We start from the raw sequence: 113,898 nt of genomic DNA on the forward strand, positions 1-113,898 counted from the left end.
GGCACCCATCGGGGCGGCATGGGCGCTGTCTACGAGATCGAAGTGCTGGAAAAGGACGCAACGGCGTTCTTGTTCGGAGAACGCGGGCGCTTTGCACCGCAGGGTGTCGCGGGCGGCGGTTCGGCGGCGCTGAACGTGTTTTCCTATGAACAGGCCGACGGCTGGCACAGCCCGCCGATGGCCTCAAAAATGGTGGGTATAAAACTGGAACAGGGGCAGGCCGTCAGGCTCGAAACACCTGGGGGCGGCGGCTTTGGTCCGGCGTCAGGCCGCGATCCGGCAGCCGTCGCGCGGGATGTTGCGATGGGGCTGATGTCGTCCGACACGGCAACCGACGCCTATGGCGAAGCCTGGAAGGAGGCACAATCATGATACGCCCCCTTATGATCGGCGTCGATGTTGGCGGGACATTCACCGATGTCTTTGTTCTGGACGAATCTAGCGGCACGGCGCAGGTCGCCAAGGTGGCAACTTCGCGGCCGGACCAATCCGGCGGCTTTCTTGATGGGATTCGCACGCGGGTTGATGATCTCGATTCAGTGTCCGTCATCGTGCATGGCACCACCGCCGGCACCAACGCCCTGCTGGAACGCAAGGGCGCGCGGATCGGCATCATTACGACCGAAGGTTTGCGGGACGTTCTGGAAATGCGCCGCCGCGACCGGCCCCGCACCTGGGGTCTGCGCGGTGACTTTGTGCCCGTCGTGCCGCGCGATCTGCGCCTCGAAGTGCCCGAGCGGACGCTGGCCGATGGCTGTATCCGCACTCCGGTCGACCTCGATGCCGTGACCGCCGCTGCCCGTGCGCTGATCGAGGACGGATGTCTGGCCTGCGCCGTGATGTTCGCCAACAGCTATGCCAACCCCGAAAATGAGCGGGCCGCCGTGGCGGCGGTGCGCGCGGTCTGGCCAAACGCGCATGTCTCGGCCTCGTCCGAGATCCTGCCGGAAATCCGCGAATTTGAACGGTTTTCGACCACTGCGCTGAACGCCTACCTGCAACCCGAAGTGTCCGGCTATATCGACCGACTGGAAACCGCGCTGAAATCTGACGGCTTCGCCGGTGAATTCATGATCGTGCAGTCAAACGGTGGCGTGATGGATGTGGCGACGGCAGCCAAGGTACCGGTGCGCACCGCCCTGTCGGGGCCAGCGGCGGGCGTGATCGCGGCAGGCTACATCGCAGAGGCGGCAGGCTTTCCGAACGTCATCACTGGTGACATGGGCGGTACCAGCTTTGACGTGTCGCTGATCGCTGCGGGTCAGTCGATGCTGACGCCGCAAACCTCGATTGATTTTGGCATGGTCATCCGGTCGCCGATGATCGAGATTGCCACCATCGGTGCCGGGGGCGGCTCGATCGCTTGGGTTGATCGTGGCGGCCTGCTGAATATCGGACCCGAAAGCGCGGGATCAACGCCGGGACCAGTCGCCTATGGTCAGGGCAATACGCGCCCAACGGTGACGGATGCCAACGTGGTTCTGGGCCGGATCGACCCGGACAGCCCGATCGGCGGCAAACTCAAACGCCTGGATGTGGACGCCGCCCGCGCCGCGATTCTGGAACATGTGGGCAAGCCACTGAACCTTGATGCGCTACAGGCGGCCGAAGCGATCCTGACGGTTGCCAACAGCCGGATGGCGGGCGCACTGCGGTTGGTGTCCATCGAACGCGGGTTTGATCCCAAAAACTTTGCGTTCATGCCGTTTGGCGGCGGCGGCGCCCTGCATGCAGGAGCGATGCTGGCGGATGTCGGACTCGCTCGGGCCATTGTGCCGCGCTATCCCGGCGTTCTGTCGGCCATGGGCTGCGTGATCGCTGACATGCGGCAGGATTTTGTTCAGACCATCAATGCACCGCTGGCCGGGCTGGATATAACGGCGCTGACGCGCTTTATGCAGGGCCATATCGACAGTGGGCATGCGACTCTGGACGCGGCGCAGACCCGCTTTGAATCGCGTGATGTGACCTTTACCCTCGACATGTCCTATCTGGGGCAGACGCATACGGTGTCGGTGCCGCTGGTCGTCACCGTAAGCGATGGCACGGTGCGGCAGGTGACGCCGGATCAGATCGCCGCTGCCTTTGACGACGCCTATCTGGCCACCTATGACCGCGTCCTGAAAAACGGCACGCGCCGGGTGATCAACCTGCGGTCGGCGGTGACTGGGCGCAGACCACGGTTTGATCTGAGCTCGCTTGCGCCCAAAGGCGGCAGTGTCGAGGCGGCGCATGTCGCCACACGCCAGGTGCATTTCGGCGACACCTGGTACAATACAGCCATATATAAACGTCTGGACCTACCTGTCGGGGCCAGAATCCCGGGGCCTGCAATCCTTGAGCAGCCCGACACCACCGTGTTGATCGAACCCGGCCTGACCGGCCTGATCGACGCATTGGGCAACACCATCATCGAAAGGTCCGGCGGATGATCCCCTCACGCACAGCATTGCTGACGATTGATCTTCAGAACGACTTTCTGCATCCCGAAGGCGCCTATGGCCGCGCCGGTCAGAGGGCAGACAGCATCGCCGCCCTTCCCGCGCGGATCGCGCCGTTGCGCGACGCCTTGCGCGACCAGGGGGGAACGTACGTTTCGGCGCAGTTCACCCTGGTGCCGAAACCGGACGGCGAACCGCTGATCGCACCGCATCTCAAGGCGCTGAGGCCGTTCCTGACCAAAGGCGATTTTGCCCCCGGCGGGTTTGGTCACACATTGGTGGATGAATTGGCACCGGCGGATTATACGGTGGAAAAGGTCAACTATTCCGCGTTTTTCCAGACACGGCTGGAATATGTGCTGCGCGCATTGAACATCGACACGCTGATCATCGGCGGGATCGTGACCAACGGCGGCGTCGCCAGCACCGTGCGCGACGCCCATCTGCGCGAGATTCACACAATCCTGCTGTCGGATGGCTGCGCTGCCTTCCGCGACGAGGTACATCAGGCGACGTTGGTGTCGCTGGGGTCGGTGTCCGATGTCGTCACCTGCCAAGAGGCACTTGCCATGATTGGGGGTGTATCATGACCCTGCGCAACCTTATCTCGCAATCGGAAATTCTGGTGGCCCCCGGCGTCTATGACGGTCTGACCGCCGCTCTGGCCACGCAGGCGGGGTTTCAGGCGCTGTATCTTTCGGGTGCCGCAGTGGCCTATACCCGGCTCGGGCGTCCCGATATCGGACTATCGACCTCTAGCGAAATGACCGAAACAATGGCCCTGATTGCCGACCGAACCGATCTGCCGGTGATCATTGATGCCGACACCGGCTTTGGGAATGCGTTGAATGCGCGCCGCACAATGCAGAGCTATGAACGCGCCGGCGCGGCGGCCCTTCAGGTCGAGGATCAGACTTATCCCAAACGCTGCGGGCATCTGTCCGACAAATCGCTGATCCCAAAGGAAGAGATGGCGGGCAAGCTGGCCGCCATGGCGGATGCCCGCCGCCATGACACGCTGATCATCGCGCGCACCGATGCGATTGCCGTCGAAGGGTTTGAGGCGGCGATGGACCGCGCCGAAGCCTATACCGAAGCGGGCGCCGATGTGCTGTTTGTTGAGGCACCGCGCAATAAGGACGAGTTGACCCGTATTACCGAGCGTTTCCAGGGCCGTGTGCCGCTGTTGGCCAACATGGTCGAAGGTGGGGCGACGCCGATTACTCAGGCAAGAGATCTTGAGACGATGGGCTTTGACATCGTGATTTTCCCGGGCGGCATCGTGCGCGCGCTGGCCCATGCGGCGCGGGATTACTACGGATCGCTACAGGAAAACGGGTCGAACCAGCCGTTTTCGCACCGGATGTTCAATCTGGACGGGCTGAACGAGGTCATTGGAACGCCTGAGATGCTGGCCTTAGGGCGCCGTTTTGACGGCAAAGCATAAGATCAGGGCGGCGCGCGCCCTGACCTCATTAACGCCGGATAAACGGGTTGGCGACGACTGTCGGTTCTGCCAGCCACACAGATTTCGGTTGCAGGTATTCCTTGATCGCCTCGAGACCGTTTTCACGCCCCAGTCCGCTGTTCTTGGTGCCGCCGAACGGCGTCGTGTAGCTTGTCGAGCGGTAGGTGTTGACCCAGACTGTGCCGGCCTGAAGACGGCGTGACATCCGCAACGCGCGGCTCAGATTGTTGGTCCAGACCCCGGCGGCAAGCCCGTAGGCTGAATCGTTGGCGATATGCACGGCTTCGTCCTCGTCGGCAAAGCGCAGGATCGACAGCACCGGGCCGAACACCTCTTCCTGTGCGATGCGCATATCGTTGCGTACATCGGTAAAGATAGTGGGTTCGACGAAATATCCACCCGCTCCTTCGGGCTGCGCCGCCCGTCCGCCCAGAATGCAGTTGGCGCCTTCGGCCTTGGCGATGTCGATATAGGACAGGATTTTCTGATGCTGCGCCTGCGTCGCCACGGGTGAGATATTGGTTGCCGGATCCATCGGATCCCCCAGAACGGCCGCCCCTGCCATTTCGGTCAGCCGTTCGACAAAGCTGTCATAGATCCCATCCTGCAACAACAGCCGCGATCCCGCGATGCAGGTTTGTCCCGACGCCGCAAAGATCCCCGAAATCGCGCCGGGGACGGCGGCGTCCAGATCAGCGTCGTCAAAGACAATGTTTGGCGATTTGCCACCCAGTTCAAGAGTGACCTTCTTGAAATCGCGCGCGGCAGCTTCGTTGATCGCGCGCCCCGCGGCTTCGCCGCCGGTAAAGGCGATCTTGCGCACCAGAGGATGGGTGACCAGCGGCATTCCCGCCTCTGCCCCAAAGCCGGTGATCACATTGACCACACCGGGGGGAATGTCGGCCTGTTCGACAAAATGCATCAGTTCCAGTGTCGAGGCCGAGGTGAATTCGGACGGTTTGATCACCACCGTGTTCCCTGCCGCCAGCGCGGGTGCCAGTTTCCATGCCAGCAGCAACAGCGGCGAATTCCAGGGGGTGATCAGGGCGCAGACGCCCAGTGGCTCATGGGTCACCATGTTGACCACACCCGGTTTGTCGATTGGCGGGACGCTGCCTTCGACCTTGTCGGCAAGCCCGCCGTAGTAGGCATACCAGTTCGCCATATAGCGGCACTGGTTAGACATTTCCGCCAGCAGTTTGCCATTGTCGCGGACCTCGGTTTTCGCCAGAAAATCCGAATTGTCGGTGATCAGCCCAGCCAGCCGCACCAGCGCCGCGCCGCGCGCACTGGCGGTCCAGCGGGGCCAGTCTCCCGTCGTGAACGCCCGTTGTGCGGCCTGCACTGCGCGATCCACATCCGTGGTTCCGGCCTTGGGTATCCGCGCCCAGTCTTGCCCGGTATAGGGGTTCTTCGAGGCAAAGGTTTCGCCACTGTCGGCTCCACACCAGGCGCCATCGATATACATCTGATAGTCTTGCATCGCGGTTCCCTCTATGTGGCCAGCGGCAGACCAAGGCGCGCACGCTGGCGCAGATACTGGCTGGGTCGATACCGCGGATCGCCAGTCTGGCGTTGCAGCGCCTCCAAAATCCCCAGCACCCGCTGCGGCCCGAGCGTATCGCCAAGCGCCAGCGGCCCGTGCGGATACCCCAGCCCTAGCCGCACACCGTCATCAATGTCGGCAGGCGCCGCGATTTGCATCTGTGAAATCTCGCAGCCGGTGTTGACGACCATTGCCAGAATCCGCTGGGCGACAAACCCGGGACTGTCGGCGATGCGCGTCACCTTTTTACCGGCCAGCAGCAGGGCGCGGTGCAGCTGGTCGCACAGATCTGGCACTGTCGCGGGGGTCGGCATGATCGTCACGCGGGGGCTGTCAACCGTCAGCGGGTCGATGGCCATGACGCACGCAGGGTCAAGTTCCAGTTTTAGCGCCGCCTCGGTCGCGTCTAGGCCATAGGGTGCCAGCAGGCAAACCGCGCCCTGCGCTGTGTCAGACATTTCGACTCCTGCACCAACAAGCGCGGGCAGGATCTGCGCAAGGTCGGCGCGCATTTCCGGCGGCACCCAAAGACGGGGCAGCGTGCCATCAGGCGGCAACTTCTCTGGTGGATCAACGCGGCGACCCGCGGCGTAGCGGTAGAACCCTTCGCCCGTCTTGCGCCCATGCAGGCCGGCTGCCACGCGGGCCGCCAGATGAACACCGGGACGATAGCGCGGTTCTTGATGGAACTGGCCATAAATCAGCTGCAGCACCGGATAGGACACATCCAGCCCGGTCAGATCCAGCAGTTCGAACGGACCCATGCGAAAGCCGGCAGCGTCACGCATCACACGATCCACATCAGCCTCGGAGGCAAGGCAATCCTGCACAATCCGGCTGCCTTCGGTCAACAACCCGCGCCCCGCGTGGTTGATCAGGAATCCCGGCGCATCCCGGCACAAGATCGCGCGATAGCCGATCTTGTGCGCGACCGACAGCGCCGCATCTGTCGCCGCAGGATCAGTGCGCAATCCGGGAATAACCTCGACCATTTTCATCAGCGGCACCGGGTTAAAGAAATGCAGCCCGACGACGCGGCCCGGCGCAGAGACCCCAGCCGCTATGGCCGATACTGACAACGACGACGTATTGGTGGCCAGCACCGCATCCGCGCCCAATATCTGTTCAAGCTGGGCAAACAGCGCCTGCTTGGCATCGAGTGATTCCGCGATTGCCTCGATCGCCATCTGTGCGGGCGCCAGCTCTGACAGGGCGTTTACGACCAGTAGCCGGTCTTTGGCTGCCTGTGCATCCTCGCGTGTCATCCGGGCCTTGTCGGTCGCGCGGTCCAGCATCTGTCCGGCGAAATCCACCGCGGCCTGCGCAGCCTCGGCACGCTGATCAAACACCAGTACGTTGTATCCCGCCACGGCAAGCGTCTGGGCAATGCCCCGACCCATCGTGCCAGAGCCAATCACCGCGATGGTGTCAATCATGCCGTTCATTCCTGCCGCTCCGGCCGCTGGGAAAAGCGGCGATCAAAGATCCCCTCGGCGATCCGGTTGCGCATCATTTCCAGCGATCCGCCGGCGATCTGCCAGCCACGCGATTTTCGAAAACAGTATTCCACAAGGGATTCGTCGCAATAGCCCATGCCACCCATCGCCTGCATTGCCTGATTGCACGCCTCGAAACCGGCAGTATTGCACGCCAGCTTGGCCAGCGCAGTCTGCTGCCCGTCTGGCAACCCGCGGTCGGCACTGACGACGGCGCGATACAACAACAACTGCGCCGCTTCGAGCTGCATCAGCATGTCGGCGAACTTCCATTGCAGGCCCTGGAATTCGGCCAGCGGGCGCCCGAATTGGGTTCGGTCCATGACATAGTTGCGCGCCGTGTCGAACGCAAAGCGCCCCAGCGCCTGCGCCCGCGCCGCATTGCCGATGCGTTCTGCGTTGAAACCGCTGATCTGTTTTTTGAACCCGCCCGGCCCCAGCAGGACGTTTTCGGCAGGCACATAGACATTGTCGAAATAAAGCGCGCACCATTGTTCGCCGTTCATATAGGTGCTGGGTTCGCCAAAGGAAAAGCCGTCCATACCCCGCTCAAGGATCACTGACCCGATACCGCCGATGCCGGGACCAAACCGCAGGTAGACAAGGAAGGTATCTGCCTCGACCGAATGCGAGGTAAACACCTTGCCCCCCGTCACGCGGAACCCATCGCCATCCGGTTTCGCCGTGGTGATCAGGTCGGTCACGGCCGAGCCCGCGCCCGCCTCGGTCATGCCCAGACCAATGACCTTTTCCCCCTTCAACAGTGGCTGAAGGTAGCGCTCCTTTTGTGCGGCATTGGCATATTCCGCGAGTGTGCGGATCGCCCCGAAATTGCCTGCCTGCACCACATCCGCGCTTTTGGGGCAGACGCTGGCAACGGCCTGAATGGCGATGACTGCATCCAGAAGTGTGCCGCCAACGCCGCCTTCGGATTCGGGGACTGTGATGCCCATCAACCCATTTTTAGCCATAATACGCGCCACATCAAAGGGGAAATGCGCCTCGCGCGCCCGCACAAGCGCACCGTTGGCCAGATGTCGCTGGGCCAGCTTGCCCACCGAATCCTGAAAAATCTGCTGTTCCGAATCGAGCGTGAAATCCACGTTTGTTTCCTTGTCTTGTCTGCGCCGGGACTGGCTGTTTAAAGGTCGAGGTCGATGATAAGATTGCCGTGCTGATCCGCCCGTGCTCTGGCAGACGGGGGCATGACGATGGTTGATTCGCGTTCTTCAAACACCGCCGGGCCGGGAATTCTTTGGTTCGGCGGCAGGCAGTAGCGATCATAGACCGGGGTATCGATGAAATCGCCGGCCTCGCCAAAATAGACCGGGCGCTGCCCAATCCGGGCGGTGCCGGGGCGCAGTGCCGCCTGCGGTTCCAGCACCGGCTTTGGTCCGGCAACAACGACACGCCAGGACATGATTTCGGCCGCCATAGCTTCGGTCCGACCAAAGAGGGTCAGGTAGCGCTGTTCGAACAGCTTCTGGATGGCGGCGGTATCGCCCGCGATGATCACGTCACGCGGGATCGCCACATCGACCTGATACCCTTGACCGGAATACCGCATCAGCACGCTGACAGCGGTTTGCGCATCCGTCGCGGCAATTCCAGCAGACGTGACCAGATCTATGCCTTCGCGTTCCAGTTCTGCCACCATCGTGTCGATCCGGGCCAGATCCAACCCGGTCAGCGGTTCGATCGCTGCACGGGCAAATTCGAACGAGATCGGCGAGGCCAGGAACCCAAACGCCGACGCCACGCCGGCCCCCAGCGGGCAGATCACCCGCCGCACACCCAAACGCCGCGCAAGATTGGCGGCATGAACCGGGCCGGCGCCCCCTATAGCGAGCACGGTGAAATCCTGCACCTTGCGTCCGCTTTCCAGCGCGTGGATCGTTGCGGCCTGCGCCATACTTTCGTTGACTGTCTCGTAGATGCCCCAGGCCGCCTCGACCACGGACAGACCCAGCGGTTCGGCCAGCGTCTGACGGATCGCGTCCTCGGCGGCGGCTTTGTCCAGCGCCATGTCCCCGCCAAGAAAGGACGCGGCATCCAGATATCCCAGCACCAGATCCGCATCGGTCACCGTCGGCTGACGCCCACCCAGACCGTAGCAGGCCGGGCCGGGTTTGGAACTGGCGCTTTCGGGGCCGACACGCACCAGTCCCAGCTTGTCGACCTGCGCGATGGATCCGCCGCCTGCGCCAATCTCGATCATGTCGATCACCGGGACTTGCAACGGCAAACCGCTGCCCTTGGCAAACCGAAAGACCCGGGCGACTTCGAAACTGTCGGTGCGCAGGGGTTCGCCGTTCTGAATCAGACACGCCTTGGCGGTGGTGCCGCCCATGTCGAAACACAGCAGATTGTCTTCTTGGGCCAGACGACCAAAGACCGCCGCCGCCTGCGCGCCACCCGCAGGACCGGATTGAACCAGCCGGATGGGGAATTGCACGGCGGTTTCGTGTCGCACGGTGCCGCCATCGGCCAGCATCAGGTACAGATCCTGCGGCAGCTTTAGCCGACCAAGCTCTTGCACCAGCCGCTGCACGTAATTGCGAAAGATCGGCTGGACAAAGGCGTTGGCGACGGCGGTCGAGGTCCGTTCGTATTCGCCGATCTGCGGCATGACCTCGAACGAGGTGCAAATGGTGATACCGGGCAGTTCCTGCGCCAGGATCTCTTTGACCACGCGTTCGTTTTCGTCGTTGCGAAAGGAGTGGAGGAAGACGATCGCCACCGCCTCGACCTTTGCGTCGCGCAGTTGGGCGGCCAGCGCGCGTATGGCGTCCGGGTCCGGAGATTGCAGCACGGTGCCATCGTTGCGCATCCTCTCATCCACCTCAAACCGCAGGACGCGGGGGACCAGCGGTTCCGGCATGTCGATGAACAGGTCATAGATCGAATAGCGCAGCTCGCGCCCGATCTCTAACACATCGCGAAAGCCTTGGGTTGTGACAAGCGCGGTGCGCACGCCCTTGCGTTCGATCAGGGCATTGGCGACCAGCGTGGTTCCGTGAATGATCGACTGTACGTCGCCGGGGGCCGCCTGCTCGTTCGCAAGGATGCGTTGCACTCCGTTCAGCACGCCCTCGGCGGGATCGTCGGGCGTGGTCAGCACCTTTTCATTGGCCAGCCGCCCGCTGCGCGGGTCCAGCATCACGACATCGGTGAAGGTGCCGCCGATATCGACGCCTATGCGAAAGCCGGGTGTTGCGTCAGTCATGAGGTGTATCCGTAATCCTGTTTTGCACGACCTGCTGTCACCAGACCGCTGTCGATGTCCGCGCGGATCGTCGCCGCGTCGCGTTTGTCGGGCGCGCCCATGCCACCGCCACCGGGGGTCTGAAAGGTCACGCGGTCGCCCTTGGCCAGTCGCGTCTGGCTTTTCGCGGCGATGCGTTTACCGTTGACCAGATCCAGCCCGCCACTGCCGTTTCCGCCGCCCAGCAATCCGCGCGGCGGGTTGTCGACCCGTTCGTGGCGGATGGTGACGGTCACTGGTGCCTCTCCGATGTTGAGGAAGGTCAGCCGCTGCGCGTTGCCGCCGCGAAACTGGCCAATGCCGCCGGTGTCGGGGATCAGCGCCTTTTCCTCGATCAGCAGGGGTGTCTGGTTCTCGAACTGCTCGATTGCTTGATTGGACACGTTTGAGGGGAACGACAGGCACCCCGGCCCGTCCTGTGTCGGCCGTGCGCCGTGGCCGCCGTTCATGAAGAACATCTTGACAAAGTTGCGATCCTCGCCTTCGCGCCGTCCCTTGAAATAGACGTTCCACAGCGGCGATCCGCAGTCGGCGATGATCTTGTCCGGGGCGATCTGCGACAGTGCGCCGTAGATCGCGGGGGGCATGTAGTGGCCCGATAGGTGTCGCCCCCAGACCGGCGCCGGGCGACGCGGGTTGACCAACGTACCCTCGGGCGCGGTCACGGTGATGGGCCGGAACGCACCGTCGTTGATCGGCGTGCCGGGGTCGAGCGCGCATTTGATCGCGTAGCAGCTATAGGCGGTGGTAAAGGTCATCGGCGAATTGACCGGGAATTCGATCTGTTCCGCCGTGCCCGCAAAATCGACAGTGATGTCCGAGCCGGAAATCGTGACCTTACAGTGGATGTCCAGCGGGTGATCAAAGCCGTCCGCCGTCAGCATATCTGTATAGGTGCCGTCGGGAATGGCGCTGATGGCGCGGCGCAGACTGGCCTCCGACCGATCTAGCACGTCGTCGGAAAAGGCTTCGAGATCGTCAAGTTCCTCTTCGTCCAGCAGGCGGAACAGGCGGTCGCGGCAGGCGTGATAGGCCGAAAATTGCGACCGGATATCGCCTAGGGTTTCCTCGGGTTCGCGCAGGTTCGCGGTCAGGATATCGACCAGCAGATCGTGTTCCTCACCCTCCAGCAGGATCTTGGCGACCGGGATGTTCAGCCCTTCTTCAAAGCAGTCCTTGGCGGCGGGTGACGGGGCGCCGCCAATATCGACGGTGTGAAAGATCGACCCGACAAAGCCCAGATGCCGCCCGTCGCGAAAGATCGGCTTGATCATCGTGATGTCGTTCAGATGGCCGGTGCCAAGCCAGCCATCGTTGGTGATCAGCACGTCACCGTCGCGCAGGGTCTGCACCGGATATTTGTCCAGCATCGCGGTCAGGGTGCGGGACATGGTGCCGATGAAGGATGGTACCGACCGGCGGCTCTGCGCGATCTGACGGCCACGGGCATCCAGCAGACCGATGGCAAAGTCGTAGTTTTCGCGTACCACCGACGAAAACGAGGTCCGCACACAGGTTTCCGCAACCTGATCCATCAATCCGTTAAGCCGCTCCCAGACGACGCCGATCTTGACCGGGCTGAGTTGTGTCATGTTCCGGACTCCTTTGTTTGGGGAATGTGGGTAAGCCAGCCGTCAGGGGCCGCTGCGGCACCCCGGACGGTCGAGAAAAAGGCAGTCTGGAGCGCCTGCGTCACCGGACCCCTGACGCCGGCGCCCACGGCAAAGCGATCGATTCCGACAACCGGCGTCACCTCCATCCCAGTACCGACAAGCAGCACTTCGGAGGCGGCGTACAATTCGGTTCGATCGACCGGGCGCTCGATCACCCGCGCGGTCACACCCAGATCGCGGGCCTGTTTCAGAACCGTATCGCGGGTCAGACTTTCGAGGATGCCAGCCGTCACCGGCGGCGCCACAAGCATACCGTCACGCACCAGCAGGACGCAGGCGCCGGGGGCCTCGGCGACCTGACCATCTTCGGTCAGCAGCAGCGCGGTGTCGTAGCCATCGGCGCGGGCCTGCAGCCCGGCCAGACGACCGTTAAGGTAGTTGGCGGCCGCCTTGACGCGCGGTGGGCTGGCATTGTCGCCGATCCGCCGCCAGCTAGACACCTGACAGCGCACACCGTTTTCCAGTCGCGCGGTCAGCTGTGGGCGTGGGCGGGCCAGCATGGCGACACCGGTGGGCCCCCGCGCCGTCATTTCGCCGTCACCGTCGACATAGACCTGAAGGCGGATATAGGTGTCCTCGGTCACGCCATTGCGCGCCATCAGATCCACCATCGTGCGCGCCATTTCAGCCGGGTCGGGGATCTCGTCCAGGCCCAGCACCTCACACGAGCGGCGCAACCGGTCGAGGTGTTCGCCCAGCCTGAACAGCGCGACGCCGGGGCCGCCATCCAGCGCATAGGCGCGGACCCCTTCAAAGACTGACGCGGCATAGGTCACGCCGGGGGCCAACAGTGGCAGGGTGACGCGATTGGCGGGCACAAAGGCGCCGTTTTGCCAGCCAATGGAAAAGACGGGTCCGCCAGCCATGTCAGCTGCTCCCCAGTCCGGCGGCCCGCGCTGCCTGCTTGTCGCGTAGAACCCGCCGCAGGACGAGAACCAGCAGCAGAAACATGACCGCCAGCAGCGTGACAAAGGCGGGCCGGGCAAAGAAATAGCCCAGCGGATTGGGCACCGATCCGGCGATCAGCATCGAGATCCGTAGGTTCGATTCCAGGATCGGCATCAGGATAAAGCCGATCAGCAATGGCACGGTGGGAAACGCCATCTTGGTCAGGCCCCAGCCCAGCAGACCGAACAGAAACACCAACTGGATATCAAAGATCGACCCGCGCATCGCATAGGCCCCTGCGGCGGCGATCACCAGCACCACCGGGAACAGGATGCGTTTGGGCACGCCCACCACCTTGCGCGCCACCTTGATCAGGCCGTGGCCCAGGATCAGGTTGAACAGGTTGGCTAGCAGCAGGGCTGTAAAGATCGCATAGATCGGTTCTGGGTTGTCGCGAAAAATCACCGGCCCCGGCGTGATACCTTGGATCAGCAGCGCCGACAGGATCAGCGCGGCGGCGATGTCACCGGGAATGCCAAAAGCCATCAACGGAATAAGGTTGGCCCCCGACACCGCGTTATTTGCACTTTCGGGCGCCGCAATACCTTCGAGTGTGCCCTTGCCAAACCGTTCCGGCGTTTTCGATGACCGCTTGGCCTCATTATAGGCCAAAAAGGCGGCAACGGTTGAACTGATGCCCGGCAGCGCGCCGACAGCAGTGCCAAGCGTCGAGGATTTGATCATCACTGGCAGGCAGCTCTTGAACTCGGCCCAGGACACCCGACGGTCGGCAGGATCGGTCGAGAATGTGACCGTGCTGGTCGCCAGCTGCTTGCGCGGATACTCCATCTGGCGCAGCACCTCGGCCACCGCCAGAAAACCGATGAGCATGGGGATCAGGCCGATGCCTTCCTCCATCTCGAGAAATCCCATGGTCATACGCGGGCTGGCCGTCACCGGGTCCAGCCCGACAATACCCAGCAGCATGCCCAAAAGCATCGCAAACACGCCTTTCCAGATCTTGGCGCCTGACACTACGCCCATCGTCAGCAACGAGAACGTCACCAGCAATGTGTATTCCGCCGGGCCAAAATTCAGCGCGATTGACGCAAGAAACGATGCGCCAAAGATCAGCACGATGTCGGAAAAACTGTCGCCAAAGACCGAAGAGTACAGCGCCATCTTGCAGGCTTTTTCACCTTTGCCCTGCTGCGCCAGCGGATAACCGTCCAGAACGGTGGCGGCGGCGGCGGGGGTGCCTGGAGTCTTGACCAGAATAGCCGTGATCGAACTGCCAAACAGCGATCCCTTGAACATCCCGATCAGCATCGGAATGCCGACCCATGGATCCAGGTAATAGGTGTAGGGGATCAACAGCGCGACAGCCATGGTGGCCGTCAACCCCGGAATCGCGCCTAGCAATTGCCCGGCAAGCAGCCCCACCAGGACCGCCCCCAGCGACTGCCATGTCAAGGCGAGTTGTACGCCTGCGAGTATGCTGTCCATGCGGTCTAACCTTTGAAAAGGGACGAAATTGCACCGCGCGGCAGGCGCACGCTTAGCAATTCGTCAAAGAGGAGATATGTGAAGAGGATGCAGGCCGCGCCGATCAGCGCCACCATGATCAGACGTCGTTCGCCCAGGCGGTGCACCAGATAGGCCACCAACGCAAAGCTCGCCGCGTAAAAGCCAAGCAGCGGTACCAGTAGAAACCCGTAGATGGTCGTCACGAAATTCAGCATGATGCCGCGCCGCGTTTCTTCTGCACTGCCGCTCTCGCTCAGATCGTCCGGCAGTGCGTCTAATTGCCCGCTCATCGCTGCCAGACCCAGCTGGACCAGGCGTCCGACCATGGCCGCAACCATAAGCGCCGCCAGAAGGTAGGGTGCAAAGCGCGGTGAAATTTCGCTGTCGGACCCGAACCCCTGAGGCGCGTCAATCGACAAAGGGACGTACCAAAAGGCGAACAGCGCCACGCAGGGCAGCAGTATCGCAATCAAAATCAGTTCTAGACGCACATGGACGGGCATCGTCGGGATATCCTCTGCTCGGAGGGCTGGCAGCCGGTCAAGACCAACCGCCAGCGAATTGTTGAGTGCTTTAATTGGCGAGGCCGTATTTCTCGGTCGCTTCACCCATGGCCTTGTAGTCAGCCTGCACCCGCGCGGTGAAATCGGCCGAGTTCAGATAGGCGCCTTCGGCTTTGATCCGGTCCATCAATGTCTTGAACTCGTCACTGTCAGAAATCTGCTTGAGCGTGTCATCCCAGGCGGCGATCACGTCGTCAGGCAGTCCCGCCGGTGCGGCAAGTGCGAAAAAGCTGGCCAGCTCAAGCGGATAACCCAGCTCACCCAGTGTAGGCGCATCCGGTGCCTGTGGGTTTCGGCCGGGGCTGGTTTCAGCCAGAATCTTGATCTCGCCATTGTCCAGCGCGGGACCGTAATCGGAAATGACGGCAAGGTCGATGGTGCCGGACAACAGGTTCGCCAGCTCCACCGCGCCGCCCTTTGATGGCAGGAAGGTGGTTTTGACATCCTCGGCCCGGAACACGGCCTCGGTCGCCAGGTGTGGACCACCGCGCGGCACCGCCGCCGACCAGCGCAACTGGCCCGGATTTTCGCGGGCAAATGCGATCACGTCTGCCAAGCTGTCATATTTGCCGTCGTTGCGCACGATCACCGGTTGCTTGGACAGCATGTACTGGCCCAGATAGCTTAGATCGGTGATCGGGTCATACGGTGCCTCGATGATATGTGGGCGTACGGTGACCGGGCTCGTCGAGATAAAGCAGATGGTATAGCCGTCCGGCTCGGCATTGGCGCAGCTGTTGATGCCGATGTAAGCGCCGCCGCCTTCGCGGTTTTGCACCACAAAGTTCACACCCATGATGTCGCTTGCCTTGTCAGCGATGAATCGCGAGGTGATGTCGCCATTGCCGCCCGGCGAATAGGGCACGATCAGCGTGATCTGTTCTGACGGGTAGGATTGTGCGGTGGCGACTGTCGCCGTGACTGCCAGCGCGGCAGCGCCTTTGAGGATATGTTTGATCATTTGGTCTCTCCTTGTTGGGGCGCATGAATGGCGCCGGAAATGCGTCGGTCTTGAATACGTGCAGGACCATCTGCCTCTGACGGGCAGTTTTGCGTTTTGGTCCCTATCCAAGCGCGACGCGGTTGCGATACGCTGACGCGGGAACAGGCCCCGTGGGCAGTATCGAAATCGAAAGGGCTGGTATGCTTGACATTGAAACTGACGATATGCGTCGTCGACTTGAGCATGGCACCGCTGCCGATGTGCGTCTTGCGATCCGCGACGGACGCTGGCGCGGCACGACACATGCGCTGGCGCGCGGATACGCGCAGGCCAACCTTGCCATTGTGCCTGCGGGCGCCGCTCTCGACTTTATGCGGTTCTGCCTGCGCAATCCCAAGCCGTGCCCGTTGCTGGATGTGACCGATACCGGCGATCCCGAGTTCCGGCAGATCGCGCCCGGGTCGGACGTGCGTCGCGACTTGTCGGGCTATTGCGTCTACCGTGACGGGGTGCTGGTCGACGAAACTGACGATATCTCGGCGCTCTGGCGGGACGATCTGGTGGCTTTTGCCATGGGGTGTTCGCTGTCCTTTGACGCGGTGCTTCAGGACAATGGTCTGCGTGTGGCGCATCTGGCGCAGCCCGGCGGGCGTATCGCGGTCTATACCTCGGGGATTGATTGCGTGCCCGCTGGCCCGTTCCGCGGCCCTATGGTCGTTTCGCTGCGGCCGATCCCACAAGATGAAGTCGACCGCGTGGTCGAGGTGACGCGGCGCTATCCGTCGGTCCATGGTGGGCCGGTACACATCGGCGATCCCGCTGCCATCGGCATCCATGACACTCAGGCCGTCGACTGGGGCAAACCGCCTGTGATCGGGGCGAATGATGTGCCCGTGTTCTGGGGGTGCGGTGTCACCCCTCAGGCGGTGGCCATGGCAGCAAAGCTGCCGTTGATGATCACACACAAGACAGGTCATATGCTGCTCACCGATCTCAAGGTAAAGGCGCTGGACCAATGAGTGCATCGCTGGCTGAAAAACTTGCGCAGCGTCCGTGCTTTGGCGTCAGCTGCCGTCTGACCCGCACCACGGACATCGCTGCGATGCTGCGCGATTGCGGCTATGATTGGATGTTCCTTGATCTGGAACACGGCCCGCTCAGCATGGATCAGATCACGCAGACCGCCCTTGCCGGGGTAGAGGCCGGGGTCACGCCGCTGGTACGGGTGGCCGATGCTGCGCCGGGGCCGATACATCGGGTGTTGTCCAATGGCGCGATGGGCGTGATTGTCCCGCATGTGGACGATCCCGAAACCGCCGCCGCCATCGCCCGCGAATGTCGTTTTCCGCCCCACGGCCATAGATCGGTGCCCGGCATTCTGCCGCAACTTGGCTATGCGCCGCGCAGTTTTGCCGATGCCGCAAAGATACTTGACCCGATCACACTCTGCGCTGTGATGATCGAAAGCCGCACCGCAGTCGAGGCCGTGGACGAGATCGCCTCGGTTGACGGGGTCGACATCCTGTTTGTCGGCGCGTCGGATCTGACGTTCCAGCTGGGCAAACCCAGCGCGTACGGCGACCCCGAGATGGTCGCGGCGATGGAAAAGGTGGCCGCCGCAGCGCAGCGCCACGGCAAGGTCTGCGGCTTTGGTGGTGTGGCGGATGCCGACATGACGCGGCGCTACATTGATTTCGGGATGAATTTTATTCTGGCCGGCAATGACCAGACCATGTTCCTGCAAGGGGCGCGGGCGCGGCTGGCGGCTTTGACGGGCAAGGGTTAGCATCATCCTCTAGCCCCGCATCGCTTTGAGTTGCGCGGCGTATCCTCCGGGGTCAAGGACCACATCAATCAGTGACGGTCCCGGCGCCTGTTCCGCTTCGATCAGCGCCGCCTCGTACTCGGCCTTAGTCGTCACGCGCCAGGCCACGCAGCCAAAGCCCCGCGCCACCGCTGCAAAATCTGTCCGGGGCCAGCGCACGCCAGCGGATTTCAGCCCGCGCTGCTGCTGTTTCAGGTCGATCAACGTCAGCGCACCGTCGTTGAAGACGATCACTGTGACCGGGACAGCATATTGCACGGCTGTGGCGAGTTCACCAACGCACATCTTGAGCCCGCCATCACCGGTAAAGGCGATGACGCGGCGTGATGGGTCCGCAAGCCCGGTGGCAATCGCCGCAGGCAGCGCAAAAGCCATCGAGGCAAGCCCGTTCGAGATCTGCAAATCATTCGGTCTGTCGGCCGGCCAGAATCCCGTGGCACTCAGCATATGTGCCCCCGCGTCGACAGTGATCCGGGCATCGCTCAGGTGCTTTGCCGCCGCCTGGACGATAACTTGCGGGTCAATCGCAGCCCCTTCAGGAAACGAGATCGCGCTGCGCATCGCGTTCGCCAGATCGCGGATGTCGTCCGGCGTCCAATCGCTGGCACTGTTGCGTCCCGTCAGTGTATTCAGGTTTGGGATCAGCGGGCCGTACACGCCGGCGGAAATGTTGGTATAGTGCGGTTGGTGGTGGATTTCGGCGATATCCAGCACCGGCACGTCATAACGCCACGGCTGCAAGATCAGCTCGACCGGGTCCAGCCCGACCAATACGATCAGATCGGCCCGCTCTAGTGTTGGTGCCTCTGCCGTGCCGCAGGTGAACAGCCCCACGCGGGCAGGATGCGCGTCTGGTATAACGCCCTTGGCTTTGTACGTGGTCAGAACCGGACAGCCCAGACTTTCGACAAGCCGCAATGTCGCCTCTGATGCAGAGCGCGCCTCGAGTCCGACCACCACCACCGGGCGGCGCGCTTGTGACAGCAGGACGCGCGCGTCGTCCAGTGACAGGCATGCTGATGTGGCGGGTGATGCGGTCATCGCCGTCGGCGCCGCCTGGCGCCGGGCCGCAGCACCTGTCAGTTCGATATGCACCGGCCCACGACAGGGCGCACAGGCAAGGTCGATCAATCGCTCAATCTCGGCGGTGGGTTCGTCGCCGTCAAGCCGACTGTGGGCTTTGACCACCGGTCGGCTCATCCCTTCCTGATCGAACACCTGATGTGTCACATAGGCTTTGAGCGTCTCGGAAAACCCGTCGGTGATGCAGATCACCGGCGCCCGGTCGAGCGCGGCATGCGCCAGCCCGTTCATCGCCTGAGCCAGCCCCGGCCCCTTGGTGGTCAGCGCTGCACCGGGTGCACCCGAGATATCAGCGTCGGCGGCAGCCATCATCACCGCAGCATTTTCGCTGCGGGCCAGTACAAAGGTCATGCCAAGCGACTCGGCCGCCGCAATCAGATCAAGCGACGATCCACCCCCCGGAACACCGTAAAGCCGCCGCGTCCCACGCCGATACAGCGCCTCAACCAGATGACCGGCGACTGTCTGTGTGGTCATTGCATCATTCTGCATGTCGGCCCCCAAACCGGTCATTGTCGAAATATCTGCTCACCCGCCGCTCTGTTCGCCCGGCGATCACACTGCGCGTCGGGGCACGGGCCCCATGATTCTGATCGTTCATCGCCCCATCCCCGGCCTGACACACAAAGGATTGCCGCATACCGTCGGCAATACAAATAAAAAGTACATTTATGATACCGGATAATGAATATATTGGTACATTTTGCAGTTTCCAGGTGCGTTCCAGCCATGCGGCGCGGGTTTAGGCACACGCACCTGGGGAATCGGTCGGAGGAAAACCGGCGCCATCATCTGGCCGACGGGCGGTGCACTGAATCACTCTCGGGCAGTGTCATGCGACTGGCGTCACGGGTCTGCCGGTATGCCCGGTCGCCTGTTCGTAAGCATGCCCGACACGCAACACCGCAGCGTCCCCAAGGCGTGGCCCGACGATCTGAAGGCCGATTGGCAACCCGGCCCGCGATGTACCGCAGCGCACCGAAAGCGACGGGGCATCCAGCAGATTGGCCGGCACGGCAAGCATCGGAGCCTTGAGGTAATCCAATGGCCCGATATCGTCGATCAATGGCGGATCACCGGGCACAGCCTCGAATACAAGCACATCGAACCGCGCCCAGACGGGATCTACCGCGTGGACAAGGTGCCTCCGTTGGATGCGGGCCCGTTCAGCGTCGGCGGCGGTGATCGCAGCCCCACCGTGCAACCGGACGCGGGTGTTGGGCGACATCGCTGAATCGTTGGCCACGGCACCTGAATAGAGCGCGTACGCCTGGGACAGCATCAGCGGCAGGAAACAGTCGGTAAACGCCTGCAACGGCGGCAGCGTCACTTCATCGACCAACGCCCCAAGGTCGGTGAGGACGCTAAGCGCCCGTGAAACGGCAGCACGTTGTTCCGCTGCCACGCGCGCATCGGTGCCAAACTGTGTTACATGCCCGACGCGCAGCCCGTCCAACCGTTGTGTCAGTGCGCCAGAAAAAGAGAGTGAGGGATCGCGCCGACCCAGCAGGGCATCCAGCAACAAAGCACAATCGCGACTGTCCCGTGCCATCGGTCCCACCTGATCCAGCGCCGGCGCAAGCGGAAAAACCCCCTGACAACTGACCAGTCCGCCCGTAGGTTTCAGCCCGACAACACCGCAAAAGGTGGCGGGAATACGGATCGACCCGCCAGTATCGGTGCCCAGTGCTGCGGGCATCATCCCGGTCGCTAGCGCCACCGCAGAACCAGAGGACGAGGCACCAGGGGTCCGCGCCGGATCATACGGGTTACGCGCAAACGGCAGCACGTCCTCTGCACCCGGTGCGCCCAGGCAGTATTCGGCGCAATGCAGCTTACCCAACAGCGGCATTCCCGCCGCGTCCAGCGCCCGCCACGCATCTGCGCTCGTCTCTGGGGTAAAGCGGCCACAGAGTTTGGTCGGCACATCTTGGATCGCAAAGGCGTCTTTCAGACCAACCGGGATTCCGTGCAACGCCCCTCGCGAAACTCCGCGCGCAAGCTCTGCATCGTGCAGGCGCGCCAGTGCGCGGGCATGCTCGAACGTTGGGGTGACTATGGCGCAGGTTGATCCCATGGTTTCGCAGCGGGCAATTAGCGCATCGGTCAGGTCCAACGCACTGATTTCGCGAGCAGCGATAAGACCAGAGAGCGCGTGCAGGCCAAGTTCGTGCAGCTTAGTCATCGTCCGAACCCTTTGACAAGAATGTATATATTCGCGCAGGCGGCCAATCTGAGTGCCGAACGTAAGGACGCATCCGCATGAGGAGACCTCAGGAAAAGGCGGCGCTGGTCACAGGCGCCGCACGGGGTCCCGGCATCGCCATGGCGGACCGCTATGCCGCCGAAGGTGCGCGTCTGGATCTGGTTCCGGGCGCTGTCGGGGATCGGCCTCTCAGCGTCGAAGCCGCCGTGAACACCAGCGGGTAACTCGCTCAACAGGGTCATACGGCCACTCGGTCATGGTATCGCTTTGCCCAGGCCGCACCGTCCAGCCAGGGATCAAGTGATGCCCGCGACGGGGCCGCGTCACTGAGCGCTGTCACCATCGCCCAGACCAGCGCGAGGTTGGGTGTCAGCACAGGTATGCCGCGATCCCGTTGCCCCAGCAGGGTGCCCAGCGTAGCAAGGCCAGTGCCCAGGATCACAATGGCGTCGACATCGCTGCCCTCAAGCGCGCCAAGCCCCGCGCGCGACGCATTCCCCGAGAGCGAATAGATCGGATGAAACGCAGCCTCCTGACCGGCCAACCGCTCAACCGGCCCGATCTCGAATCCGCGCGCCGCCCAGTAACGCATACCTGCATCATGCAGCGTATCGCCGTAGGGCGAGACAATGCCGATCCGGCGCGCCCCTAAACACTGCAGCGCATCGGTAATGGCCTGCGCTGCCGTCACCACAGGCACCCCGCGACGCTGGGCAATCGTGTCCAGACTGCGCTGTTCCACCTGCGGATCAATGAGGTAGGACGCCCCGGTACAGGCAAATCCCACCGCCCGGATAGGCGCATTGGCAAAGCGCGCAATGGTGTCATCCATACGCGCCACGTAATCCATCAACCGGTCCTCCATCGTAGGACGGTCACTGGTCAGCCGTGCGGTCAAGGCGGCGTAGCCCGGTGGGCACAGGATCTGCACCTCAAGTTCGGCGGTGGTGTTGGCCTGCGGGGTCAGCAGGCCGAACAGACCCTTTGGGGCGTATTCGGTCATGTCTTTTCCCAATTTGATGCACCGTTCAGCGACGGTGCCCGTCCCGGAGCAAGCTGCGGATGGTTCGACAGGCGCAGCGGCGAACGCGGGGTCAGCACTTCGGGCACGCCGGGATGCGTCTGGCGGGTGAACATCGGATTGGCATCGCTGGCGCGGGCATCTTCGGCCAACATCTGTGCGGTGTCGCGATAGGGGCTCCAGCAGACCGACGTTTCCGAAAATGCGGCGGCAATCTGGTTCAGATCCCGCTGTCCCGCCCAAACCTGTAAATGCGCCCCGACCTGCGCCTGCAAGTCGTAGCGCACGTGTTCGTCGTCCAGATCGCGACCATTCGAGGCGGCGAGCGCGCTCATCTTGGAATCCAGCCCCGTCGCGGCCACCAACGCGCGCCACTGCTTGCGCGTGACAGCAACGACCATGAACCAGCGTCCGCAGCGGGTGGCAAAATCGCGGCCAAAGCTGCCGTAGACCCAATTCCCCTGACGCGGGCGTGGGGTGCCGGTCAGTTCAGTCTCGGCGAGAATGCCTACATTTGCCATTGTCTCCATCGCCACGTCCGACAGGCTGAGCGCGATATGCTGGCCCTTGCCTGTGCGTTGCCGCTCCAGCGCGGCGGCGAGTATCCCCATCGCCAGCGTTCGCCCGGCAATCACGTCCCAAAAGGGCACCGCATTGTTCACGGGATCGTGGCGATCCTCGGGTCCTGTCATCATCGCCGCACCGCAGGCGGCATGCACCGTGTAATCAATCGCCGAGGTGCCATCGGGGCTGCCATCCAGCGTCACGACAATTGCATCGGGTCGCCGCCCAAGCAGCGCCTGCGGCGTCAGCATGTCCCGCGTCGGCAGGTTGGTGACAAAGATGCCACCGCCCTGCGCCCCGTCCCGCCCATCGCCCGGCTCATCGTCGCAGATCATATCCGCCGCAGCCTGCCGCCCGCTTGCCGTCCGCAGGTCCAGCGTGACAGAACCCTTGCCACGATTGAGCATCGTCCAGTACAGACTGGCCCCCGACGGTGCCAGCGGCCAGCGACGATAGTCGAGGCCCCCTTCGGGCGGATCCAGCCGGGTCACCTCGGCACCCAACTGGGCAAGGCTCATCGTGGCCAGCGGCGCGGCGATAAAGGCGGTGCTTTCCACAATGCGCAGCCCGGTCAGCGGACCCTTGGCGGGATGCATGGTCATTCCGCGACCTGTCGGGTCCCATAAAGGCGGTCAAGCTCTGCCGTGACATAGGCGTGGCTTTCCACATCGGCAAACTTCATGTCCATGTCGAACAGGTTGGCCTGATGCGCTGATGCGCTGCGGTCGCCCACCGCCTCTTCGACGACGATCACCCGGAAATTGTGGGAAAAGGCATCCGTCACAGCGGCACGCACGCAGCCACTGGTCGAGATACCGACCACAACCAGCGTATCAACCCGATCGTAGCGCAGAAAGGACTCTAATGGTGTCTCAAAAAAGCACGATGGTTTGTTTTTCTCGATCACCACGTCGGCGGCAGTAGGGGCGTACTCGTCGGGCCATTCATCGGCACGCGGATCGACGGTGTATCCATGGCTTTCGGCCACGGACAGCTTGAGATTCCAGATACCGCGCCGTACCGGATGGTTGCGGTTGTCACGACGACTGTAATAAATTGGCAGGCCAAACTGACGGAACTGCGTGGTCAGGTCAATGATGGCCGTCTTAAGCTGGGGCAGTTCGCGCCCGCACATGTCATAGGACGGATCGACAAACATCCAGGTTGTGTCGATATTCAGCAACGCCACCCGCTCTCCAAAACCGATGCGTTCGCCAAAGCCACCCTTGCGGTATGTCGCAAGGTCCTCGTCCGGGACGAAGCCCTGCCATTTTTCCAATTTTCCGGACATTGCGGTGCCCTCCTGTCAGTCGGTTTGTTTGAAACGATCCTCGAGTGCGGTCCACTCGGGGTAGTCGAACAAATTCCAGAGCGCGCGATGATCCAGCATCCGGTTGCGCATCCCATCCGTGGTCCCGGTCTGGCGCAGCGTGTTCAGCAGTTCGGCGCCCATATGCCCCACCACTCGCGTCATGGAATTGGGATAGATCGCAAGCCGATAACCAAGCGCCTCCAGATCCGCACCCGGCAGCAACGGTGTGCGCCCGCCTTCGACCATGTTGGCCATTGTGGGCCGTGAAAGCCGGGTGTTGAGCAGCTGCATTTCATCGCGGCTTTCGGGGGATTCAACGAACAGCACATCGGCGCCGGCCTCGCCATAGGCCGCAGCGCGGTCAATCGCGGCGTCTAGTCCGTGATCGCTGCGCGCATCGGTACGCGCAATGATCAGGAAATCCGGGTCATGCCGGGCGTCAACTGCAGCCTTGATCCGTCCAGTCATTTCCTGCACCGACACCAGCTTGCGTCCCGGTTCATGGCCGCATTTCTTGGGAAAGGCCTGATCTTCCATCTGCACGGCGCTGACGCCCGCGCGCTCAAGATCGCGGATTGTGCGTATCACATTGATTGGCCCGCCGAACCCGGTGTCGATATCGCAGATCACCGGGATATCGACGCTGTCGGCAATGCGTTGCGCCCGTTCGATCAGTTCTGCACTGGACAGCGCCCCCATATCCGGGGCGCCAATCGCGCTCATCGAGACGCCCGAGCCGGTGATATAGGCGGCCGCGAACCCGGCGCGCGCCACCAGGCGCGCCGTCAGGCAGTCGTAGCAGCCCGGCGCCACTAGAAGATCCGGCGCCGCGACCAACGCGCGCAAGCGCGACGAGCGGCCCAGAACCCGGCCCAGACCGGTCGGATAGGTGTCTGCGGAAATGTTCATGGCCGTCCCCCGGCTGCTGTGTATTTGCGGTCCTGATATCCAACGTCGAGAAAGCGCGCTTCGCGGGCATAGACGTCTTCCATGCCGACGAGTCGGTGCATCCCGGTGAAATCGGCATAGAGCGACGGGTCGACGCCGGTGCCGTCCCGTTCACGGATCGTTGCAAGGGCGGTGCGCATCGCATGGATTGACGCCAGCAGCAGGCTGACCGGAAGACTGACCCGCGCCACACCCATCGCCTGAAGGTCCGCAAAGGTCAGCCCCAGAGGTGTCTTGCCGCCTTCGACCATGTTGACGGCGAGCGGCCCGCCGATCCGGTCGACCAGGGCAGCGATTGTATCGCGACTGTCGACGCCATCGACAAAAACCATCGTCGCGCCAGCCTCAAAGTAGATCTTTGCTCGCGAAACAACCGCCTCTACGCCTTCAACCGCCAGGGCATCGGTACGCGCGTTGATCACAAAGTTCGGGTCATTGCGGGCCTCGGCGGCGGCGGCGATTTTGCCGGCCATCTCCTGCGCCGGGATCACCTCTTTGCCCGCAAGGTGACCGCAGCGTTTGGGCATAACCTGATCTTCCAGGTTGATCCCCGCCGCGCCGGCCCGTTCGAACGCCTCGACCGTGTACCAGACGTTCACAGCGTTGCCATATCCGGTGTCGCCATCGGCCATCAGCGGGATATCCACGGCCGCGGCCATCGCCGCCGTCCGCTCGGCCATTTCGCGCATCGACAGCAGGCTGGCGTCGGGCAGGCCCATATGCGCGGCCGAAATCCCCAGCCCGCTGGCCTGCACCGCATCAAACCCCGCCTCCTGGATCAGTATCGCCGAGAGCGGATCATGTGCGCCCGGCATCACCAGTATATCGGGGGCCTCAATCAGTTCTTTCAGGCGAGTGGCCTTGGACATGGTGTGCGGTCCTTTGCGAAAAAAGCACCCGCCGGTATTTCCGGCGGGTAACACAGCTTAGTTGGAGGAGGAGTCCAGCATGTCATTGGTGAACGCCGCGTCGATATCCAACCCGTCGAGCTTTTTCTCCGAGAAGGTGTCGAGGAAAGTCACCACCCGCTCCATCTGCTCACGCGTGATTTCGGGAGAGGTCGGATAAGCCGGCAACACCGATGTCCACGCCTGATCGAACAGCGGTTTTTCGACCTTGGGAAAATAAGCCGCGTAGACTTTGTCGCGGATCGCTTCGGTCTGCTCCGGGTCGTGCATTGCCATCTGCGCGCGCTGGATGGCGCTCATCATGCGCTTGGCCACCTCGGGCTTTTCGTTGATCCAGCCCTGACGGGTGTTGACCGAAATGTAGAGGTGCCCATCCAGCGCCGGAAGCTGACCAGCCGCGGTGTTGAACAACAGGAACCCGTCGTAGTTGGCAATCGCGGTATCGCTGGTCGGGTTCGACAGGGTAAAGGCGTCGATCCGGTCCCGCGAAAACGCCGCGAGGATTTCAGAGCCGCCGCCGACAAAGACCACCGTTGCGTCGCGTTCGGGGTCGAGCCCGGCTTCGGTCAGCATGTACAGCGCCAACTGATGTGTGCCGCTGCCTGCCCCGGTTACGCCGATCAGCGCACCTTTAAGGGCGGCCAGACGTTCCGCGACGCTGCTGTCTGCGGTCAGGCCCTTTTCCCTGGCAAGCGCGCCGCGCATCACCACGTTCGACGCGTATTGCGTCATCAGCGCGCCGATGATCACGGTATTGGTGTCTTGCGCCGCCGCCCGCAGTGCCGCCGACGTCGACCCGATGTAGACATCCATGTCGCCACCCAGAACCGCCGCCATCGCCGTGCCGCCACCAGCCTTGAAGACCTGAAGATTGGCGTCGATATCGGCATCGGTGAAATAGCCCATCTGTTCAGCCACATAGACCGGCAGATAGAGCATACCGATGCTGGGCATGGCAAAGTTCACCGTGTCCGCGGCCTGAACCGGGGCCGAAGCGCCAAATGTCATCGCCCCGGCTAGCACCACCGCTGCGGCGCCTTGTCTGAATGATCTGAATATCGTCATGTTGTGTCCTCCTCCTTGTTTAAACGTGTCGCACGTTGTTCGCGCGACGGTTTTCACGACCCGTGGGGTCATGTGTCAGATCGACATCTCGCGCGACGACTCTGTGTCGCGCCAGGGCATCGCCTTGTTCTCGACGATCTTGACGGCGGCATTGAGAAAGAACGCCATGATCATGATGCCGATCAGCGCGGCAAAGACGCCGGTGGTGTCGAATTGCCCCGCCGAATTGGCCAGCAGATACCCAAGCCCCCGATTCGAGGCGATCAGCTCGCCCACGATGGCGCCGATCAGGGCATATGGCACCGAAAGGCGCAGACCGGTGAAAACCCAAGTGATCGCAGATGGCAGAACCACCTTGAACAGCACATGCCGTTCCGTGGCGCCCATCAGCCGCAGGATGGCAATCTGTTCGCGGCTGACCGCGCGCACGCCGGTATAGGTGTTCAGGAACACCAGGAAAAACACGATGGTCGCGGTCAGGTAGATCTTCATGTCGATGCCGATGCCGAACCACAGCACGAACAGTGGTGCCAGCGCGACCTTTGGAAGGCTGTAAAACATCATGATGAATGGATCGAGCACCTCGGCCACCAGCCGCGCGCGCCCCAGCCAGACGCCAACGGCCATGCCGATCAACCCGCCCAGCAGAAACCCGCTAAGCGCCTCAACCAGCGTAATCGCGCCGTGATAGAAAATTGTCCCCGAGATCAGCCAATCAAAGAACTGCCCGGCGATGGCCGAAGGTCGGCTGATAAAGAATTCCGAGGCAAGCCGCCCCGAGGCCAGTTCCCAACTGACCAATACAATGACCAGGAACGCCGCTCGCAGCGACCAGATACGTCTCTTGCTCAGACTTTCCATGTCAGCGCACCTCTTCGATGGACGGGGCAAGGACATCCCAGAGGTCCGCCGTTAACGTGCGGTATTGGGGGTCCTTGCGCAGTTGCAGAATGTTGCGTTCGGGGGACAGCGGCACATCGACGATCCTGTCGATTGATCCGGGCCGACCGGTAAAGACCGCGCAGCGGTCACCGATGGCCACTGCTTCGTCCAAATCGTGTGTGACGAACATCACCGTCTTGTTTAACCTGCGGCAGAGGTCGCGGATTTCGATCTGCATCCGCATCCGCAGCATCGCGTCCAGCGCTGCAAAGGGTTCGTCCATCAGCAGCGTTTCAGGATCGTAGGCCAGCAGCCGCGCCAGCGCGCAGCGTTTGCGCATGCCGCCAGACAGTTGATTGGGATAAGATTTTCCAAATCCGGTCAGGCCCACCGTGTCCATCAGAACTTCGATCCGGTCTGCAATTTCGGATGCCGCCATGCCTTTGATTTCAAGGGGGATCGCGATGTTCCCCGTGACGTCGCGCCACGGAAGCAGGTGATCGCTTTGCGTCATATAGCCGACAGCGGGATTGTAAGGCTGCACTTGCTGGCCGCGATAGATCACCTCGCCCGCGGAGGGCGAAAAGAGCCCGGCGGCCATATTGAGAAGTGTGGATTTGCCACAGCCCGAGGGCCCCACCAGCGTCAGGATTTCACCCGCATGAACGTCCAGATTGATCGCCTGCACCGCCTGCAAAGCTTCGCCTTTGACGTTGAACTGCTTGGAGACGTTGCGAAAGGTGATCAGCGGGTCTGTCGTGGTGATTGGCTGCATCACCTTGGGACTCTTGTGCTGGGTCATATCGCCCTCTTTGTCAGGGGGGCATCCTGCACCCGGGATTTCGTTTGTGGTACAACCAGCGCATCCAGTGCCAGAACGCCCTGACCCTCCTTACAGATCAGCAGCGGATTGATTTCGGCCTCGGCCACGCCAGAGCAATGCGCCAGCCGCGACAGCGCCACAATCGCCTGCGCCAGTGCCTCAAGATCACCGGGCAGCTTGCCACGAAAACCACGTGCCGCTTTTAGAAACTGGACATCGCCCAGCATCTCATGCGCGGTTGCCAGGTCAACCGGTGCGACGCGCATCGTGGTGTCGTTCAGGATTTCGGCCATGACACCGCCCGCGCCCAGCACCACCATCGGCCCCATAAGAGGGTCGTTGCGGTAACCAATCAGGGCCTCGCTCACGCCGCCGGTTGCCATCGCCTGCACCAATACGCCGCGCAGGACGGCATCGGGATGCGCGCGGGCCTGACTCTGCATCAGGCTGTCAAAGGCGGCGGCGACCGCGCCCCCGTCGTTGAGCGCCAAAACCAGTCCGCCATGGTCGGATTTATGCAGGATGTCCGGCGACAGGATCTTGAGTGCAACCGGCCCGGCAAGAGACGCGTGTATGTCGCGCGCCTCTTTTGCGGTGGTGGCAGCGCCGCCTTTGGGCCCATGAATGCCCAGCAGATCGCAGATCCCGCGCGAGTCCACTTCATCCAGCGCCATGCCGCCAGCGGAGTCGAGCGCGCGCTGCACCGCCCCGTCCAATGCCGTGTCCAGAGAGATTTCGGCGATCGGCGACCGCCGGGACAGACGTGCGCGCAGCCCTTCGGCGCAGGATTCCGCGGTGCGAAATACTCCGATCCCCTCTTGTGTCAGCATCCGCCGCGACTGTTCGGCGGCGGGCACCAGATAAACCCCCAAAGGTTTTGGCGCCGCCGCAAAGCCGCGCAGCGGTGCCACCGCCAGGTCGGGATGAAACTGCGAGGACGAACCAATCACCATGGCAACCGCATCGACCGCATCGCTGGCCATCAGCGTCTCGATCACGGCGCGAACCAGATCGGGTCGCGTGCCCGCCAATGTCAGGTCGATCAAGCCAGCGCCGCCACCCGTCACACCATGGCCGGACAGGATTTGTTGCACAGCGGGCAACGCAGGCGCCATCTCAAGCCCGTTGGCGGCCAGCGCATCCACCACCATCGCACCGCCACCGCCGGTTGTAGTCACGACAGCAACACGCCGCCCGGTCGCGGGACCTGAGCCGATAAACAGCGGCGGCGCTTCGAACAGCGTCTCGAGGATGCGCACCCGTGCAATCCCCAGATGAGACAGCAGGGCGTCAGCCGTGGCATCGTCACCCGCCAGCGCCCCGGTATGGGTCGCGGCGAGCGCCTGACCCGCCTTGGATCGCCCCAATTTGTACGCCAGCACCGGTTTGCCCGCCGCATCGGCCCGGCGCGCCAGATCGGCCAGGGCATGGCGGTCGCGGATCGCTTCGAGAAATAGCAAAATGGCGGTGCAGCGCGGATCATCCAACATCAACGCACCGACTTCGCCCACGGTCAGATCAGTCTCGTTTCCGACCGAAACGAGGCTGGAAAATCCGATGCCGCGGGCTGCACCCTGCGACAGCAGCGCGCCGATCATGCTGCCACTTTGAGAGATGACGCCATAGCCACCACGTGGCAGGGCCTCCATCTCAAGGGTGGCATTGGCGCTACAGGCAAAGCCGCCGGTGTCGATGATCCCGATGGAATTCGGCCCCAACAGCCTCATATCGCCTGCGGCCTCATGCAGTGCCTGCTCTCGTGCCTGACCTTTGGCGCCCGCCTCGGAAAACCCATCGCTCAGGATTGTGGCGCAAGTGACTCCGACCCGCGCGCAGTCGCGAATCGCGTCGGCAACCCGGTCGGCACCGACCATGACAAAGGCGTGATCCACCACCTCGGGCAGGTCGTCGAGGCTGGCGTAACAGCGCGTGCCGTCAATCTCGCTTACGGATGGATTGACGGGAAAGATCCGGCCTTGAAACCCGTGCCGATGCAAATACCGCAGCGGCCGGGCCGCATTCTTGGCCGGATTCGACGAGGCCCCGACAAGCGCGACTGCGCGCGGCGCGAACAGCGCACGGGCAAGATCGGATTGGCCTATCCGTGGTATAGTCAAATTCTGTTTCCTCCCTGCGATCCAGATCGCAGCCTACCTGTCGCCGCATTAAACGATCTTTCAGGTCTTGTTGTAAACCTGACTACACTTTAATACCTTTGCAAATTGTTTTTTGTGAAAAGGTCGAATATTCGACCTTTTGCTATACACACGCTGTGACCTGCACTTCACCAAGGACGGCCCATGCTCGCTGACCCGACGCCGCTCTATCATCGGATCTACCTGGTTTTGCGCGAGCAGATCCTTGACCACAAATTCGACCCGAATGCGCCGATGCCCAGCGAACTTGACCTGGCCCGCGCCTACTCTGTGTCGCGGGTGACGTTGCGCAAAACGCTTGAGCTGCTTGAGCGCGAGGGCCTGATTCTGCGCCAGCGCGGCCGCGGCACCTATGCGCGTCCGCCCACCAATCCGGGTGCAGTGCAGGCGGATATCAGCGGCCTGGTTGAAAACCTGCTGGCGATGGGCCTGTCAACGCAGGTCAAGGTGCTGGAATTTGACTATCTGCCCGCCCCGCCGGATGTCGCCAAGGATATGGGATTTGCCGCCGGTACCATTGCGCAACATGCCGTGCGGCTGCGCAGTTTGAATGACAAGCCGTTTTCCTATGCCGTCACCTATGTACGCGAGGATATCGGGCGCACCTTCGGCGCCGAGGATCTGGCCAAGACATCGCTGTTGCGGCTGTTCGAAATGGCGGGCGTGAAAATCGCTGGTGCTGAACAGCGGGTGTCGGCCAGCGCCGCCGATTATGTGGTGGCCGAGGTGTTGGGCGTCGACGTCGGCGCACCGCTGCTGTCAATCAAACGCGTTGTGCGTGACAGAGAAGGTCGTGCAATTGAACGAATCCGCGCCCTCTATCGACCAGATATGTACGAGTTTGAGCTGAACCTGACGCTTGGCGATGGGCCGGATGGCACCACATGGCGTCCCTCGCAGAAGATTTTGTAGCCGCAGCGGCGGGGTCTTACTGCGTCAGTTCGGGTCGCGCCGGGCGTTTCGCAATCCCCAGTTTCAGGACAATTCCGCCGCTCAGCACGATCAGCAGGCAGCCAAGACCGTCCAGAACATCCGGCAACTCGGCCAGAAAGATGTATCCGATCAGCACCGCCCAGATGATTCGCGCATAATCCAGCGCGCCGATCAGCATCGAGGATGACACACGATACGCCACCGTTGTACAGGTGTGCACGGCCAGCGCGATCATGGCGAGCATCACCAACCAGACCCATTCCCCTGGCTGCGGCACAGTCATCATCGGCGCGGCAGCCGCGCCGTAAACCAACGCTCCCCCCAGGCTGAAATAAAACAGTACCGCGTAATTCGTGCTGCGCGCGGGCATTCGCCGCACGGCAAGGTTCATCCCCGCCGCTGTCACAGACCCCAGCAACACCACCGCTGAATCGAGTCCAATCCCGCTGGAATCGGGTCGCAACACGATCAAAGTGCCGCCAAAACCGACCAATAGTGCCACCCAGCCCAGCGGCTTAACCTTTTCGCCAAAGAGGAGGCGGGCAAAAATCAGTGCAAAGATCGGCGTGGTGAAATTGATCGCCGTCACCGTGACCAAAGGCAGCGTCCGCAGAGCGTAGTAGAAACACGCCATCGTAAAGATCGCAAAGCTGGCATGGATCACATGCGCCTTGATGTCCGCGGCTTTGACGGCGCGAATGTTATCGTAGAAAAACAGCAGCGGCAGCAGCAGACCCAGCGTGATCCACGACCGCATGGCCAGCATTTCCAGCGTACCGACTTCCAGCGCCGCCAGCTGTTTGATCACGACCCCCATAAAGGGGATCGTCAGCGTATTGAGCAGCATCGCCAGCACACCGAGCATCGGGCGTGCTGCGATAATTCCCGACGTTCCAGAGATGCTCAATCGACCTGCCGCCAGATCGGCCCCCGCGCCTTGACAGCGTCCAGCAGGCTTTCGTCAAATGGTTCGAGAGTATAGCCCAGAGGTTGCGGTGGGCGGTTCTCGTAGCCGCTGAGACGTTCGATCACGTCGCGTATGGCGGGGTTGGTATAGTAGGCGTTGTATGCGGCGGTGACCACGGCGTCAAAACGCTCGGGCATGTTGGTCTCGATCTCGCGCAGGATGTCTTCGCGCGGGGCGGCGTCCAGACCGGAAAACCCGTCCGGCAAGGCGCCAAGAACGGTATCAAGCGCCTCGGCCCCACCCGGCAGATCGGCGGCAAGTTCGGTCATTCGCGCCGCGAGTCCCTGCGCCCCGGCAGCGGGCCAATCTGTGCCATCGCCGGGCAACAATGTGTCTAGCAGGGCGGTCAGCGGGTCGGTCATGCGATGGCCTTTTTCGGGGCGCGCAGATCGCGCATTGCAGTTGCCGCGCGCAGGGCCAGCGCCTGCAATGTCGGTGTCGGATTGACCGCAGCAGCGGTCACAAAGGTCGATGCATCGACGATCGACAGGTTTCCCAGGCCATAAACACGGCCCCATTCGTCGGTAACGCCCTGCGCATCATCCACCCCCATGCGCGCCGTGCCCATCAGATGGAAGCCAGCGTTGCGGGTCAGAGGATTGACCGCGATGTCACGCGCCCCTGCGCCACGCAGCGCTTCAGAGGCGCGCTGGATGCCAAAGTCCAGCATCTTGCGGCTGTTGTCGCCGACGCGGTAAATCATCTGGGGCACCGGCAAACCGAACCGATCCCGCCGGGTGTCGTGCAACGCGATACGGTTATGTTCTTCGGGCAAGTCATCGCAAGTCACGGTCAGCGAAAGACTGCGCCCGAAACGCGCATCAAAGGTCTGAGCATGACCCCGCCCCCAGGGCAGTCGCAGGCCATACCCACCCAGCGCTGTCGTCAACGGCCCCTGCCCACGCAGCGCCTGAAGCTGAAAACCGCCGGTAAAACCGCGGCCCGGGTCGCTTTCATAAAATTCCTGACATACCATCGCCGAGGCAAACGGCCCCCTCCAGCTCTGGACATTGTCGTCAAAGATCCCGGTCACAATCGCCGTCGGATGCAGCATCAGCCCGCGCCCGAACAGCGGGTGATCCAGCACGCCGCCCAGCAGTCGTGCATTGCCAAGCGCATTGCCTGCCAACACCACCTCACCGCAGGACAGCGTTTTGGTGCCCTCTGCATCGACATAGCGCAGGCCCGTTATGTCGCGCCCGTTGCGCGCAAATTTCAGCCCGGTCACCACCGCGCCATGGCGTATTTCGACCCCTCGGGCCTGAGCGGCCTCCAGATAGGCGACATCGGCGCTGGCCCGCGCGTGACGCGGGCAGCCAACCCCGCAGGGTCCACAATTGTTGCACGCGGCCCGACCCGGTCGCGCGCTGCTGAGGATCGCTGCATCAGACGGCCACCAATGCCATCCCAGCCGGTCAAAGGCTGCCGCCAGCCGTTCCGTCGCCGCACACAGTGGCAGGGGTGGCGATGGTCGCTTGGCACGTGGTGGATTGCCTGGATCACCGGCAAGGCCGGACACGCCCATCATCTGATCGTTCAGATCATAGAAAGCCTCAAGTTCGTCGTAGGTCACTGGCCAGTCCGCCGCGACGTGATCGAGACTGTTCCGGCGGAAATCCGATGGACGAAATCGCGGGAAATGCGCGCCCCAGCGAATGGTGCTGCCGCCAACGGCATTAAAGATCGCCGGCTTGATCGCGCTTTCGCCATCATCCACCGGGTAATCCGCAGGTCCCCGCCGCACGTTGGGATTTGCGTTGTAGTTGCGCTGCAACGCCAATTCCCAATCGGGCGACAGCGACGGAGCATTCCGCTGGTCGACAAAGCTGCCAGCCTCAAGCACCACAACCCGCAGGTCTGGGGCTGCCACTGCCCAGGCAAACGCCAGCCCGGCAGCCCCTGCGCCGACAATCGCGATGTCGGCGATGTCGGTCATGTGTTCACAGACTCGTCCGGCACCTCAAGATCGACCCGACCATTGCCCGATTTCATCTTGTTGAAGGTGTGGCATGATGCCTCGAACGCCGGAATCCCGGCCGGCAGCGCCGCCATAAATGCAGCCTCGTAGACCTCTTTCCAGGTTGCACCGTTCTGCATCGCGCGGATCGCGGCCCATTCAACGCCCTCACCGTCGCCCTTGACGGCAGTGGTCACACCCACCAGCACCAGGAACCGCGTCTTGAGGTCCATGGGCCGCCCGTCTTCGGGGCCAAACAGTGTGTAAGAGGCAAGATCGCCATACCGGCGCAGCATTTGCGGATCCAGCTCGGCCAGATAGTCATGCACCGGCAGCGTATAACCGCGCACGCTGCGAATTTTGTCGAGCTCGTCTTTTCCTTCGGGGGTCATCTCAGGTCCTTTTGCTTCAGAGAATTGTCAGATTTTGCGGGCGGCAAGTTCGCCTTCCTTGATGGCGTCATTGACCCGGCGGGCCGACATGGCGTCACCGATCAGATGGGCGTCAACGCTGTCGCCTAGCGCGTGGAACAATGCGTCATTGGCGGAACCACCCTGCACCATCACAACGATGTCGATATTGTCCAGCGTCTCGGTTTCGCCGGTAAAGAGGTCGCGCATCGTGACGCTGTCGGCGGTGATTTGTGTCAGTTCACGATCAACGTGGAAGGTCACACCGGCGCGGCGCAACATGCCATGCACCTTGCCCCAATCGCGCGACGCACCGAGGTCGGGAGACGGTTGACCCAGTTGTGTTACAAAGAACACCCGCGCGCCGCGCTGCGCCAGATATTCAGCCGTGACAGCGCCCTGGCGTCCGCCCATGGTGTCAAACACCACCACACGTTTGCCAATCTCAGGGTCGCTTTCCAGCAATTGAGTGTAGGCCATGACATGCGGCAGATCCGCGCCGGGCAGCGGAGCGCCGGCCCATTTTTCGGGGCGCAGCATGGTCCAGCCATGCCGCAACCCGGTCGATCCGGTGGCAATGATCACCGACTCGAACCCGGCCAGATCCGTTTCGGTTGCGGTGGTGTTCAGCCGGATATCGACAGTCTCATCACCCAATCGCGCCTCGAGCCAGTCGACGATGCCCACCAGTTCGGTGCGGCTGTCGGCCTTGGCCCACCAGCGCACCTGCCCGCCAAGGCGCGCGCGGGATTCGAACAGCGTCACCGCATGTCCGCGCCGCGCCAGCGTCCAAGCGGCCCGCATCCCGCCGGGCCCGCCACCAACCACCGCCACCTTGCGTGGCGTCGCGGCGGCGTCCAGCGACTCTTCGTCCAGCTCAAGCTCGCGACCCGCTGACGGGTTGTGAATGCAGCCGATCGGCGCCTGAGCAAAAATTGTCGACATGCACCAATTTGCGCCGACGCAGGGTCGAATCTTGTCCGCATTGCCCGACAGCGCCTTTTCGCCCCAGCGCGCATCTGACACCAGCCCACGCGCCATGCCGACAAAATCCAGCTTGCCGTCGGCCAGATACCCCTCGGCTTCGTTCGGGTCGACGATGCGCCCGACGCCAACCACAGGGATCTTCAGCCGCGCCTTGACCGTCGCGGTGGCATCCAGTTGAAAGCCATGTTTTTCCGGCGCCGTCGGATAGATCAGCATCCGGTTGATATAGGTCCCGTGTGACAGCGAGATATAGTCGATCAACCCGCTCGCTTCGAACTCGGCGGCCAGATCGGCCCAGTCATTGGGTCGCAAACCGCCTTCGTGGCCGTCATCGGAATTCAGCCGCATGCCCATGATCATGTCCGGGCCCAGCTCTTCGCGGCAGGCCTGAAGGATCTCCATTACGATCCGCATACGATCTTCAAGCGAGCCGCCATAAGCGTCATCGCGCAGGTTGGTCGCAGGCGACAGAAACTGGTTGAGCAGATAACCATGCGACATGCCGTGGACTTCGACCCCGTCCAGCCCGCCCATGCGCGAGTGCCGTGCCGACAGGCGGTAGCCTTCAATGATCTCGGCGATATCCTTGCCGGTCATCACGTGCGGCATTTCGCGGTATACGCCACAGGGGATGGCCGAGGGTGCCCAGACCGGCAAACCGTTGGTCACGCCATTGGTCTGGCGCCCGCGATGCCACGGCTGCGACAACAGCAATGTGCCGTGTTCATGCACCGCTTCGGCCAGCTTGGCGTATTCCGGCACCATGCGGGGATCAAAGGCGAACGCCTTGCCCTTGTAGGGCTGTGTCGTCGGGTGGCTCGCCATTGCCTCCATAGTGATGACGGCGGCACCGCCCTTGGCGCGCGCGACATAATAGGCGATATGCGCCTCGGTAAATAGGTGATCCTTGACCAACAGCGTTGCATGCGCTGTCATCCAGATCCGGTTTCGGGCGGTTTTCGGGCCCAGCTGCATCGGGCTGCCAAGAAGCGGATAGGCGGTCATGCGATCTCTTTCTGCTGAAGTTTATTGCCGCCGTCAGGAATGCGCAGACAGCGCGCCTCTTGTCCGGTGGGCACCTGAAGGACGGGGGGGGCCTCGCTGCGGCACCGGTCGATGGCAACGGGGCAGCGGGTGTGGAATTTGCATCCCGATGGCAGCGCAATCGGCGACGGCACTTCACCCTCTAGCACGTGGCGCGTGACTTTGATCGCGGGGTCGGCAGGCAGATGCGCCGACAGCAGCGCCTGCGTATAGGGGTGTGATGGCGTCTCGAACAATGCCTCGGCGGCACCTTGTTCGACCACCTCACCCAGATACAGCACGGCGATCCGGTGGCTGATCATCCGAACCGTCCCCAGATCGTGGCTTATGAACAGCATCGCCGCCTGGGTTTCCGTGCGCAGTTCGGCCAACAGTTCGAGGATCCCGGCCCGCACTGACAAATCGAGCGAGCTTGTCGGTTCGTCCAGCACGATCAGCTTGGGATTGGTTGCGATGGCGCGGGCGATACAGACCCGCTGCAACTGTCCGCCGGACAGGTTCGCAGGCGTCCGGTTCAGCAACGCCGTGCTCAGATTCACCCGCCGCGCCAGCGTTTCGGTCCGGTCCTCACGTTCGGACCGTGACATCGGCATGTGCAGCTTGATCGGTTCAGCAATCAGATCGCGGATACGCATGCGCGGATTCAGTGCGCTCCACGGGTCCTGAAACACCATCTGCATGTCGCGGCGCAACGGCCGCACCTGGCCTTTGGGCAGTTTGGTGATGTCCTGACCGTTGAATTCGATACTGCCTTCAGTTGGCTCTGACAGGCGCAAGATCACCCGCCCCAGCGTCGATTTACCCGACCCGGATTCACCGACCATCCCCAGCGTTTCGCCCGGAGCGATGGTCAGATTGACATTGTTGACGGCGTTGACAAACCGCCCTTTTCCAACCGGAAAGCGTTTGCACAGACCGCGAATGTTCAGCACTGGCTGGGTCATACGCGCACCTGTTCGGCTGGTTCGGATTTGAGGGTTCCGGCAAAATGGCACAGCCCGAAATGGCCCGGTGTCACTTCGATATTGGGCACCGACATACGGCATATCTCGGTTGCATAGGCGCAGCGCGATTGCAGCGCACAGCCCGGCGGAAGGTTGTAAAGATCGGGGGGTTGCCCACCCAGAGCCTTGGCCCCGCCCATCTGAAACCGCTCGGGGGTCGCGCCAATCAGGTTGCGGGTGTAAGGGTGCACCGGCGTGGCAAAGACGTCCGCGACGGGGCCGCTTTCGACGATGCTGCCGCCGAACATCACGGCGATTTCGTCACAGAAATGCGCTACTACACCCAGATCGTGGGTAATGATCATCGTCGCCATGTCGAACCGTGTCACCAGATCGCGCAGCAGATCCAGGATCTGCGCCTGAACCGTCACGTCCAGCCCGGTCGTCGGCTCGTCCGCGATCAGCAGCTTGGGTGCGTTCATCAGCGCCATCGCCAGCAGCACACGCTGCGCCATCCCGCCGGACAGCTCGTGTGGCCACGACCGGGCGCGGCTGGTCGGATCGGGGATGCCGACGGCCTCCATCATCTCAAGCGCGCGTTTGCGCGACGCCTCGCGCGACCCGCGGCTGTGGATCTGGTGCAACCGCACCAACTGGTCCCCCACACGGGTCAGCGGATCCAGTGAGGTGCGCGGATTCTGCACCACCATGGCAATCCCGGCCCCGCGAATGCGGTTCAGTTCGGCGGATGGCATCGTGGTCAGTTCGCGCCCATCGAACCGAACCGATCCGCTGACGATTTTTGCCGGCGGGCGCAACAGACCTACCACCGATTGCGCGGTCAGTGATTTGCCGGCCCCGGTCTCTCCTACGATGCCCAGAATGCGCCCGGCCTCGAGCGAAAAAGAGACGCCGTTCAGCGCCTTGGCCACGCGCTCGCGGTTGTCGATATCGCGTGAGATGAAATGCGTGTGCAGATCCTCAACCACCAAAAGCGTCATGCCGCTGTCCTCCGTCTTGGGTCCGTTAGATCCCGCAGCCCGTCACCAAAAAGATTGAGCCCAAACACCAGCAGGATCAGCGCCAGACCGGGGTACAGCGCCACCCACCACTGGCCCGAGATCATGAATTCCGCGCCCTGCCGGATCATCGCGCCCCATTCCGGTGTCGGCGCCTGAATGCCCACCCCAAGAAAGGCCAGCGTTGCCGAAATCCGTACCGCCCAGGCGGCGCGCACCGCAGTCTGGGCCATGGCGCCCTGAATGGCATTGGGCAGCAAATGAACGAACAGGATGCGCCACGTCGGATTGCCCGCAGCCACGGCGCTTTCGACAAAGTTGGAGGACCGCAGCGCCAACACTTCGGCGCGCACCATCCGGGCAAAGACCGGACTGTCGAGCAGCCCCAGCACCAGGATTACGTTCAACAGCGACGGCCCCGTCGCCGCCACTACGGCCAGCGCCAGAATGATCGACGGAAAGACCCGAAGCCCGTCGAAAAAGCGCATTAGCACTTCATCGAGCATGCCGCCGCGATACCCCGCAATCAGCCCGACCGGCAGACCGATCACCAGCGACAGCAGCACGGCCGGTATGGCGATGCCAAATCCGAACCGGGCACCGTAGATAACGCGGCTGAACACATCCATACCATTGCCGTCAGTGCCGAACCAATGCAGCTCTGACGGAGCTTGCAACACCCGGTCGGTATAGGCCGCCACCGGATCATATGGCATGATCCAGGGGGCCAACAGCGCCAGAAACGCAAAGAACAGGATGATCAGCAGGCCAATCGCCGCCGTTGGACTAAGCCGGACGATACCGACGGTCCGGTTCCAGATTTTTGCGGCCCGGCTGCGGGCGGGCGTCGGGGCATTTGCGCTCAGATGAGTCATCAGCTCAGCTCCGATCTGGGTTCGATCAGGTGTACAACGATGTCAATGACGATAAAAACCAGAACCGAAAATAGCGCGAGTACAAGGACATAGCCCTGCACGGCGGTAAAGTCGCCACTGATGATCGCGTTCAGCCCATATTGCCCCAGCCCCCCCCAGGCAAAGACGTATTCGATCAGCGACATGGTTCCGACAAGGCCCGTGACTTCAGTTCCGACAAAAGTCAGCACCGGCACCGCACTGTTGCGCAGCACCAATCGGCGCACCATCCGTTCCGGCAATCCACAAGCATGGGCATAGCGCACGGTGTCTGATGCCAGAACGTCAATCGCGATGGCGCGGGTTTGTTTGATGATGGGCGCAGCCGACACAATGGCGAGACAGATCACCGGCAGCACCAGGCTTGCTGCGGCAGACCACGCGGCCTCCCAGTTTGCCGTTAGCAGACCGTCAATCAGATAGGATCCGGTAATGGTATCGGGGGGCGTGACAAGCAGACTCATCCGTCCGATGGCAGGCGGTGCCCAGCCCAGAAGATAGAAAAACACAAAGATCATCACCAATGCCAGCCAGTAGGTCGGAATAGAAAAGCCCAGAAGCGACAGCACCCGCGTCACCTGATCAAATTTTCCGTTGGGCCGAAACGCCGCACGCAGACCGACAGGCACACCCACCAGCGCTCCGATTCCGACGCCCCAGAACAGCAGCTCGAGCGAAATGACTGCCCGCTCTTTGACGTCGGTAAGGACAGGGCGGTTTGACAGCCAGCTTTCGCCCAGATCCCCCTGCACTACATTACCCAGATAGATCGCGAACTGTTGCCACAACGGCTGATCCAACCCCAGGTTTTCACGGATGGAATCGAATTCGGACTGCGTCGCCGTGGGACCGGCCAGCCGTCCGACCGGATCCAGCCCGCCGATCCGAACCAGCATGAAGGTGATGAACACCACTCCGACCAAAAGCGGCAAGACCATTAGCGCGCGACGCAACAGAAACCTGTGAAAACTCACGGTAGTTCAGCCTTTCGGTTGAGAGATTCTGGTGCGGCGGCACCGCCGCACCAGGACGGGGACGGGTGAATCAGTCGCCGCGCAGCTCGCGCCAGCGCTCATGCTCGTCCGGGTAGTAGACCCAGCCCGACACATTCGGCGCCATCGCCTCGAAGGTCGCCGGATAAGTGACGAGAATCCATGGCGCATCTTCCGCCCACAGCTTTTGGGCCTCATCCATCAGCGCCATCCGCTTGTCGGTATCCAGTTCCTCGCGCGCCGCGTCGATGAGAACATCAAGCTCGGGATTGAGGTATTTTGCCCGGTTCGACACGCCCTCAGAGTGAGTCATCAGATACATCGAATAGACCGCATCCAACACGATGGGCCCGTCTTCCCAAGTGAAAAAGCACATATCCTGTACCGCAGGCGCAGCCCGCGCCCGCATCTCGGACGAAGTGATGCGCGTCGGAACCGCATTGATGCCGACTTTCTTGAGCATGTCAGTCACCTGAATCGCGACAGGCTCCTGATGCCAGAAAGCGTCGGAATACAGCAGCTCGACCGGTTCGGAAATACCGTCGGGATATCCCGCTTCTGCCAGCAGCGCCTTGGCTTTTTCAGGGTCGTAATCGTAGGCAAAATACTCTTGCTTGCTGCCCGCGATGATCGGCGACACGATTGACTTGGCGATATCGGCCTGCCCGGCAAAGACCGCTGTGTTCAGCGCGTCCTTATCCACGGCATAGTTGAACGCCTGGCGCACCCGCTTGTCCGAGAACACCTCGCAGGTCGGGTTCATACGCGCTGCGGCGACCGACCGGCTCGTGGCGCGTTCGACCTTGACGTTTTTATCGGCCTGCATATCCACGACCTTTTGGATCGACGGGCGGTCGATCCATTGGACCTGCCCGGCCTTGAGCAGGGTTACGCGGCTCGCCTCGGACGGGATTTCTTTGTAGATCACCCGGTCATAATAGGACTCACCGCCAAAGTAGTTGGGGTTGGACACAAACACTGCCTGATCGTCAGCGCGCAACTGGTCAAGGTGATAGGCCCCATATCCTGCAGTGTTGGACTGCATCCATTCCAGCGCCCAGGGGTCGTCTTCGGTGACGTGTTTTTTGACTTCGGTGGTGTCGTAAATTGCCGGCACGTACAGCGTCAGCGCATTCAGAAAGATTGCCGATGGCGCCGAAAGGGTGAATTCCACCTCGTATTGCGACAGCGCCTTGACGCTCTCGACATTCGACACCCGCGCAATGAAATTGCCGGTCCGCTTCTGATCAAAGCTCTTGGCCCAGCCCCATGCAACATCCTCGGCCGACAACTCATTTCCATAGGGGCTCAGCACGCCTTCGCGCAGCTTGAACACCCAGGTCTTGCCATCTTCGGATACCGTCCAGCTTTCGGCCAGATGCGGTTGCAGATCGTCGGGGTTCAGCATGGTGACCCCGTCGACCTCCATCTTGCCGTAGGTCACTAGGTTTTCGTATACCTGTGTGACCACGTTCTGCGTATGCGCCTTGAGCGCGTCGCCATCGAATCCTTCCGGCGCCTGTGGCGAGGCTAGGATCATCGTCTCGGCCTGGGCCGCGCCCGACACTACACTTATGGCCAGCGCCAGCGCGGTGGATAGAACAAGTGTCTTTCCCGTCAGCTTCATGGATTAACTCCCCTGTTGGTCGCTTTTGTTGTTTTTGCACGCGCCTGGATTCAGGCTGCGTTTCCTTTTTGTGGATTGAAGAACGGCACCCGGAATCCGGGGTTCACTTCGGTCAGGATATCCACCACCTGATAGGATGATCCGATCCGGCGCCCGGTTGCGGGTTCTTCCATCTCGTATTTCCAGTCCGCACCGTATCCCAGCGCCTTATCGACGCTGACGATTGTACCGCAGAACACGGTAAAATCGCGTTCTGGCACGTTACTCACCCGTTCACGCAACATGGTGATGATGTCTTCGGGCCGGATAAAGGCCGCAACGCCAACATCCTGATACAAACGCCCGTCCACCCAGCTGCGCATGACACAACTGTCCCAGCTGTCGCGCATTTCTTCGTAGGGCCAGAACACCGGCGCCACGTGATTGGCACAGGCCTGTTTCGACCCCGGAATCGAGACCGTTTCCATCGCCCGGTCGGTGTGGTCCGATCCAACGCCGACATACAGCTGATCCGCCATGTGCAGCACAATCTCAACCTCGCCCGAGGTCCTGTGGGTCTGCACAAACAGTTCCTCATCAGTTGTCAGTGCATGCAACGCGATGGGGTAGATCCGCGGCGCGGGCACGTCGAATGCGATATAGATGCCGGATTTCGCCACCTCCTGCTGATGGGCGACGGCCGTTTCTGGATCGCGCGTGGCCGACCCCAGATTGTACATCCGTGTGGTGACAAATTCGGCATCGCGGGACGCGCCATCCGCGCCCTCGATTGTCACATTCAGTTTGTGGCTCATGCCATCTCCTCCAGATCGAGTTTCACCGGGTCGAGCCCCGGACCAATATGACGCCGCCACATCCAGAACCGTTTGAGCGTGCGCCCCCCCGATCCTTCGCCGAATGCCTCGCGCCCGTGCAGGGCAATCAGATTGTTCATCACCAGACATTCACCGGGTGCGAGCGTATAGCGAAAGTTCAGCTCGGGCCGGTCAAGCACCTCATCAAGGAAATCCAACGCCTCGCGCTGGCGATCCGTCAGCGGCGTGCCTGCCATCTCCATCCCCGGCTCAATCATGATCCGCGCGTAGTGAATGTGCAGTTCGCCGTTCACCACCTCAAGGATCGGTTTTTGCACGGTTGGCCCGCGTGACGGCCAGACATGGGCCTGCGGCGCGCGAAAATGATAGCTGTCAAAGTAAAGCGGCAGCAAATCTGGCCGCTCTGCCTGAATTGTGTCATAGACGCCGCGGGCCGGGATGATGGTGCTGTCGCCCCCCTCTGCGGCAGAGCGGTAACAATACAGCGCCAGATAGCAGGGCGGGCGGGCCTCAAGGCAGCCATTGTCGGAATGTTTTGCGGATCGTTTTGAACTGGCACCGACGCGCGTCGGGTCAGTATTTGCGACGCCCTTGTCAGCAACGGTAAAGAACCGTCTGTCCTGTCCGATACCCTGGCGAATCGGCAGACCCAGATAATTGCAGATCGCCCACGAAATGATTTCAGCGTCGGCTTCGCTCCATCCGTCTGCACCAATGCCACGCAGCACGAAAAAGCCGCGGCCGGTATCCAGTCTTTGCCGCAGATCCGGGACATCGCGGGCAAAGGATGGGATGCGGAAATCCTGCTGCTCTACGGTGTCGACCGTCAGCCCATTGGCCCGAGCAAAGTCGAGGGCATTTGCAATCTCGGCTCTGGCAGCGTCAGAAAGTGTGTAGAAGAGGGCGGATTGTTCCCCGGCCAGATCGTCGCGCCGCCAGCCCCGCGCATCGGGGTCAGTATCGGGCACGGCCGGGGCGGCGCCGGTTGCGTTTGAGACGTCTGATGACTGCAAGGCGAGTCTCCTTTCGTGTCTTCTACGAAAACAATACCGATTTAATGTATAAAAGAAATACAATAATTAGGTTTTTTTGTATCAGGCCGCACGGCGCGCCCGTGTTGCCGCGATCCGGTCAGCTGCGCGCAGTGCCAGCGCCTGCAATGTATTGGTTGGATTTGCCGCCGCCGCCGTGACAAAGGCAGATCCATCCGTCACGAAAAGCCCCGGCAGGTCATGCGCCTCGCACCACATGTCGAGAACAGAGGTCTCCCGGTCCACGCCCATCCGCGCCGTACCCATCAGGTGAAACCCGGCTTGGGGAACCGTTTCCATGTCGATAAAGCTGTGTGCACCCGCCAGCGCCAGAATTTCGCGCGCCCGCCCGCGGCCGTAATCCAGCGCCTGTCTGGCTTCTGGTGGAATACGATAGATCATTCGCGCTGCCGGCAAACCGTCCGATCCCTTAAGCGTCTCGGACAGCGCGATTCGGTTCTCGGGGTCCGGTGCGTCGTCAGCGCAGATCGACAGGCTGTAGGCATGCCCGAACATCTGCGAGAACGCCGCGTGATGCCCCCGCCCCCAAGGTGCGCGCCGCCCCAGCGATCCAAGCGCGGTTAACGCAGGCCCATGTGTCCCAAGCGCCTGCAACTTGACCCCGCGCCGGAACCCTCGTGCGGTATCGGTTTCGTAAAAATGATGGCTTACCAGAGATCCGGCCGCAATGCCGCGATGTCCCTCCATCGGCGTATCGAACAACCCGGTAACGCGGGCAAACGGGTGCAACATCAACCGTCGCCCGACCAGCCGGCTGCGATTGACCGACTGCGCACCCGGCGCATTCAACAGAAACCGGGGTGAGCCGAGCCCGTTGGCGGCAAGGATCACAATCGGGGCATGCGCCGCGTGTTCGCGCCCCTTTTTATCCAGCCAGACGACCCCTCGGGCCGTTCCCTGCGGCGTGGTCAGCAGGTCGGTTGCCCGCGCGCCGGTCACAATCTTTGCCCCGGCTGCGATCGCGGCGGGCCAGTAATTCAAATCCGTCGCCGATTTCGCCCGTCGCGGGCAATGCAGTTCGCATGGGCCGCAATTGTTGCAGCTCTCGCGCTGCCCGTCCGTGGGGCCAGTGTTGATCGCGATGTCACCCGGCCACCACGAGACCCCGGCCCGGTTGAACGCCTCGGCCATGCGCCGCGCCCCAGGCGACAGGCCCACCGGCGGCAACCGGGGCGCGTCCGACGGCGGATAGGCGGGATTGCCGGGCAGGCCCGCAACCCCCATCATCGTTTCGTTCAAATTGTAATAGGGCGCCAGATCCCGGTAGCTGATCGGCCAATCGTCACCGAATCCATCTTGGCGATTGCTGCAAAAATCCGACGGATGAAAGCGGGGAAAATGGCACGACCACATCACCGTGCTGCCACCCACGCCATCAAAATACAGCGGCTTTATCTCACTCTCGGCGTCATCGACAGGGTCATCGGCCGCGCGATTGCGCAGATTGGGATTCGGATTCCAACCGCGCTGGCGGATCACCTCCCAGTCGGGATCCTGCGACGGTGACGCTGTGGGATCGGTCCAGTCGCCCCGCTCAAGGCAGGTTACGGAAAACCCGTGACGTGCAAGGCGCCAGGCGGCGGCTGCGCCCCCGGCGCCAGCGCCAATAATCAGAACATCGCAGTCCATGTCTGCCACTCACCTGTCATGTTGCAAATACATATTTTCGTGCATTATAGATACAGAAGTGGTCGGCTACCAAATCAATTCGCGCGCGTCCCCGCCGACACAACAGCACAAAGGACAGCCGATGACCAAAGGAGCAGTTGCAGTCACAGGGGCCGCAGGCGGCATAGGCAGCGCCATCGCACGGCGGATCAGCGCCGACGCGCACGCGCCTCTCATCCTGTTGGATCGGCCTGGTGCCGCGCTTGATGCCATCGCAGCTGAAACAGGCGGTCTGGCGTTTGGCATCGAACTGACAGACCGCGCGTCTGTTGCCGCAGCCTTTGCCGCAGCGCGTCAGGCGGTGCCCAGGTTGTATGGTCTCGTTCTTGCTGCCGGGGTCGTGGACAATGGCAAGCTCTCTGATCTGGATGCTGACCGCTGGGACGACATTCTGGCGGTAAATCTGACCGGGCCATTTCTGTGCTGTCTCGCGGCGCGCGACTGGATCGCGGATGGTGGGCGGATCGTAACACTGGGCTCACTCGCCGGACGCACCGGCGGCGTGATCACCGGCACAGCCTATGCTGCCAGCAAGGGCGGGATCGAATCGCTGACAAAATCCATCGCGCAAGAGCTTGCCCCCCGCAACATCACCGTTAATTGCGTCGCCCCCGGCGCGGTCGAAACCCCGATGCTGGCGGCGCACACACCCGAACGCAAGGCCGCGATGTCAGCGTCGACCCCGCTGAAACGCATGGGCCAGCCGCAAGAAATCGCCGCCGCCGTGTCTTATTTTTTGCACAGCGACGCCGGGTTCACCACCGGATCAGTTCTGGCGGTGAACGGCGGATTGAGGATGGATTGACGCCATGGCACCGCACCCCCGGTATCCGCATGTCTTTACGCCGCTGACCATTGGAACAACGCAGGTCCGCAACCGGATCTTTATGCCCGCTCACACCACCAACTACGGTGAAAACAACCTGCCGTCCGAACGGCACCTGGCCTATCATCGCGCGCGCGCCGCTGGTGGCGTCGGACTTAGCATCTTTGAGGGCATCCGCGTGCATCGCTCCAGCCTGGGGCGGCAGCAGGGATTAAATGGCTTCGACCCTGCCTGCATCCCACGTTTTGCCCGGATTGCCGATGCAGTGCGATCCGAAGGTGGCAGGTTGTTCGGCCAGATCATCCATCTGGGTCGTCATATCGACGGCAATTTTGCCCGCACCCCGGCTTGGTCTGCCTCGGACATTCCGTGGGCCGCCACAGCCCCACCGCCACATCCGATGACGGAAGAAGAAATCGCGCTGGTGGTGCAAGGCCACGCCGATGTGGCCGCCAATCTGATCGACGCGGGGCTGGACGGGATCGAGCTGACGATGTCGCACGGCCACCTGCTACAACAGTTTCTGTCTCCTGCGTCAAACATGCGCGGGGATGCCTATGGTGGTTCGCTGGAAAATCGGATGCGGTTTCCGCTCGATACTTTGCGGGCGGTGCGGGCGCGGATAGGGCGGGAACGCACGCTGGGCATAAGGATCAGCGCCGATGAATATTTGCCCGGCGGGCTGACGCTGGACGACATGACGGCCATCGTCACGCAATTGGTCACTGCGGTGCAGGTCGATTTTGTGAATGTCTCGCATTCCGCCTATCACGGCAGCTACACCGTTTCGACCCAGATGGCTGACATGGCCTTTCGCATTCAGGACTTTCAACCGCTAACCACAGCGATTTCAACCGCGCTTGACGCAGTCGCGCACAAACCTGTGGTCATGACCGCCTGCCGCTATCAGCAGATCGCCCAGGCCGAAGAGATGCTGGCCACCGGCAGTGCTGACATGATCGGCATGGCGCGCGCGCATATCGCTGACCCGGAGATCGTAACCAAGGCGCGGATGGGCCGCGACGCAGAAACAACCCCGTGTATCGGCTGCAATCAGGGCTGTGCGGGGATGCTTGCGCTGAACCTCGCCATCACTTGTCTAAGCAACCCCGCCGCAGGGCGCGAAGCAGATTGGCCAACGCCCGCATTGGCCCGCACGGGCACCGTCAAGAATGTGCTGGTGATCGGCGGTGGACCGGGCGGAATGGAAGCCGCAGCAACTGCGGCTGAACTGGGTCACACAGTCACGCTGGTTGAACAATCTGACAGCCTGGGTGGGGCACTGCTCTGGACGTCTCGCATGCCGCTGCGGGGGGAATTCGCCACGCTGCTGTCATCGCAGCAGGCCAGACTGCGGCGCGTCGGCGTGGCGGTCCACCTGAACACGGCGGCGGATGCGACAACGGGTCAGGGCTATGATGCGGTGATCCAGGCGATCGGCGCGGTGCCACGGGCGCAAACACTGACCTCCGGCGCGCAGATGCTGACGCTTGAGGCCGCGCTTGACGCACCCGATTTGCTGGGCCAGAACGTGACGTTGGTGGATACGCTCGGCACCTGGTCGGTGGTATCGGTCGCCGAATGGCTGGCGGATCTGGGCAAGACGGTGACGCTGGTCGCGCCGACCGGCAGCCCCGGCTGGACAATCAGCATGTATAGCGGATTTGCCCTGCGCCAGCGGCTGCGCAACAAACGCGTTCGTGTGATCCCCGGACAGGCGCTGGCGGATTTTGCCGATGGTATGGTGCAACTGACGGACCTGTCCCTTGGCGAAACAGGTGCCCGGTTTGCTGCTGACAGTGTGATCGCGCCCTTGCCGGCCCGCCCGATGGCGCTGACCCGGCAGGACGGGATGAACAACCCATTAAACCGACTGGCAGTGGGTGACTGTCAATCGGCCCGCACAGCACTTGAGGCGATTTATGAGGGACACGAAGCCGCGCGCGACCTTTAGCCCCAAACCCAGCCCTGTCTTAGCCTGGTTCCTCGTCAAAGCCGGCAACCCGCGCCCCGTTCGCCGCACGAAACGCCCCCTGTCCGGGCATATCGCGCCAGACGGCGAAACGTTCCGACGGCGTCACCTCGCCCGCGACCATCAGGCCATGCCAAACCTCGCAGGCGTCAAGAAAGCAATTCACGCCACGCGGCCAAATCAGGTAGCTTAGCGCCTCGACCATCGCATCCTCGGCCAGTCCCTCGGCGTAGCACATCCGCAGATGATGGGCGACGCCGTCCCGATCGCCGCGCGCCGCCTGCACCGAAAGCAGCACAAGGCCTGCTAGTTCAACCGGCAGCGGCCCGCGCAAGGCGGCGATGCAGCGGTCATAGGCCGCAGTCGGGTCCAGCGCTGGCAGATGATCCGGAAAGCTGCGCGCCGCAAATCGAAACGCCGACAGCGATGCCGCCTGACCGGTCAGGGCGATCACGGCCTCGGCCTCGGCGTCGGTGCCGTCAGCCTGCCGGAACAGCTCAAGGTGGTGCGTGCCGACATGCTCTTCGACGGCGATGAGAATACCCAGCCAGACACATTCCCGTTCATGCGCGCTCAGCACCCGTGGCGCGACCGTCAGCGCGTTGTACATCTGCAGATATGCGTCGTGCAGTTCGGGCGCGCCGACCGCCAGCGCGCCGTGATGCGGCAGTAGAAATCCCCGCGCCGCCGCCAGCCGGTCCAGCCTGGCCCGCAAAGCCTGCGTTGGCTCAGTCATCCGACCCGTGTCCGCCCTGTCCAGGCATGTTCGCCCAGATCCGAAACGCGTCCGAGGCAGGCAACTCCCCGGCGGCAATCATCTCTTTCCAGATACCGGCGGCAGTCACAAAATAGGGCACGCTGCCGGGAAACATGGTCAGCGAAATTGCCTCGGCCAGCTCGGCTTCGGGCACAGCCGCGGCATAGGCGTGATCCAGCTGCCAGCGCAGCCCATCCCATGCGCCGTTGCAGATCTGAATGGCGCAGGCCGTCAGATGGCACAGTCTGGGGCCGACCCCTTTGCCGGCGGCCAGAACCGCCCGGTTCCAGTCGGCACGAAAGTCAATATTGCCCAGATGTGCGGCCCAATCATGCGCCGCAAAATGATAGGCGCGAAAACCGCAGACCGTCGCAGTCAGCGACACTGCCGCCCGGATCTCATCTTCGCTGCCGCCCGCCGCGCGGAACTTGGCAATGTGATGCGTCGCGATTTCCTCGTCCGTGGCAATCAGGATACCCAGCCAGACGAACTCGCGATCATGATGCGACAGCACGCGGTCATCCAGAGTCATCGCGGTATAGACAGCATCATAGGCAGTCAGCAGCGCCGGGGCGGTCAGCGCCAGCAACCCGTGATGCGGCAGCAGGTATCCGCGTTTGTCACGCAGCGTTGCCAGCTTTGCGGTCAGGTCTTCGTCACTCATGCCACCCCCTTGCGTGTGTCTGCATCAAGCGCCGCAATCACCAGATCGGCTGCATGCATACCGATCATTGAGGTGGGCGCCTGTGTGTTGTTGCTGGTCAGCGTTGGCATCACCGAAGCATCGGCAATGCGCAGCCCGTCAATCCCGTGTACCTTCAGCGCGGCATCCGTGACGGCCAGAGCGTCATTGCCCATTCGACACGACCCGACCGGGTGAAAAACGGATTCAGCATTGGCCCGGATCCAGGTGTCCAGATCAGCATCAGATTGCACCCCTGCACTAGGCCGGATCTCAGGCCCGCGCCAGTTGTCAAACGCGCTCTGGGCAAAAATCTCGCGCAGCCGCCGGACCCCGGCGCGCAACACCGCGATGTCGCGCGGCGCGGTCAGGTATCCGCCGGTGATAGCGGGCGGAACTTTGGGATCATCACTCTGCAACCGGATCTGGCCACGGCTTTCGGGGCGCATCTGGTAGATATTGGCGAAGAACCCATGACCCTGCTGCGCCGTCGCCTTGCGAAACGGCACACGAACGGCAGCGGTCGACCGGCCGGGCAGAAAATGCGCCTGAAGATCGGGTGTATCCAACGCCGGATCAGAACGCAGGAACGCCCCCGCCTCAAGCGGAAAGCGCGCTGCGGGGCCAGTGCCGAACAGCATCGCCTGCCCCAACGCCAGCGCGGCGCGGTCGGCACGCAACAGATTGTGCAAGGTGACAGGGCGGGTGCAATCATGCTCGACCCGCACCAGAAGGTGATCCTGCACCCCCTGCCCCACGCCGGGCAGATCGTGGCACACCGCGATCCCGTGGTCATTCAGATGATCCGCCGGTCCAATCCCCGACAGCATCAACAGTTGGGGCGTGTTCACCGTGCCGCAGCTTAATACCACTTCGCTGGCAGCGCGCGCGGTGATCCGCGCGGATCCTTGCGCCAGTTCCAACCCAACGGCGCGCCCGCCTTCGACCAGAACCCGCAGCGCGTGGGCCCCGGTCAGGATGCGCAGGTTTGGCCGGTCCCTGTGCGGCGCGAGCCAGGCGCTTGCCGCGCTGAGCCTGCGCCCCCCGGCGATGGTGAAATCATAGCGGCCCATGCCCTCGGGTGAGGGACCGTTAAAATCTGTCGTGCGTGGATGGCCCGCCTGCACACCCGCATCCAGAAACGCCTGTGACAGTGGATTGATGTCGGGGAAATCGCTCAGCTTTTGGTGCCCCTCGATCCGGAGAAACCGGGCCTGAACGTCGTCCCAGCCCCAACCGGGCAGCCCGCGTTGCGCCCAGCCATCGTAGTCCGAGGGCAGACCACGGGTCCAGACCATGCCGTTGATCGACGACGAACCGCCCAGCACCTTGCCGCGCGGCCAGAACAGGCGACGCCTGTCAAGGCCCGGCTCGGGTTCGGTGTGATAATACCAGTTGGCATACCGTCCGCGCAGCAAAATCCCGGTCATCAACGGCACCCGGAACAGCGGATTTCGGCCACGCCCGCCGGCCTCGATCAGCAGGACCTGCGCGTCGGTTTCCGCAGCCAGCCGCCCGGCGACCACCGCCCCGGCAGAGCCGGAGCCGACCACGATCACATCCGCATGTATGTCACGGCTCATGCTGCTTTCCCTATGCTGCGCGCTGCGGCCTGGGCATCTTGCATGGCGTCGAACAGGGTGCGCGGCGCAACCGCGTCGCCGATGGTGCGGACCGCAAGGCCCACCTGTTCCAAGGCATCCTGAAATCCGGTTGGCGCTACGCCAGGCGCGGAATGCACGATACAATCAAATGGCCCAAGCGTGGTTTCACGACTGGTTAGGCTGTTGCGGCAGGTCAGCATAGTGTTGCTGGCCGATCGCGGCATCATTCCCAGATGGCGGATGACGCCCAGTTGCGCCAACCGTTCCAACGCCGTCATCCGACTATACAGCGATACCGACCACAGCGGAGCAGTCGACGCCTGTAGAATTTCGACCTGCGCACCGGCTTGCGCCAGCGTTTCGGCAACCGACAGGGTTGCCCACGACCCGGCCTCGTCCCAGAGCGCGACGCGCTGGCCTGACCAGCTATCCCGTGGTTGCGACAACGCCATCTGCGGCGACAGCAGCGACGCATCAGCGAGATATCCGGCGTCGTGCTGCGCCCCGGTGGCCAGCAGAATGACGTCGGCGCCCGCGTCTCTGAGCGCCGCAACAGTCGCGTCACGGTTGATGCCGATCCGCACCCCGGCGCGGATCACCGCATCGCACAACCAGTCGCGCATCGCCCCGATATCGCCCCGCCCATACCCCGAAGCGCACAGCGCAAGTTTGCCACCCAGCGATCCGCTGCGTTCCCATATCGTGACATCGTGCCCGGCAAGGGCTGCGATGCGCGCCGCCTCCATCCCAGCCGGGCCACCGCCGACCACCAATACACGGGACGTCAGGGCGGCTTTGGCGGGGGGATCGCTCCAATGCTGTTCCTTGCCGACACCGGGGTTCATCATGCAGGAAATCGGCTGATGCGCCGCGATCTGTCCAATGCAGAAGTTATGCGCGACACAGGGACGTACCTCACCCTCGCGGCCAGCCAGACTCTTGGCGATCAGATCGGGGTCGGCCATGTGGGCACGGTTCATCCCGACCATATCAATCTGTCCGCGCGCCAGCGTCTTCTCGGCCTCGGAGAGGGAGCGATAGCGGTTGGCAGTCAGCAGCGGCAGATTGCCAATTTCCGGGCGCAGCGCCTCGGTCAGGTCGCGGAACGGATGGCTGGGATGCGCCATATCCGCAACGTGATGCCCGATGCTGGGCCACTGATACGCCGCAACTGATGCGTTCACAAATGCCAGACCCGGCAGCGCAGCGGCGGCACGGGTGATGATCCGATGCTCTTGTGGGCCAACGGCGCCGGGCATCAGGTCATCGACACTGGTCCGTACGCCGACGGCAAGGCGCACACCAACGGCGTTCACCACAGCCCGCAGAACCTCAAGCGGAAAGCGCATGCGATTCTCAAGCGATCCGCCATACTCATCGTCACGCGTGTTGGCCGCAGGCGACAGGAACTGGTGCAGCAGATGGCCATGGCCCAGATGCACCTCGATCCCCTCGAACCCTGCCGCGACGGCCAGTTCCGCAGTGCGGACATACGCATCGCGGACCTCAACCATCTCGGCGCGGGTCATTGCATGGGGCATCTCGCCACCCGCGACCCAAGGCACGGCGGATGGGCCCCAGGCGGGCAGGCGGTCGACCTCGTTCGGGCCGTGTCGTCCGGCGTGCGTGATCTGCACAAAGATACGCGCGCCGGGATTTCGCACTGCGTCTACGATCCGCCGCAACCCGTCCAGCGCGCGCGGGTCCGCACCGCTCAGCCCGCCGGCCCGCCCGAGCGACGTGGGATGCACCCGCAAGGGTTCGACAAAGATCAGCCCGACGCCGGCCCGCGCCCGGGCGCGCAAATAGGCGACATGCGCCTCGGTTGGCAAAAAATCGCGGCCAAAGTTGGTGGTGTGCGCCGGCAGAAAGATCCGATTGCGGATTTCGACCCCGCCGATGGTCAGCGGGGTCATGACGCGGGCATAGCGGTCTGTCATGGCTCAACCCGGTCCTGCGTATCGGCATCGCGCAGGTGCAGATCAACGAACACCTTGCCGGTGCCACCGTGGTCGATTCCAGTATCAAAGCAGTCAAACGCCTTGTAACGCGGTGAAATCGGGTGCAGCCCCTCGGCCATACGATCCTGCGCCATAAGGATCGCAGGCTGCAGTTTAGCGATGATACCAAGGCATAGATTGGCCGTGCTTTTGGTGGCCAGCATGCGGCCCTGCATGTCAAAGACCAGCACTTCGCCCGCCTTAATCATGTTCGCGCAGTGAAACGATTTGGTAACGGTGGCGACGATCTCGCAATTCTGGTATTTCATGGTCCGCCCTCGCGCTGCGCCAGCACCCGTGCTGTCACGGGCGCATGGGTTGCGGCGTCGCGGATATGGACCTGCGCCCGGGCCTTGCTTTGGCCCAGATCATCGCCGGTCATCGGGCATTCGATATAGCGCCAGATGCAGGTCAACGGGTTCAGCCCCTCGGCTGCGCGGTCAAACGTCATATAGAATATCGACAGCACCGGCGCCATCAGGTGCACGCACAGCGGTGCGTCTGACAGATCCGGTTTGACCTTGTGGCGCATGTCAAAGACGAGCTTCTGCCCCGCAGCCACATCACAGTGGCACCCGCCTGGGGCCGAAATAATTTCGACCACGATCTCGTACCGGTCGAGCCAGCCAAGCCCCAGATGCCGACGCCCGGAAAACAGGTTCTTGGCCTCTGGTGACAGGCGGGCAAGGTCATCGTCGCAGAACTGAAGCGCGGGTTTGAGCGTCTCGGCCATCTCGTCCAGATTGTCGTCTTCCTGCACGTAATAGGGATCAATTGGTGGGCGTTGGGTCATATTGCTGTCACCCCCCCGTCAATGACCAGCACATGACCCGTGACAAAGCTGACGCCGGGTGCCGCCAGAAACAGGGCTGCACGTGCGACCTCTTGGGGTTGCCCGAACCGATTCAGCGGAATCGATTTCAACAGGCCGTCGCGGCGGGTCGGATCGGTGCGCGCGACTTTGGTCATCCCGGTTTCGATCGGGCCGGGGGCCACCGCATTCACCCGTCCACCCCAAGGTGCAAATTCAACCGCCAGCGTGCGCACGAGCCCGTTGACCGCCGATTTCGACGCCGCATAAGAGGTGGCGCGTGGATGGCCGATCAGGCCGACCTGACTGGAAAACAGCACCAGCGCGCCTTTGGTCTGGCGCAGGTGGGGCGCGGCGGCGCGGGCCACGTGGAAGGGCCCGTCCAGATTGATCGACATCACGCGCCGCCAATCCGCATCCGAAGTTTCCTCGACCCCGCGAAAGTCAAAGACGCCCGCCGTCAGGATCACCGCATCCAGGCCACCAAGCGCATCGGCGCTGGCATCAACCGCCTGCGTGACAGCGTGGGGATCGGTGACGTCGCAGACCTGCACCGCTGCGGCGCCGGCGGCCTGTTCGGTGTCCATCACCGTGGCGGCGACGTGCGCACCTGCCTCCAGCGCCAGCTCCAGGACAGAGGCGCCGATACCAGCCCCCGCACCCATCACCAGCAGCCGCTGGCCGACAAGGTCGATCAGTGGATTTGCCATATTCAGGCCGCCTTGCGGGCGATGATCATCGTCCATGGGAACCGCCAGGCGGTGTTGTCAGGTGACAATGCACCGTCAAACTCCTCGAACGGGACAATCTCCACATCGTCAAACCCTGCGTCACGATGCGCCTGCGCGATGTCCATGCCATTCAGCGGCACCATGAAAGGTTCATTGTTGCGCGCCGAGTGGCCGTTATGAATCCATTGCTTGAACGGATCGTCCCGCATCAGGAAATCGAGGTGAATTGACAGCCCGCCCGGTGCCAACAGACGATGGCTTTCCTTGAACAAGGCGCGGATATGTGATGGCGGCATTTCATGCAGCACCATAGTTGAGGTCACGATGTCATTTTCGCCGCCGGGCAGACCGGTTTCGACCGCATCGGCCTGACGATACGTCACATTCTGGGCCTGCAATTCAGCGGCGCGCAGGGCCGCGACGCGCAGGCAAGGCGCAGATAGTTCGACACCTGTGACGTGAATGTCGGGGTGATCCTCGTAATAGGGCTGTGTGCTGCCACCCCAGCCACACCCCAGATCGACAACCCGTTTCACGTCGCGGCCCGCGCGGGTCAGGGCCTGCGCGGTCAGGCGGTGAAACAGGCTCTGAGATTTTTGCAACATCGGTGCCGTGCTTTGGGCGCCGCGCTCGTAGACATAGCCGGCGATCTCATCGCTCCAGACGCCACCGGGATGCTGATGGATATCAATCGACGTGTAATAGTCCGGCTGCTGAAAATCGGGATCGAGCGTCAAAAGCCGGCCCGGCAGATCACCGCCAAGCGCGTCGGCGATTTCGCCCCGGTACTGGTCGTAATGCTCGGTCAGACCGCGCTGACCGGAATATTTCATCCGTTGCATGTGCCGCTCGAACCAGCCGAACATCCGCGCGGTGGTGTCATCCTGCATAAGATCCGCGACTTCCTGCGGCCCTTTGGGGGTATCGCCCCGCGCCGCCGCCGCCTCGTAGCGGGTACGCAATTCGGGAAACATGCGCCGGGTCCAGTTGAGCTTGCAGTCCAGAACAAACGCCTGATAGGCATCAAACGGACGGTTCTGCGGGATATCTTCGAACATCAGTCTTCTCCGGGAAAAATCAGGTGCGGCCAGGGGCCCTGGCCGCACCAAAGCTCAGGATTTGTCGAACTTGCCCACACCCTCTTCGGGGGCGCCTAGCGACGCCTCGACCCCAAGGGTGCAGAACATCAGCGCATCGCTGAACTGCTGGCGCGCGGAATCGAGCACCTCTTTCTGCGCCGGGTTGGGCACAAACGTGTCCAGCACGTCGCGCGTGACGGGCTGACCCTGCTCGATCACCATCTCAAGCGTGGCCAACCGGTCGCGGGTGACATGCAGCTCGGCCGCGAGGGTCATAACCATCGCCATCAGCCGATCAACGGCAGGGTCCTCGAAAAAGGTCTGCTCGGATTTGAGCGGCAGACCCGTCGGATGCTGTATCATGCCCATCTGGCCGCCTCCTTATGCCGACATTTCCTGCATCTTGGCCCACGATCCGTCGCCGAATGCGTCGTTCGCCATCTTTTCGTTCAGTGGGGCGATATCCGTGGCCAGACCCGATGCATCGAGGTCGATTAGCGCGTCGTCGCCATTGGCTGCAGCCCAGGCCGCAAGATCGGTGCCCTTGGCGTCCAGGCCAGCCTTGTAGTAGGCTTCCTGTTCCAGTTCGTCGAAGGTGTCCTGCAGAATGGTTTGGTTCTCTTCGCCCAATGCGTCCCAGGCCGCGACCGAGATCACCTGCTTGTCCAGCGCCAGACCGAAATCGGGCACCACAACATTCTTGCAGACCTCGTAGAATTTGAACTGCACTGCAGGATTCAGCGCGGTCAGAACCCCGTCGACGATCCCGCTTTGCAGCGACAGATACACTTCGTTGAAGGGGATTGGGGTCGGGATCGCGCCGAAAAAACTCAGCGCCTCGATGCAGCCCTTGATCTGTGGCGCGCGGATTTTGCGCCCCTTGAGATCGGCCAGCGATTCAATCGGTTCCTTGAGCATCAGGTTGTAGCCGCCCAGACGGCCCGCGCCCAGCAGGCGCGCGTTGTACTTGTCCTCCAGCGCCTTGGACGCGGTGGCGCCGATATCGCTGTCCAGCACCGTCTTGGCGTGGGCGCCGTCCTTAAAGAAATAGGGCGAATACATCACATCGAACTGATCAGTGCCGGTATAGGCGCCGTTGTAGATATCCAGCGCGCCCAGGGCCATGGATTCGATCAGATCCTTTTCCCCGCCTAGGGTACCGGCAAAGATTTCAAACGATAGCTCGCCGCCAGTGCGTTCGGACAAAGTGTCCGACAAAGTGCCGTTGAACGTGTTCGACAGCGATTGTGGTCCGCCGGCATTGCCATACCGCAGAATGGTTGCAGCCATCGCGCGCCGTGGCAGCAGGCCCGCAGCCACGGCAGCCGTCGCAGAGGCCAGAAGCTGTCGGCGTGTCAATCCAGTGATCATTTGGGTCGTCCTCCTGTTGGTTTTTATATTCTGCTCAGCGGATGAGCAGTGTTGGTAGTAACAGCGTGATCCACGGCACGTAGGTCAGCAGCAACAGCGCCGCCCAGAGCACGCAGTAGAACGGCAGGCCGCCCCGAAAAACGTCGAGCATCCCGATTCCGGATATTCGGGCCATGACAAACAGGTTCAGCCCGACGGGCGGCGTCACCATGCCCAGCACCAGGTTGAACACCATGACCAGCCCAAAGTGGATCGGATCCACCCCCAGCGACGTCATCAGCGGGAAAAAGATCGGCGACAGGATCAGCATCAGCGGCAGTGCATCCAGAAAGGTGCCCAGCACCAGCAGCAGCAGGTTGATGATCATGAACAGCACATAGGGGTTGTCGGAAATCGACAGCAACCAGGATTGCACCATCCGCCCCAGCCCGGCCAGCACCGCGATCTGGCCAAAAATCTGGCTAAAGGCCACCGTCATCATCAGGACAGCCGTGGTCATCGCCGCTGCTATAGCTGATTCAAAGAAACCCTTGAGTGTCATGTCGCGGTAGACCACCACGCCAATGATCAGCGTATAGAGCACGACGACCGATGCCGCCTCGGTCGGGGTGGCGATGCCGAAAATCTTGGTCACAATGATGATCAGCGGCGCACCCAATGGCAGAATGCCCGCCTGCATGGCACGCTTGCGCTCGGCCCAGGACGCCTTGGGTTCGCGCGGGATGTCGTAGCGTCGGGCGATAAAGCCGCTGACCCCAATCAGGCCGACATACATCACGATCCCGGGCAGGATGCCGGCGATGAATAGTTCGCCTACCGACAGGTTTGCGATCGACGCCAGCAGGATGAACAGGATCGATGGCGGAATGATCGGTGCCATCGCCGCCGAGGCCGAGATGACCCCCGCCGCATACCGTGCAGAATAGCCGCGCCGCGTCATTTCGGGGATCAGGATCGACCCGGTCGCAGCCGCATCCGCCACGGCAGACCCCGAAATGCCCGCCATAAACAGGTTTGACGTAATGCCCACATTCGCCAGACCGCCGGGGCGGTGGGCAACAAGACTCGCTGCGAAATTGATCAGTCGACGGGTCACGCCCGCTTTGGTCATCAATTCACCAGCCAGAACATACATCGGAATGGCAAGCAGCGAATAACTGTCAACACCGCTGGTCACCGTCTTGGTGAACAGCACTGGATTCACCGGGCGCCCGTCAAACTGGCTCGCTGCGATAAAGGCCAGCGCGGCCATACCGATGGCAAAGGCGATGTCCATGCCCAGCATGACAAACAGGAACAACAGGATGATACAGATCGTCAGCAGCATTCCCGGCCCTCAAATTTGTACGCGCTGCTCATTCTGTGCCCAGCTGTGTTTCGGCCAGAGGCACCGGATGGTCCACATGCCCACGGATCAGTCGCGCGATGCGCCAGACTTCGTTGATCAGCAGCAGACAGGCGCCGACAGGCAGCGCCCAGAACGTCAAGCTGTCGTTCAGACCGGTTGCCAATGACGTCGACCGCATGGTCAGCAGTATAATCGGCACAGAATACCACAGGATCAACAGCAGCATGGCAAGGATGAGCGTATGCATAAGCAGTTCGATCACCCGGCGCGGGCCATTGGCCACCTTGTCGATCAAAAGCGTCATCCGCAGATTTGAGCCCGCGAAATGCGCAAAGGCCGCGCCGATAAAAATCATCCACACAAACAATAGCTTGGGCAACTCTTCGCCCCAACGTGGCGGGGCGGAAAAGAGGTACCGCATCATCACCGAATACAGCACCAATCCGGTGAATACGGTCAGCATGACGCCGCACACTGCTGCCCCCAGCTTGCGGAACCACGCAAATGCCACAAGTGCTTTCATGTCGCTTCAGACCCCCTGCCTGAGAGATTGCAGATGTGGATTAGCCCGATCACCTGTATCTCTTTTCGTTGACTTACTGTCTTATATCTAAAACAACTTGTCTACGGTTTTTTAAACAGGTCTCCGTGGTCGGCGACCAGATCAGGGACAAGAATGCCAGATTTTGATATCATTGTCGTCGGTGCAGGCACTGCGGGAATGCCCTGCGCCATTGAGGCTGTCGCCACCGGCGCACGGGTTTTGGTCATTGAGCAGACCGACCGTCCGGGTGGCACCCTGCATGTCTCGCTTGGTCAGCTCAGCGGTGCGGCGACGCAATTGCAGGCGCAGCAGGGGATTGAGGACAACGCCGCCGCCCATCTGGCAGATATTGAGCGCATCAATGGCGGCACGGCCCGAACCGATCTGCTGCGTCGCACGGTGGACCGGCAGGGCGCGACCATCGACTGGTTGATGGAGCTGGGGTTTGACATGGACCCGGCCTGCCCCGCGATCCTGTATCTGCACGAGGCCTATTCAGTCGCCCGCACCTATTGGGGCGTTGATGGCGGGCTGTCGGTTTTCAAGGCGGTTCGCCCGCTTTTTGAGCGGGCGATGAAGCAGCCCAACGCCAGTCTGCGCTACGGCACCCGCGCGACATCCTTGCTGACCACAGACGGTACCGTGACAGGTCTGCGCGTCGAATATGGTGGCCAGAGTCACGAGATCACCGCAGGCGCCGTGGTGCTGGCGTCGGGGGGGTATGGCGGCAATGCCCGCATGTTCGAACAGCTGACCGGCCGGCCACTTGTCACTGCCGCGCTGGACAGCTCGACCGGAGCGGGGATCGAGATGGCGCAGAGCATTGGCGCACGCCTTGTCGGGGCCAACAAATACCTGCCCACCTATGCCGGCATCCCCCAAACCGCCGGTGGCGACCGGATCGACTGGCGGCAAATGCCCGCACTGACCCCACAGCAACGCCAACCCTGGGAACTGCACCTCTCGCCCGACGGTCGCCGCTTTGTCCGCGAGGATTCGCCCAGCGTCGACGAACGTGAACACGCCCTTCTGGATCTGCCAGAGCTGCGGTTCTGGTGCGTTTTCGACGATGCTATCCTGCGCGACGCGCCCGCCCTGCTGCCCGGCTGGACCGGGGACGAATTGCGCGACGCCTGGGCCAGCCGCCCCGATTTTGTGCGGGCGGACACGGTGCCAGAGCTGGCCCGCGCCACTGGAATGGATCCCGCCCATCTAAGCGACAGCCTGAATGCCTATGCCGCTGCCTGCGGCGGTGATGCGCCTGACCGCACGGGCCGCCTGCATTGCCCAAGGCCCATCGCCGGGCCGGGACTCAGGGCGATCCTGATGCACGGAATGGTGTTGAAGACAGCCGCAGGACTTGATGTGACCGACCGTCTCGAGGTGCGGGGCGACGCCGGGGTCATTCCCGGCCTCTATGCCGTGGGCGAGGTGATGGGCGGCGCGGCGCTGTCCGGGCAGGGCTTTGTCAGCGGTATGAGCGTCACACCCGCATTGACTCTGGGTCGCTGGCTTGGTGCGGAACTTGGCACATCAGTGACAACACAATCCAAGAACAGGAACGACCTATGACAGATATCCGCCGCAGCTTTGCCGACCTTGGGCAAGGTCAGATCCATTTGCGTCACGCTGGTCCGCGCGACGGCGCGCCACTTGCGCTGATCCATCAGTCACCAGGATCGTCGAAACAGCTTGAACCGCTGATGGCTGCGCTTGGTGCGCGGGGGCGGAACTGCGCCGCACCCGACACACCGGGCAACGGCGACTCTGCCCCTCTGCCAAACAGCGCGCCCGAGATCCCCGACCTGGCCCAAGTCGCCTTTGACGCGCTGACCCGCTGTTTTGACGGTCCATTTGACATCTATGGCAGCCATACCGGTGCCTCGATCGCGATGGAAATCGCCATCGCCCATCCCGACCGTATCCGCAGCCTGACCATCGAAGGCATGGGACTGTATTCCGGCGGGCTGCAATCCGAGGTGCTTGACCGCTACGCCCGCGAAATCCGGCCCGATGCCGAGGCAACGCATCTGATGAAGGTCTGGCATTTCTGCCGCGATCAGCATCTGTTCTGGCCGTATTACAACCGCACAGCTGAGGGGCGCCTGCCCGACGACGACACTCTGCACGATTTTGTGGTCGAGGTGCTCAAGGCGATGCGCAGTTACCACCTGTCTTATCGCGCCGCATTTCGCTGGCCCAAGGTTGAGCGTCTGCCGCTGCTGCGTGTGCCCACAATGGTGATGTCATCGCCGTCGGACATGTTGCACGAATACAGCCAGGCGGTGGCTGATCTGGTGCCCGGTGCCACCTGCACGGTGCTGCCCGCCTGGACCGACCCCGCGTTTCACGCCACAACGGCAGCGGTGCTTGATCAATTTCTGGAAGGTGTACCCGCATGACCGCTGATCCCTCTCGCGCCCTCGAAGATTGCCCGCTGGTGATCTTTATCGCGTATACTGTCCCCGCCAGCGCCGAACCGGGCGGCTATTCCGATTGGCTGCGCCGGGTCGATATGCCGTTTTTCAATGCGATTCCCGGCACCCGGCACTATGCAAACTGGCGGCTGCGCGACGTGCAACAAGGTGCGGTGCCGGTCTGGGACTACTTCGACTTTCAGGGGCTTGAAACCGAAGCAGATCTGGAGCGGGTCTGGTTCAATCCCGATCTTGATGCCTTTCGAAGCGAATGGCTGCGGTTGTGGGGTTATGGTCGGGCAGAAGCCCCGCCGGTGCTGCGCCATTCCTACCTCATGCGCCCGGTGTTCCGCACTGACCGGCGACCAAAGGACGCCGTCCTGACGCTCGCGGGGGGAACCGGCGCGGCACCCTCACTGCCTGACGCCGATCTGGTCTGGCAGGTCGAAGACGTCCTGCACAAGCATTTTGGAGGCTCTGGACAAGGGGCTTCGTGGAAAACTCCGGCGTTCGACGCTAATCCGCTGGCGCTTGACTGGCTGGCGGTCCGGCATGGGGTCAATCAGTTCGCCACTGCGCCTGCCACTCTGCGCGTCAGGGCGGATCTGATTGCCGCCCCCGACCGGGCTTAGGGTATCGACAGGGCCGTTTGCGAACAGCCGGGGCTGGCGTTGGCTGTCGTGGACCGGGTGTATTATCGGCCGCCTGACATTGTCAGGGTCGCGGCTGTACAATAGCTTGCTTCGTCAGACAGCAACCACAAGATGCCCGCGGCCATCTCTTCGGGTTCGCCCACTCGGCCCAGCGGAACGCTCTTGGCGAGTGACGCGACCCGACCGGGCGGGTTAAAATCGGTATCGGTCAGACCCGGCGCAAAGGTGTTGACTGTGATCCCGTCAGGCGCGCCTTCTTTGGACAGACCTTTGGAGAAGGTGTCGATGGCGCCTTTGGACAAGGCATAGAGCGTGCGTCCGGGAGATCCGCCATTCTGCCCCGCAATCGACGATACGTTGACGATCCGACCGCCGCTACCGCCATGTCGCGGTGCCATCCGCCGGAGCGCCTCTCGTGCACAAATGATGTACCCCATAACATTGACGTCCAGCAGACGACGGATTTCCCCCGCCGACAGATCTTCGACTGGTCTGAGATCGCCATACATGCCCGCATTGTTCACAAGCGCATCGAGACGGCCAAAGCGGCGGTCGACCTCGGTAAACATCGCTTTTACCGCATCGTCATCCGCCGTGTCGCAGCCATAGGCAAACGCCTGCCCACCTGCGAGCTGGATTTCGTCGACGACGGTCTTGGCCTCTGCGGCGCTTGAGCGATAGTTGACGCAGACCCGATATCCCCGGCCCGCCGCCTGACGCGCAACGCAGGCCCCGATCCCGCGCGACCCACCCGTTACGAGCAATACTTTCGATGTCATACCAGTCTCCCTATTGATCCGTCCCATTTAGTTGATCGGCGGGCAGGTCGTCCGACACCGCCCATTACGGTCAGACACGCCAGGCTCTGACGCGTACCCCAAACAGTTTGCGGCCTGGTCAGCCGAGGCTTGGCCAGGGGCACCCCTGTCTGGCCTGCCCCTGGCGACCAGCCCTCAGGCCGCAATCTTCAGAATCGCTCGAACTTGGTTCGGGCCGATGTCCGCATTCTCGCCAAGACTTGTCTGCCGCGCTGCCTCAAGGTGACGGATCAGTGCATCCGGGTCAAAATCGTTCAATGCTTCGGATATCCGCACCGGGCAGGACATATCGGACATAAAGACCTCGGTCCTGCGGATCGCCTCTTCGGCCACCGCGCGATCATCAGTGCCGTCGATCTTCCAGACCCTGCGGCCAAAGCGCGCCAGCATTGCCAGTTTGTCCTCAAGTTTGTAGCGCATGAGCGACGGCATGATCATCGTGAGCGTTCGCGCATGGTCCAGCCCGTGCAGCGCGGTGATCGCGTGACCGATCATATGCGTTGACCAATCCTGTGGCACCCCGGCCCCGATCAGCCCGTTCAGCGCCTGGTTCGCCGCCCACATGACGTTTTCGCAGGCATCCAGACTGCGATCTTCGACCAGCTTTGGCCCCCAGTCGATCAGCACTTCAAGGATCGCCTCGCTAAAGCCGTACTGCACCGGCGCGTTCACCCGCGTGGTCAGATATTGTTCGAGCACATGGGTAAAGGAATCCACCACGCCATTCTGCAACTGGCGCGTCGACAGGCTAAGCATCGATGACGGGTCCATAATTGCAAAGGCCGGGCGCGCGCTCTGGCTGGCGAACGGCAGTTTGAGCTGACGGGTCTTGTTCGAGATCACGGAAACCGGATTGCTTTCCGACCCCGTTGCCGGCAGCGTCAGCACCGCGCCGTTCGGCACCGGGCTGACCTGATCGTACCCATCGATAAAACGGTCCCAAGGATCATCGTCGCCGCTGCCGATCATCACGGACAGGAATTTGGCCGCGTCGATCACCGACCCACCACCAACGCCAAGCACTAAATCCACCCCAGCCGAGCGGGCCGTCACAGATGCCTGTTGCAGGGTTTCATAGGCTGGGTTCGGCTCAATGCCACCAAACTCAGTCACCGCTCGATCCCCCAACGCGGTGCGAACCTGTTGGTGAATGCCGTTTTTGAAGATACTGCCACCACCATACAGCAACAGCACCCGGGCCGCAGGCGGGATCAGCGTGTCGAGGCTGGCAATCTGTCCGGTCCCGAACCGGATATCTGTCGGAATGCAAAGGTCGAATTTCATGGTCAGCTCCTTTTCGTTTCATTTGCGGTGGGGCCTGTGCACCATCAGTCCCGACGCTGTTGGTGGCCGCATTGACTACCGCCCTTTTGCAGCTTCGACCTCCATATCCAGCCCGTTCAATCGGGCGACATGGTCGGTTAGCATCGGCACGAAATCATCTTGTCCCCCGACCGCCTCGGCGTGGATGAAATACTGCCGCACAGCGGCGGCGACGACATTCATTACCCCCGCTTCAGCCGCCATGGCATTGACGTAACGCAGATCTTTGCTGCCGTTGGCGATGGAAAACTTGTGCGCATCGCGGTCACGGTCCACTGTGTATTGCATAAAGGTCTGCATGAAGCCGCTGTTCTGACGACTTGAGGTCAGCACCTCGCGCACTTGCGTCGGTGGAATGCCGATCTTGGCACCCAGCACCAGTGTCTCAGCCAACAGTGCCGCATTGCCCAGGCTGACAAAGTTCAGCAGCAGCTTCATTTTATGGCCACTGCCGACCGGGCCCATGTGCTGGATCGTGTCGGCCCAGCATTCGACCACCGGCTGGATGATCGCCAGGGTCGCGGCATCGCAGCCCAACATTGTCTGCAACGCACCCTCTTCGGCATGTTTCGGCGTGCGGCCCAATGGCGCGTCGACCATGGTGCCGCCTTTTTCCGACAGCTCCGCCGCCAGTGTCAGGGTCGATTTCGGGTCCGATGTGCTGGCGTCGATCACGATCAGCCCCTCGCGCGCACCGGCCAGAATGCCATCCGGCGCCCGCATCACCTGTTCTATCTGCGGTGAATTGGACAGGCAGAGATGCACGATATCGCATCGCTCGGCGATCTCTTTGGGCGATGCGGCTTCTTGCGCACCCTGCGCCAAAAGATCCTCGACTGGTGCGCGGTTGCGATTGCCGCGTATCCAGAGATCGTAGCCCCCTTTCAGGACGTTTTTGGCCATGCCGTGGCCCATAAATCCCACACCGATAAACCCAATAACCGGTTTGTCAGACATCGCGAATCCTCCTTAGTGTCATACCTTTTTCGACCCTGCGCAGACCGCAGAGGGATCAGGCAGGCCGAGCGTATAGATCCGGTTGGCGGTTTGATAAAAAAGCGCGTTGCGTTCCTCTTCCGAGGCGTGCAGCGTAATCCGCTTGAAACAGTTCCAGACGATGCCCGCCGGGGCCGCGCCCTTGTCGACGGGGAAATTCGTCTCGAACATTGCGCGATCCGTCCCAAATGCGTCAATGCAGGCTTCGAGATAAGGGCCCCATGCATCGGCGAGCTGCTGGGATCCGGGCGGCTTTTCCCAGCCGTCGAACCCGAAGCCATTCAGCCGCATACCCAGGCCGCCCAGCTTGATACAGACGTTCGGGCAGGTGGCCAGCCGCGAGATCGCGTGCTTCCAGTCTACGAACACCTCGTCCCTGCGCCCCGCATAAGGCCCGATCCCGATTGGTCCGCCCGCGTGGTCCATGATGATCGCCAGATCAGGCATGGCGCGGGCAAGGTCGAAAATATCGTTGAGCTGGGTGTGATAGGCCCAGGCGTCATAGACCAGACCGCGTTTCTGCACCGCGCTCAGCCCCGCCCGCACCATCGGATCATAGAGTTGCCCCGCCGGGCGCACGCGGGTCGATCCGCGCGCCGCAGGATCGGCGTGCCAGGGCACCGAATAGCGGATGCCGCGAAACCGCCCCTGCCCCGCGTCGGTATGAGCATCAAGCACCTCATCCACGCGGTCGCCCAGCATCAGGTCGGCATAAGACACGATACCCCGCGCAACATCGGTCGCGCTCCCATGGGTTCCGGCCTCGGCGGCTGCCAGCTCCGTCTCACCCACAGGTTTCAGCGCGTCCGGGCCGTCGCTGCGATACCCTGTCTCACCTTCGACAAAGACGGTCGCGACGATGCGATGACCCGCGCCCGCGTCCTTCAGCACCTCGCGCGCGGTATAGGGATCGTGCGATTTGCGCCACAGGTGGTGGTGGGCATCAATGATCGGCTGGTCGGGCAAAAGCGGCTCTTCCTGGGTCAGGGACAGCCAATCCTTGCGCGGCAGGGGGTGCGGGTGTTGTGCGGTCATCTGCGCCTCAGGGGATAAGAATCGACGCGCCCTGCGTCTTGCGGCTTTCCAGCGCCTCATGGGCCTGCCGCGCGTCTGCAAGGCGAAACTCCTGATTGACCGCAACCTTCACCTTGCCGCGCAGAACCACGTCGATCAAATCATGCGCGCGGGACAGAAGTTCGGGGCGCGACCGCACAAAGAACGCAAACGCCGCCGAGGTGATGCTAAGCGATCCCTTGAGGTTCAGGACAAACGGATCAAACGGCGGGATCTTGCCCGACGCCGAGCCGAACGACACCAACGTGCCACGCACCCCCAGACAATCCAGCGATGTCTCGAACGTCGCCTGCCCGACGGCGTCAAACACCACCGGTACGCCTTCGCCCCCGGTCAGCGCCCGCACCCGGCGGGGGATGTCGTCCTGCCCGAGGATTAGCGCGTGCATGCATCCGTTCGCCAGCGCCGTTTTCGCCTTTTCCTCGGACCCGACCACGCCGATCACCCGCGCGCCAAGATAGCTGGCCCACTGGGTCAGGAAACTGCCCACGCCACCGGCGGCGGCATGGACGACGACGGTGTGGCCGGCTCGGACGGGATAGACGCTTTTCAGCAGGTACTGCGCTGTCAGCCCCTTTACGATCATACCGGCGGCAGTCTTGTCGTCGATCTCGTCCGGCAGCACGATCAGCCGCGACGCATCGAACAGGCGGGCCTCGGCATAGCTGCCCGGCGGAAAGGCGGGGCCGCCGGCGGCATAGGCGACGCGGTCGCCGGGGCGCACATCGGTGACGCCCGGCCCGACCTGTTCCACCACGCCCGCCCCTTCGCCGCCCAGAACATGCGGCAGCGACGGCAACGGATAGCGCCCCTCGCGATTGTGCAGATCAGCAAAGTTCAGACCCACGGCAGTGTGCCGGATCAGCGCCTGACCCGGACCCGGTTCGCCGATTTCGATGTCTTCGTAGACGAGCTTTTCGGGGCCGCCGTATTCATGGACCCTGATGGCTTTGACTTTCATGCGCTTTCCAATTCAAATCTTGGCAGGACGACGCCGTCGTCCATTTCCACCGGCACCAGCTTGACCCGTTTGCCGATGACGTTTTCTGCGGGATCCTCGATCAGGTTCGAGATCAGGATCGGCCCTTCGTCCAGCCGCACGGCCACGACGTTGTAGGGCGCCGGATATTCGGGCAGATATTCCTTGTGGAACATCACCCAGCTCACCACCTCGCCCTGGCCCGACACCGGTTTCCAGTCGGAGTCCGGCGACAGGCAATCTGGGCAGGCCGGTCCCGGCGGATAGCGCCAGGTGCCGCAGTCGGTGCAACATTGCAGGCGCAGCTGACGGTCCTGTTCGAGGAACGTCCACATCGGCACATCATAAAGACCCAGAATGCGGGGTGGCGTTTTTGTCGTCTGCATATCAATCCCTCCCGTAGATGATCGAGACGGCTTTGCCCGCCACGTCGGACGAGTAATGAACGCGCTTGGTCCCTTCGACCTGACGTTCGCCGCATTCCCCACGCAACTGCCGGACACATTCGATCTGGTGCGCCCAGCCCTGCATGTAAGTTTCCGAAAGGTGCCCGCCCGAGGTGTTGGTGGGCAGCTTGCCGCCCAGCCCGATCCCCTGTTCGGACATGAATTTGCCCGCCTCGCCGACCCCGCAATAGCCGTAGCCTTCCAGCGCCAGGGGGATGTGGACGGAAAAGCTGTCGTAGACCTGGAAAACGTCGATATCCGACGGATCAAGCCCCGAGGTTCCGAAAACCTGTTCCGCGACCGCCTGCTGGGCAGGGCGATAGAAATCGGTCAGCCGGGGTTCCAGGCTGGTGGCGTTGCGGTTGAGATCGAAGCGCCCGGTGCTTTCGATCCAGACCGGATTGTCGGACAGCTTGCGCGCGATCCCCGCCTCGGCAATGATCAGCGCGACGCCGCCGTCGTTGATCAGGCAGTAATCGAACAACCGCAGCGGTTCGGTGATGTAGCGGGCGGCCATATAGTCGTCGAGGGTGATTTCCTTACGCTGGATGGCGTTGGGATTGCGCGCCGCGCCCTGCCGCTGCGCCACCGCGACATGGCCCAGATCGCGTTCCGAAATGCCGTAGCGGTCGGCATAGGCGCGGAAGGTCATCGCGTAAAGCGCCCCCTGCGACGTCATCCCCCAGGGCGCGTGATAGACATAGGACAGGAACAGATCGCCCCCCATCGCCTGCGGGCCGCCATACTGAATCCCCGCCGAGCGCTGGTCGTTGCCATAGACCAGCGCGACCACATCCGCCGCGCCTGTTTCGATCGCCTGAACCGCCTGCAGCACCGACAGCACTGCATCGGCCTGATCACCCCAGCGCACATCCATGTGCAGCACCTCGGCCATCCGTTCATAGGCGGTGGTGGGGCCGACGATCAGCCCGTCGATGTCTTCGCGTTTGATCCCGGCGTCCTTGATCGCGGCGCGAAACGCGGTCGCACCGTAATGATAGCTGTCGCCGGGGCGTTCGCCCGCCCGGACCCGGTGCCAATCGCCAACCCAATCGGAATGGCCGACCCCGATCACTGCCGCAGTTCGTTTCATTTCAGAACCCCCTGTGCGTCGAGCCTGTCGATCTCTGCCTGGGGCATGTCGAGAAGGTCGCGCATGATCTGTTTCGTGTGTTCGCCAAGCAATGGCGGTCGGTCTAGCGCGATACGCGCGCCGTCGATGGTGAACGGCAGCGACGCATACAGGCTGTTGCCCAGTTCGGGATGGGCGACGCGCTGGAAATACCCGCGCGCGGCCAGTTGCGCGTCGTCTTCGATCAGGTAGCGCGAACTGGCGACCCGCGCGGCGGGCACCCCGGCCTGGCGCAATTCCTCTGCCGCCGCGTCCGGGCTGCGCGTCAGCGTCCATCCAGACACGATCTGATCCAACCGCGCGCGCGCCGCCACCCGGTCCGCCGACGTTGCAAGGCCCGGTTCGGCCGCCAGATCGTCGCGGCCCATGCCGCGGCACAGGCCCAGCCATTGATCGTCGGACGTGACCGCGATGGCCACCCAGTCATCGTCACCCGCGCTGCGGTAAACATTGTGTGGTGCAAAGCGCGCGTCGGCATTGCCGGTGACCTCCGGCTCTTTGCCGCTGATCGCCCAGTCCGTCACACCCTGACCGATGAAATTGATCGTGGATTCAACCTGACTGAGGTCGATCTTGGTGCCCTTGCCCGTCGCCTTGCGATAGCGCAGCGCCGCCAGCACCGCAAAAGCAGCGTGATACGGATTTGCCGCATGGTCCGGGTAATGCGTTCCCGGCCCGATCGGATCACCCTGTTCATAGGCCGTGGCCCACATCAGGCCGGTCACACCCGAAATCGTCATGCCCAGACCCAGCGTATTCGCCAGTGGTCCGCTTTCGCCATACATCGGCATCGAAAGATAGATGATGTCGTCTTTGATTTCGCGCAGCGTCTTATAGCTTAGTCCCAGACGATCCATCGCCCCGGCGCCGAAATTGTTGGTCACCACGTCTGACCTACGAACCAGATCAAAGACGATGGCGCGGCCCTCTTCGGTCTTGGGGTCTACGGTAAAGCTTTTCTTACCGGTGTTGCGCGAGGCAAAATAGCCTGAACGATTGACCCCGGCCTCGCGGTCGCGAAACGGCCCGCCCGCGCGCACAGGGTCGATCCGAACGGTGCTTTCCACCTTGATGATATCGGCCCCGAAATCGGAAAACACCTTGGTCCCGAACGGCCCCGCGCCTGCCCAGGTCAGATCGGTAAAGCGGATATCTTTTAGAAAATCAGGCTTCATTGCGCCGCCTCTTGCTGACATTTGCCAAGTTTGGGCGCCGCGGACACCGCCCAGACAGGTTCCGAAAACAGGTAGGGCGGTCCCGGAAACGGGCGCCCGGAAACGTCGTGAAAGAATTCGCGATGCTTGAGTTGCGGATCCTCCACCAGATCCGGAAACCGGGCGACCGATGCGGTGATCAACTTGCGGGTCATCGCCTGGTGGCGGATCTCGGCCTGGGTGAAATCTTTGATGAAGGCAAGGAACAGCGCCCGGAACGCCGACTTTGCCTCGATCGTCTTGCGCCATTCTGCGTCAGTCCACCTCGGCTTGCTCAGGGCTGGTCCGGACGGGTGCCCTACCTCGGTCATCCAGGCAACAAGCGCCGTCCAGGCCTTTGGCAAAGATGGCGGTGCCGCAAAGAAGATATGCCCGTCCTTGCAGGGAAAGACATCTTCGGACGCATCCCGCGTGCCTTCGCCGCCCCGGGACGAGATGCGCTGTTCCAGATCCCAGACCTGAATCGCGTTTTGCAACGAGTGGGCAATCGCCTCCTGCGCCGAGACATCGATCAGGTGACCGTGGCGGCTGCGCTCGGCATCGCGCAGGCAAATTGCGGTGGCCACGGCTGCGTAGATGCCACAAAGCATCGACGCCTGTCCAAAGGGCAGCCGCAACGGGGCATTGTCGATGCGCCCTGACATCCAGGCAATGCCGCCCGCCGACTGGACGGTCAGATCCGAGGCCGGTGCATCGGCCAGCGGTCCGGTTCGCCCATAGGGCGACGTGCAGGTGATAACGAGGTGCGGGCAGCGCGCCCGCAACGCATCCTCACGGTGCCAAAACGGACTTCCCCGTTCCAGCATGACCACCTCGGCCGCCTCGGCCAAATTTACCAACGCCTCAAAGCCACCTTGACCTTCGGGTGCGATTGTCACGCTCTTCTTGGAGGCATTGAGAAAGGCAAATTGCCCTGCCGTGGCGTTCTGACGGTCTGGCAGACCCTCGGGCGGCTCAACCCGGATCACCTCTGCCCCCAGATCGGCGAACAGACGTCCCGCATAAGACCCAAGCCAGTGCGAAAGATCGAGGATCCGTATCCCTGTGTAAGGTTGCATCACATATTCCTTGGCAAGAGCAACGCCATGTCGGGCCAAACGAGCATCAGGATGAGCATGGCAAGCGCAGCGAGGAGGAACGGCCAGAGCCCGCCGAAAATCTGTTCCAGTGTGACCAGGTTGCCCGCTGCGCCTTTAACGACGAAACAGTTGATCCCGACGGGTGGGGTCACCGCCCCGATCTCGGCGAGGATGACCACATAGACCCCGAACCACAGCGGATCGTAGCCAAGCCCGATCATCACCGGATAGGTAATCGGAAGCGAGATCGCCAACAGCGAGGGCGCGTCCATCAGCGTGCCAAGCACGAGGTACACCAGCGTCACAATGGTAACGACGACAAAGGTGCTCAGACCGCCGTCGACCAACAGATCCCGAATTGCCCCTGACGCCCCCGACAGCGCCAGAAAGCGGGCGAACAGCAGCCCGCCGACAATGATCGCAAAGATCATCGCGGTCAGCGTCACCGTCTCCATCAGGATCTTGCCCAGTTCCAGCCCTCGAAATCCGCGCCGTCGGATGATGGCCATAACAAAGGTAACGAATGCCCCAACGCCACCGGCCTCGGACGGGGTGAACACACCGCCATAGAGACCGCCCAGCATGATGGCGATCACCGCAATCAGCGGCCCTACCATCCGCAGAGACCATAGCTTTTCCCTCAAAGTGTAGCGTACATCTTCAGCTGGGGCCTTTTCCGGCGAAACCTTGGCGATGATTATGATCGTCAGGACCAAAAGCAGCGCGAAAACCGCACCCGGCAGGATCCCCGCGATCAGCAGCTTACCAATGCCGCTGTCGGTGAGGATGCCATAGACCACCATCAGCGCAGACGGCGGGATCAACACCGCAAGCGTTCCGGCAATCGCAATGGATGCCGCCGCAAAGCCGCGATCATAGCCGCGATCAATCATTTCCGGCAACGCCAGACGGGTGAACAGCGTCGCAGTTCCAACGGAAGACCCTGACGCCGCACCAAAGGCCGCCGCAGCGCCGGTGGATGCCACGGCCAGCCCGCCGGGCAATCGCCCTAGCCATTTATGCGCCGCATCAAACAGATCCGACCCGATGCCGGCGCTCATTGCAAAGAACCCCATGAGCAGGAACATCGGAATGACCGAGAAATGAAATCCGTTCACGACGGAGAAAAAGATTGTCCCAAGCACGGCGGTCGCGGGCACGATGCCTTTGAGCAGGATGATCCCACAGAAACCGACCGTGGTGAGGGCCACCATGATGGGTGCGCCGAACAGGATCGACAGCAGCAGGAATCCGATTCCCCCGATTCCGATGTAAAGATCAACCATGTTGCGGGGTTTCCTTGCAGGCTTTGTCGTCCAGCCCGAACAGGCTCGCCAACGCCTCGACACCGAATTGCAGACAAATCAGCGCTGTTCCCAGCGAGACCGCCATTTTGGACGGCCAGATCGGGAACCGCAGCGTCGCGCCCCAAGCCTGTTCGCCCATCCGATACGAGCGCATTGCATATTGCCAGGTGCCGTAGGTCACAGCCGCGAACAGCAAGAACCCGACGAACATCCAGAACGCCCGGATATAGCGGTTCGCGCGTGGCGACAGACGCGAGGTCAGGAACCCGGATGAGACATGGTTGTTGCTCGCCAGAGCCCAGGCAAACGGCAGCATGATCGCCAAAGGAAGCAGCGCCTGCGTCATCTCGACCCCGGCCGGCAGCGGCGCATTCAGCAGCTTGCGCGTGAAGGCATTGATATCAATGACCCACATGATGACAAACGTCACCATGCCTGCCAGGATCGCGGCCCACTTGGCCATACTGGTTACAGAACGCCTCATGGAAATGATAAAATTCATGGCCTCGCCGATGCTGTGATGCCGCATTTTGGCGTCGACCGGGGGCACCCGATCCACGCCATTTTCAGATGAGAACTGAAGTCAGTTGGTGATGTCGCTCACCACGGTATCGGCATCGGTTTCGGGCATTCCGACCCCTATAGCGCGACCTTTCCAAGAGGCGCGTACCTCTTGAACCCGCGCATTGCCAAGCGTCGCGTCAAGGAAGACGTCGGCAGGGAAGTCGACGATCTCGACCGAGCCCTCATCCTTCCACTTCTGCCTTACGTTCATTTCTGCTTCGCCAAAGAGGCGCAGCATCTCGCTAAGGTGATCCTCTTCCATGCTGTCCAGAACCTCCTTTTGGCTGTCGCTCAGGCTGTCATAGACATCCTTGTTGATGACGAGGATATGACCCCACGAGGCGCCCATCGGCACGTTGATAAAGTACTTGGCGACCTCATCCAGATGGAACGCATCCACCAGCGCGATATCCGCAGCCGAACAGTCAAGGACGTTGTTCGACATCGCCTCATATGCCTCGACGTCGGGCATACCGACCGGAACCGCCCCCAGTGCCTCGATCATTGCTGGCAGGGCGACGCCGTAGGACCGGATACGCTTGCCTTTGAAATCGTCCAGCGACTTTAACGGCGAGGTACAGATAAACCCGTATGGTGGCAGTGGCCGCACCGTGACCATCTTTAGATTGTACTTGGCCAGCTCTTCTTTGAAGGCCGGAATATCCTTGCTCCACTTGAGCATCAGTTCGCCCAGCTCACCCTGACTTTTGGGCTGAGGCCAGAAAAACGGGATCGCGTTGTTCACCACGAACTGATCGGGGAAATACGGCGTAACGACATTTCCGAGGTCGATGATGTTGGTCTCAACCGCCGTGGGAACTTCTCCGACGCTGGCCAGAACCCCGCCCCAGTTCACGTTGATGGTCAGATCACCGTCAGAGCGTTTGTCGACCTCATCGACCATCCATTTGAGCGCTGCTGCATACATTGAGCAACATTCAGGCAAATGCTCGCCCCAGGTTAACTCTCGTGCATCTGCCGACGCGGTAAATGAGCCGCCCAAGACTGCCGCAAGCGCAGCACCGTATACTATATTTCTCATGTTTCCCCCCTTTTGAAGCCGCCCCCAGAAGGATTCCGGAGGTGGCAAGACTTTGAATTTCAGGGCTATGCCGCCCCTTAATGCCGACACCATTCGGACGCCTCCTGCATCCGGGATCCATCAGGATTTTTATTTCCCTTTTAAACCTCTGGTTTCTCGATATCACCATTCATTGAATTCAGTTCTACGTCAACAAAGTGTCGACAACTATCGAAAGTATTTGCAGGCTTGACCTCCCCCTTGATCAAACAAACCGCCACGGAGCGGCACTACGGGCAGCGGCCTCGTAACGTTCAATGTCTGGCAAACTTTCCAGCGTCACGTCGACAAAATCGCTGCCTGAAAGCAGGCGATCCCGGTCTGAATCATTGATGGAAAACCCGACTTCGCCCAGCCGTGGATGGGTGATCGTACGCGTTTCGAGGTTTATTCCGAATCTGGCATCCTGCGGGTTCGACGCGGCTTCCAAGCATAGCTGCGCCACCTCTTCCGGCACCACCGCTGGAACAATGCCGTTGTTGACGCAATTTGCCCGAAAGATATCGGCGAACATCGACGAAATCAGCACCCGAAAGCCGAACGCCTTGAGGGCCCAGGGCGCATGTTCCCGCGACGATCCCGACCCAAAGTTCCGCCCGGCGATCAGGATCGTTGCGCTGTTATAGGGTTCGCGATTCAGGATAAAGTCGGGTTCGGGGTCGCCGTTTTCGTCAAACCGCAGATCGTGAAACAGATACGGCGCCATCGCCAGCCGATCCGGTTTGCGCAGATACCGCTGCGGATAGATCAGATCGGTATTCACATCGCTCAAAGGCAGAGGTGCGGCGATACCGCTATGTCGGGAAATCGGGTCCATCATGCCTCACTTTAACTCGCGGATATCGGTCAGACGCCCAGTCACCGCAGCAGCAGCGGCCATGGCCGGACTCATGAGATGCGATCGTACGCCCCGACCCTGTCGGCCTTCGAAATTCCGGTTGGAGGTAGACGCGCTGCGCTGACCGGGCAGCAACTTGTCACCATTCATGGCCAGACACATCGAACAGCCCGGTTCACGCCATTCAAATCCCGCCTCGGCAAAGATCTGGTCTAGCCCCTCGCGTTCGGCCTGCGCCTTGACCAGACCAGAGCCTGGCACCACCCAGGCGGTTGTGTTTTCGGCCACCTTACGACCTTTGGCGATGGCAGCAGCAGCGCGCAGATCCTCGATCCTGCCATTGGTACACGAGCCAATAAACGCGTGGTCAATTTCAATGTCGCGCAACCGCTGACCGGCGGTCAGCCCCATATAGGCCAATGCGTCAGCGATACTGCGCCGCTCGCTCTCGTTGGTAAACTCTGCAGGATCCGGCACCCGTTCGGAAATAGGCAAGGCCTGACCCGGATTTGTGCCCCAGGTCACATAAGGCGCGACATCGTGCGCCGGAATGATCACCTCGGTGTCGAAAGCGGCATCCGCGTCGGATTCAAGGGCCTCCCATGCCGCGACAGCAGTACCCCAGGCCGCCCCGGATGGGGCGTATTTACGCCCCTTGAGGTAGTCAAAGGTCGTCTGATCCGGCGCGACCATGCCCGCGCGGGCACCCGCCTCGATGGACATGTTGCACAGCGTCATACGCTGCTCCATTGAAAAGCCGCGCACCGCCTCGCCCTGATATTCGATGACGTGGCCAGTCCCCCCCGCCACGCCGACACGGTGCAGGATCGTCAGGATCAGATCCTTGGCCGTCGCCCCCTCTGGCAACGGTCCTTCGACACAAACCCGCATCGAGCGCGACTTTTTCTGCACGATGGACTGCGTTGCCAGCACATGTTCGACCTCGGAAATCCCGATGCCAAACGCCAGCGCGCCAAACGCGCCATGGGTTGAGGTGTGGCTGTCACCGCACACCAAAAGCACACCGGGCAGCGCAAACCCCAGTTCCGGGCCGACGACATGCACGATCCCCTGGCGCGGGTTGCGGACGGAATAGACGTCGATCCCGGCCGCTTCGCAATGGCGCTCGATATCCTCGACCATCCGCCGCGCATCGTCATCCTCGTAGGTGATCCCCGCCGCGCGAGATGTCGTCGAGACCACATGATCTGCAACGCCGATCGTCAGATCCGGTCGCAACACCTTCCTATTGCGGGCCTCCAGCCCGGAGAAGGCGTAGGTCGCAACACCTTCGTGAAGGAGATGCCGGTCGACGAACAGGATCGCACGGTCGTCGCTTAGCTCCTTGACGACGTGGGCATCCCATAGTTTTTCATAAAGCGTCTTGCCCAACTTACCGGCCTCCATGATTTCTAAAATCCCGATTTTTCATGTCGCACTCAGGTCTTTTCGCTTGTCGCGGTCTGAAGCTGCAGCTTGGTTCCCTGCCAGTTCAGGAACAGGCCCAAAACCAGCGCCCCAAGTCCCAGAAAGGCCAGCCATGGCTCTGGATAGAGCAGTGCACCACCGCCAAGCGCAAAGAGGCTCCGCTCGACTATGCTGGTCCGGCCAATGGCCCAGCCTTCGATCGCTGAACTAAAGGCGATGACACCGATCAGCGCCGTCACCACATGGATGACAAAGCCAGCGTTGATCCCATTCAGACCGATGAGGTTCGGATAAAAGGCGAACATGAAAGGCACGAGCCAGGCGACAAAGCCAAGTTTCAGTGCAGCCCAGGCCACCTTGGTCACCGGCGCCTTGGCCACCCCAGCGGCGGCAAAGATGACCACGGCGACGGGCGGGCTCAGTCCACTCAGCACCGAATAGTAGAAGATGAACAGATGCGCCGAGATCAGCGGCATTCCCATGTCGATCAGCAGCGGTGCAGTCAGACTGGCCACGATGACATAGGCCCCGACCGTCACCACCCCCATGCCGACAATCACCGCCACAATAGCGCACATGATTAGCGCGATAAGCAGCGAATCCCCCGCCACGTGGCCGATCAGCGTCGTCAGCCGCGCACCAAGCCCCGTCATCAGCAACATCCCGACGACGATCCCAGCAAGGCCAAGCGCCACCGCCATGGAACCCAGTGTACTCGCCCCTTCGATCACAAATTCGTTGAGCCGCTTCATGCTTAGCATCCGGGTCTCGGGCAGGATCTGCACGCCGATCACCAGCATGAAAAATGTAATTGCGATGGCGAAAGAAATGCTCAGCTTTAAAAACAACAGCACGATCAGTACGGTCATCGGAATGAACAGCAGCAACGACTTCAGCGCATTGGTTTTGATGCTGCCGATCTGCTCTAAGTTCCCGGTTGCGATTTGCACCCGGCACGACCGGAAATGCACCTGCGCAAACAGACTTGCATAGTACAGCAGCGCCGGCACCAGACAGTAGGCTGCAACCTTGATGAAGGGCGTATTGGTATATTCCGCCAGCAGAAACGCCGAGGCACCAAGGATGGGCGGCACGAACTGGCTGCCAGTCGATGCGACCGCTTCGACCCCGCCCGCAAAGGAGGCGGAATATCCCGCACGCTTCATCAGCGGGATGGTGATGGTCCCCGTGGTCAACACGTTGGTGATGCCACTGCCAGTCACCATGCCCATCAGGGCGCTGCCGATCACGGCCACTTTGCCCGGTCCGCCCTTGGTATTCTTGCAAAGCCCAAAGGTGAGGTTCAACAGGAATGTCCCGACCCCCGACACGTTTAGAAGAGCCGTGAAAAAGACGAACAGCGTCACGAACCCTGCGGCAAACGCCAGCGGCGTGCCAAAGATACCGTCAAAGCCCAACACCGTCACCTTGAGAGCGTTCTCCCAGGTGATGCCGGCGTGATTCAGGATCCCCGGCGCGTAATTGCCGTAAACAGCGTACATAAGAAACGCGGCCACAACAAAGATCAATGGCTTGGCTGTTGTTCTGCGTGCTGCCTCAAAGACCCCCGCCAACATGAGCAAGGCGAGCCATCTTTCGGGCACGGTCAGATAGCTGTCGAACAGCATGTCATCCCAATACATCGCAAGGTAAAGTACCGGGATCGCCGTGGCGAGGATTGTCAGGATATTGAACGCGATCTCCGCCACCGAGTCTTCCTTGAAGATCCGCGAAGGGAACAACAGGATTACGCAAATTACGCTCGCCAAAAGAAAGATAGGCCGGTGAACATAGGCGTTCATGGCACCAACAAAGGCCACGTAGAGGGCAGAAAACAGAACGGTCGTGCTGATGATAGCGACAATGATGCGATGCACCCGCTGGACCGGCGAGAGCTGAACTGCTTCCGTATTCATGTGAGTCATTCCCAAAAAAGGCGGCTGACGAACGCAATGGTCACGCCGTCAGCCGCATCAAGTCAGCCTTCGGATGCGAGCTTGTCAGCCCAGTCTTGGGCACCCGGCACATCGTTTTCGAGGTAATAACGAAGCGCTCCGGGGTGGGGAGGAACCGTAACCCCCTTCAAGGCTGTCTCAAGTGATACGTTCTTGAAGGCGGGATGCGCCTGACGCAGAACGTCAATGTTTTCCCAGACTGTCTTGGTCAGATCATAGGCCAGATCGTCGGGAAGGTCGCGGTGCAGTACCGCGTAAACCCCGTGAAAGAATGCCATCCCCGGCGCCGGAATTTCGATCATCGGATAAATTTCGGGATCGAACGGCTGCATATATGCAGGAAAGGCGGCTTCGACGGCTGCGGCCTTTTCAGGATCGGGCTGAAGCAGACGGACCTTGCGGCGGGTTGACAGTTCGGTGATCGCGCCCGAACCATAGGCCCGGCTGGCCGAGAGTCCGCCGATGTTGCCATTGCCCAACTCTTCGATCGACTGCGAAGTATTATAGGGCAGCACCTCGACATCTTCGAACGGGTCGATGCCATGCGCGGTCAGCAGCGCATTGATAAAGGCAAAGGCGTTGTCCCAGCGTTCCGGGTGATCCTTGCTGATTGGAATGACGGGGCCGCCGATCTTCATGCCGGACCCCTTGAGGTCATAGACCGAGGTTACGCCGCTGTTCGCATCCACAAAGACGTTGTAGACCGCTTCCTGCGCAAAGAACCACGAACGCACCGGGATTTCCTTGCCGGTGAAAGGACCTTCGCCCTTGTAACCAAGGTCGAGGTCATAGCTGACATGCATCCCGCCGGCGCGTTCGGCGCGTTGAAGCTGCGGGAACACCTCGATGGCGGAACCCGGACTGATCGTGGCGGTCGCCCGCACGTTCGGCATCTTTTCCGACAGCATTGCAGTCAGCGCCGACATGCCCGCGAAATAGGTGCCGGTGGCACTGGCCGAACCGAACACCAGCTCCCAGGTGTCGCCGCGTTTCATGTTGTCGACAGAAGTCAGCTTTTGCGCAAATGCCGGTGATGCTGTCACAGCAACGCCCAAAGCCAGCCCCAATACACCTTTGAACAAGGTTTTCATTTATCTTCCTCCCTAACATAACAAGCCTGTATGCGATTTTTTCACACCCAGCTTATCGTTTCCCGTCACACGACCCATGTCCCCGGCCTCCGCAAGACTGCGGCTTTCCGAAATCGCTCCTCCTGCGATATGTGCTTGAGTGGCGACACTCTAGACTGCATGTTGCGACTTAATGAAGACACGAAATGGAATGCCGCCGTCGCGGATGACGAACCGGCAGTGTTTTTGCAGCTTCAGCCTGAACAGGATGGCCCTAATTTGCGAATAGACCTTTTCTCTCTCCAGCTCTTCTTGCGGGTCTGCGAGGCCAAGAGCATCGCCCGCGCAGCCGATCTGGAAAACATTGCCGCATCAGCAGTCAGCAAGCGGATTTCCGACCTTGAAACGCGCCTGCGTATCAAGCTGTTTCACCGCACATCAAGAGGCCTGGAGCCGACATCGGCAGCGCAATCTCTGATCCATCACGCCCGCGTGCTGATGCGCGATATCACCCAGATGGAAACCGAACTGGCCCACCACGCCGCCGGAGTCAGTGGGCAGGTGCGTATCTATGCGAGCGTTTCGACCATCGTGCAGCATCTGCCAGTCGAACTTAGATCCTTTATCGCGGATCATCCTTCGATTGGGGTCGAATTGCAGGAATGCTCGAGTACCGAAGCTGTGGATGCCGTCTGCGAGAATCTGGCAGATATTGGCATTTTCGGCGGAGTCGTCCCGCGCGAAGGGCTGCGGATCATTCCCTATCTAAGCGATAGGATCGTCGTCCTCACTCCGCCGGATCACCCGCTTAGCACGCGCTCGTCGGTTCGCTTCGAAGAGTTTCCAGATTACAATCTTATCGGCCCCAAGAAGGGCAGCTATCTCGACCATCTGGTCCTGCGGGCTGCGTCAGAATTGGATCGGCCACTCAAGATCCCGATCCGCCTGAACGGCTTTGATACCGTTGCCAGCATGGTTGAAACTGGTCTCGGCATCGGGCTTGTCCCCGAAGGCTGCGCCGCGCGCTATGCCAGCGGCGGCAACTTTGCCGTGCTGAGGCTGGATGATGACTGGGCGCTAAGACAGTGGAATATTTGCGTTCAAGAGGGTGCCACCCTGCCGCCACCGGTTCGGCTATTGCTCGATCATCTGACCAGAGGCATCGCGTGACGGCGTCGCGGAATGCGACGGCCTATTTCCGAAACGATACTTTGGCCAGCACCGCCACGACGCCTATAAGCCGGACGGCATCCCGCCTCGCGGGCAATAGGTTTAATGACGCAGGAGGGCTCTTATGACCCTAAAGATATTGGTACTGCCGGGCGACGGCATCGGCAAAGAAGTCACGGCCGAGGCCGTAAAGGTTCTGAAAACGGTCGTTGAGGGCGTGGTCGACCTTGATCTGCGGCACGGCATGATCGGCGGTGACGCCATTGATACGGTCGGCGATGCGCTGCCACAGGAAACCGTTGATCTGGCACGGGAATGTGACGCTATTCTCCTCGGGGGCACCGGGGTCAAAGAGGATGAGAAGCGCGCGCCCAGCGAAGGGGCCGGTCACGGTCTGCTGCGCCTACGCAAGGCGCTGGAACTTTACGCCAACCTGCGGCCAGTCAAACTGTATCCCGAACTCGTCGGCGCCTCGACCTTGCGACCCGAGGTGGTCGAAGGCGTGGACATGGTTATCTTGCGCGAGCTGAACGGTGATCTCTATTTTGGCGAACCGCGCGGCATCTTCAAAGACGAGACCGGCGCACGATATGGCATCAATACGATGCGCTACAGCGAATCCGAAATCGAACGGATCGCCCGTGCCGGGTTTGAACTGGCCCGCAAGCGGCGCGGCAAACTGTGCTCGGTCGACAAGGCCAATGTGCTTGAAACCATGACGCTCTGGCGCCAGGTCGTGATCGAGGTATCTGCGGATTATCCCGATGTCGAGCTGTCGCATCTCTTCATCGACGCCGCTTCGATGGCGCTGATCCGCGACCCAAAGCAGTTCGACGTGATCGTCACCGGCAACGTCTTTGGCGACATCATCTCGGACGCGGCGGCGATGCTGGCCGGATCCATTGGCATGTTGCCGTCGGCCTCACTCGCAGATGGCGACTTTGGGCTTTACGAACCGGTCCACGGCACCGCGCCGGACATTGCCGGTCAGAACCTTGCCAACCCTCTGGCTGCCATCCTTTCGGTCGCAATGATGCTGCGTCACAGCTTTAAGATGGAAGCCCAGGCGAGCCGCATCGAAGCCGCAATCCAGTCCGTGCTAGCGCAGGGGTATCGTACCGCAGACATGCAGCAGGACGGCTGTACTGTCCTTGGCACGCGCGAAATGGGTGATGTTGTGGTCGACGCGGTTCGCCACCTTAGCCAGGACATCAAAACACCGGCCGAGACTGTTTAAAAGGACCAGACGCCCATGACCTGTCAGATCGCCGCCCCGGATACCGGTTCGCGCAGTATATCGTGAACCGCTGGGGCCGCATCCTGTCCGTGGCCGCCTTTGGCGCGGCCACGGGATACGGCTTGTCGCTGACAAGTTTGCCGATGCCGTGGCTGATCGGCCCGATGATTGTCGCTGCGGCGCATGCAGTGGCCGCCGCGCAGCTGTCGTTGCCGGGGTTTGTTCGGCCCGCCGGGCAAATCATCGTGGCCTGTGTCGTCGGTCTGGCGTTTACCCAGACCGCCTTTCACGCCTTTATCGACCATCTCGCGGTGATGGTCCTGGTGGCCATTGCCACGATATTCGCAAGCTTTGCCGCCGCATTTGTGCTGGTCCGTCTGAGCAGCATCGACCCAATCTCTGCCACCATTTCCAGCGTCCCCGGCGGCCCGGTCGAAATGTCGGCATTCGCAGAAACCTATAACGTCGCGCCAGCCCCGATCGCGTTGGTCCAGACCTTGCGCATCACGCTTTTGGTCCTCACGATTCCGCCTGCGCTGGTGTTGACCAGCGGCGTGGTTCCGGATGCGCGCACAGCATTGTCAGCCGCCGACTTCGACCTTGCGGGCAGTGTGCTGCTGCTGTGTCTGGCCACCGCAGGCGCTTTCGCTTTCAAGCTCTTTCGCCTGACCAGTCCTTACTTTCTGGGTGCGCTGGCGGTCAGTGCCACAACCACCGTACTGATGTTGCCGGTCTCGGCCCCGCCCTACTGGCTGCTTTGCGCCGCACAAGTGCTCTTGGGGATCACGCTGGGCAATATGTTCGACCGCAGTCTGTTGATCGGAATGCGCCGCTTTGTGATGTCGGCCTGCGCCTCAACCCTCGTGCTTGTTGTGCTGACGCTCGCCATTGCGCTGGCGGTCAGCGCATTCTCTGACATTCCCGCGCATACCATGGTTCTGGCCACCGCCCCTGGCGGCGTCACCGAAATGGCGTTGACAGCACGCATTCTGCATCAGGATCCCGCCCTTGTCACCGCGTTCCACCTGGTGCGCATCTTTACGATCATTCCCTTCGCCCCGCTGGTCTTTGCCGGTGCTGCCAGAGCTGCGCGCCGGTTCGGACAGGTTGGGGCACCCGACACACCTGACAAAAACTGCAGCAAGGAGAAATCACCGTGAAAAAGACGATTGTCGCTGAGGGGCTTCGCTTTCCCGAAGGGCCCGTGCTCGCGCCGGATGGCTCGATCCTGCTGGTTGAAATCGAACGTGGCACCATCACCCGCGTCACCCCCGATGGCAAGGTGACGGTGGTCAGAGAGCTGGGGGGCGGCCCTAACGGCATGGCCTGGGGGCCGGACGGCGCGCTGTATGTTGCCAACAACGGCGGGTTCCTGTTTGTGGAATCCGGCGGGCTCAACCGCACCCGCGCCGGGGCACCCGAGGGGTATTCAGGCGGCTGGATCGAACGCTATGACCCCGAAACTGACGAACATCGCGTTCTTTACACCCAATGCGATGGCCACCGTTTTGTCGGCCCCAACGATCTGGCATTCGATCAGCAGGGCGGATTTTATTTCACCGACTACGGCAAGACGTTTGCCCGCCACCGCCCGCATGGCGGGCTGTATTATGGCCTTGCTGACGGCTCGCATGTCGTCGAAGTGGCCTATCCGCTCATTTCTCCGAACGGCACCGGTGTATCACCCGATGACAAGGTGGCCTATGTCGCTGAAACCGACACCGGGCGGCTCTGGGCCTTTGATCTTGAGCGCCCGGGCGTTGCATCATCCGAACGTTCGACACCGAATGCGCCGCATAAGGGGCGATTGGTCATCGGTCTGCCCGGATACCAGCGGTTTGACAGTCTGGCCGTGGACAGCCAGGGCAATATCTGGGTCGCCACACTTATGTCTGGCTGCGTGACGGTGATCAGCCCCGAAGGCGAGATCCTGCAGGTTATTGAAACCGGCGACCCGGTGACGACCAATGTTGTCCTCGCCCCATCCGAGCGTGAGGCCTGGGTCACCCTGTCGGGCACCGGCCGGCTCATGCACCTGGAATGGTAAGTGCCGCGTGGCCCCGGATCAGAACCCGAACTGATCCGGCAGCCACGTGGTCAGTTGCGGAACCAGGATAAGCAGCCCAATCAGCGCCATCGCCGACAGCGCGTAACGCAGGGTCGCGCGGAACACCTGTTCCAGCGGGATCTCGGCGATGGTTGCTGTCATGTACAGAAGGATGCCCACAGGCGGCGTGATCATCCCAACCATGCAGCTTAGCACAAAGACCAGACCGAACTGGAAATCGTCGATCCCGTATTGCCGCGCGATCGGCACCAGGATCGGCGCTGCGGCAATGATCAGCGCCGTGGCCTCCATCACCGTTCCCAGGACCAACAGTACCACAGCCACCAAAGCCAGGAAGACCGTCGCCTGGTCGGTGAAATTTCCAATCATCTCAGCCAGATACAGCGTCACCCGATTGCGTGTCAGAATCCAGGACACGATCGCGCCTGTCCCCATGAGCAATCCAACAACCGAGCTGATGATCGCACTGTAAACCATCGCGTCATACACATCGCGCAACCGCAGCGTCCGCGTGACAACCAACCCCACGACCATAGTGTAGACAGTGCCGATGGCGGCGCTTTCGGTGATGGTGAAAACACCAGTCACGATGCCGCCGACCACGATCACCGGCAACAGCAGGAACGGCAGGATGCGCAGGGTCTGCAAGATCACGTCGCGCGGTGCCGGACGACTGGCCAATACCTCTTCGCCTGCCGCGCGCGCTGTGGACCAGACCATAAAGGCCAGACCGGCCCCCATCAGCAGGCCAGGGATGACGCCCGCGACGAACAGGCCGCCGATAGAGATCCCCCCGGCGGCCAGCCCAAAGATGACCATTGCCACGCTGGGCGGAATAATTGGTGCGATCACAGCCGTGGCCGCAGTCAACGCCGCGGCATAAGGCCTGGAATATCCGGCTTGGGTCATCATGCGGATTTCCATCCGCCCCAGCGCGGCAACATCAGACACTGCCGTGCCACTGACCCCGCCCATGATGACGCTGGCGGCGACGTTGATATAGGCGACCCCGCCCCGCACGCGGCCCAGGATCATCTGCAGCCATTTAACCATTTCAGGCAGCATCCCCGACCGCTCGGCCAAAAGGCCGATCATGCTGAACAACGGGATTGCCAACAGCGGAAACGAGCTCAGGATACCATACATCCGCCGGATAAGAATACTTCCCTCTAATCCCTCGAAAAACAGGATCCAGCTGGCCCCGGCCAACCCCATGCCTATGGCTATGGGCACTCCGATGGTTATCGCTGCCGCAAAGATCAACAAAAGCACGATCATGCCGCAGCCCTCTGTCGCCGTCGCAACCGGTCGACGACCATAACACCCCAGTGATAGGTCAAAAGCCCGAACCCGGCGGGAAAGGCGGCCATCACCCAGACCATTGAAATGCCCAGCGTACCCTCAAACTGCCGCGCAGCAGAGGTGACGGCAAGATAGCTGGCCCAGAGCATTTCGAGCAGAAACACAAAAAAGAGCAGCTCTGCCAGGACCTGCACTATGTCAGGACCGCGCCTGCGCAGGCTACGCCTGAGCAGGTCGATGCCCACATGCGCACCCTGACGCAGGGCCAACCCCGACCCCAGCATAAAGAACCACACCAGCAGAATCCGTGCGATGGCGTTCACCTCGGCCATCGAGCGGTCAAAGAAAAACCGCGACACGACCTCGCTGGAAACCAGGCCCACAAACCCAAGGCCGATCCCCGCCAGTGTGATCTTGGTGATAAGGACAAGCCCCCGATCGACGGCGAACCACCCTGCAGGCAGATCGACATCGGGAAGCTCTGCTTCGTTGAATTCAGACACCCGTCCTCCGTTCGGGAAATGACCAGCGAATCGTTTCCGCCGGTTCGTATTGCCTACTGGCTGACCGAGGCGCGCAGAGCTGACAGATAGGGCTCGAAACGATCTCCGAACCGCTCGTAGACGCCACTGATCGACTCTCGCATTGCAGCAACCTGATCCGCAGGCACATCGTTGACCGTTGCCCCCATGGTTTCAAGTTGTTCGACGGACCCTGCTTCGATTTCCTTGGCGCGGCGCAGGTTGACGTCTTCGGCGGCGACCATCGCCTTGGCCACCAGTGCCTTGTCCTCTTCGCTCAGCGATTCATAAACCTTGGCATTCATTGCCACCAAAAGCATCCCGAACAGGTGATGCGTGACCGAAACATACGGCGCGATCTCGGGAAATTTATTGGCGATCAGGACCGAATTGGCATTCTCGAGACCGTCGACCACATGGGTCTGAACCGCCTGGTAGGTTTCGCTCCAGTCAATGGCGACAGGGCTTGCGCCCATCGCCTCGAACGCCGCTATATGCACCGGCGAACTTTGGGTGCGCAACTTTAGGCCCTTCATGTCCGCCAACGTTTCCACCGGTCCACGGGAATTCGCCACATTGCGAAAGCCATAGGGAAAATTCCCGACCAGCCGCACGTCAATGGCCGCCTCGGCATCCGCCATCAGCGTGCCGAACGCGTCCGAGTTCAACATTTGCTCGGCCTCATCCCAGTTGGTGACCAGAAACGGCAACTCCAACACGTTGAGCGCGGGAAAAAACTGGCTGGAATAGGCCGGGGAGATCAGCGTCATCTCTTGCGCGCCCGATTGCACGTTGGCGAGCTGCTCGGCCAGCGCGCCAAGCTGGGCGCTGGGGAAAAGCTGTACCTCAATGCGGCCCCCGGACCCGTCTTCAACGATGCGTTTGAATTCCTGCATCGCCTCGCCATAGGGTGTATCCAGCGGGTCGGTCAGACCGGCGCGGATAACGACATCCTGCCCATAGACCGGGGCAAAGGGCAGCATCGCCATCATAACGGTGAACCCCAAAGTTTTGATTTTATTCATGTTCGTGTCTCCTCCCTGTTCGGTATCCTGAATTTCTGCGGCGTCCCGGTTTGTCTTGCAGACGCCCCACTCCGGTCTCAGGCCCGGATATAAGGTGCGTAGATGTTGTGCTGGACGATCTTTGTGGCAAGCCGCCCGAACCGCGGCAGGAATGCATGGTCCGGCAGGCAGAAGGTCGCGCTGATCAGCACATAGTGGCGCAGCGGATCTTTGGATTGCAGCACCATCGCGGTTCGTGTGCCTGTCTCATCGTCCCCGGCAATCGTCCTGACGCACTCTACCAGTTCCATCGCCTCGGTCAGCGCGATATCGAACCGGATCAACCGAAGCCGGGGCGCCAGATCAAGCACCGCATCCCCCGGCCAGATTTGCCGACCCACGGATCGGTCGACTTTGGTGTTCGACGTCACCCGCCGCGTCCAGGGTCCGAAGTTCGCACCTGAAACCGCCAGGTAATCCGGCCCGTCAAGAACCTCTGGTGCTTCCATATCGTAATGCGCCAGATACTTGGGATACCCGTCAATCGCGACATACCTCAACCCGGTTAGGAATCCGGGAACCGCGACTCGTTCCGGCACATGTTCGGTGTCATACCACGCATTAAATTCACCCTCATCCATGGGCGACGGGCTGGCGAGCACCAACAGAAATCCGTGGCCCGGGGTTTCAGTTCTGGGCATTTTTGACCTCGCGCACATTGGTATCTGGGTCCGCGTGCGGCACGCGTCGGTCACCCGTGTCCCGCAGTGGCATGCGAATTTCCATCTTACTCCCCCCTCCCCTGTGGATCACGCGAACTTTTGGGGTCTTAGCTTGCTGTGCGCTATAAAAGTGTCGACTCTATGCGCGCCGACTTAAGGTCAACATCAACGCAGCCAAGGCCCGAAAATCCGTTGTACCGCGTAATAAAGGAAGGGAGTTCATTTGACAATCCGATCTTTTATCGATCGGTTGCATACCGCGATCATAGATAGTAAAGTCGACAGTACCCCCCCCCGACCTCTGAGATCCTCGATGAAACCCTGGAAGTTGCCGGCGAACCCTGTCGATTCAGAACCCCAGACGCCTTGTCGCCTGAGACGCGGCGCGTCAGCTAAAGAAACCGCCAAATTTACCAGGCTCTCGGGCGCACCCAACGCACATAAACCGCCTACCCAAGAGGTACGCCATTGACCTCGGCCGCCCGACGATCAGAGATCGCCCGCCTCTGGGTCCATCTGAACATCAGGCCCAAGAGCCGCCTTGCCGCCTCCAAGCCGTTGCTCCAGACGCACCAGGGAACGCATGTGGTTCGAACGCAGGATCGCTGCGGCAAGATTGGGATCGCGGTCCTTGAATGCCCGCACCAAAAGAAGATGATCTTCAAGCGAATGCTTGACCGCGTCACCTGTCGAAAGGCTGAGGCGTCGCAGCGGCAAGGTTCGCAGCAAAAGGGAATCGATGATCCGCTTGACGGTCCGGTTGCCCGACAAATCGGTATTGAAATCGTGAAAGCTCACATTCGACCAAAGGTAGGCATGGTAATCCTCGCGCTGAAAGAAAAACGCCATCCGGTCGCAAATCTTTTCAAGCGCGGCAATATCTTCGGTGGTTGCTTTGCGCGCGACATCTGCCGCGATGAATTCCAGCAACGCACAGCGCGTACGGTAGATCTCTCGCACGTCTTTGACCTCAAAGCCGACAACGCGCGGCCGACGCCGCGGCGGGATGACCACCAGCCCCTCTTTTTCGAGCAGCATCAGCGCCTCGCGTACCGGCGTCCGGCTGGTGCTGTAGCGCTGCGACAGATCGACAGAGTTGAGGTCAGCGCCCGGAGTGTAATCACCCTCAATGATCTCGGCACCCACCTCGACGGCGATGCGAGACACCAGAGATGGTTTGACTCCATCGAAATTGAGCGCCCGCTCGACGACCTCCATCGCGCAGTGCCGAGAGCGTTCCGCAGTCATTCCATCGCTGCAGTCGGTAGATAAAATGATCAGATCTTCCAGCATATTGCGCCCGTATGGATCAATTCAGGATGAAAGTCACTATCATGGGCAGCCACGTGCGTCCATGACACAGCCACCCACGCGTCGGCGAAAGAAAGGACATCAGAAACACCATGGCACTAAAACAAAGCGGACCCGTCATCGTTCAGATCCACGCGCTTGGGGCGGATGCGGCGATGTGGTCAGAATACTCATCCATCATCGCACCAAAGTTTCGCACCCTGTCGCCAAACCTCTTTGGTATCGGAGAGACCCCCAGACACACCGCCCCGCCAACGGCGAGCGACCACGCCGACCATCTGGTTGCGGGCATCCTTGACCTGGGCGAAAATGTCGTCCTGAGCGGCTGCGCCATCGGCGCGATGATTGCCACCGAAGTCGCCGCACTTCTGGGCAACCACGTGCGCGGTTTGATCATGGCCAACCCCATCCTGCGGATCACGCAGCCAGCCGGCGAGGTGCTACGCGAACGCGCGACGCGTGCCCGTGACGGCGGCATTTCTGCCGTGGAACAAGAGATTGTTTCACGCGCTTTCGAAGGTCTTGAGATCCCCGAGAGACGGCAATTTTTCCGGCAGCGGCTGCTGGCGATGAGCGGCGCCTCTTATGCTGATCTCGCCGAGGGAATTGTCGGGTGCGACATCACCCGAGCGATCCACCGCCTGACTTGCCCCATCCTCTTGATTGCGGGCGGTCAGGACCGAATTTTGCCCACCTGGCATTGCGAGGAAATCGCGGCGCTGGCGCCCGGTGCGCAGATTTGCACCGCACCCTCTGGTGGACATTTCATGCCCCAGCAGGCACCCGAGGAATTCGCCGCGTCCACCCGCCGCTTCCTGGATGATTTAGCCGTCGCCTGAACTCAGGCGCCGACAGCCTCCAGATGCCCAAGCAGCAGCCCGGCGAATTCCTCTGGGCATTCGATATGCACCATATGCGGTGCACCCGCGATCACGTCGAGTCTTCCGTCCTTCACGCCTTCGACCGTTGCAGTCATTGCCGCCAGCGAAGCGCCTTTGTCGCTCTCTGCGTGGATGCAATAGACCGGGCATCCGATCAGACACAGTTGCGCGGTCAAATCCAGTCCGGCGATCGTGTGCCACCCGGCGCACCAATCGGCCGGATCATCGTCTAACAGCCGCTTGCGATAAATTTCCACCTCTTCGCTGTGCAGGAACCTGTCCGTGAACCAGCGGTTCAGAGTGTCCGGCAGGATCGCCGCCATACCCTCGACCAGTGCCGTATCGCCGCGCGCCCTCAGCCCCGTTCGGCCAGCTTTGGGTATCGCGCTCGGACAGGCCGACACCACTGCCGTACTGACCAGATCCGGCCGACTGATGGCCAGCGCTGTCGTGACCATGCCGCCAAAGGACACCCCAACCACCGGACAGGGGCCTAGATCCAGCGCCTCAATCAGCACCGCCACATCTGCCGCATAGTCAAAGATGTCTGTTGACCGAGGCTCCTTTGGCGACCTGCCGTGCCCCCGCAAATCCACCGCAATCACGCGACGCGACCTGGCCAGCAGCGGGGTCACATGGCGCCATGACTCCAGATCCAGCCCGACAGGATGAAGGAGGACAACGGGTTTCCCCGCGCCCTCCTCGCGATAGTTCAACGCAAGCGTCATCAATCGGACTCGATCGGCACCAGGAATTTGCCGTTATCAATGCGCTTGACGCCGTCCACGTACAGCGTGGGGTGCAATATTACCCCGTCCATATGAATGCTGGACCGGATCGAACCGCCGACATCGACATTGGTGCCCAGACCAAAGTGCATGGTCCCCATGATGTTCTTGTCCTCACGCTGGATGCCGCGAATGACGGCTTTGGCGTTGACGCCCACCGACGCCTCTGCCGGGCACATATAGGCATTGTCGTCGCCGTATGCCTCTAGATAATCGCGCAGGATGCGGGCGTCCGCATCGCCGTCGATCGAAACGACGCGACCATCCTTGACCGTCAGTTCGATGGGTGAATACACCCGACCGATATGGTGCATGGTCAGGTCGATCACCAGCTTGCCGTTGGCGGTATATTCCACCGGGGCGACGTTGAATTCGCCGGTCGGGAACAGATAGTATAGCAGGTTGTTGCCTGGGCGGTTCTCGTCCCTGGCAAAGTCGATGATCTTGAAACGGTCAAAGTCGTCGCCCGGCAACGGCGGCTGGGTGATCCGGTCTTTGACAGAATAGGTGAAATCGGTCCCGTGGCGCGACGTGACCCGGCATTCCTGTGCGTTGGCACCGAACACGTTCTTGGCGACATAGTGCTTTCGCAGCGCAATCATCTTCATGTCATCGGTCACCGCGCCGGACTGGAACATTTCCAACGACATGCCGCCATCCATGCAGATCGCCGGTATCCCCGCCTCCATCGCCCTGAAGTTGGCAGGGCTATGCAGCATCCCGGTCGAGGCGAGCAGGATGTTGAAGTCCGACTTCATCATGGCCTCGCAAACGGCCGCAGGCGGATCGTAGTAATCTGCCGGGCGGCGCTCGAACAGCGCTACGGTCGACTCGGCACCGATGTCGGCCAGGATCGTCATCACCGCTTGCCAGACGCGGGGATCATGCGCCGTGTCCGAGAGCACCAGAACCCGGCTGCCCGCCTTTATATTTCGCTCGATTGGCGCTCGTAGGTATTCAAGTGTCCCCGAGAAAGTCGCGCTCATTTTCTTCTCCTATTTTTAGCGCCCACTCCCGCAGCGCTAAAGGTGGGGCTGATGCCGCCATCCAGCCCAATTGTCAGAATTCAACCGATGCAACGCACCGGAGTCTCAGCTGCGGGCACGCACTTAGGAAGCTCACCCTGAGCGCCGGTTCACGCCGCCCGACAAAGGTCATGGCGGCTCCGCACTTGCCCGCGCTCATCGGGTACCACGGCGCCCAAAATATGTCGACACATTTAGATCTGGGTGTTGGTGATTTTTGTTTGGACCATTCGATGAACTCGCTTTTCACAGGCGGGGCCGTGGAGTAATTTGCGTATTTATCTTATTAATTGGCAGTTTATCTATGTTTTGCGGCCGGAAGACTTCGTTCCCCAAACCATCTTCTAACTCTAGCCTGGACCGCTCACCCAGCGAACCACTCATTACTGTCGACATATATTGCTATCACGACTTCGTCCGAAACAAAAAACCCACCCATCGGCCTTGGGTGGGTGTCTCGCTGCACTATGTTGATATCAGCCAAAAACGGCGAAAGGCCTACTGCACTTGGGTCAGCAGCGTCAGCGTTCCCCTTAAACTCCCGGAGAGCCCACTTATACCCGTCTCGCTCGTGCACCAAATCATCAGGCAAGGCGTCTACAGAATCTAAGTGACCTTGGCTGATCCGTTTGGGGCCGTCGCACATGTGGCGAAATTTGCGTCAAATCTATCGGCTCGCCGAGTGACTCAGCGCCGGGAGCGGACCAACTGACGCGTCAATCCAGCTGCCTGAGAAAATCAGCAAGTTTTAGCGGTTTGAATGGCTTGTGCAGTACGTGGTTTGCCCCAAGTGAGCGGAATTCAGCCTCTGCCTCGGATGACGTCTTGGCGGTGCACATTATAATGATTGTATCGTTTAGAACGGCACGGCTGCGGGCGGTGCGCAATAGTTGCAGACCATCAGGAGGCGGCATCATCACATCCAGCATGATTACGTCAAAAGCGTCGCTCAGGATGATATCAAGCGCCTCGGCGCCGCTTGCTGCAAACCGAACGTCGATATCGTCCTCGGTCATCAGCGCCATTTCAACCAATTCGCGGATGTCAGCCTCGTCGTCGACAAAGAGGAGTTTCATGCTGTCTGTTCCTCGGGTGTTTTGTTGTGCGCAACGGTCGAAAAAATAACGTAGAAAGTAGATCCATGGTCGGACGGGTGGTCGTCAATCGGCTTGCTGACCAGGGCAATCTTGCCATCCTGCCGTTTGACCAGCTCTTTGGTGATGGCCAGCCCAAGCCCGGTTCCTGTGGCCTGAACGCCCTGACCGTGCACCGGGGCTGTGAACCGCTGGAACAATCGTCCGCGCGCGCTTTCCGGGATTCCAGGACCGCGGTCGCTGACCCAAAACGAGACCGACCCTTCGTCTATGCTTGCGCCAATCCTGACCTCGCCGCCTTTGGGCGAGTATTTTACCGCGTTTGAAATGATGTTGGAAAACACCTGCTGGAGTCGCATACGGTCGGCCATAAAATAGGCCTGTTGATCAACTTGCTCCAGCACCAGCTTTACGCCCGCACCCATTCCATAGCCGGTATTGGTACTAAGCGCTTCGGCAAGCGCATCGGAAACAGACAGTTGTTCCAGTTTAAAGTGAAGTTGCTGCTGATCTATCGCCTGTAGGGTCAGGATATCATTCACCAGCATCAGCAGGCGATCCGCATTTCGCGCCGCCATGTCCACCAGTTTACCCGCACCATTCGGCAATTGTTCGCCAAACCGGCCCTCTAGCATGTCCAACGCGCCGGCAAGCGACGTCAGCGGTGTTCTCAGTTCATGGTTTATGGAGGTAATAAAGCTGTCCCTGGCGGATGTCAGTCGCTCTTGCGAGGTGATATCTGACAGGACGCAATACACAAAGTTCATACCGTTCAGCTCCAGGCTCATCGCACGCGCCTGAATATGCATGGGTTCGCCTTTCCCTGCATCCCTGTTCATGTTCAGTTTGTAATTGCGCGGTTCGCCGCCCAGTTCCGTCTTCCAGGGAATAAGTTCCATGAGCTTGGACGACGCCTCTTCGGCGTTGCTGGCATCCAGCAGGTCGCGTGCTTTCTTGTTCGCACGCCGCATAGAGCGATCGTCGCCAAACACCACGATCCCGTCGGCCACGTTTTGAAAGATCGCATCGAACTCTTTTTGGGCGGCTTGGATGCGCCGGTTGCCCCGCTCGGTTCGATATAACGACTCTGCGAGCTTAAAGCTTTTCAACTGGGAATGTATGGCAATCCCCAAGGCGGTGGCGAACAGCAGAACAGAAACGGTTACGAAGGCCACCGACCGCTCGAGCTGACCCAGAAGTATCGCCTCGCGCGAGCGGGAAACAGTTACCGTAAGATCAAGAGACGGGATTTGTCTGGAAGCAGAAAGAACCGAAACTGAAAGATCTCTTGCCTCCTTGGGAGCCGAAAATGCGACATCACCATTTTCGGTGACCATTTCGATTATCATGTCTGACTGAAAACCGGTGGAGGACAGCAGTTCCGCAAAATAATCTTCGCCAAGCGCGGATGCGGCTACGCCGAGAATTACCCCTTCGCGGTTCAGGATCGGCCAGGCAATCGGCGTGACCCGACGGTCTGTTCCCCGCGATGCAATCGGCACACCTATCGCATACTGACCACGGGTCAGATTAAGGGCACGCTGAAAATACTGTCGATCAGAAAGGTCAACTCCAACCAGTTGTCCCACAGAGGCCCAGATCACGGTGCCGCGTCGATCAATGAGCACGAGACTGTCGATCTGTTCAACCTGCTGGACAACCCCGCGCAACAACGCGCCGTAGGTTTCATCTACCCAATCGGCATCCCGTAGCGGAAGCTGCGCCACGCGATCAAGCGCGTTCCATATTTGGATGTTCGAGATGCTGAGGGACGATTCAACGTTGGTCTGTAGCAGTTCAGCGATATGGTTCAGCTGGAGATCCGCCTCGTCCAATGTGCGTCGGTAGTCCGCGCGGACAAGAAAGGCGACACCCAGAGAGAAACTTGCAACCAGAATGAACAGAAGCGTCGCAAGCAACAGCTTGGTTCTGGCTGTGACCGCCTCTCTCGTCGGGCTGGGAGGTTCAAGCTGAAACATTCGGGCCCTGACTGACGGTTGGCGATACCTTGACTTCTATTGAACCTGGGGACCCACGGCTGGCCCGCACTGCGGCATTGATGGCATCGGCCATACCCCCCGCTACCGTTTTGGCTGCCCCTGGCGGCACAATTCCGGCGCTTATGGTCACTGTTTTGTCGCCCCAGGGTAACGGGAGTTCCACCGCGCTTTCCGCGACACCGGACATGCAACGCGTGGCCAGATCAACCAGAGCGGCCTGATCCGACCGCAACGAGATCAGGCAAAAAATGTCGTCTTCCCAGTGGCCGAAAAGGTTCCCGGCAGAAATCGAAACCTGCCCCAGAGCAGCGCCTGTGGCCCGAATGATGTCTAGTTTGTCGGCTTTGTTAAAGTCGTGATCACCCTGAAGCCTGTCGATGCAGAGCGCGACGATTCCCAGATCCTTTAGATCGCTTTCCCCAAGATCGGACAGCGCCGCATGCAGGCTGAACCGCTGCGCGACAAGTCCGGGGATCGGTTCGCTTGATGGGAATGCTGCCCCGCCGCCCCGAGCGGCCTTGCCGTTTCCCGCAGGTTGTCGCGGCTCGGTACGACGTCTGTCCAATGCGGCCTTGAGCCGCAGAGAGCTTCTGATACGGGCCTGCAACTCAATTCTGTCAAAGGGTTTGGTGACATAGTCATTGGCGCCGGCCAAGAACGCCTGCGAAAGCGAGTTTGTATCCTTGCGACTGGTCAACATGATGATCGGGATATCAGTCCATTGTGCCAGCCCGCGGATTCGCGCGCACAATTCTATTCCGTCTATTCCGGGCATCATAATGTCCAGCAGGATCAGATCCGCCGCAACGGTTCCGGAACTGATGGCCTCAAGTGCCTCGGCCGGATCAAGGAAACTTACGACATTATCGAAACCAAATTCAGACAGCGTCGTCTGGATCACCGCCTGCGCGATATCGGAATCGTCAATGGAAATTATGGTTCGGCTCATGGTTACGCCTTTACTGTCCAAATTTCTGGTACACTCGCCAATTGTCGTCCTCAAAAACCTGGCCATAGTTATTGAGCTTGTCAGACTTCAGAAGCGGAAATCCCCGCAACACGCGATCACTTGTGACGGAGTCGTCATCCCCATTCTGGGTTACGATATAGTCGGCCGTGATGCGCCCGCCCTGCAATGCCGTATCATAGGCCGGTGAGCCAGCAAGCAGCAGGTTGGCCACAGTACCGAGGGCAGTCACAATCTCTGGATTTCTTTCAACATCCACCATGATGTTATCCTTGGCAACGAGAAACCCCGCGATTTCCCGAGTCGGCGACACTGCACCCGAATTCTGACGGGTCATGGCCGTATACCATCGGGCCGTTTCGTTCCCCTTATTCTCCCGAAAGGAAATCAAGCACAGCAAAAGCGACAGGGCCGGTAATGCGATCATGTTTGCCGTGCGCATGGTTACAGGCGGCCAAAAGCGCATCGCAACGGCGATGACCGACAACATCGGTGCTATGGCGATAAAAGGGTCCGACTCGATATGGTAGAAAGAGTTAAGGACGTAGGCGCCAAACACCGTCCCCATTGCGGCCAATAACGGCATGAAATGACGCGGGCTTTTGACTGTCCGGAACACCGCTACGAAGGCAACTGGCGTAATTCCCGCCAGGACGACCCCGTGATTGCCACCGACAGCGTCCATGTCCCTGCCAACGATAAGCGGTATGAGCGAGCTGTTGAAAATCGCGCTGATGAACAGCAATGATGCGACGGCCGTCAGCACTGGAAAAAACATGGAAAAGAGATATCCCCATGACGAGGCGACAAGCATGCTTGGTCGTGCGGCGACGATGATACAGGGCATCGCCCCAGCGCAGATCAGCAAGCCGTAGCTGTGTGACAGCGAGACAATCAAAAGTCCCACAGCCACCTTCATCATGTCCGGCGCATTGCCCGAGAGTCTGAGATTGACGAGCCCCCTCGCGTAGATCCAGCTGCCGATCAGCAACAATACCGTTTCCGGCCCATCAGATACCGCACGCAGAAAGAATGGATTCAACGTCAGAAGCGCCGTAACCAATATAGCGGCGAGCGTCCCGAGATTGCCCTTGTCACGCAAATTGAAGAACCAGATGAGGACCAGAAAGGCCCCAAGCCCCGCAGACAAAAGTGACGGGATCGGCACCGACGTACCGCCAGTCGCGCCCTGAATTATGAGGGCCAGAACATAGGGCACCGGAGGATAAAATGCGTCGGTGGCGCGAAACCCCGGCGGCCCGTCTATCAACACGATCGCCTTGGCCCAAAGGTTGGTCACGCTCTGCGACACAAAACCGTTCGCCTCGGCCCAGGCGAGCGTGACAAGAAGGACAGTCGCGAGCGCTGTCCATGCCGCAATCATGCGGATCAGCGGGCTCATGCTTCGACCCCGCCGGATTCCAGCTTGGCTTCTGCGACTTCATTGGCCGTGTGTTTGGACAAGCCATGCTGGGTTTTTTCCCAATAGAAGGGGTTAAAGACCAGTTGAGACAGTGCTTTGTAAGAGGCGATAGTCATTAGCACCCAGTAGCCAACCACGGTAATGCCCCAGGGTGCCAAATCCGTCCAACGACGCCGGAACGGGGCAACCATCGTGAGGTAGATCAGCAGCCCATTTCCCGCCAGCAGATTGATAAGCGACAGGTAAAGGATCTGAGGCGGAAAATATGGCGAGATGACATCCGTTCCAAAGAACATCCAAACCGCGAAGATGGTCCAGAACACGGGGTTGAGCAGTCCGGACAGAAAAGTACCGCCGATGAAAAAGATGAACCCGAACACGCCCAGAGGACCGATTGTCCGCCACAAGTGAATCGGACGCCGACTGTGCACAAGGAAGGTCTGCATGTAGCCCTTGATCCACCTCGATCGCTGGCGGATCCAGTTGGGGATCGACACGTTGGCCTCTTCAAAGGTGGTGGAATCGATGACACCGACGCGATAGCCCTTTTGCGTCAGCCTGATGCCCAGATCGGCGTCTTCGGTCACATTAAACGGATCCCACGCATTCAGTTCGCGCAAGACGTCCATGCGGAAATGGTTCGATGTCCCACCCAGCGGGATTGGCACCTTTAGCTTTTCCAGCCCTGGCAGCATCAGATCGAACCAAAGCGAATAGTCGAGGGTAAACATCCGCGTGAGCCAGTTCTCACGCGAATTGTAATAGTTGAGGCGGCACTGGATGCAGGCCGTGTTCGGCGCAGATTGCCGGAATGCAGCAAGAACCTTTTTGAGCTGGTCTGGTTCCGGCTTGTCTTCGGCATCAAAGATCACAAGGAATTCGCCCTGCGAATAACGCAGCGCAAAGTTGCAGGCTTTCGGCTTGGTCTGGGGATGCGAGGCAGGCACGCGCACGATTTCGAACACCCCCTCGAGTCCCAGCTTTCTGGCCGCATCAATCGTTTCATGATCGCCTTCTTCAAGGACGATCTTGATGTCCAGCTTGGCCAGCGGATAGTCCAGATTCCGCAGCGCCTGTGCCAGAATCGGCAGTACTTCGGGTTCGCGGAACATCGGCACAAGGACCGTGTAGACCGGCAGATCCTCGTCGCGCAGCAACGCCGCCTCGGCGCTGATCGCCTTGGACGAGTTTTCCTGCGCCTCGCCACCGACCCAGACAAGGACCGCCTTGAACAGAAAATTTCCGGTGTAGAAAACCGTCAGCAGGGCATTGATCACAATCAGCGTCGTGATCGGCGCAAAGGCGATTCCGGCAAGGAATACGGAAAGCAGCAGATAGATCGCCAGGACCTGTGGCGGCGTAATAACATTTTGCGCCGACATGTCCGGATCAATTTCCGCCAGCGCAAAGACCGCATCATGCGAATGCTGTTCACGGAATGCCCGCTGGATAGACCAGGAGACGTCAAAATGCGAGGCAACAACGATTTTGGCACCGGGGCCATAGACGTCGCGGATATGGAGCAGCGTCCTCGGGCCGGGCCGCGCTGTTGCAACCGTGATCTGCCCCCCGGCGTCGGACACCGGCACAGTCATCATGTCATTCATGACGCGCGGATCGAACCGGCGGATCAGCGCGTCCTCAGCCCTGTCATCGGTCAGATTGACCAGCTTCAGATCAAAATGGGTCGCAATTTCGCGATAGAGTGCCTCGGATGAGACCCATTTTCGCGCATTGAGCACCTTGACCAGAGAGACATTCCAGTCAATCGCAAGCTGTTCCGCCTGATCGAGCTGATCTGGGCTAAGTACACCACGGTCCAGCAACAGGGATCCGATTGCCTCGCTCTCGGCGTCTAGTCCCATGCTAGATCAATCTGTCTGTTTGGGGCTGCGACGCGATCTGTAAAGTCGCTGGAACACGCCAAGCATAAGCAGGGTCAGCACCGCCCAGAAACCACCGACAATCCACGGGCGGTATTTTGCAAGGATCTGCATCACGTTTGTCCGGTCTGGATAAACGACCGTCAGCAAATCGCTGCGTTTGGTCGACGTTGCAACCACAACGCCGCTTTCATCAATCAGCGCAAGATTTCCCCGATCCAGAACAAGCGGATTGCGATCCGAAAGCATCGGCGCAGGACCGGAGCCAGGCCTGATCCACAACCCCTTGGCGCCGTTTAGATCGACGATCTGAACGATTCCCAGTCGGTCCAGATCCTGTCCGTTGAACAATAGATTTCCGGCAGAATCTCGAATCTCCACAGCCCCCTCATCCAACGTTATTTCACTGTCAGCGCCCGCCGGGGACGATTTGGAAATCACGATAAAAGGAGTCGTACCGTCAAGCGCCGCGATGCTGCCTTTGAGAGAAACTCTGGACCCATCCGGCAGTACGGATCCCGCAATACCGGCACTCCACCGCAGAATATCGTCCTGCGTCATGCCCAGGTTGGTATCGACGACAAGGTCGGCTCCGTCGGAAAATTGCTGAGAGAGCACGAAAAAATCGTCTGTCGTGTCACGGTCCGCAACAAGATCGAATTTGCTGCCTGGCAGAATCTGGGCGGGGTAGCCCTGGACCTTGTAGGTACAGCTTCCGCCGGTGGGCTGGCGCTGAACCAGGATGCGCAGCACATTGTCACGACTGACAAGTCCGTCGGGGACATCGAACGCGATACGTTCCAGATCGCCACTGTTGAGCGGGCGACTGCCCAGGATTGCGTCGTTCAGATAGGCCGTCAACGTCGCGCCCCGACCCTCGGGGTCAAGCGCGGAGGCCGCAATCAAATCAAGCGATGCAATCCGTCGCCCAGCCGGAATGTCGCTCACACGGAACGGGAATTCGAAAGTGCTGTTCGAGGCCACGAACTGCGCGCTCATACCAGCATCAAGGGTAGCCAGCCCAAGTGCATCCGGATCACCCGCGATTGTCCCGACCTGATTGGTCTGTGCTGTCTCAGGGCCGGCGATGCCCATCCAGATCGACGACAACTGATCAAGTCCCACCTGTGGATCCGTGCCCGAAATAATCAGGCCGGGAAAACTGGTTTCGCGCAAGACGCCGATCTCGCTCGCTCCGCCAAACTCCGATGCGCTGATGACGATATCTGCGGTCGTCCAGTCGGTCGCGTCCTGCGGGCGCTCTGCCGGGTCCCCGAAATGCAGATGCCCGGCCTCGGCATTGAACACTGTCGCCGCATTGAACGCAGCCGCGATATTTGCCGGACTTTCTTCGGCAAAGCGAAGACGCACATCCCGCGGCATCAGCCCAGCGACCGTCGCAGGCGACCGCATTGCCGCAGCATCCAGAGTCAACGTCAGCGCCGAATCCGGCTCAATAACGAGGTAGTCACCCGACGATCTCTCGTCGACACAGACCCGGTCGGAATAAGCACCGGAGTATTTCAGACCGACCTGAAGAAACCCGTTACGGATGTCCTCCTGGGTAACGGGAATTTCGATCGCCAGCTTGCCACCCTCAGGAGCAAGAGCTTGCGTCTTCGTAAATCGGTTTCCGGCAGAGAGCAGGAGGTAGCGTTCAACGTCGCTGGTCGCACCGTGTTCGACCTTTATCCTGATCGTTCCGCCCATGACCGGCGCCGCATAGGGCACAGGGAAATAGAGCGTGGTTTCACCTGCAAGCTGCTGGAACTCTAGACCATCCGAAAACCCCAGATCCGACACCGAGATCGAGCGAGTAATCGCATCCGTCCTTGCGGGCGCATCAGCGGGCACTTCGGACGTCTGAGCATTCAAATTTGTGCCCGCGCAAAGAAGAGCCGCGAGGGCGAGTACGCTGAGTTCAGTTTTCATTGGCTAGATATCTCTATTGCAAGCGCTTGACCAATCTCACGTAGTTCAGCGATGATTTTTTTCAGTTTCAGAGTCTCTTCCGGCGAAAGCGATCGGTTTTCTTCATCCGCGCGTTCCGCCGTGCTCAGACCTTTCCTTACGACCGTTTCGACGTCCATCAAATCCAGCATAGCAGCATTCCCGGCCATGTCGTGCAAGAGGCGGTGCAATTTGCGCGACGCCGTCTCGTTCGCATCATGCTCATGATTGTCCGACATATGATCAGAGATCACGTCCAACTTACCCTGCAGGTCATTTACAAACCGCATCCGGATCACTGCCAGGCTCTTTAAATATGCCTCGGATTTTTCGCCCGTCGTCATCGCATGCCCCTTAGTCAACGTTACGCCAGTTCAGGCTCTGATGCTGACGGTACGTTGATCAGTTCAAAGCACAAGGAATGGATGAAATTTCCGCCACGTCTCTACCTTTGGCGGATCAGACGCACCATCGCACTCGTCGATCTGACTGCTGTACATACGTGATCTGCGCCCTAAAAGTTTCAAGCCACCGTCAACAAATGTATGGTTTGCGTCCACCACCGTCGATTCTACTAAACTACCATCCGAGCGACCGTCCGTTTGATGCTGCTGATGCCGTGATTCGTAAGATACCCTTAGTAAATACAAGCACTTCGGTGCAATCAAGGGTAGATTTGTATCACATAATTTCAATCTTTGGTTTGTCGCCGGACCTGCCCACGTCATATCTCACAGCGGAAGGGCGCGAAGCGTATATCGAAGCGTATATCGCAGCGTCGACCGCGTCCACCCCCGCTTCATACTGACGATGGCCGCCAACAACCTGGCCCGACGACCCGGATTGCCGAGAGCATGAGACGGACGGCGACGGCATGAAGGCTAAAAATCTCGGATCCATGTTGAAAAGCGAAGGGCGCAGACCCCCTAGGGGACGAATAATATCCATGCCTGTCGACTATTGCAGCGGCTTGCTACGCGCCTCTTCCACACCCGCAAGGCTGTCCGTCTGATCCCTTGTCACCGGGGGCAAAAAACGCGGGCGCGCTGATCCCCGAGAAGTCGGTCATTCAAAAAGCGGTTCGACCTTAAGCTGTTGGCCGGGATGCACGATCGACAGATCCGACGGGATCACCGCGATGCCCATCGCCAATGCGATAGGGGACAGCGAGGCCGAGGCACCCGGCCCCAACCGTTCCAGGATCGGCCGACCCAAACTGTCGCGTCTGCTCCATGCGACTGGAATATATTCGCGCCGACCTGTGGTGCGCGCATAGCTGAACCCGGCTGTGGCGGGCAGCCAGGTGTCAGGCTCATCTGTCAGTCCGGCGACCTTGCGCAGTGCGGGGCGGGCGATCTGGGAAAAGGTGATCGCCGCAGCGTAGGGATTCCCCGGAAGGCCAAAGTACAGCGCCTGCCCAAGTCGACCAATGGTCAGCGGCTTACCGGGGCGGATGGCAACCTTGAGCACATCCAATTCCGCCTGTTCGGCCCGCAACGCGTCAAGAATGTGATCCTCTTCGCCCGCGGACACCCCGCCGGACGAGATCACAACGTCATGCGATCCTGCAGCCGCGCGGATCGCAGCGCGGATTTTGGCCGGCTCATCAGGCAGAATGCCAAGGTCAGTAACCTCAACCCACGCAAGGCGCGCCAGCGTCGCGCGCAACATCACCCGGTTGGAATTGTAGATCTGCCCTGGCCCCAGCGCGTGACCGGCCTCGACCAGCTCATTGCCCGTCGACAGGATTGCCACGCGGACACGGCTGTGCACGGCAACGGTTGCAACACCGCACCCAGCCAGCAACGCCAGACGTGGCGGGGTGAGAGACAGCCCGGCGGCGAGCGCCTGCGTCTTTTTTTGCACATCCTCGCCAAGGCGGCGGATATTCTGGCCGAGCTGCGGGCGCTGCGTCAGCAGTATTATGTCATCAACACGGGACACCTGTTCCTGCATGACGACGGCATCGGCCCCCGCTGGCATCGGCGCACCAGTAAATATGCGGGCGGCTGTCCCCCGAGCCAGACAGAGACTGCGCCCGTCCCCAGCCGCAATCCGGTCGGCAATACAAAGTTCCCACGGGCCGTCTCCGCGCAGATCGGACAGACGCAGCGCATAGCCATCCATAGCGGAATTGTCGAACGGTGGCAGGGCCGTAGCAGCAATGGCCGGCGCGCTCAGAACCCGCCCGAGTGCGTTATCCAGGGCAAGCGCCTCTCGCCGCGCCACCGGACAGGCAACCGCCACGGCGCGCAACCTTGCGGCATCGACTGACATGGCCGGACCACTTTTGCCCGCCGAACACATTGCCGTTTCTGCCATGGTCACCCCCCAGGAATGAAAGACTCCGCCCCTGACGATATGGGGCGGAATCGTTTGCATGGTCTACAGCATGATCTCGTGCGACTTGAACGAGATGCTGCGGGTCTGCGACGTCGCATCCGAAATCTTGCGGATGTCGCCCCAGCAATGTTTGTAATCCGGCAGGACCAGTTCATTCACGCCGGGGTTGACCACATTGCCCTGACTGCCGGCGGGCGAGCCAAAGACCATCGCAACCGTGTCGCGTTTCAGCGACGGCATCGGATAGGCCATACCCTGTGTCACGCCGTTGTCGTTGATGATCTCAAGCAGATCGCCGGGGTTCAGCCCCAGGTCGACCATGTCGTCCGGATGGATCTGCACAAACGGATGCGGATAGCGGTCCTGAACAAAATCGTTGTCCTGATCCAGGAACTGGTTCTGCCAAAAGATGTTGGCACGGACGTTGTTGATCCAGAACCGGTGCGCTGCCTGTTCGCGCGCTTTGCCCGCCGCCTGCCAGCCGCGCCAGCCTGCCGCACAAAACAGCGCCTTGCCATCGTCGCGCCCGTGGCGGGTAAACACACCATCGACATACAGCCGCGTTGTGCCGATCAGCTGGCCGTTCTCGAACCCCGTCACTGGTTCCTGCACGCCGTTGTTGCCTGCCGCGCGAAGACGTTCATAGGTCACTTCCGGGTTGGCCGAGTTGTAGCCGTCCATAAAGGCGTCTTCCTCGGTCTCCCAATCGTAGCCCTGAAACTGGTCTGCGTAGGCGTCGTTGCCGATATCGCGCAGCACACGCTCCATATGCTGCGCAATGCTTGCGGCGATCAGCGCGTCAGGTTTCGAACTGCCGAACGGGTCCATATACTTTTCCGACAGACGCAGCCGCCGTTCGCCGTTCATCGAGGTCAGGTTCATCTCGTTGGATTCGCAGGCCGGCAGGATCACGTGGGCGTTCTGGCCGATCTGGCTGTGGATGATGTCCACATCGACCACAAACAGACCACCCGCGTTGATTGCCGACACGATGGCATCGACCATCTGTTCGCGCGTGCCACCGGCAGCGCTGTCGATTGCGTCCTTGACCATGTCGGACCGGCGTTTGTGTACCCGTTTGAATTCGGACGCATTCAGCGTGGTCTTGTAGTGATCGCAGGCCCAGATATGATGCACACCGCCCAATCCTCGAATCAAAAACTGGTCGATATATTCTGCCGGGCGCCCGACATGGGCATCCGAGGGGCGGAAATACCCCTCTTGGTGGCCACCCAGACGGCAGACGCCGCCGCCTTCGCGCCCCAGATTTCCGGTGGCAAGTGCGATGTTCACCAGCGCGCCGATGGTGCGGTAATTGTCATTGCCCCAGATGATGCCCTTTTCATAGGCGGTCACACATTTGCGGCGGCTGCCATCGTCCATCGGCTGGGCGATCCACTCGGCAGCCTTTTGGATATTTGCAGCAGAGACACCACAGATTTCTGCGGCTTCTTCCAGCGAGGTGCGGCAGGTCTGCATGGCGTAGTCCAGATCGCCAAGGCCCGCAGGGTGCGCCTCGTCCTGGACCACAGCCTCGCCACCCTGATAGGTCGAATTGGCGATGAAATCGGCGTCCACCCAACCCTGATCGACGATATGGGTCAGCAGCGCGTTGAACAGCGCCATGTCCGTGCCTTCGTTGATCGCAAGGTGCAGCACATTCTCTGCCCCGGCATATTGCTCAGACGACGCGATGGTCAGGGTCCGGCGCGGGTCGACCACGATCATCCGGGCGCCGTTTTGCAGGCCCGGGACCATGTGGTTCAGGTACAGGTTGGTCTGCGTCTCCATCGAATTGGCCCCGACCATAAAGATCGTGTCGGTCAACTCGTAATCCTCGTAGGCATAATTCAGTTCGTCCACACCCATGTCGCGGGTGGAATGCACCTCGGAATTATAGGCCGGACGGTTGTGGATGCGGCAGTTTTTGATCTTCATGCTCTCGAAATAGAGCTTGCCGGTGCCCCAGGTGTTTTCGTACCCGCCGGCAGAACCACCGTGGTCGAACATCGACACCACCAGATCGTCCTCGGACCCTTCGGTCACGACCTTCGCCGTGACCCGTGCCACCAGGTCCAACGCGTCGTCCCATGATGTCGGCTGCCAGACGCCATTGCGCCAGACCAGCGGATCGGTCAGGCGCTGCTGCTGCGTGCCGGTCACACGTGACGGCCGGTTTTCCGCCATCCGCGCGCCGCGCACCGACCCAAGACCCGAGTTGACGACGCAGTTTGAGTCCGGCTTGACCACCAGTTGCACATCGCGACCGTTTTGGCGCACCACGTTGTACATCGAAGGCGCATACCATGCCTCGGTTTCCATGTACTGCTGTTCGCCGAGGTCGACGCCGAACTTGTTCTGTTCCGGTGCCGTGCCGCCCTGGCGGTTCATTGGCCACGTATAGGCCTTGTAGCCGCAACCGACGATGCAATAGTGGCAGGTGACGTTGAATTCGTCTGCGTCTGCGGGGATGATCGGCAGACGGTCGATCTGTCTTTTGTAAGCCATTGTCTTTCTCCCTCAGAGCACGTTCGACAGACGGCCGTAGATCAGCTCGTCCACACCATCGGCGTAGATTTCGCCGCCATCATCGACACGCAGCAGGAATTGCGGCAGGTTGCTGGTGGCATGGCCCCAGATCTGCTGGCCACCGGATTCACAGTCAAAACGGGAATGGTGGCCGGGGCAATTCAGCGTCTTGTCATCTGCGGAATAGCTCATCATCCAGCCCTTGTGCGGGCACAGCACTGAAAACGCGACGATGTCACCGTCCGGGCCAACGGCGCCTTCGACGGCCTGACCCAGCTTGAGCATCACACCGGGGCTGTCGGCGTCGGGATAGGTGATGTCCAGCGGTTCGTTCACCACCAGATCGGCGATGTTGGCCAGACGGTTTTCCGGGTATTCGACGCGAGCCAGCGCCTGTGCGCGGGCCTGTTCTGGTGTCATGACGGTTGCGGCGACGGCGCCTGCCGTGGCCATCATCCCGCCTCTGAGAAACTGTCGACGCCCTGCATCGACCAAACGGTTGCACTTCATTGGCTAGAACCCTCCCTGGCTCATCAAGTGATAGATGATCCGGGACAGATTATTGTATGTATTCACGCAGGGCGACGGCCGTGATAGTCATGCCGCAAAGCGGCTATGCCTTGATTATAAGGGTATAATTCTGATGTTCGGGAATCCGAACATCGAACGGGGTCAGGACAGTCCGAGTTTCTGCATTTTCTCCCAAAGGGTTGTTCGCGCAATTCTAAGTAGCTTTGCCGCCTCTCCAATCTGGCCGCCCGTCCGGTCGAGCGCGGCAATGATCTGCACTTTTTCCGCTGCTTGGCGTGCCCCGGCCAATGACATCATGTCATCGGATTGCGCGAGGTGTTCCGGGAACAGGTCGGACGGCTGCAACATTGGACCCGCAGACACTGCAAGGCCGCTGATCAGTCTGGCGCGCACTTCGCGCCCCCCACCCGGCCAGTCATGGACGCGCGCGGCCTCTTCGCACAGCGCACTGATCCCCTGAAGAGCAGGGGCGTGATCAGGGGCCAGTTTGCGAAACAGCTGCTGGAGCAACCAGACCGCATCGTCTGGCCGTGTCGCCAAAGGCGGGACAGGTATGTCGATATGCGCCAGACGGTAAAAGAGTTCGGAACTGAACCGTTGATCGGCGATCAGCCCGTCCAGATCATTGCCACAGGCCGTGATCAAACGTCCGTCGCCACCACCCCGGTCCAGCCGTTGCAACAACCTTGCCTGAACCGCACCCTGCATCCTGCTGATGGCGTTGATAAAGAGTGTGCCGTCCTCCACGATGTCAAAACCGCGCCCGGGCGCGAACAACGCCTCGTCTTGATCGGCCTCTTTGGCAAGGTTGATGAGGACAAAAGGCGCCGCGCGGCGCTCTGACAGATCATGGATACGTCGTGCAATCAGATCCTTGCCCGTTCCCGGACCACCGCGGATCAATGTTGGCTGCGCGTCCTTTGCGGCGCGGGCGATCAGCATTTCAATTCGTCTGGCCGCTTGCGAGACCCCTAACAGCCGGGCAAAGCCCAGATCCGGGCCGGGTTCAGAACGCGGCGCGACAAGCAAACTCAGCCGTTCCAGGAAGACCGCCATATCAAAGGGTTTGGTCACGTAATCGGCAGCGCCGGATTTGATCAGCCGAACCGCCTGAGTGATGCCGCCCTTTCCGGTTATGAACAGGAAAGGCGGAGGGGCGCCCGTGTGTGCAAGCGTGGCGAACAGCTCTTCCCCGGACCCGTCCGGCAGTCCGATGTCGCAGATCACCGCATCTATCGGCTGCCTTGGTGTGCGGATTGCGCCAAGGGCGCGAACCATCTGCTTGAGCCAAAGCACCTGCGCGCCCTCCAGCTCGAGCCGTTGCAGCAGCGATGCACCCATGATGTCGTCATCTTCGACCAGCACGATATATCTATCCTTAAGCATCTGGCGCTTCGCTGTTTGGGCCTAATATGACGCGGATACATGTCACGCCGCCGACGCGTTCATGCACGATGTAACCTTGCAGACCGGTTGTAAGATCCCGCACAAGCCGCAGACCAACACCGCCACCGGGCGACAGCGGTGCATCAGTCAGCAGACGGTCCAGCGCGGATTTGGGCATTCCTACCCCGGTGTCTGAGACCTCGATGGACAGTTGATCATTCCCGGTGGCGGCGCTTAGTCCGATCCGTCCACCGTGCTCTGCGGCAGCGCAGGCATTCAACAACAGGTTCAACACGATCTGGCGGACCGGGCCGGCCGCAAGGCGGTTCGCGGTCTCTGGCGACAGAACGACTGACCAGCCCAGGTCCAGCCCCTGCCGCGACACTTCGGGCTGGATCAACAGCCTGAGATCTTCGAAATCCTCGGACGCCAATTGACGGTCCCCGTCGTCCAGACGATTCTGTTCCAGCGCCACGCGGGTCACGTCGCGAAGATGGCGCAGGCCACGGTCCAGCAGATCTGCGGACTGCCGCACCACTTCGGGTCGGTCGGGAAAGTTGCGGATCGTATCCGTGGCATTCAAAAGCCCGCCCAATGGGTTGTTGATTTCGTGCGCCAATGACGATGACAGCCGTCCGAGTGCAACAAAACGCTCGCGCTCCGCCAGTCTTCGCTCTGCCTCGGCCTTGGCCGCGACGGCACCCACCATCGAGTTGTATGTCCGCGCAAGGCGCGCAAGTTCGCCGTCACCACGCGGAATGCCGGTCGCAGGAATAGGACGGGGCGCGCCACGTGTCTCGGTCATTTGACGCGCCAACGTGGTGACGGGGCGCAGCATCTTGCGCATGGCCAAATACCCGGCAAATGCCAGAACACCCACCGCAAAGGCGTTGCCCAGGATCAAATAGATCAGCGCCTGTCGCCGTTCGGTCAGCAGGTCAGATACATCCAGTTCGGTAACGATCTGACCGACTGTTCTGCCCTGATAGGTCAGCGGAGCAAGCAATCGCAGGACAGGATTGGCCCCCCCGACCGTCAAATCTTCTAGCGCGGCGGCCCCAACCGAAAGATCGGCAATGGCGCTATCCACCGGCACGCGGCGTGGATCGGTCGCCGCAAGGACGCGCCCCGCATCACCCGCGACAGCGGTCAGGATCATCCGCCGCCCTTCGGTACCTTCCGATGCGCGTACGAGTGTATCGTAAACCTCCCAGATGTCATGGCGCAGAACCAGCGGCCCCAGCGCCACCGACAACCCCTCGACATGCAATTGCGCGAGCTCCTGAACCCGCTCATCCTGAACCCGCGCCAGAGCGCGGAGCACCTGCTGTGACGCAACAGCCCCGACAAGCACCATCATGGCCGCCGTGAGAAGCGGTAGTTTGATCGAGAGCGGGAGGCGGCCAAGGGATGACATCCGCTACGGCTCCAGATCTCTCATGCGGTCGGAGATGCCGTCGAACAAGGCATCCGATGCCTGCCGAAACCCGTCGAGCTGAAGAGCCTCAAGCGCCTGCCGCCCCTCATCAGTCTGTCCCATCTCCAGCAGCGCCCTTTGCAATGCTTGTATAGGCTTTGATGCGATGCTGTCGCGCCGGGCACAGACCGGGGGAAACCCCAGCCATTCCGACCGCGAAATGATCCGCGTGCGCTTGGTCAAGGCGGGTTCGATCATGGCCAGCGCCTCCCAGACATATCCATCGACACTGCCCGAGCGCACCAGCCCATCCGCGACAGCGCGTACAACGTTGCGGTGCCCGTAGGTGAAAATCGAGCGGCTGAAAAAGGTCTCGGTGCGCTCATCCATACGGCGCAGATCGGTTGCCGTAACCAGATAGCCGGAATTGGAATCCGGGTCGGAAAACGCATGCGTTCCCCCGCGCAGATCTGTCAAACCTGTTGCGGCATCGTCAGCCGCCACAATCAGATAGGATTGATACCGTGGGCCCCCGCGCCACACAGGAACAGCAACCAGATCCAGCGCATCGGCATGTTGCAGATAGGGATACCCGCAGAGCCATGCCGCATCGACGGAACGTTCCAGAAGCAGGCCGGTAATTTCCTGATAGGTTCGTCTTTGTACCAGCTCGATTTCGCGCGCCATGCCGCGTGACAGCGCGCGTCGCAGCCCGTCAATCACAGCAGCGTCGTTGTCCAAAAAGACCGGCGTCAGCCCAAGTCGAAAGATCGGCTGAGCCTGCGCATGACCTGTCATCGTCGCCGCGCACATTCCCCCCAATATGGCGCGTCGGTTGATAAGATGCGTCATGTTCGTTGACCCCTCTCCTGACCCCGTTTCTAGTTGCGTTGCCTGATCAAAGGGCCTGTTGGTTGACCCGTTCCGACAGCTGGCTCGCGCTTTCCTTGCGCTCGGAATACCGATCAGTAAGGTATTCTGAACGGTCGCGCGTCAGCAGCGTGAATTTTATCAACTCCTCCATCACATCCACGATGCGGTCATAATAAGATGAGGGTTTCATCCGCCCCGCCTCGTCGAACTCCAGAAATGCCTTGGCGACCGAGGATTGATTTGGGATCGTGATCATCCGCATCCATCGGCCAAGAATCCGCATCTGGTTCACCGCGTTAAAGCTTTGTGAGCCGCCAGAGACCTGCATCACCGCCAGCGTCTTGCCCTGGGTCGGGCGCACAGCACCGTCCGACAGTGGAACCCAATCGATCTGGGTCTTCATCAGCCCAGTCATCGCGCCATGCCGTTCCGGGCTGGACCATACCATTCCTTCGCTCCACGCGACAAGTTCGCGCAATTCGCGCACTTTGGGATGACTGGCATCCACGCCATCATCGACCAGCGGCAAACCCGACGGATTAAAAAGCCGAACCTCAGCCCCAAGCCGGTTCAGGATACGCCCCGCCTCCTCTGCCGACAAGCGGCTGAACGACCGCGGCCGAAGCGATCCATAGAGGATTAGGATGCGCGGCACATGGGTGCTGACAGACGGCGTCTGCAAACGAGCGTGGTCAATGCTGGCAAAGCCCGCCTCGTCCATCTGCGGCGTGATGTGATCCGTGAGCGTGTCAGACAATTCAGGTTCCTTTGGCATCGATGATCAATTGGTTGTCCTCTTTTCACAACGGGCCAGGCGGACATGTGTCGAGCAGGTCGAATACAACCTCTAAGGGGCGGCACAGGCGCACCCCCTTTGGGGTACAGACAATTGGGCGGTTGACCAGGATCGGATGCGCCACCATCGCGGCAAGCAGGGCATCGTCTGTCACATCGGGCGCGGTCAGGCCCATCTCTTGGGCCGGGCTTCGCGCCACGCGCAAGGCCTGGCGAGGGGTCAGGTCAGCGGCGGCGAACAGCCCCAGCAACTGCGCTCTTGTCCAGCCCGCACTCAGATATTCGATCACGACGGGCGCGGCGTCCGCCGCCTGCAGAATGGCCAGAACCCTGCGGGAGGTTCCACAGTCCGGGTTGTGATAGATGACGACGCTCATACCGCAAAGCTTGCGCGGGTACGGTTGGCGAACCAAACAAGTGACAGCATCACCGGTACCTCGACCAGAACGCCCACGACCGTGACCAGGGCCGCGCCGGAGTTAAGGCCAAAGAGGCCAATGGCAACTGCGACCGCGAGTTCAAAGAAATTCGATGTGCCGATCAGCGCGCAAGGCGCGGCGACGTTGTGTGGCACCCGCCATTTCCATGCCCAGGCATAGGCGATAGCGAAAATCCCGTAAGACTGGATCAGGATCGGCGTGGCGAGCAAAAGGATCAGCACAGGATTGCCAAGGATGACATTTCCCTGAAACCCAAAGAGCAACACGACGGTCAGCAACAAACCAAGAACCGACATCGGCTTGATCCGTGCCGTAAACCCCGCGACCGCGGCATCACCGCCCTGCCCCATCAGCCGGGCCCGGGTGATGGCCCCGGCCACAAGTGGCAATATGATATAGAGAACTACCGAAAGCACCAGTGTCTCCCACGGTACGGCGATGTCCGTCACACCCAAAAGCAACGCCACAATGGGGGCAAAGGCAAACACCATGATCACATCATTCAGCGATACCTGAACCAACGTGTAATTGGGATCGCCTTTGGTCAGTTGCGACCAAACAAACACCATTGCGGTGCAGGGTGCGGCACCCAGCAGGATCAGACCAGCAACATACTGCCCCGCATCGCCCCGGCCGATCAGCCCGGCAAAAATGTGATTAAAGAACAACACACCGAGCGCCGCCATGGTAAATGGCTTGATCAGCCAGTTCACGACAAGAGTGATCACCAAACCCTTTGGCCGCGCACCGACACCTTTGATCGCGCCAAAATCCACCGCGACCATCATCGGATAGACCATCGCCCAGATCAGCACTGCCACGACCAGGTTGACCGAGGCATATTCAAGACTTGCGAGCACTCCGAAGAGGTCGGGCAGCAGGTTTGCCAGTACAATTCCTGCAACAATACAGAGGAGCACCCAGAGAGAAAGGTAACGTTCAAAGAGGGTCATGAATCTTCTTTCAGCGAGTGAGAGGGAATGACGCAACAGTCTGTATCACGGCTTGCGCTCTCTAGATCACGGATCATCTGCGCCAAGGGAGCCAAGGCATCGGGAGCAAGCGAATAGCAGATCCGTGGCGGGTCGATCTGCCCCGTGATCACTCCGGACGCCTTCAGGATCCGCAGATGCTCGGAAACCGTGGATTGCGCGAGGCCTACAGCCTCGACAATGTCGCCGCCGATGCAACCGGGAGTAGATGCCAGCAGGCGCAGAATTCTAAGCCTTGCCGGATGGCCAATCGCCTTGGCGATGGCCACCATCTTCTCATCTGTACGATCTTGATTGGTTTTATCCATCAGGCCTCTCGCAGCATAATATGATCATATCGTCGTTGTGCGATATACCTGATGGCAAATCAGAGCAACCGTTCCGGGGCAAGGATCTGTCCCTTTCCTCTCCTTTCAGGCGGCTCCGGGTGAAATTGACCAAGGTCAGAGGTTGTGCCGAAACCTTGCCGGAAAGAACGATATGAACCGCCCACATGCCCGCGACGATTTAGCCAAAGTGTTTGCCGCAGATCGTAAAGGCACATCTGTCAGGCAGTCAATTCTGCGGTATCGTCAGCCCAGAGGCTGAAGCCCCGTCAGGCGCGGCATGTTGGTTGAACTTCTCTTGGGGGCCAGGGTCTGAACAGGCTGGAGGGACCAACTGGCAATTCCGGTGAAACTGCCGGGTCAATCCCTTATGGAGCGAGACTTCGGCCGACAGGGGACGGGAAGCCAAGTCCCCATTGCGGTACTCAACCGCTACACAGCTTGCGGCAGAGCTGTGTCCGTGGGCGCAGAATAAATCTGTCGCGCAAAAGGCCAGACCCACTCATACCCTGATTTGCGTATCAAAGCCCTGTGCAACTGCCCGGTCAAAAAGTGCTGCGATTCCATCAGACCCGGGTCGCGTTGCAATGCCGCCATCGCGACACTGCACCCCATACCGCCCATAGTGTCGTATTATCAAAGGTATTCTACTCGGTCAGCTCTGTTCAGCTTAGGGAAACAGCTGGTCGTTCAGTGATTGGCTACGCGTGTCCGCTCCAGTTCCAGTGCACCGGCGGTGCCCCGGCGATGGGTGATCGAAAGGACAGCAGGTGATTGCCATTCAGAGAACCCAAGAAGATCGTCTTTAGATCTGGACCGCCGAAGGCGAGACTTGACAGGTTTGCGACGTGAGCGCCTTTTGACACGGTCATGTGGCCCTTCTTGCCGA

General features: G+C 61.0%; 104 protein-coding genes and 1 pseudogene (2 of these 105 cut by a window edge). 19 read left to right on the forward strand and 86 right to left on the reverse strand.

Going from position 1 to position 113,898, the window contains the following annotated elements; all coding sequences use genetic code 11:
• The 4 genes in view from IMCC21224_RS20005 to IMCC21224_RS20020 are tightly spaced (each overlapping or abutting the next) and all read left to right on the forward strand, a layout consistent with a single transcriptional unit that may run on beyond the window.
• Positions 1-372: the 3' portion of a hydantoinase B/oxoprolinase family protein gene (locus IMCC21224_RS20005; RefSeq protein WP_047997359.1), read on the forward strand. 1,323 nt of this gene lie to the left of the window's left edge; 372 of the gene's 1,695 nt are visible here — the last part of the coding sequence; its start codon lies beyond the left edge, outside the window; its stop codon occupies positions 370-372.
• A complete protein-coding gene (locus tag IMCC21224_RS20010) occupies positions 369-2,432 on the forward strand; it encodes a hydantoinase/oxoprolinase family protein (RefSeq protein ID WP_047997360.1) in 2,064 nt (687 codons plus the stop codon). Before IMCC21224_RS20005 ends, IMCC21224_RS20010 begins: the two co-directional genes overlap by 4 nt.
• Positions 2,429-3,031 carry a cysteine hydrolase family protein gene (locus IMCC21224_RS20015; RefSeq protein WP_047997361.1) on the forward strand — a complete coding sequence of 201 codons (603 nt, stop codon included), beginning with the start codon at positions 2,429-2,431 and terminating at the stop codon, positions 3,029-3,031. The genes IMCC21224_RS20010 and IMCC21224_RS20015 overlap by 4 nt, the downstream gene beginning before the upstream one ends.
• Positions 3,028-3,888, forward strand: coding sequence for an oxaloacetate decarboxylase (locus tag IMCC21224_RS20020; RefSeq protein WP_047997362.1), 861 nt, complete (start codon positions 3,028-3,030; stop codon positions 3,886-3,888). Before IMCC21224_RS20015 ends, IMCC21224_RS20020 begins: the two co-directional genes overlap by 4 nt.
• Before the next feature lie 28 nt (positions 3,889-3,916).
• Here IMCC21224_RS20020 and IMCC21224_RS20025 read toward each other — a convergent pair whose 3' ends face one another.
• From IMCC21224_RS20025 to IMCC21224_RS20065, 9 genes are all read right to left on the reverse strand, one after another.
• A complete protein-coding gene (locus tag IMCC21224_RS20025; protein ID WP_047997363.1) occupies positions 3,917-5,392 on the reverse strand; it encodes an aldehyde dehydrogenase in 1,476 nt (491 codons plus the stop codon).
• Between the two features lie 11 nt (positions 5,393-5,403).
• Positions 5,404-6,891: a 3-hydroxyacyl-CoA dehydrogenase gene (locus IMCC21224_RS20030; protein WP_231582160.1), complete on the reverse strand. Its 1,488-nt coding sequence runs from the start codon at positions 6,889-6,891 to the stop codon at positions 5,404-5,406.
• A gap of 5 nt (positions 6,892-6,896) precedes the next feature.
• A complete protein-coding gene (locus IMCC21224_RS20035) occupies positions 6,897-8,054 on the reverse strand; it encodes an acyl-CoA dehydrogenase family protein (RefSeq protein ID WP_047997365.1) in 1,158 nt (385 codons plus the stop codon).
• Positions 8,055-8,092: 38 nt separating this feature from the next.
• On the reverse strand, positions 8,093-10,177 hold the full coding sequence (locus IMCC21224_RS20040; protein WP_047997366.1) for a hydantoinase/oxoprolinase family protein: 2,085 nt from the start codon (positions 10,175-10,177) through the stop codon (positions 8,093-8,095).
• Positions 10,174-11,808, reverse strand: coding sequence for a hydantoinase B/oxoprolinase family protein (locus tag IMCC21224_RS20045; RefSeq protein ID WP_047997367.1), 1,635 nt, complete (start codon positions 11,806-11,808; stop codon positions 10,174-10,176). The genes IMCC21224_RS20040 and IMCC21224_RS20045 overlap by 4 nt, the downstream gene beginning before the upstream one ends.
• On the reverse strand, positions 11,805-12,755 hold the full coding sequence (locus tag IMCC21224_RS20050) for an aminotransferase class IV (protein WP_047997368.1): 951 nt from the start codon (positions 12,753-12,755) through the stop codon (positions 11,805-11,807). The genes IMCC21224_RS20045 and IMCC21224_RS20050 overlap by 4 nt, the downstream gene beginning before the upstream one ends.
• Before the next feature lies 1 nt (position 12,756).
• Positions 12,757-14,283 carry a tripartite tricarboxylate transporter permease gene (locus IMCC21224_RS20055; protein WP_047997369.1) on the reverse strand — a complete coding sequence of 509 codons (1,527 nt, stop codon included), beginning with the start codon at positions 14,281-14,283 and terminating at the stop codon, positions 12,757-12,759.
• A gap of 5 nt (positions 14,284-14,288) precedes the next feature.
• Positions 14,289-14,807: a tripartite tricarboxylate transporter TctB family protein gene (locus IMCC21224_RS20060; RefSeq protein WP_047997370.1), complete on the reverse strand. Its 519-nt coding sequence runs from the start codon at positions 14,805-14,807 to the stop codon at positions 14,289-14,291.
• A 70-nt stretch (positions 14,808-14,877) separates the two neighbouring features.
• Positions 14,878-15,828, reverse strand: coding sequence for a tripartite tricarboxylate transporter substrate binding protein (locus IMCC21224_RS20065; RefSeq protein WP_047997371.1), 951 nt, complete (start codon positions 15,826-15,828; stop codon positions 14,878-14,880).
• Between the two features lie 182 nt (positions 15,829-16,010).
• On the opposite strand from IMCC21224_RS20065, the gene IMCC21224_RS20070 reads away from it, so the two are divergent.
• Both IMCC21224_RS20070 and IMCC21224_RS20075 read left to right on the forward strand, forming a co-directional pair.
• A complete protein-coding gene (locus IMCC21224_RS20070; RefSeq protein WP_082135357.1) occupies positions 16,011-16,829 on the forward strand; it encodes a putative hydro-lyase in 819 nt (272 codons plus the stop codon).
• Positions 16,826-17,596: an HpcH/HpaI aldolase/citrate lyase family protein gene (locus IMCC21224_RS20075; protein WP_047997372.1), complete on the forward strand. Its 771-nt coding sequence runs from the start codon at positions 16,826-16,828 to the stop codon at positions 17,594-17,596. The genes IMCC21224_RS20070 and IMCC21224_RS20075 overlap by 4 nt, the downstream gene beginning before the upstream one ends.
• Before the next feature lie 9 nt (positions 17,597-17,605).
• Here IMCC21224_RS20075 and IMCC21224_RS20080 read toward each other — a convergent pair whose 3' ends face one another.
• Both IMCC21224_RS20080 and IMCC21224_RS20085 read right to left on the reverse strand, forming a co-directional pair.
• Positions 17,606-19,195, reverse strand: coding sequence for a thiamine pyrophosphate-binding protein (locus IMCC21224_RS20080; RefSeq protein WP_197089259.1), 1,590 nt, complete (start codon positions 19,193-19,195; stop codon positions 17,606-17,608).
• 355 nt (positions 19,196-19,550) lie between these two features.
• Entirely contained in the window at positions 19,551-20,903 is a 1,353-nt protein-coding gene (locus IMCC21224_RS20085) for an amidase (RefSeq protein WP_047997374.1), read from the reverse strand.
• A 77-nt stretch (positions 20,904-20,980) separates the two neighbouring features.
• On the opposite strand from IMCC21224_RS20085, the gene IMCC21224_RS27975 reads away from it, so the two are divergent.
• Positions 20,981-21,148, forward strand: coding sequence for a hypothetical protein (locus IMCC21224_RS27975; protein WP_156178378.1), 168 nt, complete (start codon positions 20,981-20,983; stop codon positions 21,146-21,148).
• 14 nt (positions 21,149-21,162) lie between these two features.
• On the opposite strand, the gene IMCC21224_RS20090 is transcribed toward IMCC21224_RS27975, so the two are convergent.
• From IMCC21224_RS20090 to IMCC21224_RS20130, 9 genes are all read right to left on the reverse strand, one after another.
• Positions 21,163-21,927, reverse strand: a complete 765-nt coding sequence (locus tag IMCC21224_RS20090; RefSeq protein WP_047997375.1) for a hypothetical protein — start codon at positions 21,925-21,927, stop codon at positions 21,163-21,165.
• Positions 21,924-23,111, reverse strand: a complete 1,188-nt coding sequence (locus tag IMCC21224_RS20095) for a CoA transferase (protein WP_053079100.1) — start codon at positions 23,109-23,111, stop codon at positions 21,924-21,926. The genes IMCC21224_RS20090 and IMCC21224_RS20095 overlap by 4 nt, the downstream gene beginning before the upstream one ends.
• The gene (locus IMCC21224_RS20100; protein ID WP_053079101.1) at positions 23,108-23,800 is read right to left on the reverse strand and encodes an isochorismatase family protein; all 693 of its coding nucleotides are present in this window, start codon (positions 23,798-23,800) and stop codon (positions 23,108-23,110) included. The genes IMCC21224_RS20095 and IMCC21224_RS20100 overlap by 4 nt, the downstream gene beginning before the upstream one ends.
• 15 nt (positions 23,801-23,815) lie before the next feature.
• A complete protein-coding gene (locus IMCC21224_RS20105; protein ID WP_082135358.1) occupies positions 23,816-24,730 on the reverse strand; it encodes an oxaloacetate decarboxylase in 915 nt (304 codons plus the stop codon).
• A complete protein-coding gene (locus IMCC21224_RS20110; RefSeq protein WP_047997376.1) occupies positions 24,727-25,638 on the reverse strand; it encodes an oxaloacetate decarboxylase in 912 nt (303 codons plus the stop codon). The genes IMCC21224_RS20105 and IMCC21224_RS20110 overlap by 4 nt, the downstream gene beginning before the upstream one ends.
• A 57-nt stretch (positions 25,639-25,695) precedes the next feature.
• Positions 25,696-26,742, reverse strand: a complete 1,047-nt coding sequence (locus IMCC21224_RS20115; RefSeq protein ID WP_047997377.1) for an ABC transporter substrate-binding protein — start codon at positions 26,740-26,742, stop codon at positions 25,696-25,698.
• 75 nt (positions 26,743-26,817) lie between these two features.
• Positions 26,818-27,603: an ABC transporter permease gene (locus tag IMCC21224_RS20120; protein ID WP_047997378.1), complete on the reverse strand. Its 786-nt coding sequence runs from the start codon at positions 27,601-27,603 to the stop codon at positions 26,818-26,820.
• Between the two features lies 1 nt (position 27,604).
• Positions 27,605-28,426 carry an ABC transporter ATP-binding protein gene (locus IMCC21224_RS20125; RefSeq protein ID WP_197089260.1) on the reverse strand — a complete coding sequence of 274 codons (822 nt, stop codon included), beginning with the start codon at positions 28,424-28,426 and terminating at the stop codon, positions 27,605-27,607.
• Positions 28,423-30,564: an acetate--CoA ligase family protein gene (locus IMCC21224_RS20130; protein ID WP_047997379.1), complete on the reverse strand. Its 2,142-nt coding sequence runs from the start codon at positions 30,562-30,564 to the stop codon at positions 28,423-28,425. The genes IMCC21224_RS20125 and IMCC21224_RS20130 overlap by 4 nt, the downstream gene beginning before the upstream one ends.
• Before the next feature lie 183 nt (positions 30,565-30,747).
• Between IMCC21224_RS20130 and IMCC21224_RS20135 the strand changes: the two genes are divergently transcribed.
• Positions 30,748-31,515, forward strand: coding sequence for a GntR family transcriptional regulator (locus IMCC21224_RS20135; protein ID WP_047997380.1), 768 nt, complete (start codon positions 30,748-30,750; stop codon positions 31,513-31,515).
• Positions 31,516-31,531: 16 nt separating this feature from the next.
• Here IMCC21224_RS20135 and IMCC21224_RS20140 read toward each other — a convergent pair whose 3' ends face one another.
• The 13 genes from IMCC21224_RS20140 to IMCC21224_RS20200 form a co-directional block, all read right to left on the reverse strand.
• Positions 31,532-32,443 carry a DMT family transporter gene (locus IMCC21224_RS20140; RefSeq protein ID WP_156178379.1) on the reverse strand — a complete coding sequence of 304 codons (912 nt, stop codon included), beginning with the start codon at positions 32,441-32,443 and terminating at the stop codon, positions 31,532-31,534.
• Entirely contained in the window at positions 32,440-32,865 is a 426-nt protein-coding gene (locus IMCC21224_RS20145; protein ID WP_047997382.1) for a hypothetical protein, read from the reverse strand. Before IMCC21224_RS20145 ends, IMCC21224_RS20140 begins: the two co-directional genes overlap by 4 nt.
• Positions 32,862-34,439: a GMC family oxidoreductase gene (locus IMCC21224_RS20150; RefSeq protein ID WP_047997383.1), complete on the reverse strand. Its 1,578-nt coding sequence runs from the start codon at positions 34,437-34,439 to the stop codon at positions 32,862-32,864. The genes IMCC21224_RS20145 and IMCC21224_RS20150 overlap by 4 nt, the downstream gene beginning before the upstream one ends.
• Complete coding sequence (locus IMCC21224_RS20155; protein ID WP_047997384.1) at positions 34,436-34,852, reverse strand: carboxymuconolactone decarboxylase family protein; 417 nt, start codon at positions 34,850-34,852, stop codon at positions 34,436-34,438. The genes IMCC21224_RS20150 and IMCC21224_RS20155 overlap by 4 nt, the downstream gene beginning before the upstream one ends.
• A gap of 27 nt (positions 34,853-34,879) precedes the next feature.
• The gene (locus tag IMCC21224_RS20160; protein ID WP_047997385.1) at positions 34,880-36,862 is read right to left on the reverse strand and encodes an FAD-dependent oxidoreductase; all 1,983 of its coding nucleotides are present in this window, start codon (positions 36,860-36,862) and stop codon (positions 34,880-34,882) included.
• On the reverse strand, positions 36,859-37,845 hold the full coding sequence (locus IMCC21224_RS20165; RefSeq protein ID WP_047997386.1) for an ABC transporter ATP-binding protein: 987 nt from the start codon (positions 37,843-37,845) through the stop codon (positions 36,859-36,861). Before IMCC21224_RS20165 ends, IMCC21224_RS20160 begins: the two co-directional genes overlap by 4 nt.
• A complete protein-coding gene (locus tag IMCC21224_RS20170; protein WP_047997387.1) occupies positions 37,842-38,846 on the reverse strand; it encodes an ABC transporter ATP-binding protein in 1,005 nt (334 codons plus the stop codon). The genes IMCC21224_RS20165 and IMCC21224_RS20170 overlap by 4 nt, the downstream gene beginning before the upstream one ends.
• A complete protein-coding gene (locus IMCC21224_RS20175) occupies positions 38,843-39,739 on the reverse strand; it encodes an ABC transporter permease (RefSeq protein ID WP_047997388.1) in 897 nt (298 codons plus the stop codon). The genes IMCC21224_RS20170 and IMCC21224_RS20175 overlap by 4 nt, the downstream gene beginning before the upstream one ends.
• On the reverse strand, positions 39,739-40,752 hold the full coding sequence (locus IMCC21224_RS20180; protein WP_156178380.1) for an ABC transporter permease: 1,014 nt from the start codon (positions 40,750-40,752) through the stop codon (positions 39,739-39,741). The genes IMCC21224_RS20175 and IMCC21224_RS20180 overlap by 1 nt, the downstream gene beginning before the upstream one ends.
• Positions 40,753-40,822: 70 nt before the next feature.
• Positions 40,823-42,397: an ABC transporter substrate-binding protein gene (locus tag IMCC21224_RS20185; RefSeq protein ID WP_047997390.1), complete on the reverse strand. Its 1,575-nt coding sequence runs from the start codon at positions 42,395-42,397 to the stop codon at positions 40,823-40,825.
• Positions 42,398-42,447: 50 nt separating this feature from the next.
• Positions 42,448-43,191, reverse strand: a complete 744-nt coding sequence (locus IMCC21224_RS26700; RefSeq protein ID WP_053079102.1) for a DUF2848 family protein — start codon at positions 43,189-43,191, stop codon at positions 42,448-42,450.
• Complete coding sequence (locus IMCC21224_RS20195; RefSeq protein ID WP_047997391.1) at positions 43,188-44,225, reverse strand: TauD/TfdA family dioxygenase; 1,038 nt, start codon at positions 44,223-44,225, stop codon at positions 43,188-43,190. Before IMCC21224_RS20195 ends, IMCC21224_RS26700 begins: the two co-directional genes overlap by 4 nt.
• Positions 44,226-44,306: 81 nt before the next feature.
• A complete protein-coding gene (locus IMCC21224_RS20200; RefSeq protein WP_047997392.1) occupies positions 44,307-45,893 on the reverse strand; it encodes an FAD-dependent oxidoreductase in 1,587 nt (528 codons plus the stop codon).
• A gap of 121 nt (positions 45,894-46,014) precedes the next feature.
• Here IMCC21224_RS20200 and IMCC21224_RS20205 point away from each other — a divergent pair, with 121 nt between their 5' ends.
• Complete coding sequence (locus tag IMCC21224_RS20205) at positions 46,015-46,737, forward strand: SDR family NAD(P)-dependent oxidoreductase (RefSeq protein ID WP_047997393.1); 723 nt, start codon at positions 46,015-46,017, stop codon at positions 46,735-46,737.
• Between the two features lie 4 nt (positions 46,738-46,741).
• The gene (locus IMCC21224_RS20210) at positions 46,742-48,712 is read left to right on the forward strand and encodes an FAD-dependent oxidoreductase (RefSeq protein ID WP_047997394.1); all 1,971 of its coding nucleotides are present in this window, start codon (positions 46,742-46,744) and stop codon (positions 48,710-48,712) included.
• A 19-nt stretch (positions 48,713-48,731) separates the two neighbouring features.
• Here the strand turns inward: IMCC21224_RS20210 and IMCC21224_RS20215 are convergent, their stop codons facing one another.
• The 12 genes from IMCC21224_RS20215 to IMCC21224_RS20270 are packed head-to-tail and all read right to left on the reverse strand — an operon-like array spanning position 48,732 to position 59,636.
• The gene (locus IMCC21224_RS20215) at positions 48,732-49,466 is read right to left on the reverse strand and encodes a hypothetical protein (RefSeq protein WP_047997395.1); all 735 of its coding nucleotides are present in this window, start codon (positions 49,464-49,466) and stop codon (positions 48,732-48,734) included.
• Positions 49,459-50,151, reverse strand: a complete 693-nt coding sequence (locus tag IMCC21224_RS20220) for a carboxymuconolactone decarboxylase family protein (RefSeq protein WP_047997396.1) — start codon at positions 50,149-50,151, stop codon at positions 49,459-49,461. The genes IMCC21224_RS20215 and IMCC21224_RS20220 overlap by 8 nt, the downstream gene beginning before the upstream one ends.
• Positions 50,148-51,752: a GMC family oxidoreductase gene (locus IMCC21224_RS20225; protein WP_047997397.1), complete on the reverse strand. Its 1,605-nt coding sequence runs from the start codon at positions 51,750-51,752 to the stop codon at positions 50,148-50,150. The genes IMCC21224_RS20220 and IMCC21224_RS20225 overlap by 4 nt, the downstream gene beginning before the upstream one ends.
• Positions 51,749-53,713 carry an FAD-dependent oxidoreductase gene (locus IMCC21224_RS20230; RefSeq protein WP_053079103.1) on the reverse strand — a complete coding sequence of 655 codons (1,965 nt, stop codon included), beginning with the start codon at positions 53,711-53,713 and terminating at the stop codon, positions 51,749-51,751. Before IMCC21224_RS20230 ends, IMCC21224_RS20225 begins: the two co-directional genes overlap by 4 nt.
• The gene (locus IMCC21224_RS20235) at positions 53,710-54,042 is read right to left on the reverse strand and encodes a hypothetical protein (protein WP_047997398.1); all 333 of its coding nucleotides are present in this window, start codon (positions 54,040-54,042) and stop codon (positions 53,710-53,712) included. Before IMCC21224_RS20235 ends, IMCC21224_RS20230 begins: the two co-directional genes overlap by 4 nt.
• Positions 54,039-54,566: a hypothetical protein gene (locus IMCC21224_RS20240; RefSeq protein ID WP_047997399.1), complete on the reverse strand. Its 528-nt coding sequence runs from the start codon at positions 54,564-54,566 to the stop codon at positions 54,039-54,041. Before IMCC21224_RS20240 ends, IMCC21224_RS20235 begins: the two co-directional genes overlap by 4 nt.
• Complete coding sequence (locus tag IMCC21224_RS20245) at positions 54,563-55,294, reverse strand: SDR family NAD(P)-dependent oxidoreductase (RefSeq protein WP_047997635.1); 732 nt, start codon at positions 55,292-55,294, stop codon at positions 54,563-54,565. Before IMCC21224_RS20245 ends, IMCC21224_RS20240 begins: the two co-directional genes overlap by 4 nt.
• A gap of 2 nt (positions 55,295-55,296) precedes the next feature.
• A complete protein-coding gene (locus tag IMCC21224_RS20250) occupies positions 55,297-56,373 on the reverse strand; it encodes a class I SAM-dependent methyltransferase (protein WP_053079105.1) in 1,077 nt (358 codons plus the stop codon).
• Positions 56,374-56,427: 54 nt separating this feature from the next.
• Positions 56,428-56,763, reverse strand: coding sequence for a hypothetical protein (locus tag IMCC21224_RS20255; RefSeq protein WP_047997400.1), 336 nt, complete (start codon positions 56,761-56,763; stop codon positions 56,428-56,430).
• 12 nt (positions 56,764-56,775) lie between these two features.
• Entirely contained in the window at positions 56,776-57,765 is a 990-nt protein-coding gene (locus tag IMCC21224_RS26705) for a TRAP transporter substrate-binding protein (protein ID WP_053079106.1), read from the reverse strand.
• Positions 57,766-57,799: 34 nt separating this feature from the next.
• Positions 57,800-59,092 carry a TRAP transporter large permease gene (locus IMCC21224_RS20265; RefSeq protein ID WP_053079107.1) on the reverse strand — a complete coding sequence of 431 codons (1,293 nt, stop codon included), beginning with the start codon at positions 59,090-59,092 and terminating at the stop codon, positions 57,800-57,802.
• A 28-nt stretch (positions 59,093-59,120) separates the two neighbouring features.
• A complete protein-coding gene (locus IMCC21224_RS20270) occupies positions 59,121-59,636 on the reverse strand; it encodes a TRAP transporter small permease (protein ID WP_047997401.1) in 516 nt (171 codons plus the stop codon).
• Between the two features lie 153 nt (positions 59,637-59,789).
• Here IMCC21224_RS20270 and IMCC21224_RS20275 point away from each other — a divergent pair, with 153 nt between their 5' ends.
• From IMCC21224_RS20275 to IMCC21224_RS20285, 3 genes are read left to right on the forward strand one after another with little or no spacing between them, the layout of a single operon-like run.
• A complete protein-coding gene (locus IMCC21224_RS20275; protein WP_047997402.1) occupies positions 59,790-61,229 on the forward strand; it encodes an FAD-dependent oxidoreductase in 1,440 nt (479 codons plus the stop codon).
• On the forward strand, positions 61,226-62,059 hold the full coding sequence (locus tag IMCC21224_RS20280) for an alpha/beta fold hydrolase (protein ID WP_047997403.1): 834 nt from the start codon (positions 61,226-61,228) through the stop codon (positions 62,057-62,059). Before IMCC21224_RS20275 ends, IMCC21224_RS20280 begins: the two co-directional genes overlap by 4 nt.
• Positions 62,056-62,706, forward strand: a complete 651-nt coding sequence (locus IMCC21224_RS20285; RefSeq protein WP_047997404.1) for a hypothetical protein — start codon at positions 62,056-62,058, stop codon at positions 62,704-62,706. The genes IMCC21224_RS20280 and IMCC21224_RS20285 overlap by 4 nt, the downstream gene beginning before the upstream one ends.
• 62 nt (positions 62,707-62,768) lie before the next feature.
• Here the strand turns inward: IMCC21224_RS20285 and IMCC21224_RS20290 are convergent, their stop codons facing one another.
• From IMCC21224_RS20290 to IMCC21224_RS20365, 16 genes are all read right to left on the reverse strand, one after another.
• Complete coding sequence (locus IMCC21224_RS20290) at positions 62,769-63,506, reverse strand: SDR family NAD(P)-dependent oxidoreductase (RefSeq protein WP_047997405.1); 738 nt, start codon at positions 63,504-63,506, stop codon at positions 62,769-62,771.
• Positions 63,507-63,680: 174 nt separating this feature from the next.
• A complete protein-coding gene (locus tag IMCC21224_RS20295) occupies positions 63,681-64,829 on the reverse strand; it encodes an iron-containing alcohol dehydrogenase (protein WP_047997406.1) in 1,149 nt (382 codons plus the stop codon).
• A 75-nt stretch (positions 64,830-64,904) separates the two neighbouring features.
• Complete coding sequence (locus IMCC21224_RS20300) at positions 64,905-65,825, reverse strand: NAD(P)-dependent oxidoreductase (protein WP_047997407.1); 921 nt, start codon at positions 65,823-65,825, stop codon at positions 64,905-64,907.
• An 18-nt stretch (positions 65,826-65,843) separates the two neighbouring features.
• Positions 65,844-66,899 carry an amidohydrolase gene (locus tag IMCC21224_RS20305; protein ID WP_047997408.1) on the reverse strand — a complete coding sequence of 352 codons (1,056 nt, stop codon included), beginning with the start codon at positions 66,897-66,899 and terminating at the stop codon, positions 65,844-65,846.
• Between the two features lie 7 nt (positions 66,900-66,906).
• Positions 66,907-67,899, reverse strand: a complete 993-nt coding sequence (locus IMCC21224_RS20310; protein WP_047997409.1) for a quinone oxidoreductase — start codon at positions 67,897-67,899, stop codon at positions 66,907-66,909.
• Complete coding sequence (locus IMCC21224_RS20315) at positions 67,896-68,303, reverse strand: Zn-ribbon domain-containing OB-fold protein (RefSeq protein ID WP_197089261.1); 408 nt, start codon at positions 68,301-68,303, stop codon at positions 67,896-67,898. The genes IMCC21224_RS20310 and IMCC21224_RS20315 overlap by 4 nt, the downstream gene beginning before the upstream one ends.
• A 1-nt stretch (position 68,304) precedes the next feature.
• Positions 68,305-69,456 (reverse strand): thiolase family protein, encoded by a 1,152-nt coding sequence (locus IMCC21224_RS20320; RefSeq protein ID WP_047997410.1) that lies wholly within the window; start codon positions 69,454-69,456, stop codon positions 68,305-68,307.
• Positions 69,453-70,670, reverse strand: coding sequence for a CaiB/BaiF CoA-transferase family protein (locus tag IMCC21224_RS20325; RefSeq protein WP_047997411.1), 1,218 nt, complete (start codon positions 70,668-70,670; stop codon positions 69,453-69,455). The genes IMCC21224_RS20320 and IMCC21224_RS20325 overlap by 4 nt, the downstream gene beginning before the upstream one ends.
• Complete coding sequence (locus tag IMCC21224_RS20330; RefSeq protein ID WP_047997412.1) at positions 70,667-71,767, reverse strand: CoA transferase; 1,101 nt, start codon at positions 71,765-71,767, stop codon at positions 70,667-70,669. Before IMCC21224_RS20330 ends, IMCC21224_RS20325 begins: the two co-directional genes overlap by 4 nt.
• Positions 71,767-73,074 (reverse strand): TRAP transporter large permease, encoded by a 1,308-nt coding sequence (locus IMCC21224_RS20335; protein ID WP_047997413.1) that lies wholly within the window; start codon positions 73,072-73,074, stop codon positions 71,767-71,769. Before IMCC21224_RS20335 ends, IMCC21224_RS20330 begins: the two co-directional genes overlap by 1 nt.
• A complete protein-coding gene (locus IMCC21224_RS20340; protein WP_231582161.1) occupies positions 73,067-73,579 on the reverse strand; it encodes a TRAP transporter small permease subunit in 513 nt (170 codons plus the stop codon). Before IMCC21224_RS20340 ends, IMCC21224_RS20335 begins: the two co-directional genes overlap by 8 nt.
• Before the next feature lie 99 nt (positions 73,580-73,678).
• The gene (gene dctP, locus IMCC21224_RS20345; RefSeq protein ID WP_197089263.1) at positions 73,679-74,701 is read right to left on the reverse strand and encodes a TRAP transporter substrate-binding protein DctP; all 1,023 of its coding nucleotides are present in this window, start codon (positions 74,699-74,701) and stop codon (positions 73,679-73,681) included.
• 244 nt (positions 74,702-74,945) lie between these two features.
• Positions 74,946-75,557: a 3-isopropylmalate dehydratase small subunit gene (gene leuD, locus IMCC21224_RS20350; protein ID WP_053079108.1), complete on the reverse strand. Its 612-nt coding sequence runs from the start codon at positions 75,555-75,557 to the stop codon at positions 74,946-74,948.
• 6 nt (positions 75,558-75,563) lie between these two features.
• Complete coding sequence (gene leuC, locus IMCC21224_RS20355) at positions 75,564-76,970, reverse strand: 3-isopropylmalate dehydratase large subunit (RefSeq protein ID WP_231582162.1); 1,407 nt, start codon at positions 76,968-76,970, stop codon at positions 75,564-75,566.
• A 47-nt stretch (positions 76,971-77,017) separates the two neighbouring features.
• The gene (locus IMCC21224_RS20360; RefSeq protein WP_047997418.1) at positions 77,018-78,922 is read right to left on the reverse strand and encodes a TRAP transporter fused permease subunit; all 1,905 of its coding nucleotides are present in this window, start codon (positions 78,920-78,922) and stop codon (positions 77,018-77,020) included.
• Positions 78,923-78,984: 62 nt separating this feature from the next.
• Positions 78,985-80,052: a TAXI family TRAP transporter solute-binding subunit gene (locus tag IMCC21224_RS20365; RefSeq protein WP_047997419.1), complete on the reverse strand. Its 1,068-nt coding sequence runs from the start codon at positions 80,050-80,052 to the stop codon at positions 78,985-78,987.
• 159 nt (positions 80,053-80,211) lie between these two features.
• Between IMCC21224_RS20365 and IMCC21224_RS20370 the strand changes: the two genes are divergently transcribed.
• The 4 genes from IMCC21224_RS20370 (at position 80,212) to IMCC21224_RS20385 (ending at position 84,485) form a co-directional block, all read left to right on the forward strand.
• Complete coding sequence (locus IMCC21224_RS20370) at positions 80,212-81,201, forward strand: LysR family transcriptional regulator (protein ID WP_197089264.1); 990 nt, start codon at positions 80,212-80,214, stop codon at positions 81,199-81,201.
• A 124-nt stretch (positions 81,202-81,325) separates the two neighbouring features.
• A complete protein-coding gene (gene leuB, locus IMCC21224_RS20375) occupies positions 81,326-82,438 on the forward strand; it encodes a 3-isopropylmalate dehydrogenase (protein WP_047997420.1) in 1,113 nt (370 codons plus the stop codon).
• 62 nt (positions 82,439-82,500) lie between these two features.
• On the forward strand, positions 82,501-83,598 hold the full coding sequence (locus IMCC21224_RS20380; RefSeq protein ID WP_047997421.1) for an AbrB family transcriptional regulator: 1,098 nt from the start codon (positions 82,501-82,503) through the stop codon (positions 83,596-83,598).
• On the forward strand, positions 83,595-84,485 hold the full coding sequence (locus IMCC21224_RS20385; protein WP_197089265.1) for an SMP-30/gluconolactonase/LRE family protein: 891 nt from the start codon (positions 83,595-83,597) through the stop codon (positions 84,483-84,485). Before IMCC21224_RS20380 ends, IMCC21224_RS20385 begins: the two co-directional genes overlap by 4 nt.
• 18 nt (positions 84,486-84,503) lie before the next feature.
• Here the strand turns inward: IMCC21224_RS20385 and IMCC21224_RS20390 are convergent, their stop codons facing one another.
• The 5 genes from IMCC21224_RS20390 to IMCC21224_RS20410 form a co-directional block, all read right to left on the reverse strand.
• Positions 84,504-85,784 (reverse strand): TRAP transporter large permease, encoded by a 1,281-nt coding sequence (locus IMCC21224_RS20390; RefSeq protein ID WP_047997423.1) that lies wholly within the window; start codon positions 85,782-85,784, stop codon positions 84,504-84,506.
• Positions 85,781-86,311: a TRAP transporter small permease gene (locus tag IMCC21224_RS20395; RefSeq protein ID WP_047997424.1), complete on the reverse strand. Its 531-nt coding sequence runs from the start codon at positions 86,309-86,311 to the stop codon at positions 85,781-85,783. The genes IMCC21224_RS20390 and IMCC21224_RS20395 overlap by 4 nt, the downstream gene beginning before the upstream one ends.
• A gap of 53 nt (positions 86,312-86,364) precedes the next feature.
• Entirely contained in the window at positions 86,365-87,354 is a 990-nt protein-coding gene (locus IMCC21224_RS20400) for a TRAP transporter substrate-binding protein (protein ID WP_047997425.1), read from the reverse strand.
• A gap of 77 nt (positions 87,355-87,431) precedes the next feature.
• Positions 87,432-88,034 (reverse strand): DUF4286 family protein, encoded by a 603-nt coding sequence (locus IMCC21224_RS20405; protein ID WP_156178381.1) that lies wholly within the window; start codon positions 88,032-88,034, stop codon positions 87,432-87,434.
• Positions 88,035-88,544: 510 nt separating this feature from the next.
• Positions 88,545-89,348: a GntR family transcriptional regulator gene (locus IMCC21224_RS20410; RefSeq protein WP_053079110.1), complete on the reverse strand. Its 804-nt coding sequence runs from the start codon at positions 89,346-89,348 to the stop codon at positions 88,545-88,547.
• A 110-nt stretch (positions 89,349-89,458) separates the two neighbouring features.
• Here IMCC21224_RS20410 and IMCC21224_RS20415 point away from each other — a divergent pair, with 110 nt between their 5' ends.
• Complete coding sequence (locus IMCC21224_RS20415; protein WP_047997426.1) at positions 89,459-90,205, forward strand: alpha/beta fold hydrolase; 747 nt, start codon at positions 89,459-89,461, stop codon at positions 90,203-90,205.
• A gap of 2 nt (positions 90,206-90,207) precedes the next feature.
• On the opposite strand, the gene IMCC21224_RS26710 is transcribed toward IMCC21224_RS20415, so the two are convergent.
• The 19 genes from IMCC21224_RS26710 to IMCC21224_RS20515 form a co-directional block, all read right to left on the reverse strand.
• On the reverse strand, positions 90,208-90,975 hold the full coding sequence (locus IMCC21224_RS26710; RefSeq protein WP_053079111.1) for an alpha/beta fold hydrolase: 768 nt from the start codon (positions 90,973-90,975) through the stop codon (positions 90,208-90,210).
• On the reverse strand, positions 90,975-92,021 hold the full coding sequence (locus IMCC21224_RS26715) for an aminopeptidase (protein WP_053079112.1): 1,047 nt from the start codon (positions 92,019-92,021) through the stop codon (positions 90,975-90,977). Before IMCC21224_RS26715 ends, IMCC21224_RS26710 begins: the two co-directional genes overlap by 1 nt.
• A gap of 755 nt (positions 92,022-92,776) precedes the next feature.
• Complete coding sequence (locus tag IMCC21224_RS20435) at positions 92,777-93,136, reverse strand: response regulator (protein ID WP_047997428.1); 360 nt, start codon at positions 93,134-93,136, stop codon at positions 92,777-92,779.
• The gene (locus tag IMCC21224_RS20440; protein WP_197089267.1) at positions 93,133-94,989 is read right to left on the reverse strand and encodes an ATP-binding protein; all 1,857 of its coding nucleotides are present in this window, start codon (positions 94,987-94,989) and stop codon (positions 93,133-93,135) included. Before IMCC21224_RS20440 ends, IMCC21224_RS20435 begins: the two co-directional genes overlap by 4 nt.
• Before the next feature lie 130 nt (positions 94,990-95,119).
• Positions 95,120-96,103 carry a response regulator gene (locus IMCC21224_RS20445; RefSeq protein ID WP_047997430.1) on the reverse strand — a complete coding sequence of 328 codons (984 nt, stop codon included), beginning with the start codon at positions 96,101-96,103 and terminating at the stop codon, positions 95,120-95,122.
• Positions 96,104-96,113: 10 nt separating this feature from the next.
• On the reverse strand, positions 96,114-97,523 hold the full coding sequence (locus IMCC21224_RS20450) for a hypothetical protein (protein ID WP_047997431.1): 1,410 nt from the start codon (positions 97,521-97,523) through the stop codon (positions 96,114-96,116).
• Entirely contained in the window at positions 97,520-99,409 is a 1,890-nt protein-coding gene (locus tag IMCC21224_RS20455) for a glycosyltransferase family 2 protein (protein WP_047997432.1), read from the reverse strand. Before IMCC21224_RS20455 ends, IMCC21224_RS20450 begins: the two co-directional genes overlap by 4 nt.
• A gap of 6 nt (positions 99,410-99,415) precedes the next feature.
• Complete coding sequence (locus IMCC21224_RS20460) at positions 99,416-101,359, reverse strand: cellulose biosynthesis cyclic di-GMP-binding regulatory protein BcsB (protein ID WP_156178382.1); 1,944 nt, start codon at positions 101,357-101,359, stop codon at positions 99,416-99,418.
• Positions 101,356-101,721 (reverse strand): Hpt domain-containing protein, encoded by a 366-nt coding sequence (locus IMCC21224_RS20465; protein ID WP_047997434.1) that lies wholly within the window; start codon positions 101,719-101,721, stop codon positions 101,356-101,358. Before IMCC21224_RS20465 ends, IMCC21224_RS20460 begins: the two co-directional genes overlap by 4 nt.
• Positions 101,722-102,442: 721 nt before the next feature.
• Positions 102,443-103,699, reverse strand: coding sequence for a gephyrin-like molybdotransferase Glp (glp, locus tag IMCC21224_RS20470; protein ID WP_047997435.1), 1,257 nt, complete (start codon positions 103,697-103,699; stop codon positions 102,443-102,445).
• 63 nt (positions 103,700-103,762) lie between these two features.
• Positions 103,763-106,228 (reverse strand): arsenate reductase (azurin) large subunit, encoded by a 2,466-nt coding sequence (locus IMCC21224_RS20475; RefSeq protein WP_047997436.1) that lies wholly within the window; start codon positions 106,226-106,228, stop codon positions 103,763-103,765.
• A gap of 12 nt (positions 106,229-106,240) precedes the next feature.
• Positions 106,241-106,702 (reverse strand): arsenate reductase (azurin) small subunit, encoded by a 462-nt coding sequence (locus IMCC21224_RS20480; RefSeq protein WP_231582163.1) that lies wholly within the window; start codon positions 106,700-106,702, stop codon positions 106,241-106,243.
• A gap of 219 nt (positions 106,703-106,921) precedes the next feature.
• Entirely contained in the window at positions 106,922-108,166 is a 1,245-nt protein-coding gene (locus tag IMCC21224_RS20485) for a sigma-54 dependent transcriptional regulator (RefSeq protein ID WP_047997438.1), read from the reverse strand.
• Positions 108,159-109,583 (reverse strand): sensor histidine kinase, encoded by a 1,425-nt coding sequence (locus tag IMCC21224_RS20490; RefSeq protein WP_047997439.1) that lies wholly within the window; start codon positions 109,581-109,583, stop codon positions 108,159-108,161. Before IMCC21224_RS20490 ends, IMCC21224_RS20485 begins: the two co-directional genes overlap by 8 nt.
• Before the next feature lie 3 nt (positions 109,584-109,586).
• Entirely contained in the window at positions 109,587-110,435 is an 849-nt protein-coding gene (locus tag IMCC21224_RS20495; RefSeq protein WP_047997440.1) for a PhnD/SsuA/transferrin family substrate-binding protein, read from the reverse strand.
• Positions 110,436-110,481: 46 nt separating this feature from the next.
• Entirely contained in the window at positions 110,482-111,213 is a 732-nt protein-coding gene (gene arsH / locus IMCC21224_RS20500; RefSeq protein ID WP_047997645.1) for an arsenical resistance protein ArsH, read from the reverse strand.
• A 43-nt stretch (positions 111,214-111,256) separates the two neighbouring features.
• On the reverse strand, positions 111,257-111,628 hold the full coding sequence (gene arsC, locus IMCC21224_RS20505; protein ID WP_047997441.1) for an arsenate reductase (glutaredoxin): 372 nt from the start codon (positions 111,626-111,628) through the stop codon (positions 111,257-111,259).
• Entirely contained in the window at positions 111,625-112,644 is a 1,020-nt protein-coding gene (gene arsB, locus IMCC21224_RS20510; protein WP_047997442.1) for an ACR3 family arsenite efflux transporter, read from the reverse strand. The genes arsC and arsB overlap by 4 nt, the downstream gene beginning before the upstream one ends.
• Positions 112,641-112,991: a helix-turn-helix transcriptional regulator gene (locus IMCC21224_RS20515; protein ID WP_047997443.1), complete on the reverse strand. Its 351-nt coding sequence runs from the start codon at positions 112,989-112,991 to the stop codon at positions 112,641-112,643. The genes arsB and IMCC21224_RS20515 overlap by 4 nt, the downstream gene beginning before the upstream one ends.
• A gap of 364 nt (positions 112,992-113,355) precedes the next feature.
• On the opposite strand from IMCC21224_RS20515, the pseudogene IMCC21224_RS28610 reads away from it, so the two are divergent.
• A pseudogene (locus IMCC21224_RS28610) lies at positions 113,356-113,484 on the forward strand (IS5/IS1182 family transposase); the annotation flags it as partial.
• 226 nt (positions 113,485-113,710) lie between these two features.
• Here the strand turns inward: IMCC21224_RS28610 and IMCC21224_RS20520 are convergent.
• Positions 113,711-113,898 carry the final stretch of an SMP-30/gluconolactonase/LRE family protein gene (locus IMCC21224_RS20520; RefSeq protein ID WP_047997444.1) on the reverse strand. The gene runs 793 nt beyond the window's last position, so only the last 188 of its 981 coding nucleotides appear in the window; its start codon lies beyond the right edge, outside the window; the stop codon is at positions 113,711-113,713.

Origin of the sequence: Puniceibacterium sp. IMCC21224 (genome assembly GCF_001038505.1) — a bacterium.
Lineage (GTDB): Bacteria > Pseudomonadota > Alphaproteobacteria > Rhodobacterales > Rhodobacteraceae > Puniceibacterium.

What these genes read in the sequence shown, in the direction of transcription:
- arsC (WP_047997441.1), bottom strand. Translation starts at nt 111,628, where the DNA reads ATGAGCGTCGTCATCTATCACAACCCGGACTGTGGAACCTCCCGCAGG.
- IMCC21224_RS20240 (WP_047997399.1), bottom strand. Translation starts at nt 54,566, where the DNA reads ATGACCCAACGCCCACCAATTGATCCCTATTACGTGCAGGAAGACGAC.
- IMCC21224_RS20090 (WP_047997375.1), bottom strand. Translation starts at nt 21,927, where the DNA reads ATGACCGAATACGCCCCAAAGGGTCTGTTCGGCCTGCTGACCCCGCAG.
- IMCC21224_RS20055 (WP_047997369.1), bottom strand. Translation starts at nt 14,283, where the DNA reads ATGGACAGCATACTCGCAGGCGTACAACTCGCCTTGACATGGCAGTCG.
- IMCC21224_RS20085 (WP_047997374.1), bottom strand. Translation starts at nt 20,903, where the DNA reads ATGACTAAGCTGCACGAACTTGGCCTGCACGCGCTCTCTGGTCTTATC.
- IMCC21224_RS20025 (WP_047997363.1), bottom strand. Translation starts at nt 5,392, where the DNA reads ATGCAAGACTATCAGATGTATATCGATGGCGCCTGGTGTGGAGCCGAC.
- IMCC21224_RS20495 (WP_047997440.1), bottom strand. Translation starts at nt 110,435, where the DNA reads ATGACGCATCTTATCAACCGACGCGCCATATTGGGGGGAATGTGCGCG.
- IMCC21224_RS20515 (WP_047997443.1), bottom strand. Translation starts at nt 112,991, where the DNA reads ATGGATAAAACCAATCAAGATCGTACAGATGAGAAGATGGTGGCCATC.
- dctP (WP_197089263.1), bottom strand. Translation starts at nt 74,701, where the DNA reads ATGAGAAATATAGTATACGGTGCTGCGCTTGCGGCAGTCTTGGGCGGC.
- IMCC21224_RS20250 (WP_053079105.1), bottom strand. Translation starts at nt 56,373, where the DNA reads ATGTTCGAAGATATCCCGCAGAACCGTCCGTTTGATGCCTATCAGGCG.
- IMCC21224_RS20215 (WP_047997395.1), bottom strand. Translation starts at nt 49,466, where the DNA reads ATGACTGAGCCAACGCAGGCTTTGCGGGCCAGGCTGGACCGGCTGGCG.
- IMCC21224_RS20290 (WP_047997405.1), bottom strand. Translation starts at nt 63,506, where the DNA reads ATGACATCGAAAGTATTGCTCGTAACGGGTGGGTCGCGCGGGATCGGG.
- IMCC21224_RS20150 (WP_047997383.1), bottom strand. Translation starts at nt 34,439, where the DNA reads ATGACCGACATCGCCGACATCGCGATTGTCGGCGCAGGGGCTGCCGGG.
- IMCC21224_RS27975 (WP_156178378.1), top strand. Translation starts at nt 20,981, where the DNA reads ATGAGGAGACCTCAGGAAAAGGCGGCGCTGGTCACAGGCGCCGCACGG.
- IMCC21224_RS20110 (WP_047997376.1), bottom strand. Translation starts at nt 25,638, where the DNA reads ATGTCCAAGGCCACTCGCCTGAAAGAACTGATTGAGGCCCCCGATATA.
- leuD (WP_053079108.1), bottom strand. Translation starts at nt 75,557, where the DNA reads ATGGACCCGATTTCCCGACATAGCGGTATCGCCGCACCTCTGCCTTTG.
- IMCC21224_RS26715 (WP_053079112.1), bottom strand. Translation starts at nt 92,021, where the DNA reads ATGAGCGCGACTTTCTCGGGGACACTTGAATACCTACGAGCGCCAATC.
- IMCC21224_RS20105 (WP_082135358.1), bottom strand. Translation starts at nt 24,730, where the DNA reads ATGAACATTTCCGCAGACACCTATCCGACCGGTCTGGGCCGGGTTCTG.
- IMCC21224_RS20015 (WP_047997361.1), top strand. Translation starts at nt 2,429, where the DNA reads ATGATCCCCTCACGCACAGCATTGCTGACGATTGATCTTCAGAACGAC.
- IMCC21224_RS20405 (WP_156178381.1), bottom strand. Translation starts at nt 88,034, where the DNA reads ATGCCCAGAACTGAAACCCCGGGCCACGGATTTCTGTTGGTGCTCGCC.
- IMCC21224_RS20485 (WP_047997438.1), bottom strand. Translation starts at nt 108,166, where the DNA reads ATGCTTAAGGATAGATATATCGTGCTGGTCGAAGATGACGACATCATG.
- IMCC21224_RS20175 (WP_047997388.1), bottom strand. Translation starts at nt 39,739, where the DNA reads ATGACTCATCTGAGCGCAAATGCCCCGACGCCCGCCCGCAGCCGGGCC.
- IMCC21224_RS20075 (WP_047997372.1), top strand. Translation starts at nt 16,826, where the DNA reads ATGAGTGCATCGCTGGCTGAAAAACTTGCGCAGCGTCCGTGCTTTGGC.
- IMCC21224_RS20465 (WP_047997434.1), bottom strand. Translation starts at nt 101,721, where the DNA reads ATGACGACGGGCGAAAAATCCGAGGCATATTTAAAGAGCCTGGCAGTG.
- IMCC21224_RS20145 (WP_047997382.1), bottom strand. Translation starts at nt 32,865, where the DNA reads ATGACCGACCCGCTGACCGCCCTGCTAGACACATTGTTGCCCGGCGAT.
- IMCC21224_RS20490 (WP_047997439.1), bottom strand. Translation starts at nt 109,583, where the DNA reads ATGTCATCCCTTGGCCGCCTCCCGCTCTCGATCAAACTACCGCTTCTC.
- IMCC21224_RS20475 (WP_047997436.1), bottom strand. Translation starts at nt 106,228, where the DNA reads ATGGCTTACAAAAGACAGATCGACCGTCTGCCGATCATCCCCGCAGAC.
- IMCC21224_RS20040 (WP_047997366.1), bottom strand. Translation starts at nt 10,177, where the DNA reads ATGACTGACGCAACACCCGGCTTTCGCATAGGCGTCGATATCGGCGGC.
- IMCC21224_RS20225 (WP_047997397.1), bottom strand. Translation starts at nt 51,752, where the DNA reads ATGAGCCGTGACATACATGCGGATGTGATCGTGGTCGGCTCCGGCTCT.
- IMCC21224_RS20010 (WP_047997360.1), top strand. Translation starts at nt 369, where the DNA reads ATGATACGCCCCCTTATGATCGGCGTCGATGTTGGCGGGACATTCACC.
- IMCC21224_RS20300 (WP_047997407.1), bottom strand. Translation starts at nt 65,825, where the DNA reads ATGTCTGACAAACCGGTTATTGGGTTTATCGGTGTGGGATTTATGGGC.
- IMCC21224_RS20305 (WP_047997408.1), bottom strand. Translation starts at nt 66,899, where the DNA reads ATGACCGCACAACACCCGCACCCCCTGCCGCGCAAGGATTGGCTGTCC.
- IMCC21224_RS20410 (WP_053079110.1), bottom strand. Translation starts at nt 89,348, where the DNA reads ATGCTGGAAGATCTGATCATTTTATCTACCGACTGCAGCGATGGAATG.
- glp (WP_047997435.1), bottom strand. Translation starts at nt 103,699, where the DNA reads ATGGCAGAAACGGCAATGTGTTCGGCGGGCAAAAGTGGTCCGGCCATG.
- IMCC21224_RS20245 (WP_047997635.1), bottom strand. Translation starts at nt 55,294, where the DNA reads ATGGCAAATCCACTGATCGACCTTGTCGGCCAGCGGCTGCTGGTGATG.
- IMCC21224_RS20335 (WP_047997413.1), bottom strand. Translation starts at nt 73,074, where the DNA reads ATGGTTGATCTTTACATCGGAATCGGGGGAATCGGATTCCTGCTGCTG.
- IMCC21224_RS20390 (WP_047997423.1), bottom strand. Translation starts at nt 85,784, where the DNA reads ATGATCGTGCTTTTGTTGATCTTTGCGGCAGCGATAACCATCGGAGTG.
- IMCC21224_RS20135 (WP_047997380.1), top strand. Translation starts at nt 30,748, where the DNA reads ATGCTCGCTGACCCGACGCCGCTCTATCATCGGATCTACCTGGTTTTG.
- IMCC21224_RS20095 (WP_053079100.1), bottom strand. Translation starts at nt 23,111, where the DNA reads ATGACCATGCATCCCGCCAAGGGTCCGCTGACCGGGCTGCGCATTGTG.
- IMCC21224_RS20315 (WP_197089261.1), bottom strand. Translation starts at nt 68,303, where the DNA reads ATGCAGACGACAAAAACGCCACCCCGCATTCTGGGTCTTTATGATGTG.
- IMCC21224_RS20220 (WP_047997396.1), bottom strand. Translation starts at nt 50,151, where the DNA reads ATGAGTGACGAAGACCTGACCGCAAAGCTGGCAACGCTGCGTGACAAA.
- IMCC21224_RS26705 (WP_053079106.1), bottom strand. Translation starts at nt 57,765, where the DNA reads ATGATCACTGGATTGACACGCCGACAGCTTCTGGCCTCTGCGACGGCT.
- IMCC21224_RS20125 (WP_197089260.1), bottom strand. Translation starts at nt 28,426, where the DNA reads ATGACCCAGCACAAGAGTCCCAAGGTGATGCAGCCAATCACCACGACA.
- IMCC21224_RS20205 (WP_047997393.1), top strand. Translation starts at nt 46,015, where the DNA reads ATGACCAAAGGAGCAGTTGCAGTCACAGGGGCCGCAGGCGGCATAGGC.
- IMCC21224_RS20235 (WP_047997398.1), bottom strand. Translation starts at nt 54,042, where the DNA reads ATGAAATACCAGAATTGCGAGATCGTCGCCACCGTTACCAAATCGTTT.
- IMCC21224_RS20115 (WP_047997377.1), bottom strand. Translation starts at nt 26,742, where the DNA reads ATGACGATATTCAGATCATTCAGACAAGGCGCCGCAGCGGTGGTGCTA.
- IMCC21224_RS20200 (WP_047997392.1), bottom strand. Translation starts at nt 45,893, where the DNA reads ATGGACTGCGATGTTCTGATTATTGGCGCTGGCGCCGGGGGCGCAGCC.
- IMCC21224_RS26700 (WP_053079102.1), bottom strand. Translation starts at nt 43,191, where the DNA reads ATGAGCCACAAACTGAATGTGACAATCGAGGGCGCGGATGGCGCGTCC.
- IMCC21224_RS20120 (WP_047997378.1), bottom strand. Translation starts at nt 27,603, where the DNA reads ATGGAAAGTCTGAGCAAGAGACGTATCTGGTCGCTGCGAGCGGCGTTC.
- IMCC21224_RS20445 (WP_047997430.1), bottom strand. Translation starts at nt 96,103, where the DNA reads ATGAGCCGAACCATAATTTCCATTGACGATTCCGATATCGCGCAGGCG.
- IMCC21224_RS20455 (WP_047997432.1), bottom strand. Translation starts at nt 99,409, where the DNA reads ATGGGACTAGACGCCGAGAGCGAGGCAATCGGATCCCTGTTGCTGGAC.
- IMCC21224_RS20210 (WP_047997394.1), top strand. Translation starts at nt 46,742, where the DNA reads ATGGCACCGCACCCCCGGTATCCGCATGTCTTTACGCCGCTGACCATT.
- IMCC21224_RS20270 (WP_047997401.1), bottom strand. Translation starts at nt 59,636, where the DNA reads ATGAAAGCACTTGTGGCATTTGCGTGGTTCCGCAAGCTGGGGGCAGCA.
- IMCC21224_RS20310 (WP_047997409.1), bottom strand. Translation starts at nt 67,899, where the DNA reads ATGAAAGTCAAAGCCATCAGGGTCCATGAATACGGCGGCCCCGAAAAG.
- IMCC21224_RS20030 (WP_231582160.1), bottom strand. Translation starts at nt 6,891, where the DNA reads ATGATTGACACCATCGCGGTGATTGGCTCTGGCACGATGGGTCGGGGC.
- IMCC21224_RS20050 (WP_047997368.1), bottom strand. Translation starts at nt 12,755, where the DNA reads ATGGCTGGCGGACCCGTCTTTTCCATTGGCTGGCAAAACGGCGCCTTT.
- IMCC21224_RS20155 (WP_047997384.1), bottom strand. Translation starts at nt 34,852, where the DNA reads ATGACCCCCGAAGGAAAAGACGAGCTCGACAAAATTCGCAGCGTGCGC.
- IMCC21224_RS20070 (WP_082135357.1), top strand. Translation starts at nt 16,011, where the DNA reads ATGCTTGACATTGAAACTGACGATATGCGTCGTCGACTTGAGCATGGC.
- IMCC21224_RS20295 (WP_047997406.1), bottom strand. Translation starts at nt 64,829, where the DNA reads ATGAAATTCGACCTTTGCATTCCGACAGATATCCGGTTCGGGACCGGA.
- IMCC21224_RS20450 (WP_047997431.1), bottom strand. Translation starts at nt 97,523, where the DNA reads ATGAGCCCGCTGATCCGCATGATTGCGGCATGGACAGCGCTCGCGACT.
- IMCC21224_RS20360 (WP_047997418.1), bottom strand. Translation starts at nt 78,922, where the DNA reads ATGAATACGGAAGCAGTTCAGCTCTCGCCGGTCCAGCGGGTGCATCGC.
- IMCC21224_RS20275 (WP_047997402.1), top strand. Translation starts at nt 59,790, where the DNA reads ATGCCAGATTTTGATATCATTGTCGTCGGTGCAGGCACTGCGGGAATG.
- IMCC21224_RS20325 (WP_047997411.1), bottom strand. Translation starts at nt 70,670, where the DNA reads ATGAAGCCTGATTTTCTAAAAGATATCCGCTTTACCGATCTGACCTGG.
- IMCC21224_RS20415 (WP_047997426.1), top strand. Translation starts at nt 89,459, where the DNA reads ATGGCACTAAAACAAAGCGGACCCGTCATCGTTCAGATCCACGCGCTT.
- IMCC21224_RS20265 (WP_053079107.1), bottom strand. Translation starts at nt 59,092, where the DNA reads ATGCTGCTGACGATCTGTATCATCCTGTTGTTCCTGTTTGTCATGCTG.
- IMCC21224_RS20185 (WP_047997390.1), bottom strand. Translation starts at nt 42,397, where the DNA reads ATGAAGCTGACGGGAAAGACACTTGTTCTATCCACCGCGCTGGCGCTG.
- IMCC21224_RS20100 (WP_053079101.1), bottom strand. Translation starts at nt 23,800, where the DNA reads ATGTCCGGAAAATTGGAAAAATGGCAGGGCTTCGTCCCGGACGAGGAC.
- IMCC21224_RS20255 (WP_047997400.1), bottom strand. Translation starts at nt 56,763, where the DNA reads ATGGGCATGATACAGCATCCGACGGGTCTGCCGCTCAAATCCGAGCAG.
- IMCC21224_RS20080 (WP_197089259.1), bottom strand. Translation starts at nt 19,195, where the DNA reads ATGACCACACAGACAGTCGCCGGTCATCTGGTTGAGGCGCTGTATCGG.
- IMCC21224_RS20045 (WP_047997367.1), bottom strand. Translation starts at nt 11,808, where the DNA reads ATGACACAACTCAGCCCGGTCAAGATCGGCGTCGTCTGGGAGCGGCTT.
- IMCC21224_RS20460 (WP_156178382.1), bottom strand. Translation starts at nt 101,359, where the DNA reads ATGAAAACTGAACTCAGCGTACTCGCCCTCGCGGCTCTTCTTTGCGCG.
- IMCC21224_RS20370 (WP_197089264.1), top strand. Translation starts at nt 80,212, where the DNA reads ATGTTGCGACTTAATGAAGACACGAAATGGAATGCCGCCGTCGCGGAT.
- leuB (WP_047997420.1), top strand. Translation starts at nt 81,326, where the DNA reads ATGACCCTAAAGATATTGGTACTGCCGGGCGACGGCATCGGCAAAGAA.
- IMCC21224_RS20280 (WP_047997403.1), top strand. Translation starts at nt 61,226, where the DNA reads ATGACAGATATCCGCCGCAGCTTTGCCGACCTTGGGCAAGGTCAGATC.
- IMCC21224_RS20170 (WP_047997387.1), bottom strand. Translation starts at nt 38,846, where the DNA reads ATGACGCTTTTGGTGGTTGAGGATCTGCACACGCATTTCATCTCACGC.
- IMCC21224_RS20330 (WP_047997412.1), bottom strand. Translation starts at nt 71,767, where the DNA reads ATGCAACCTTACACAGGGATACGGATCCTCGATCTTTCGCACTGGCTT.
- IMCC21224_RS20230 (WP_053079103.1), bottom strand. Translation starts at nt 53,713, where the DNA reads ATGACAGACCGCTATGCCCGCGTCATGACCCCGCTGACCATCGGCGGG.
- IMCC21224_RS20160 (WP_047997385.1), bottom strand. Translation starts at nt 36,862, where the DNA reads ATGACCGCCTATCCGCTTCTTGGCAGCCCGATGCAGCTGGGCCCGAAA.
- IMCC21224_RS20400 (WP_047997425.1), bottom strand. Translation starts at nt 87,354, where the DNA reads ATGAATAAAATCAAAACTTTGGGGTTCACCGTTATGATGGCGATGCTG.
- IMCC21224_RS20480 (WP_231582163.1), bottom strand. Translation starts at nt 106,702, where the DNA reads ATGGCCACGGCAGGCGCCGTCGCCGCAACCGTCATGACACCAGAACAG.
- IMCC21224_RS20365 (WP_047997419.1), bottom strand. Translation starts at nt 80,052, where the DNA reads ATGAAAACCTTGTTCAAAGGTGTATTGGGGCTGGCTTTGGGCGTTGCT.
- arsB (WP_047997442.1), bottom strand. Translation starts at nt 112,644, where the DNA reads ATGACCCTCTTTGAACGTTACCTTTCTCTCTGGGTGCTCCTCTGTATT.
- IMCC21224_RS26710 (WP_053079111.1), bottom strand. Translation starts at nt 90,975, where the DNA reads ATGACGCTTGCGTTGAACTATCGCGAGGAGGGCGCGGGGAAACCCGTT.
- IMCC21224_RS20020 (WP_047997362.1), top strand. Translation starts at nt 3,028, where the DNA reads ATGACCCTGCGCAACCTTATCTCGCAATCGGAAATTCTGGTGGCCCCC.
- IMCC21224_RS20320 (WP_047997410.1), bottom strand. Translation starts at nt 69,456, where the DNA reads ATGAAACGAACTGCGGCAGTGATCGGGGTCGGCCATTCCGATTGGGTT.
- IMCC21224_RS20165 (WP_047997386.1), bottom strand. Translation starts at nt 37,845, where the DNA reads ATGACCCAGCCAGTGCTGAACATTCGCGGTCTGTGCAAACGCTTTCCG.
- IMCC21224_RS20435 (WP_047997428.1), bottom strand. Translation starts at nt 93,136, where the DNA reads ATGAAACTCCTCTTTGTCGACGACGAGGCTGACATCCGCGAATTGGTT.
- IMCC21224_RS20065 (WP_047997371.1), bottom strand. Translation starts at nt 15,828, where the DNA reads ATGATCAAACATATCCTCAAAGGCGCTGCCGCGCTGGCAGTCACGGCG.
- IMCC21224_RS20285 (WP_047997404.1), top strand. Translation starts at nt 62,056, where the DNA reads ATGACCGCTGATCCCTCTCGCGCCCTCGAAGATTGCCCGCTGGTGATC.
- IMCC21224_RS20060 (WP_047997370.1), bottom strand. Translation starts at nt 14,807, where the DNA reads ATGCCCGTCCATGTGCGTCTAGAACTGATTTTGATTGCGATACTGCTG.
- IMCC21224_RS20340 (WP_231582161.1), bottom strand. Translation starts at nt 73,579, where the DNA reads ATGAGGCGTTCTGTAACCAGTATGGCCAAGTGGGCCGCGATCCTGGCA.